The organism is Streptomyces violaceus, from assembly GCF_036014075.1.
In the GTDB taxonomy this organism is placed as follows: Bacteria; Actinomycetota; Actinomycetes; order Streptomycetales; family Streptomycetaceae; genus Streptomyces; species Streptomyces violaceus.
On record NZ_CP107911.1, the window covers coordinates 6,900,301 to 7,013,135 of the forward strand.

Sequence of the window (112,835 nt, forward strand, 5' to 3'; positions counted from 1 at the left end):
CACCGACGGCATGGACACCACGCGCGTGGGCACGCCGGCGCCCTGGAGCTGCTCGCGCGCCTCGACAGCGACGTGCACCTCCGAGCCGGTGGCGATCAGAACGACCTCGGGCTCGCCGCCGTCGGCCTCGAACAGGACGTAACCACCCTTGGCGGCATCCTCGTTGGGCTCGTAGGTCGGCACGCCCTGACGGGTCAGCGCCAGACCGTGCGGCTGCCCCTTGCCGAACTCCTTCGTCCAGCGCTTGAGGATCTCGCGCCAGGCGATCGCGGTCTCGTTGGCGTCCGCCGGGCGCACGACGTTCAGCCCCGGGATGGCGCGGAGGCTGGCGAGGTGCTCGACCGGCTGGTGGGTCGGGCCGTCCTCGCCCAGGCCGATGGAGTCGTGCGTCCACACGTACGTCACCGGCAGGTGCATCAGCGCCGACAGTCGCACCGCGTTGCGCATGTAGTCGGAGAAGACCAGGAACGTGCCGCCGTAGATCCGGGTGTTGCCGTGCAGCGCGATGCCGTTCATCTCGGCGGCCATCGCGTGCTCACGGATACCGAAGTGGATCGTGCGGCCGTACGGGTCCGCCTCCTGAAGCGGGTTGTCCGCCGGGAGGAACGACGACGTCTTGTCGATCGTGGTGTTGTTCGAGCCGGCCAGGTCGGCCGAGCCGCCCCACAGCTCGGGAACGACCGCACCGAGGGCCTGGAGGACCTTGCCGGAGGCGGCACGCGTGGCCACGCCCTTGCCGACCTCGAAGACCGGGATCTTGTCCTCCCAGCCGGTGGGCAGCTCACCCTGGGCGACGCGGTCGTACTCGGCGGCGCGCTCGGGGTTGTTGTCCCGCCACTGCTGGTACGCCTTCTCCCACACGGCCCGGGCCGCCTGGCCCCGCTCCAGCGCCCTGCGGGTGTGCGTGATGACCTCGTCGGAGACCTCGAAGCTCTGCTCGGGGTCGAAGCCCAGCACGCGCTTGGTCGCGGCCACCTCGTCGTCGCCCAGCGCCGAGCCGTGCGCGGCCTCGGTGTTCTGCGCGTTCGGGGCAGGCCAGGCGATGATCGAGCGCATCGCGATGAACGACGGCCGGTCGGTGACGGCCTTGGCCGCCTCGATCGCGTCGTAGAGCGCGTTCGGGTCCAGGTCGCCGTCCGGCTTCGGCGCCACCCGCTGCACGTGCCAGCCGTACGCCTCGTACCGCTTCACCGTGTCCTCGGACACGGCCGTCTCGGTGTCGCCCTCGATCGAGATGTGGTTGTCGTCCCACAGCAGGACCAGGTTGCCCAGCTTCTGGTGGCCCGCCAGCGACGAGGCCTCCGCGGAGATGCCCTCCTGCAGACAGCCGTCACCGGCGATGCAGTAGATGAAGTGGTCGAAGGGGGACTCGCCCTCGGCGGCCTCCGGGTCGAACAGACCGCGCTCGTAGCGGGCGGCCATCGCCATGCCCACCGCGTTCGCGACACCCTGTCCGAGCGGGCCGGTCGTGGTCTCCACACCGGTCGTGTGCCCGTACTCGGGGTGCCCGGGGGTCTTCGAACCCCACGTGCGGAAGGACTTCAGATCATCCAGCTCCAGGCCGAAACCGGCCAGGTACAGCTGGGTGTAGAGGGTCAGGGACGAGTGGCCGGCGGACAGCACGAAGCGGTCCCGCCCGACCCAGTCGGCGTCCGCCGGGTCGTGCCGCATCACCTTCTGGAAGAGGGTGTAGGCGGCAGGCGCCAGGCTCATCGCCGTACCCGGATGGCCGTTACCGACCTTCTGTACGGCATCGGCGGCCAGGACACGCGCGGTGTCGACGGACCGCTGGTCCAACTCGGTCCACTCGAGGTCTGTGGTGGTCGGCTTGGTGCTCACCCTGAGTCAGGGCTCCTCTCCACATGATCGGATGCCGGTGTATCGGGGCGCCCACCGGCCGCAGTCGAGCCTACCCCCGTGGGACGTGCGTTCTTTCGAGTCACTCCAGAGTGCCGGGGCTCATCCCGATCCGCCTCCTGACTGGGCCGTACCGCATTCGGCAAGTGAATACGGAGCCGCTCATCCGGGTGCTCAATCGAGCTTCCACGCGCCCGTCGGAACCCTCCCCCCAACACGACCCGACCCCCGCGAATGTCCGAGTCTGGGCAACGTCTAAAGTGGCGTGGTACGCGCGAGCCTTTACCGGTACTTCACACGGCTGAGGCTTGCTGGGATGTCTCTGTAGGGGTGTGCGTGACGGCCGTTGAATCCCGTCCAGCGGGGATGACCGGGACGGACCAGAGCCCGGCCCACCGGCCGCTCGGGGCCCGTGTCATGGCGTTCGTGGCTCTCACCAAGCCGCGGATCATCGAACTGTTGCTGATCACCACGGTTCCGGTGATGTTCCTGGCGCAGCAGGGCGTGCCCGACCTGACGCTGGTGCTGCTGACCTGCGTCGGCGGCTACCTGTCCGCGGGCGGCGCCAACGCCCTCAACATGTACATCGACCGCGACATCGACGCGCTGATGGACCGCACCTCGCAGCGCCCGCTGGTCACCGGCATGGTCAGCCCGCGCGAGTGCCTGGCCTTCGGCATCACCCTGGCCGTCGTCTCGACGCTGCTGTTCGGCCTCACGGTCAACTGGCTCTCGGCCTGGCTCTCCCTCGGCGCACTCCTGTTCTACGTCGTCGTCTACACGATGATCCTCAAGCGCCGTACCTCGCAGAACATCGTGTGGGGCGGTATCGCCGGCTGTCTGCCCGTGCTGATCGGCTGGTCCTCGGTCACGAACTCCATGTCGTGGGCGCCGATCATCCTGTTCCTCGTCATGTTCTTCTGGACGCCGCCGCACTACTGGCCGCTGTCGATGAAGGTGAAGGAGGACTACGCGCGCGTGGGCGTGCCGATGCTGCCGGTGGTCGCCTCCAACAAGGTGGTCGCCAAGCAGATCGTGATCTACAGCTGGGTCATGGTCGCCGTCTCGCTCCTGCTGACCCCGCTCGGCTACACGGGCTGGTTCTACACGGCGGTCGCCCTGCTGGCCGGAGGCTTCTGGCTGTGGGAGGCACACGGCCTGCAGAACCGCGCCAAGGCCGAGGTGACGGGCGCCAAGCTCAAGGAGATGCGGCTCTTCCACTGGTCGATCACCTACGTGTCGATCCTGTTCGTGGCGGTCGCGGTCGACCCGTTCCTGCGCTGACGTACGTCACAGGGCCCAGCTCTCGCCAGTCGATCTACTCGTGAGTAGCATCCTGACCATGGCAGACACGCAGCAGGTTGACCCGAAGGCCGAGCGCAAGGCGGCCCGGCTCGCCAAGCAGATCAGCAGCTTCTCCAAGAGCCACGGCGGCGCCGAGGGCCAGGTCGCCTACCTCGGCGAACGCGGCGCCCGCATCGTCCTCGTGGGCGAGGACGGCAACTGGGGCGACCTGGTGGCCCCGTCGCACGAGATCGCCGAGCAGGCGGTGGAGAAGTCGGGCATCACCCGCCACGAGTCCTTCGACGGCGACTTCGCGGCGAAGGTGAAGACGGGCCGCTACGAGTGGACGCGCATGGCGGGCATCCAGGTGGGCGGCCCGAAGAACGACTGACCTCTGGGGCGCGGGGAACTGCGCGACAAGCCACACTCCGCCCGCAGTCGCCGATTCACCCGCCCCCCTCCGGGACCGCGACCTCAACCCGCTTCACCCGTTAGGACCCTTAGAACAACAGGGTCCACACCGGGGAGCCCGGATGATCGAAACGCCGTCCCTAGTGGACCAGTACTGCCACGGAGTACTCCGCACAGAGCTGGGCCTCGGCACCTTCGAGGCCCACCTCTCCCGCACCGAGGGCCCACCCGCCCCCGGCACCACCCTCTTCGACACCCAGACCGGCTTCGCCGTACGGCGCTGGTGCCCACCCCTGCTCGGCCTGGAACCGCACTGCGCGCCCGCCCGCTACCTGGCCCGCCGCCGCGAACTGGGCGTCCTGGAATCCGGCCGCCGGCTCCTGCGCGGCAGCGGTATCACGACGTACCTGGTCGACACCGGCCTGCCCGGCGACCTCACAGAGCCCCGCGAGCTGGCCTCCGCGGGCGCCGCCGAGGCCCACGAGATCGTGCGTCTCGAACTGCTCGCCGAGCAGGTCGCCGACACCTCCGGAACCGTCGAGTCCTTCCTCGCCAACCTCGCCGAGTCCGTGCACGCCGCCGCCGCGAACGCCGTCGCCTTCACCTCGGTCGCGGGCGTCCGGCACGGCCTCGCGCTCGCGCCCGAGCCGCCCGGGCCGGGCGAGGTGCGCGGGGCCGCCGGCCGCTGGCTCGCGGGGCGCGGGGTCGGCGGGGAGCTGAGCGACCCCGTACTGCTGCGGCACCTGCTGTGGAGCGCCGTCGCCTCGGGTCTGCCGCTCCAGCTGCACGCGGGGCTCGGCGCGCCGGGCCTGCGCATCGACCGTACGGACCCGGTGCTGCTGACGGACTTCGTGCGGGCCACGGCCGGGCTCGGCACGGACCTCGTCCTGCTGCACGGCTACCCGTACCACCGGCAGGCCGCCCACCTGGCCGCCGTCTTCCCGCACGTCTACGCCGACTCGGGCGCCGCCCTGGTCCGCACCGGCGCCCGGGCCGCGAGTGTCCTCGCGGAGATCCTGGAGCTGGCCCCGTTCGGCAAGATCCTCTTCTCCAGCGGCGCCCAGGGGCTGCCCGAGCTGCACGTGGTGGCCGCCCGCCTGTTCCGCGAGGCACTCGGCCGGGTCCTCGGCACCTGGGTCGCCGAGGGCGCGTGGTCACTGACCGACGCGCAGCGGGTGGCGGGGATGCTGGCGTCGGGGAACGCACGCAGGGTGTACGGGCTCGACCAGGCCTTCGTCCTCGACCAGGCCTTCGTCCTCGACTAGGCCTTCGTCAGGGAAGCCTCGGCGGCAGGGCCGGGCAGGTCCACAGCGACCTCGGGGCGCTCACGCAGCGACAGCGCCACCCGCAGCACCCAGATCCACATCACGGCCGAGCCGAACATATGCAGGCCCACCAGGACCTCGGGCAGGTCCGTGAAGTACTGGACGTATCCGATGACGCCCTGCGCGAGCAGGATCAGGAACAGTTCGCGGGTGCGGTTCAGGGGGCCCTTCGGTGCGTCGACCGCCTTGAGGACGAACCACAGGGCGAACGTCAGCGTCACCACGATCCACGCCAGCACGGCGTGCAGCTTGCTCACCGTCTCCCAGTCGACCGGCATCCGCTCGACCTCGCTGGAGTCCCCCGCGTGCGGGCCCGCGCCGGTGACCACCGTGCCGACGAGGATGAGCAGGACGGCGGCCGCGGTCAGGAACCACATCAGCTGCCGCACGGCCTTGCCGACCAGCGGGCGTGGAGCGGTGTCGCCCTCACGGGTGCGCTGCCACATCACCGTGGCCACCGCGATGAGCGCGGACGTCGCCACGAAGTGGGCCGCGACCGTGTACGGGTTGAGACCGACCAGGACCACGATGCCGCCGAGCACCGCGTTGCTCATCACGATCCAGAACTGCGCCCAGCCCAGCCGGACCAGGCCGTGCCGGTACGGCTTCTGCGAGCGCGCGGCGATGATCGCCCAGCCGACGGCCGCGCACAGCACGTACGTCAGCATGCGGTTGCCGAACTCGATGACGCCGTGGACGCCCATCTCGCTGGTGGCGGTGAGCGAGTTCTCGGTGCACTTGGGCCAGGTCGGGCAGCCCAGGCCCGAGCCGGTCAGCCGTACGGCACCGCCGGTGACCACGATGAGCACCGACATCACGACGGCGGACATGGCGGCCCGCTGGACGGTCCGGGGTTCCGGGGTCCAGCGTGCGGCGATGAAGGCGAGCGGGTTGCGCAGGGCGGCCTTGGCGTCGGCGCGGGTCACTTTTGGCACGCGACCCATCGTAGGACGCCGCTTGTGCACGCTTTCACGAGGGTCCCTCATGGGCCTACTCCCAGCGGAAGAACCGTCCGGCCGCGGCCAGCCCGGCCACGGCCCAGACCGCCAGGACGCCCAGGTCGGCCCACGGCATCCCGGCCCCGTGCTGGAGCACGTCCCGCAGTCCCTCGGACAGCGCCGAGATGGGCAGCAGGCCGAGTACGTCCTGCGCGCCGGAGGGGAACTTGTCCAGCGGGACGACGACCCCGCCGCCGACGAGCAGCAGCAGGAACACCAGGTTGGCGGCGGCCAGGGTCGCCTCGGCCTTCAGCGTCCCGGCCATCAGCAGGCCGAGGCCCGAGAAGGCCGCCGTACCGAGGACCAGAAGCAGCAGGACGGCGAAGGGGTTGCCCTGCGGCGACCAGCCGAGCGCGAAGGCGATCACCGTCAGCAGGACCACCTGGAGCACCTCGGTGACCAGCACGGACAGCGTCTTCGCCGTCATCAGGCCCCAGCGCGGCAGGGGCGAGGAGGCGAGCCGCTTCAGAACGCCGTAGCGGCGCTCGAAGCCGGTCGCGATCGCCTGGCCGGTGAACGCCGTCGACATGACCGCGAGCGCGAGAATGCCGGGGGCGAGGAAGTCGACCGCCTCACCGGCGCCCGTGTCGACGATGTCCACGGTGCTGAAGAGGACGAGCAGCAGGGTCGGGATCACGACTGTCAGCAGCAGCTGCTCGCCGTTGCGCAGCAGCATCTTCGTCTCGAGCGCGGCCTGGGCGGCGATCATGCGGGGGAGAGGCGCGGCCCCCGGCTTCGGCGCATAGGTGCCGGTGGCGGTCACGAACGCGGCTCCTTACCCGTGAGCTCCAGGCTGTGCCTTTGCGGGGGGCAACCCCCGGGCCCCCGGCCGACCTCGGTGCGAGCCGGAATCATGAGCGCAACTCCTTGCCGGTCAGCTCGAGAAAAACGTCTTCCAGGGAGTGCCGCTCCACCGAGATCTTCTCCGGCATCACGCCGTGCTGGGCGCACCAGGAGGTGACCGTCGCGAGCAGCTGCGGGTCGATCTTGCCGACGACCCGGTAGGAACCCGGCGTCAGCTCGGCGGCCGAGGAGTCGGCGGGCAGGGCCTTGAGCAGCGAGCCCACGTCCAGGCCGGGACGGCCGGTGAAGCGGAGCGTGTTCTCGGCGCCGCCCTTGCACAGCTCCTCCGGGGAGCCCTGGGCGATGACCCGGCCCGCGTCGATGATCGCCACGTCGTCGGCGAGCTGCTCGGCCTCGTCCATGTAGTGGGTGGTGAGGATCACCGAGACGCCGTCGGCGCGCAGGTCCCGGACCAGGTCCCAGGTCGCGCGGCGGGCCTGCGGGTCAAGACCGGCGGTCGGCTCGTCCAGGAACACCAGCTCGGGGCGCCCGACCACGGCCATCGCCAGTGCGAGCCGCTGCTGCTGCCCGCCCGACAGCCGCCGGTACGTCGTACGCCCGCAGGAGCCGAGCCCGAGGCGTTCGATGAGCGCGTCCACGTCCAGCGGATGAGCGTGCAGCTCGGCGACGTGGCGGAGCATCTCGTCGGCCCGGGAGCCCGAGTACACGCCGCCGGACTGGAGCATCACGCCGATCCGGGGCCGCAGCCGCCCGGACTGTCCGACCGGGTCGAGGCCCAGGACGCGCACCGTGCCGGCATCCGGCTTCCGGTACCCCTCGCAGGTCTCGATGGTGGTCGTCTTGCCCGCCCCGTTGGGGCCGAGCACGGCGGTCACACCCTCCCGGGCCACCAGGTCGAGCCCGTCCACCGCGGTCTTCGGGCCGTACCGCTTCACCAGGGCCTGGACCTGGACCACGGGCTCACTTCGCATGGGTCCAGAGTCTAGGTAGGCGCGCGGGGGCTCAGACCGGGGGGTGCGGGAACTCCTCCTCACGCGGCCGGTGCACCGCCAGCCACCGTTCGGCGTAGGCCACCGCGTCCGCCACCGGGAACAGCCGGGCCTCGGCCGCCCCCACCTTCCCGCGTACGACGGGACGGTCCCGTTCGAAGTCGTAGCCCAGCTCGTCGAAGCGGTCCGAGCTGATCGACACCTCGGTCACGGTCTCCCAGCCTTCCGGACCCGGTCTGCCCACGGCGACGCGCGGGGACGGTATCCGGTACTCGGCGAGGTGGAAGCTGGTGCAGGAGGCGTAGCCGGCACCGAGCAGCAGCACCCTGGCGGACGTCGCCTCCAGCTTCGCGAGCGGGCTGTGCTCTCCGAGCCTGCAGTCGGGTGCGTGCCCCTCGGTCACCTCCGCCGCGCGCGGCCCGAGCGCCGCGAACGAGGTCTGCGGATGGGCGCTGCGCAGGGCGCCGGGCCAGGTCCGTACCGTCTCGGGGACGACTCCGACCCCGCGTGCGGGCGTGATCCGGGGGTCGTACGCGGGCATCGTGGCGCGAATGGCCGCCCACCATTCCGGGGGTATGGGCGGCTTGCGCCACAGGACCGGGTCGGAGAGGTCCCCGGTCTGCGTGGGGACCACCAAAGTGCCCTCCGGGCCGAGCGCGTCGAGCAGCCCCCGCACCACCGCGACGGCGCCGCCGTTGACCCAGCCGAGAGAGCTGAGCGAGGAGTGCACCAGGAGGGTCTCGCCGGGCCGCACGCCCAATTCGCCCAACTGCGTCCGCAGTGTGTCCCGGGTGACAAGAGGGCCGGTCGGAGGGGGTGTGGACATGGTTCGGGAGGGTCCCCGAAGGGGCGTCGGCATGCCAGCGGTTTGATCGATCAGAGATCGTTTCCGCAGGTCAGGTTAGCTTTACCTAAGTGACGCAAGGCACCGTCGAGTGAGACGGGCATGGCTTGCCCGGTCCTGAAGAATTACGCAACAATGGCGTTGTGAAAAACGTCGGCGAGGCTCGGGAGGCCCCCATGGGTGCCCCACAGGAGGAACTCGCGACCGGTGAGCGGTCCACCCGCAACCGGGTCGCGCGGTCCATCCTGGACCACGGCCCGTCGACCGTCGCCGAGCTCGCCGAGCGGCTGCGCCTCACCCAGGCGGCCGTACGCCGGCACCTGGACGCCCTCGCGGGCGACGGTGTCGTGGAAGCGCGCGAGCAGCGGGTCTACGGTGCGCGTACCCGCGGCCGCCCCGCCAAGGTGTTCGCCCTGACGGACTGCGGCCGGGACGCCTTCGACCAGTCGTACGACAAGCTCGCTGCGGACGCGCTGCGCTGGATCGCCGACCGCGAGGGCGGCAACGAGGCGATCGCCGCCTTCGCCCGCGCCAGGATCGCCGCGCAGGCGGGCGCGTACCGCGAGGCGGTCGAGGCAGCGCCGCCCGAGCAGCGGACCGAAGCGCTGGCCAAGGCCCTGAGCACGGACGGGTACGCTGCTACGGCGCGCAGCGCGCCCCACCCGCAGCGGGGTGAACAGCTCTGCCAGCACCACTGCCCGGTAGCCCACGTCGCCGAGCAGTTCCCCCAGTTGTGCGAGGCGGAGACGGAATTTTTCGCCGAGCTGCTCGGTACGCACGTACAGCGGCTCGCCACCATCGCGCACGGCGACGGCGTCTGCACGACGTTCATCCCCAAGATTTCCCACACGCAAGTTGACAGCGACAACGCATCTGCAAGCACGGCCGGGAGGAACCCCGCATGACTCTCCCCACGGAGACTGCCCACCCTGAGCTCGAGGGTCTGGGCAAGTACGAATACGGCTGGGCCGACTCCGACACGGCCGGCGCCTCTGCCAAGCGCGGCATCAACGAGGACGTCGTCCGCGACATCTCCGACAAGAAGAACGAGCCGGAGTGGATGACCAAGCTCCGTCTCAAGGGCCTGCGCCTGTTCGAGAAGAAGCCCATGCCGAACTGGGGCTCGGACCTGTCGGGGATCGACTTCGACAACATCAAGTACTTCGTGCGCTCCACGGAGAAGCAGGCGGAGTCCTGGGAGGACCTGCCCGAGGACATCAAGAACACGTACGACAAGCTCGGCATCCCCGAGGCGGAGAAGCAGCGCCTCGTCGCCGGTGTCGCCGCCCAGTACGAGTCCGAGGTCGTCTACCACCAGATCCGCGAGGACCTGGAGGAGCAGGGCGTCATCTTCCTGGACACCGACACGGCCCTGAAGGAGCACCCGGAGCTCTTCAAGGAGTACTTCGGGACCGTCATCCCCGTCGGTGACAACAAGTTCGCGTCGCTGAACAGCGCGGTGTGGTCGGGCGGCTCCTTCATCTACGTGCCGCCGGGCGTCCACGTGGAGATCCCGCTCCAGGCCTACTTCCGTATCAACACGGAGAACATGGGCCAGTTCGAGCGGACCCTGATCATCGTCGACGAGGGTGCCTACGTGCACTACGTCGAGGGCTGCACCGCCCCGATCTACAAGTCGGACTCGCTGCACTCCGCGGTCGTCGAGATCATCGTCAAGAAGAACGCCCGCTGCCGCTACACGACCATCCAGAACTGGTCGAACAACGTCTACAACCTGGTCACCAAGCGTGCCGTGGCCTACGAGGGCGCGACCATGGAGTGGGTCGACGGCAACATCGGCTCCAAGGTGACGATGAAGTACCCGGCCGTCTACCTGATGGGCGAGCACGCCAAGGGCGAGACCCTGTCCATCGCCTTCGCCGGCGAGGGGCAGCACCAGGACGCGGGCGCCAAGATGGTCCACATGGCCCCGAACACGTCGTCCAACATCGTCTCGAAGTCCGTCGCGCGCGGCGGTGGCCGCACCTCCTACCGCGGTCTCATCGAGATCGGCGAGGGCGCCCCGGGCTCGAAGTCGAACGTGCTCTGTGACGCGCTGCTCGTCGACACGATCTCCCGCTCGGACACCTACCCCTACGTGGACGTCCGCGAGGACGACGTGTCCATGGGCCACGAGGCGACCGTCTCCAAGGTCTCCGAGGACCAGCTCTTCTACCTGATGAGCCGCGGTCTGAGCGAGTTCGAGGCGATGGCGATGATCGTGCGCGGTTTCGTCGAGCCCATCGCCAAGGAGCTCCCCATGGAGTACGCGCTGGAGCTCAACCGGCTGATCGAGCTGCAGATGGAAGGCGCGGTCGGCTGAGCCGGTCCGCGATCACCATCAAGCCCCTTACGTAACGGAAAGCGAGCACTACGACAGCCATGGCTGAGGCCCAGAATATCCCGGTGGGCTCCACCACCACCGGCTCGATCGCGGTGGCGGCCGAGTCGACCATCGCCACCCGCATGAGCGCGCCCCCCTCCTTCGACGTGGCGGACTTCCCCGTCCCGCACGGCCGGGAGGAGGAGTGGCGGTTCACCCCGCTGGCGCGCCTGCGCGGCCTGCACGACGGCACCGCCGCGGCCAACGGCAACGGCGTGAAGGTCGCTGTCCAGGCCCCCGAGGGCGTCACCGTCGAGGCCGTCGGCCGCGACGACGCGCGGCTCGGCAAGGCGGGCACCCCGGCGGACCGTGTCGCCGCCCAGGCCTACTCCGCCTTCGAGAAGGCCTCGGTCGTGACCGTCCCGAAGGAGACCGTCCTCACCGAGCCGATCCGCATCGCGGTGCACGGCGAGGGCGGGACCGCCTTCGGCCACCAGGTGATCGAGCTGGGCGCCTTCGCCGAGGCCGTCGTGGTCATCGACCACACCGGTGACGCGGTGCTCGCCGCCAACGTCGACTACCTCCTGGGCGACGGCGCCAAGCTGACCGTCGTCTCCGTCCAGGACTGGGACGACAAGGCCGTCCACGTGGCCCAGCACAACGCGCTCGTCGGCCGCGACGCCTCCTTCAAGTCGGTCGTCGTCACCTTCGGCGGCGACGTCGTCCGGCTGCACCCGCGCGTGCAGTACGCCGGACCCGGCGGCGAGGCCGAGCTGTTCGGCCTGTACTTCACCGACCAGGGCCAGCACCAGGAGCACCGCCTCCTGGTCGACCACAACGTCCCGCACTGCAAGTCGAACGTCGTCTACAAGGGCGCGCTCCAGGGCGACGAGGCGCACGCGGTGTGGATCGGCGACGTGCTCATCGAGGCCAAGGCCGAGGGCACCGACACGTACGAGATGAACCGCAACCTGGTCCTCACGGACGGGGCGCGCGTGGACTCCGTACCGAACCTCGAGATCGAGACCGGCGAGATCGTCGGCGCCGGCCACGCCTCGGCGACCGGCCGCTTCGACGACGAGCAGCTCTTCTACCTCATGGCCCGCGGCATCCCGGAGCACGAGGCCCGCCGCCTCGTGGTCCGCGGCTTCTTCGCCGAGCTGGTCCAGCAGATCGGCCTCCCGGACATCGAGGAGCGCCTGATCGCCAAGATCGACGAGGAGCTGGAGGCGTCGGTGGCATGAGCCTCGCATTTGTACGAGTCTGTGGACTGAGCGAGCTGGAGGACGACACCCCGAAGCGGGTGGAACTCGACGGCACGCCCCTGTCCATCGTGCAGACCGAGGGCGAGGTGTTCGCGATCAACGACATCTGCTCGCACGCGAACGTCTCCCTGTCGGAGGGCGAGGTCGACGACTGCCACATCGAGTGCTGGCTGCACGGCTCGCGCTTCGACCTCCGTTCCGGCAAGCCCGACGCCCTTCCGGCGACGCGACCCGTCCCCGTATACCCCGTAAAGATCGAAGGGGACGACGTGCTCGTCTCCCTCACCCAGGAGTCCTGAGGCACCCATGGCAACGCTTGAAATCCGAGACCTGCACGTCACCGTCGAGGTCGAGAACGGCACGAAGGAAATCCTCAAGGGTGTCGACCTCACCGTGAAGCAGGGCGAGACGCACGCCATCATGGGCCCCAACGGCTCCGGCAAGTCGACCCTCGCCTACTCCCTCGCGGGCCACCCGAAGTACACGATCACCGGCGGCACCGTCACCCTCGACGGCGAGGACGTCCTGGAGATGTCCGTCGACGAGCGGGCCCGCGCCGGCCTGTTCCTCGCCATGCAGTACCCGGTCGAGGTCCCGGGCGTGTCGGTGAGCAACTTCCTGCGTACCTCCGCCACCGCCATCCGCGGCGAGGCCCCCAAGCTGCGCACCTGGGTGAAGGAGGTCAAGGAGGCCATGGAGCGCCTCAACATCGACCCGTCCTTCGCCGAGCGCAACGTCAACGAGGGCTTCTCCGGCGGTGAGAAGAAGCGCCACGAGATCCTTCAGCTGGAGCTGCTCAAGCCGAAGATCGCGGTCCTCGACGAGACCGACTCCGGCCTGGACGTCGACGCGCTGCGCGTCGTCTCCGAGGGCGTGAACCGGGTCCGCGAGACGGGCGAGGTCGGCACCCTGCTGATCACCCACTACACCCGCATCCTCCGCTACATCAAGCCCGACCACGTGCACGTCTTCTCCGGCGGCCGGATCGTCGAGTCCGGCGGCGCCGAGCTCGCCGACAAGCTGGAGGACGAGGGCTACGAGGCATACACGAAGGGTGGCGCATCCGCGTGACACAGCTGCCGGGCCTCCTCGACGCCGAGGCGCTCCGCAAGGACTTCCCGATCCTGGACCGCCAGGTCCATGACGGAAAGAAGCTCGTCTACCTCGACAACGCGGCGACCTCGCAGACCCCGCGCCAGGTCATCGACGTTCTCGACGAGTACTACGAGCAGCACAACGCCAACGTCCACCGTGGCGTGCATGTCCTCGCCGAGGAGGCCACGGCGCTGTACGAGGGCGCGCGCGACAAGGTCGCGGAGTTCATCAACGCGCCCTCGCGGAACGAGGTGATCTTCACCAAGAACGCCTCGGAGTCGCTCAACCTCGTGGCGAACATGCTGGGCTGGGCCGACGAGCCCTACCGCGTGGACTCCGAGACCGAGATCGTCATCACGGAGATGGAGCACCACTCCAACATCGTGCCCTGGCAGCTGCTCGCGCAGCGCACGGGCGCGAAGCTGAAGTGGTTCGGCCTCACCGACGACGGCCGCCTCGACCTGTCCAACATCGACCAGGTCATCACGGAGAAGACGAAGATCGTCTCCTTCGTGCTGGTCTCCAACATCCTGGGCACCCAGAACCCGGTCGAGGCGATAGTGCGCCGCGCCCAGGAGGTCGGTGCGCTGGTGTGCGTCGACGCCTCCCAGGCCGCTCCGCACATGCCGCTGGACGTACAGGCCCTGCAGGCCGACTTCGTGGCCTTCACCGGCCACAAGATGTGCGGCCCGACCGGCATCGGCGTCCTGTGGGGACGGCAGGAGCTCCTGGAGGACCTGCCTCCGTTCCTCGGCGGCGGCGAGATGATCGAGACGGTGTCGATGCACTCCTCGACGTACGCCCCGGCGCCCCACAAGTTCGAGGCGGGTACGCCCCCGATCGCCCAGGCGGTCGGGCTCGGCGCGGCGATCGACTATCTCAACTCGATCGGCATGGACAAGATCTTCGCCCACGAGCACGCGCTCACCGAGTACGCGGTGAAGCGGCTCCTGGAGGTCCCCGACCTCCGGATCATCGGCCCCACCACGGCCGAGGAGCGGGGCGCGGCGATCTCCTTCACCCTCGGGGACATCCACCCGCACGATGTGGGCCAGGTCCTCGACGAGCAGGGCATCGCGGTCCGGGTCGGCCACCACTGCGCGCGGCCGGTCTGCCTGCGCTACGGAATTCCCGCGACCACGCGAGCGTCGTTCTATCTGTACTCCACGCCGACCGAGATCGACGCACTGGTCGACGGCCTGGAGCACGTACGGAACTTCTTCGGCTGAGAGGCGTGCGGAAACCGTGAAGCTGGATTCGATGTACCAGGAAGTCATCCTGGACCACTACAAGAACCCGCACGGGCGGGGCTTGCGGGACGGCGACGCCGAGGTGCACCACGTCAACCCGACGTGCGGTGACGAGATCACGCTGCGCGTGAAGTACGACGGCGCGACGATCGAGGACGTCTCGTACGAGGGCCAGGGCTGTTCCATCAGCCAGGCGAGCGCGTCCGTCCTGAACGAACTCCTCGTCGGCAAGGACCTCTCCGACGCGCGGAAGATCCAGGAGACCTTCCTGGAGCTGATGCAGTCCAAGGGGAAGCTCGAGCCCGACGACGCGATGGAGGAGATCCTGGAGGACGCGGTCGCGTTCGCCGGGGTGTCCAAGTACCCGGCCCGGGTCAAGTGCGCCCTGTTGAGCTGGATGGCCTGGAAGGACGCGACGGCCCAGGCCCTGGGCGAGGCCGACGCCGAAAGGAAGACGACGGCATGAGCGAGACCATCGAGATGAAGCCGGCCTCGGAGGACGAGGTCCGCGAGGCCCTGTACGACGTCGTCGACCCCGAGCTGGGCATCGACGTCGTCAACCTCGGGCTGATCTACGGCATTCACATCGACGACGCGAACATCGCGACGATCGACATGACCCTGACGTCGGCGGCCTGCCCGCTCACCGACGTCATCGAGGACCAGGCGAAGTCCGCCACGGACGGCATCGTGAACGAACTGCGCATCAACTGGGTCTGGATGCCCCCGTGGGGCCCCGACAAGATCACGGACGACGGTCGGGAGCAGCTTCGGGCTCTCGGGTTCAACGTCTGAGATCCACGCGTGACGAAGGGGCGGCACCCTCCCGGGTGCCGCCCCTTCGTCACGCTCAGTCCAGCCCGGCCACCAGCCGGAACGACGCGTCCGCGCGGTACTGGCCGTCGTGCTGGTAGGGATCGAGGCGGAGTTGGAAGTTGCGGTGGCGCAGGAAGCGGCCCGGGTAGTTCACCGACTCCAGCATGACCGCGCCCGAGGGGTACGCGGGGCGGGGGCAGAAGGTGGCGTCCTTGCGGAAGAGGGCGGAGCCGTCGTCGGTGTCCTCGACGAGGACGAAGCTGCGGTGGCGGAGGTGGCGGCCGTCCGCAGTGGTGAAGGAGTAGCAGGAGGAGTCGGCGAGTCCGGCGACGCGCCGGAATGTGGCGTCCTCACGCTGCTCGGGGCCGGAGCCGATCGAGTCCAGGCGCACATAGCCGTCGCGCACACGCCAGTAGCGGTCGGTGTAGTTGACCGAGCGTATGGATATCCCGTGGGACTTCGGGGGCTTCGGCGCCGGTGAAGTCCGGTGGGACTCCGAGGGCTTCGGCGCCTTCGGGCGCGGCTTCGCAGAAGCGGCCGGGCTGGTGGGTGCGCTCGTCGTGGGGGTGGGGGACGGGCGTCCGCGGTCCTTGCCGGGCGCGGGCGTGCTGTTCCCGGAGGGCGTCGCGAAGGAGATCAGGCCGCCCGGGGCCGAGTTGGTGAGTGTCGTCGGCTCCGCCGACTCGGGTGCCGGTTCGCCGGACTGACTGTCCATCACGGCGATCGCCGTCACGCACGCGGTGACCGTGGTCAGGGCGAGGGCGCCCGCCAGCCAGAGCCTTCGCGTTCCCGGTGCCCGGGTGGTGTCCGGGGCCCAGCCGCTCTCCCACGGACGGTCCTGTGGCGGCCGGGACTTGTCTTCTGTCATGCGCTTGTTCCTCCATCGGGCACCCTTGACGGCGGCGCAGTTGTGGTGGCCCGGTGCGTGATCGGTGACACCGTAGTGGACGTCGGGGATCACCGGGGGCGTTTGCTGAGAGCGGTTTCCGTCCTGTGATGTGTACGGTCGTACAGATGGTGTGTACGCTCGTACATATGGGTTATCTGCTGCTGGCCGCGGCCATCACCGCTGAAGTGGGTGCGACCACCGCCATGAAGTACAGCGACGGCTTCAGCAGGCTCGGGCCCTCGCTGATCACGCTCCTCGGATACGTCGTCTCCTTCGCACTGCTCGCGCAGACGCTGAAGACCGTCTCCGTAGGCTCGGCCTACGCCATCTGGTCCGGCGTCGGCACCGCGGCCATCGCCACCATCGGGATCCTGTTCCTGGGGGAGGGCCTGACCACGGCCAAGGCCGCCGGGATCGCGCTGATCATCGTCGGGGTCGTGGTGCTGAACATGGGAGGCGGTCACTGATGCCCAGGCGTTATGACCCCGAGCGGCGGCAGCGGATCATCGACGCCGCGATGCGGGTCGTCGGGGAGAAGGGCATCGCCGGGCTGAGCCACCGCAGTGCCGCCGCCGAGGCCGATGTGCCGCTCGGCTCCACGACGTACCACTTCAAGACCCTCGACGAACTGATGGTCGCCGCGCTGCGGCAGGCCAACGAGGGGTTCGCCAAGGTGGTCGCCGCGCGCGGCGGCCTGGAGGATCCGCAGACCGACCTCGCGGCCGAACTCGCCGGGTGGATGGGCGAGTGGCTCGCGGGCGACCGCACCGCCGTCGAGCTGGAGTACGAGCTGTACCTGGCCGCCCTGCGCCGGGCCGCTCTGCGGCCCGTCGCCGCCGAGTGCACCGAGGGACTCGCCGAGGTGTTGTCCCGGCGCACGGATCCGGTCACCGCGCGGGCGCTCGTGGCGCTCATCGACGGCATCTGCCTTCAGGCGCTGCTGACGGGGGTGCCGTACGACGAGGCGTATGCGCGGGAGGTGCTGGGCCGGGTCGTGGCGGGGGCGCGCCCTCGCCAGGCGGGGGAGTGAGGTCGGTGGCGGGGCGGGAGCGCGCCCTCGCGGGGCGGGGGAGTGAGGCCGGTGGCGGGGCGGCCGCCGCGCGTCGCCGACCAGCAGGGAGACGTACCGCCCGGCACGTGAGACGTCCCCGTACCGGTTCGCATCGACCGCCGTCCGCCGGTTAGGTTGCCCTCATGACCGACACGACTGCTCCTCGCACCACCGGCGCCGTGGCCGCCGGCCTCGCCACGATCGCCGCCGACGGCACCGTCCTCGACACCTGGTTCCCCGCGCCCGAGCTGGCCGCCGAGCCCGGCCCGTCCGGCACCGAGCGGCTGTCCGCCGAGCGTGCCGCGGAGCTGCTCGGCGGCGGCGCGACCGCTGCGGTCGGCCCGGACGCCCGCCGGGGCGTCGAGGTGGTCGCGGTCCGCACGGTCATCGCCTCCCTCGACGAGAAGCCGGTCGACGCGCACGACGTCTACCTGCGCCTGCACCTGCTCTCGCACCGCCTGGTGAAGCCGCACGGCCAGAGCCTCGACGGCATCTTCGGCCATCTCGCCAACGTCGCCTGGACCTCGCTGGGCCCGGTCGCCGTCGACGACCTGGAGAAGGTCCGCCTGAACGCGCGCGCCGAGGGCCTGCACCTGCAGGTGACGAGCGTGGACAAGTTCCCGCGCATGACGGACTACGTGGCCCCCAAGGGCGTCCGCATCGCCGACGCCGACCGGGTCCGCCTCGGTGCGCACCTCTCCGAGGGCACCACCGTCATGCACGAGGGCTTCGTGAACTTCAACGCCGGCACGCTCGGCACGTCGATGGTCGAGGGCCGTATCTCCGCGGGCGTCCTGATCGGCGACGGCTCGGACATCGGCGGCGGCGCCTCCACCATGGGCACGCTGTCCGGCGGCGGCAACGTCATCATCTCCATCGGCGAGCGCTGCCTGATCGGCGCCGAGGCGGGCGTGGGCATCGCCCTCGGCGACGAGTGCGTCGTCGAGGCCGGCCTCTATGTCACCGCCGGCACCCGCGTCACCATGCCCGACGGCCAGATCATCAAGGCCCGCGAGCTGTCCGGCGCCTCCAACATCCTGTTCCGCCGCAACTCGGTCACCGGCACGGTCGAGGCCCGGCCGAACAACGCGGTGTGGGGCGGGCTGAACGAGATCCTGCACAGCCACAACTGATCTGCCTCGGTCATCGCCGAGCGCCCTCCCAGGCCCGAGGACGGCCGGGAGGGCGTTCGTGTGTCCGGCGTCGGTTCGGTGCCTTGACCTCAAGGAAAGTCGAGGTTTTAGCCTGCCGGTCAAGTGATCGATATCTGGGGCAGGAGTGGGCGGCGATGATTCTCGTGACCGGTGCGACCGGAAACATCGGAAGGGTTCTGCTGAGGGAGTTGAGTCTGGGGGGTGCCGCGTCTGTGCGGGGGCTGACCCGGGATGCGGGGCGGGTCTCGTTTCCTGATGGGATCGAGGCCGTTGAGGGCGATCTCGGTCGGGCGGACTCGCTGAAGGGCGCGCTGGAGGGGGTGCGTTCGCTGTTTCTGTTGTCGGGGATGGGAGCAGAGGAGGAGGTTCTCGCGGCTGCCCGGCAGGCCGGCGTGGAGCATGTGGTGCTCGTGTCGTCGATCACCGTGCAGACCCATCCGCGGCTGACCGCGGCCGGCGCGAACCTGGCCGTCGAGCGGTTGCTCAAGGACAGCGGTATGGCCTGGACGATCCTGCGGCCGACGCAGTACGCCTCGAACACCCTGTGGTGGGCGCAGTCGATCCGCGCGGAGGGCGTGGTCCGGGCGCCGTATGCGGACGTCGGTCTTCCCGCCGTCCACCCCGCGGACATCGCGGCGGTCGCTCGCGCGGCGCTGACCGAGCCGGGCCATCGAGGGCGGACGTACGCACTGACGGGGCCGGAACGCGTCACCGTCCGGCAGCAGGTCGCGGCCGTCGCGGCGGCTCTGGGGCGGGAGGTGGCCCTCGTCGAGATCAGCCCGGAGGAGGCACATCGGCAGATGGCTTCCTTCATGGGGGACGAGACCGCGCACGAGGTGCTCGATCTCATGGGCGGGGACGTCAACGACGAGTTGCTGACGGTGCGCGACACGGTTGCGCAGGTCACCGGTTCCGCGGCCAGGTCGTTCCGGCAGTGGGCAGCGGAGAACGGTGACGCCTTCCGCTGAACCGGGCTACGGACGTACGAATTTGCCGGGCGTGACCTCGCGACGGGCCAGGCAGATGAACTGGTGGACGCAGTGTCCGATCTGACGCCGAACCGATGAAACGAGGACCGGGGCATGAGGAACGAGCGAGAGCGGGTCGTGGCGCGCTGTCTGGCCGGGGCGGCCGCGGTACTGGCCGTGTGCTGGCTTCCGGCGGGGGCCGCGCACGCCGACGAGACCAATACGAACTCGCACAACGGCCACCGGTTCGGTCTGGTCAACGTCAGCACCGGCCAGATCGACGACCCGGCGGAGGACGTGCTGGAACACACGCTGCTGTTCGGTGACGGGTACGCCTGGAACTGAGCCGGCAGGACGGTTGTGGGGTGGCCGGGGGTTCGTATCGCACATGGGTGTGTGGTGCGGACACCGGCCCCTGGCCCGTTTGGGGGCAGGGCTCGCCCCGGGGGTCCGGTCAGGTGGTGGTCAGGGACCTGTGGAGCGACAGCAGTCCGTCGGTCGTGGTGCGGTCGGCGGGGCGTAGGGGAGCGCGGACCGGGCCTGCGGGGAGGTTCAGTGCGGTGAGGAGCGCCTTCGTGGTGACGGTGCCCGGCAGGCCTGCCGACATGACCGCCTCGATGAGGGGCGTGGCTCGCCGCTGGAGGCGGGCCGCCTGTGCGGTGTCGCCCGCGTCGAAGGCGTCCAGGACCCCTCGCAGGTGGCTCGGGATCACGTTCGCGACCGTGCTGACATAGCCCGTGCCGCCTACGGCGTACAGCGCGAGATTGTGTTCGTCGCAGCCCGCGTAGTACGCCAGGTCCGTGCGGTCCAGCACCTTCTGGGCGCCCAGGAAGTCGTAGGAGCAGTCCTTGACCGCGACGATCCGGGGGTGTCCGGCGAGGCGGAGGATCGTCTCGGGTTCGACGCGGGTACCGGTGCGGATCGGGATGTCGTAGAGCATGAGCGGGAGTTCGGTGGCGTCCGCGATCTCGCGGAAGTGGGCCTCGATCGCGTCCTGCGGGGGTCTGCTGTAGTACGGCGGGATCACCAACAGGCCGTCCGCGCCCGCCTTCTCGGCCTCCCGGGCCAGGTCGGCGGTGTGCCTTGTGTCGGCGGTGCCGATGCCCGCGACGATCGACGCCCTGTCGGCCACGGCCTCGCGGACGGCGGCGATCAGGGCCGACTTCTCGGCGTCCGTGGTGGTCGGGGATTCGCCCGTCGTGCCTGAGAGCACCAGGCCGTCGCAGCCGTGTGCGATCAGGTGGGTGGCGAGGTGCTGGGCGCCGTCGAGGTCCAGGGTTCCGGTCTCGGTGAACGGGGTGATCATGGCGCAGAGGGCGCGGCCGAACGGTGTCGTCATGTCAGTAGTGTCGGCGGCGTGTCTGTGTAGCTCCACTTAAATTTGCTACCAGGTATGGGTGAGACTTGCTTCGAGGTTCAGCGGGCGGGGTTCGTGCGTGTGGGGTCGCGGTCCGGGTACTCGGGGGTTCCTGCTTCGAGAGGAGGCGGAACGCTGTGACCGGAACGATGGAACATCGGATGGAACATCGGGTCGTGCACGACGAGCACCACTCCGTGGGCGAGCTCGTCGGACAGGCCGCGGAGCAGCTCTCGCTGCTGGTGCGGCAGGAAGTGGCTCTCGCCAAGGAGGAGCTGACCGAGAAGGGGCGGCGTGCGGGGCGTGGTGGGGGGTTGCTCGGTGCGGCGGGTGCCGTCGCCTATGCCGGGTTTCTCGCGCTGGCCGGTACGGGCGTCGCCGCGCTCTCGCTGGTGCTGTCCGTGTGGGCCGCGGCGCTCATCGTGACGGGGGTGCTGTTCGTCATCGCCGCTGTGCTGGGTGCGGTCGGCCGGGGGCAGCTGCGTCGGGCCACGCCTCCCACGCCTGAGGAGGCTCTCGGCAGTGTGAAGGCGGACGTGGAGGCGATCAGGGAAAGGGCGCATCGATGACGGACGCGACGAGTGGGGCCAAGGGGCCCGATGAGCTGCGGCGACAGATCGAGCGGACCCGCAGTGAACTCGGCAATACCGTGGAGGAGTTGGCGGGGAAGGCGGATGTGAAGGGGCGTGCGCGGGCGCGGGCGGCTGATCTCCGGGACAAGGCCGGGGCGATGACGGTGCAGTTGCGCAGCAGTGCGGTGCAGGCTGGGCATACGGTGCAGGACAGGGCGACGCATACGGGGCCTCGGCCGGTGCGCGGTGCTGTTCAGGCCGGGTTGCGGCATCCGCGGCCGGTGCTGGTGGTGGGGGCGGCTGCGGGGGCGGTGGTGGCTGTCGGGGTGTTGCGGCGGAGGCATCATCACGGGCATCACTGAGTGCTTGTGGCGGCTTGGGGGCGTGCGCTTCGCCTGTTCGCCGGTGGTGGGTCGGGGCCGTGTCGGGGGGTGTCCGTCCTCGGAACGGCGCGATGGGGTTTCACGCCGACTGACTGTTCGTTGACGCGCCAACCGCTGCGGGCGGACACCCCCCGACACGTCCCCTTCCGTGAGCCGGCGGCTGCGGGCGCGTCGTGGCTTGCGCCGCCCGTCCCGCCTAGCTGCGGGCATGCGTGCCGCTAAGGGCGGCACGGGTGGGCGCAGCGGCACCCCGGTCCGCCGGGTTGCGGACCCACCCGGCCCCAGCACCGACGCCGCGTACCTGAAAACCCGCGCTTGACCTCAAGCTTGGTTGAGGTTGAAAGGTGGGGTGTGTACGCATTCGGCGAACCGTGACTGGAGTGTTCAATGAGCCGTCGGACCGAACAGCATCCCGATCTCACCGACCCGCGCACCGGTGCTCCCCTCTTCAGTACCTGGCGTGTGGGGACGCCCGAGCGGCAGGAGCGGACTGTCGAGGCGATCGGGCGTACGTGGGAGCGGCGGCCGTGGCCCGCTGATGATCTGCTGGGGTATCACGTGTACGCGGGGCATGACGGGTCCACGCTGATGCACCATTCGCAGTGGAGCGGTGAGCAGGCCTTCGAGGCGTTTGTGAAGACCCAACGGCAGGAGCGGGTCGACGAGATCGACACCGCCGTGCCGGGGATCGAGCGCGTGGGGCTCGGGCGGTACCGGCGGTATCGCAGCCGGGAGCGGGCCGTCGGGGACGAGCGGGTGCCGGGGCTGATCGTCACCGTGCGGATCGACTTCGAGGAAGAGGCCGGGGCGCGGCCGGAGGAGTGGGTCGACTTGGTGCTGAAGGCTTTGGGGGACGATCAGGAAGGGCACGCCGGGCTGATCTCCGCTCACTTCCACCTGAGTGTGGATGGCGGGCATGTGCTGAATTACGCCGAGTGGGAGAGTGACCAGGCCTACGACGACGCCTTGGCCGCGCCGGGGACCGATGCGTGGGAGCGGGTGCGGGCGTATCCGGGGATGAAGGGGACGATCGGGAGCCGGTACCGGCATGCTCTGGGGCTCGTGCCGGGGTGAGTGAGGTGAGGTGGGCCGGCTGAAGCAGTCGTTCAGCCGGCCCTTGTGGGTTACGGGCGGAAGCGCAGGACTTGGGGGTCGTGGTCGCTGATCTGGTCGTTGAACTCCGCGTTGATGTGCACGCTGTCGTACTCGAAGTCGCAGTCGCGGCGGATCGACGGGCTGATCAGGATCTGGTCGAGGACCTGGCTGTTGCCCTGGTAGACGTATGAGTAACGCTCGTTGCGGGGGAGCGACTTGATCGCCGACCAGAGTTCGCCGCGGCCCTCGAGGAGCCTCGCGGTGCGGGAGAACTCGAAGTCGTTGATGTCGCCCAGCGTGACGACGTCCGCGTTCTTCTGGGTGTCGAGGACGTCCTTGACGAAGGCGTTCACCAGGGTGGCCTGCTGGTGGCGCTGGGTCTCGGAGCTGCGGGACGGCGGCTGGTACTGGGAGGTCAGGCCCTGGTCGCCGCCCTTGGAGTTGAAGTGGTTGGCTATCACGAAGACCGTACGGCCGCGGAAGGCGAACTCGCCGGCCAGCGGCTTGCGGCTGTTCTTCCAGGCCTCGTCGGCGGGGGCGATACGGCCGGGACTGAGCGTGAGGTGGGCCTTGCCGCGGATCTTCGTCACGTCGGTGGCCGTCGTGGCGTCGCCGCCCGCGCGGTCGGTGAAGGAGACCCGCTTCGGGTTGAACAGGAACGCCTGGCGGATGTTGCCGCCCGGCTCGCCGCCGTCGGCGCTGTCGACCGGGTCGATCGAGCGCCAGTCGTACTTCGGGCCGCCGGCCGCGACGATCGCGTCGATCAGCTTGGTCAGGGTCTGGTCGGCGGCGACCGTGCCGTCGTTCGTCGCACCGTTGTTGTCCTGGATCTCCTCCAGGGACACGATGTCCGGCGATTTCAGGTTGTTCACGATCGCGGAGCCGTGGGCGGCGAACGTGGCGTCTGTCGGGTCGAGGTTCTCGACGTTGTACGTCGCGACCGACAGTTCGCCGCTGCGCTGCTTGCGGGTCGTCTCGCGCTTCAGGTCCCCGGTCTTGAGCGTGCCGAGCTCGCTCGCGACGAGGGTGTAGCCGCCGAACTGGTTGTAGTCGAGCGGGCCCGCAGTCGTGCCGGTGAGGGTGTCGCCTACGTTCGCCTTCGGGAAGTCGGCCGTCGCCCCGAGGGACTGGATCTGGAGGCGGCCGGTGTTCTGGGCGTCGTAGGAGCCGTAGACCGTGCCGCCGTGGCGGTTGCGGTTCTCGTGCGGCTTCACCGTCACCCAGAGTTCGGTGTACGGGTCGGTGGCGCCGACGACGCGGGTGTCGGAGACGCGGACGGTCATGCCCTCCAGCGCCTCGTAGTGGTCCAGGGCGTACTTCGAGGGCTTGAGGGCGAGGGCGTTGATCGAGCCGTTCGCCGTGGTGTCGCCGGGCGGCGCGTAGGTGGCGGGGACCGACCTGGCGTCGACCTTGGTCGTGGCGGGGAGCTCGTTGCCGCTGGAGAGGACCGTGAACACCGGTTTGGTGATCTCCGTCAGCGACTGGTTGCCGGAGGCGGTGCCGCCGGGGACGTACTCCGCGACCGTGCCGCTGACCGTGACGGAGTCACCGACGGCGACTCCCTTCGGCGTCGAGCTGGTGAAGACGAAGACACCCTCGCTGGTCGCCGGGTCGGCGTCCGGGTTCGGGTCCTGGATCCAGAAGCCGCGGGAGGAACCGTAGGTCCGGATGCCGGTGACGATTCCGGCCACGTCCGTGACCTGCTTCCCCGCGTACGGGGAGGTCCGGGTGCTGCCCTGGACGTCGTGGACGCGGACCGAGTCCGCGTGCGCGGGGGTGGTGAGGACGATCGTGGATGCCGCGGAGCACGCGGCGGCGACGGTGAGCGCGGCGAGACGCGCGGACGACTTGCTCGGCAACGGGGTTCCCTCCGGGGACATGACAGGTGCCGGGACGAGGGTGGTGCGTGGACTGTCTGCCGCTACCTGTGGGGTGGGCGGTGTGACGCGCGTAGCGGCGGTGGACGGGCGGGCAGGGTGGGGCCGACCCGGTGAACAACTGTCCGCCGACTTCTACGCGCGTCAATCTCCAGCCTGGTCACGTCACTTGTCAAGGTTTCGGCCATGTACGGCGGCTGACGGGGAGATGAAGTGGGCGGCATGGGTGGAAATCCGTCTAGGCTGAGCGGCTGAGTCGTATGAAGGCGCCCTAGGAGAAACAGCCGATGTCAGACAGCTCCCCCCTGCCGCCGGTGCGGCTGCACTCCGAAGCGGAGCTGGCGCGTGCCGCACTGTCCACGCCGTTGCTGTCCCGGGCCGCCCGGCTCGCCCGCTGGGCCGGGCCGGACACCCGCGTCGACGCCGGGGGAGGGCTCGTCGACGAGCAGTTGCCCGCGGCGGTCGAGTCGCTCGGGCTGAGCGGGGACGATGCCGCCGCCGACGCCAGTGAGGCGTGGCGGGTGGCCGTGGACGCCGGACTCGTCGAGGTCGTCGACGAGGAGGAGGGCACCGTCCGGGCGGGCGAGGACCTGGCCCTGCTCACCGGTGGCTCGCCGCAGGACGTGCTCGCCCTGTGGCTCGCGGCCCTGGAGACGGTGCTCGCCGACGCGAGCGTGCCCGATCTGGAGGGACTCGCGGATCTCGTCGACGAGGACGGCGGGCTCGACCTCTCCGCCCTCGACTGGGACCCCGAGTCCGAGGCCGAATTCCTCGACGGTGTGCTCGGCAACCTCTACCTGCTCACCGTCGGCGAGGACACGCCCGGCGAGGCGCCGGTGCCGCTGCCCGCGCTGGCCGCGTCGGTGATCGTGCCCAGCGACATGGGCGAGCCCACCAACGACGTCCTGGAGCAGGTGTCCGACGCGATGATGCGGCTGGACGACCAGTTCCGGATGCTGGAGCCGGTGGGGTTCGTGGAGTACCAGCCCGTGGACGAGGCGCTCATGGCCGATGCCGAGGAGGAGCCCGCGGCACCCGTCGACGACACCGACGTCTCCCGGTACGGCATGGTCCGGCTCACCCCCCTCGGGCTGTACGGGATGCGTGCCCGGCTGCTGGAGGCCGGGTTCGAGGCGCCTGCGGTCGGGGACCTCGCGGACAAGGGGGCCGACGCGCTGCTCGACGGCACGGCGACGTTCCCGCCGGCCGCGGCGCAGGCCGAGACCGAGCAGTGGCTGGCCCGCCGTGACTCCCTCGCCTCGGCGCGGGAGTTGCTGGCGGCGGCCCGAGGTTCCGATGCCGGGGCGCCGCTGCGGCGGTTGCGGTGCCAGCAGGCCTTGTCCCTGGTGGGTGCCTCGGCCGAGCCGGCCCTGCGGGAGGTCCTCGACGACGCCGAGCTGGGCGGCCTCGCGCGCGTGTGGCTCACCGAGCACGGCGCCGCCGACGTGCCCCCTCCCTCGGAGGCGATGGTCTACTGGCTGACCATCGACACGGTGGCCGCGCAGCTGGCCGCCGAGGGGAACTCCGAGGAGCTGCGGGCACTGGTGCAGGGGCTCGCCCAGCAGCACAGTGGTTTTTTTGCGGCTGTGTGGCGTGTGGATCATCCTGCTGTGGCTGACGTGCTGGAGGCGATGGGGCGGTTGCATCCCGACAAGAAGGTGGCGAAGGAAGCGCGGAAGGCTGCATTCAAGGCGCGGTCGCAACAGGGCGGTTGATCTTGTCTGCGGGTGCGGCGCCGTCCTGGCTTATCGCGCAGTTCCCCGCACCCCTGGGGTGTTGTTCAACCGGCGTTCATGGATGAGCGGAACGGTGGCGGCGAACGAGGTCCGCCACCCTCCACGGCATACTCACCGTCACAGGAGACACCATGTCGCTCACCCGCAGGGACTTCGCCAGAACCTCCGCGATCACCGGTGCCGGAGTCGCGCTGGCGGGCAGTGTCGGCGCCCTCGCCACCGCACCGAACGCCCTCGCGTCCTACGACACCGACAGCGCGGGGGAGGCGCCCGCGGACTCCCGGTACGGAGTGGGCTACGGGCCACTGGCCCCGGACCCCAAGGGCATCCTCGCCCTGCCCGCCGGCTTCACCTACCGGATCCTCACCTACAGCGGCAGGACCAAGCTGGAGTCCGGCGAGTTCACGCCGTCCAACCACGACGGCACCGCCACCTTCGACGGTCCCCGCGGCACCACCCTGCTCGTCAACAACCACGAGCTGAAGGGCCCGCGCGCCAACTGGGAGCACCCGGTGCCGCTCACCGAGGGCCTCGTCTACGACCCGGCCGCCGCCGGCGGCTGCACGGTCGTCGAAGTACGCCCCGACGGACGTGTCGCCGAGTGGGTGGGCATCGCCGGCACCTCCACCAACTGCGCCGGCGGCAGCACCCCCTGGGGCACCTGGCTCACCTGCGAGGAGAACTCCGACAAGGCCGGCGTCAACGGCATGACCAAGGACCACGGTTACGTGTTCGAGGTCGATCCGTGTGACCGGCGCGCCAATCGCAGCCCCAAGCCGCTGAAGTTCTTCGGCCGCTATGACCACGAGGCCGTCGTCATCGACCCCAAGCGCGGCCACGCCTACCTCACCGAGGACGACGACGAGCCCAACGGCCTCTTCTACCGCTGGACCCCGCCCAAGGGCTTCGCGTACGGCCCCGGAAAGTTCCGCGAGCTCGCCGACGACGCCGGTGTCCTCCAGGCGCCCAAGTGCTTCGACTCCGGCGGTAAGTTCGTCGACGACCTGTCCCGGGCCACGAAGATCGGCACCGTCTACGGCGTCGACTGGATGGACGTACCCGACCGCGACGCCCGCACCACCCCCGTGCGCAAGCAGTTCAAGGACGACCAGGTCACCCGCGCCCGCAAGCTGGAGGGCATGTGGTGGGGCGACGGCGGTGCCTACATCGTCTCCTCGTACGCCCGTGAGGAGAGCCCCGTCCGGCACGACGGCCAGGTCTGGTTCTACGACCCCAAGCGCCGGACGCTGACGTTGAAGGTCCTGCTCGGCGTGAATCCCGACCCGTCGAAGGACGGCGCCTTCGACGGCCCCGACAACATCACCGTCTCCCCGTACGGTGGCATCGTCCTGGCCGAGGACGGCGAGGGTGTTTCGCACCTCTTCGGCGCCACCGAGAGCGGCCGCACGTACCCGATCGCCCGCAACGACCTGAACGTCGGCACCGAAGAGGAGCCGGAGTACAGCGAGTTCGCCGGTGTCACGTTTTCACCCGACGGCAAGACCCTTTACGCCAACATCCAGGACCCGGGCATCCTGCTCGCCATCACCGGACCGTGGAAGCGCCAGAAGCGGTAATTAATTCGCTCGCAGGTCCTGCGCTGCGCCTCCTACAGTGAGAGCACAACGTCACGCACCTCCCGGTGCGATGGCAGCGGCTACTTCTCTTCCAAAGAATCAAAAGCCGCCGCCGACTTGATCTCGGGAGGCGCAGCATGTGGTGGGTGCCCGGTGCGCAGGCAACGGTTACTTCCTGGGATCGGAGGGTTGCGGGTTCGAGTCCCGTCAGCGACTTCGGGTCGCTGTAGCTCAATGGGTAGAGCATCTGAATTAGTCCGTCGCCGACTTCTGTCCTCGGGCGCCCACTTCTTTTCTCGCATGCAGCGTCTCCCTCGGAAATGCGATTGAATTCGGGGGAATTCACCATGGCGCGATTCAACTCCAAGGCAGCCCGTGCGCGTCCCGTCTCGCGCGTGACGTCCACAGGGCGTGTGCTGCGCACCTACGAGGGCGGCCGCGGCCGCGAGCGGGATGCCCGCTCCGAGCTCTTCCTGCTCGCCGTCTCGAACTTCGTCTCGCAGCAGACCTTCTACGAGACCGGCGCCGACCGCGACGACCGCTTCGCGAAGCTCGTGCGCGAACTCGCCGTCACCGACTCGGCATGGACGGCCGGCCTGCTCGGCTGGCTGCGCGGCGAGGGCAACCTGCGCACGGCCTCGGTCGTCGGCGCCGCCGAGTACGTCAAGGCCCGACTGGACGCGGGCGCGGCCGACGGCCCGTCCAACCGGCAGGTCGTCGCCTCCGTGCTCCAGCGGCCCGACGAGCCCGGCGAGCTGCTGGCGTACTGGACCGCGATGTACGGGCGGAACGTGCCGAAGCCGGTGAAGCGGGGTGTCGCCGATGCCGTGCGCCGCCTCTACCACGGCAAGGCACTGCTGAAGTACGATACCGCCTCCAAGGGCTACCGCTTCGGCGACATCCTCAACCTCGTGCACGCCGCCCCGGACCCGGACAAGCCGTGGCAGGGCGAGCTGTTCCGCTACGCCCTCGACCGGCGGCACAACCCCGACACCGCGGTGCCGCCGGAGACGGATCGTGTCCTCGGCGCGCACCGCGAGCTGATGGCGCTGCCGGTCGAGGAGCGGCGCGCGGTCGTGACCGCCGAGGGCGGTGCCGAGCGGCTGGCCGCGGCCGGAATGACATGGGAGACGCTGGCGGGCTGGATCCAGGGGCCGATGGACAAGGCGGCATGGGAGTCCGTGATTCCGTCCATGGGCACCATGGCGCTCGTGCGCAACCTGCGGAACTTCGACGAGGCGGGGGTGTCCGACGAGGTCGCCGAGCGGGTCGCCGCGCGGATCAGCGACCCGGCGGAGGTCGCGCGTTCGCGGCAGTTCCCCTTCCGGTACCTCGCCGCGTACCAGCACGCGCCGTCGCTGCGCTGGTCGTACGCGCTGGAGCGGGCCCTCGGCCACTCGCTGGCCAACGTGCCCGCGCTGCCCGGCCGGACGCTGGTGCTCGTGGACCGCTCTGGCTCGATGTTCTGGTCGCGGCTGTCCGACCGCTCGGAACTCACCCGCGCCGACGCGGCGGCGATCTTCGGTACGGCGCTCGCGCTGCGGGCCGAGCGCGCGGACCTGGTCGAGTTCGGCTCGACGAGCGGCCGTGTGCGGTTCCGCGCGGGCGAGTCGGTGCTGAAGATCCTCGACCGCTTCGGCGACCTGGGCGGCACCGACACGACGGAGGCGGTGCGCCGGCACTACCGGAAGCACGACCGGGTGCTGATCGTCACCGACGAGCAGTACACGCACCACCACCGGGGCGACCCGACCGAGCAGGTCCCGGCCGGCGTGCCGGTCTACACCTGGAACCTCGCCGGATACCGGGCGGGCCACGGCCCGTCGGGGACGGCGAACCGGCACACCTTCGGCGGCCTCTCGGACGCGGCCTTCCGGATGGTTCCGCTGATCGAGGCCTCCCGGGACGCCGACTGGCCCTGGGCGGCATGAGAGACCGTGGCCCGCACCGCGTGGGGAGTGCGGGCCACGGTCTTGTCCCGTGCCTCTTGTGTGCGGTCGCGGCTGACATCTAACATTTCAGTTCATGGAGACCATCCGACCCGTGCCCCGGACCCTGCTCAGGGACCGCGCGTACGCGGCGATCCGGGACGCCATCGTGGCCGGGGAGATCGAACCCGGCGCGGTGGTGCGGGACGCCGAGCTCGCGGAGCGGCTCGGACTGTCCCGGGCGCCGGTGCGGGAGGCGTTCTCCCGGCTGGTGGACGAGGGGCTGCTGGAGAGCAAGCCGCAGAGCTACACCCGGGTGACTCCGCTGGTGGCCTCCGACGTGCGGGACGCCGCCGCCGTGGTCGGCGCCATGCACGAGCTGGTGACGCGGGTCGCCGTGCCCCGGCTGAAGGCCGCGGACATCGAGGCGATGCGTGCCGCCAACGAGCGGTTCGCCGCCGCCGTCGGCACCGGAGACGTGAACGCGGCCCTGAGTGCCGACGACGCGCTGCACGAGGTCCTCGTCCGGGTGAGCGGCAATCGCGCGGCCGCCGCGACCGCCGCCCGCTACACCCCGCTCATCCGCCGCCTGGAGAGACGGCGCTTCGGCCAGGGCGGCAGCTGCCGTTCGGCCGGGCTGCACGAGCGGCTGATCGAGGCTTGTGCGGCCGGTGACGCGGCCGAAGCGGTCCGCGTCACGGCGGAGATCTGGCGGGGGCTCGAAGAACTCGCCGACTGAGACCGTCCCCATCCCGACCCCGGGAGGACCCATGTCCCTTTCCTCGTACGAGCGTTACCCCCTGCTCTTCGGGCCCTCGCCCGTCCACCGCCTGGAGCGGCTGACCGAGCATCTCGGCGGCGCCTCCCTCTGGGCCAAGCGCGAGGACTGCAACTCCGGTGTCGCGTACGGCGGGAACAAGACCCGCAAGCTGGAGTACCTGGTCGCCGACGCGCTCGCCCAGGGCTGTGACACGCTCGTGTCGATCGGCGGGGTGCAGTCCAACCACACCCGCCAGGTCGCTGCCGTCGCCGCCCGGGCCGGGCTCAAGTGTGTGCTCGTGCAGGAGAGTTGGGTGGACTGGCCCGACGCCGTGTACGACAAGGTCGGCAACATCCTGATCAGCCGGCTCGCCGGGGCCGATGTGCGGCTGGTGAAGGCCGGGTTCGGGATCGGGTTCAAGGAGAGCTGGGAACAGGCGCTCAGGGAGGTCGAGGAGGGCGGCGGGAAGCCGTACGCCATCCCGGCCGGTGCCTCCGATCATCCGCTCGGTGGCCTCGGCTTCGCCGGGTGGGCGTACGAGGTCGCCGAGCAGGAGCGGGAGCTGGGCGTCTTCTTCGACACCGTGGTGGTGTGCTCGGTGACCGGGTCGACGCAGGCCGGCATGGTCGCCGGGTTCGCCGCGCTGGAGGAGGCGGGCGGGCGGCCCCGGCGCGTGCTCGGCATCGACGGCTCGGCCAAGCCGGCCGCCACCCGCACGCAGATCGCCCGGATCGCCCACAACACCGGGCAGCTCATCGGCCTCAAGCGTGAGGTGACGGAGTCCGACGTCGAACTCGACGAGCGGTACCACGCGGGCACGTACGGCGTCCCCGACGAGACCACCCTGGCGGCGATGCGGCTCGCGGCCCGGACGGAGGGCATGGTCACCGACCCCGTGTACGAGGGGAAGTCCATGGCCGGGATGATCGATCTGGTCTCCCGTGGGGAGATCGGCAGCGACTCCACCGTCCTCTACGCCCACCTCGGCGGGCAGCCGGCGCTGAACGCGTACAGCGCGTTGTTCTGAGGGGCCTTCTCGGGACTGGGGCGGAGCCGGGTGGCGGTTGCCGCTTGCGGCTGATCCGGCCGGGCTCGGGGGCTCGGGCTCAGAGGTCCGGCCGGGCTCGGGGGCCAGGTCCCGGTTCGTCGGTGGGCGCCGAAAAGGGGCCGCGGGCGCGGGCGTTCGGGGTGAGCGGGGGAATCAACCTGCCGGTGCGTGGGCTGTCAGCGACTACGACGCCGCGCTGCACTTCCACCAGGACGTGCTCGGTCTGACCGAGCGGGGCGCGATCGCCTCGGACGACGGGCGGGTCACGATCCTCGAGGCGGACGACTCCGTCGCCGTCACGGCGAAGCCGTCCGCCGCCGGAGCCGAGGTCGTCGCCGAGCCGACGCGCACCGCCTGGAACTCCCTGAACTCGCGGCTGAAGGCCCCCGGCGCCCTGCAGCTGACGCTGTTCAGCGAGCTCGACGGCTGAGCGGCCCGCCCGGCTGCCCCTGCCGGGCCGCACCCGGTGCCGGATACAGTGCTCAGCGTGTGGACCGACAATCAACGGGTGGAGCCGGGTGGCGAGCGGCCCGACGGTGCCCGGCGCCGGGCCACGATCCATGACGTCGCACGACTGGCCGGGGTGTCACGCCAGACGGTCTCCCGGGCGGTCAACGACAAGGGCGAGATCGACCCCGGCACCAAGGAGCGGGTGCTGGAGGCGGCGCGGCTCCTGGACTACCGGCCCAGCCGGTTCGCGCGCGGACTCGTCCAGAAGGGGGCGGTGACGGCGGGCCTGGTCATCCCGGACCTGCGGAACCCGTTCTTCCCCGAGGTGGCCGCCGGAGTGCTGGAGGCGGCCGAGCAGCGCGGCTGGCAGGTCGTCGTATGGGACTCCCGTATCGACGAGGCCAGGGAGCGGCAGGCGCTCGACGTGCTCTCCCACCAGGCGGACGCGGTCGTGGGCTACTTCAAGGATTCGGACGACGTGCTCACCCGGCACCTCGGGGGCGTGCCGCTGGTGCTGCTGGAGCGCGGCCCGCAGCAGACCCGGTTCGCGGCCGTCGGTATCGACGCCTTCGCCGGTGTCGAGCAGGGCATCGCCCATCTGGTCGAGGCCGGGCACCGCCGGATCGGCATGCTGGACGGCGAGCGTGGACCCGGTGCCCGCAAGCAGGCCTTCCTCGAGCAGGTCCGGCGGCACGGCCTGCCCGTCGACGACAGCTGGATCGTGCTGTGCCCCGAGCACAGCGTGGCGGGGGGCGAGGCCGGCATGGAGCGGCTGCTGGAGGCGCGGCCGGAGATCACCGCGGTCTTCGGGTTCAACGACCTGATCGCGGTCGGGGCGATGCGCACCGCCCGGCGCCGTGGCCGCAGAGTGCCGGACGATCTGGCCGTGTTGGGCTTCGACGGCCTCTCCCTGGGCGAACTGGTGGACCCCGCCCTGACCACCCTGCACATCGACAAGCGGCAGCTGGGACGGCTGGCCGTGGAGCAGGTGGCCCGGCTGTGCGCCGCTGAGGAGCCGTTGCGTGGCGCGGACGCGTGGGTGACGCCCGAACTGGTCGTACGCGAGTCCGCCTGACTCCCCGGGCCGTCGTGCCGGGCGGCAGATCTGCCGTGCAGTTCCCTTGACACCGGTTTTCGGGCGCCTCGATACTCAACGGCAACGTTCACGTGAACGTTCACGATCCCTCAGAAACCCCCATCGCGAGACCGTCGGCCCGACTACCCCGCGCCCGCCGACATCGTTGTCTTCGCTTCCCCATCCCCCCGGAAGCGTCCCCCCATCCCCGTGAGAACGGGCCCTGCGGCAGCGCTGTCCCCCGGCCGCGGTATGCCCGGAAAGCGAGTGCGCCCCCATGGAACACCGAACGATGTCCCGCAGACGCTTTCTGGGGGCCTCCCTGGGCGGCGCGGGAGCGGGCCTGCTCGCACTGACCGGATGCGGGGCCGAGTCGGGATCGGCGTCCACCGGCACCGACCACCTCAGCCTCTGGTACTGGAAGGGCTCGCTCAGCGACAAGCTGCTCGCCACCGCCAGACGCGGCGTACCCGGCGTGCCGGGGCTGCGGGTGAGGGGGTCCCAGATCCCGGACGGCGAGATCGACTCCAAGGTGCGCACCAGCCTCGCCGCCCGCGCCTACGTTCCGGACCTGACGGTCGTCAACAGCGACAACCTCGCCACGTTCTTCCCCGACGAGAACGAGTTCCTCGACCTGCGCACGCTCGGCGCGGAATCCGTCCGCGACCAGTACCTCGAGTGGAAGTGGAAGGCCTGCTTCACCCCGACGGGCAGGATGATCGGCTTCCCCCTGGACGCCGGCCCCACCGCGCTCTACTACCGCCGGGACCTCTTCGAGAAGGCCGGACTGCCCCACGAACCGGAGGATGTCGCCGAAGGGGTGCCCACCTGGGAGAAGTTCATCGCCGCCGGACGGACACTGCGGGCGAAGGGGCCGGGCAAGCCCTACCTCGTGAGCAACATCGGCAACGTCTTCCAGCAGGTCCTGCTCCAGAGCCCCGAGCAGTTCGTGGATGCAGACAACCGCTTCATCGGCGACCAGGAGCACGTCCGGCGTGCCTGGGACCTGTCCGTGGACATCCTCCGCCAGGGACTCAGCGCCAGGATCACGGACGGGACGCCCGACTACAACGCGGCCATGAGCGGGAGCCGGATCGCCACCATGACCACGGCGGTGTGGGCCAGCTACGGCCTGAAGGAGACCGCGCCGAAGACCTCCGGATCCTGGCGGCTCACCACGCTGCCCGACGGCCCCTGCAACTACGGCGGTTCCTACGTCACCCTGACCCGCTACTGCCGGGAACCGGAAGCGGCCTTCGCCTTCCTGAAGTGGCTGCTCAGCCCGGCGAACCAGCTCAAGAGCTACCAGGAGATGGCCCTGTTCCCCACCACTCCGGCCGCCTACGCCGACCCGGCGATGCACAAGCCCGACTCCTTCTTCGGCGGTCAGCAGCCCATCGACGTCTTCGGCCCGGCCGCCCAGAAGGCCCCGGTCGTCTACTTCAGCCCCTACGAGGAGACCGCCAACACCCCGTTCTTCCAGGAGCTGACCAATGTGGAGATGCTCGGCAAGAACCCCGACCGGGCGTGGCGGGACGCCGTGAACACGGCCGAGACCACGCTGTCCCGGGTGGGGGTGAGCTGACATGGCCACGGTTCTCGATCCGGCCGGTGCGCCGGCGGCCGACGAGCGGCGGCCTGCAAGTCGTACCAAGTCCACCACCCCGGGCGGACGCAGGCGTCATGTCCCGCCCCTGCTCGCCATCTCCCCGTTCTACGTGCTGTTCGCCGTCTTCGGCGCCTTCCCGATCGTCTTCTCCGTCTACCTGTCCTTCCAGGACTGGGACGGCATCGGAGACATGCGCTTCGTCGGGTTCAAACAGTACGGCTGGCTGCTTCAGGACTCGGTGTTCTGGCACTCGGTGCTCAACACCTTCGAGATCTGGTTCCTGTCGACGGTGCCGATGCTGTTCCTGGCCCTGGTGCTGGCGTTCCTGCTGCATTCGCAGGTCCGCTTCACCAGCGTCTACCGGGTGGCCTACTTCATCCCCAACGTGACTTCGATGGTCGCCATGACCGTCGTCTTCGGCTCGGTCTTCGCCCAGGCGGGCCTCGCCAACGCGGTGCTGCGGGCGATCGGGGTGGACGGGATCGGCTGGCTGTCCTCGGAGTGGGGCATCAAGTCGTCCGTCTCCCTCATGATCATCTGGCGGTGGGTCGGCTACAACGCGCTGATCTTCCTGGCGGGCCTCCAGGCCATCCCCACCGAGCACTTCGAGGCCGCCCGCGTCGACGGCGCGAACAGCCGGCAGACCCTCTTCCGGGTCGTGCTGCCGCAGCTGCGGCCCGTGGTGCTGTTCGCCGCAGTCACCTCCACCATCAACGGCCTGCAGATCTTCACCGAGTCCCAGGTGCTCTTCCAGTCGACCGACGTCGGAACCACGGGCGGTCCGGGCCAGGAAGGGATGACCATCGTGCTCTATCTGTGGCAGAAGGCCTTCAAGGAGCACCAGTTCGGCTACGGCGCCGCGATGGGCTGGATCCTCTTCGCGATCATCGCGATCTTCACCGTCATCAACTGGCGGCTGGTCGCCGGCTCGGACGACGACCGCCGTCCCGGCATCGCCGGTCTGCTGCGCCGCAAGGGGGCTCGCCATGGCCGCTGACGACAGGACGACCGGCAGCGCGGGCCTGGCCATCGGCTCCGGCAGCAGGCTCAGCCGTATCGGCGTGCGGGCGACGCTGCTGTTCGGGGTGCTGGTCTCGCTGTTCCCCTTCTACTGGCTGGTGGTGCTGGCCTCCGGCACCACGCAGGACATCTACCGCTATCCGCCCAAGCTGCTGCCGGGGCCGCATCTGCTGGACAACATGGGGCGGGTGCTCGACACCGTCGACTTCTTCGGCTCGCTGTTCAACACCGTCGTCGTCGCCGTGCTCGGGACCGTGCTGGTGCTGTTCTTCGACTCGCTGGCCGCGTTCGCCTTCGCCAAGTACGAGTTCCCGGCGAAGAAGTTCCTCTTCGGCATGCTGCTGGTGACGTACATGATCCCCGCGCAGCTCTCCCTGGTGCCGCAGTTCGTCACCATGGCCGAGTTCGGCTGGGCGGGCTCGCTGAAGGCGCTGATCATCCCCAGCGCGGCGAACGCGTTCGGCATCTTCTGGATGCGCCAGTACGCCCAGAACTCCCTGCCCGGCGAGCTGCTGGACGCGGGGCGGATCGACGGCGCCGGCTTCTTCCGCCTCTACTGGACGGTCGCCCTGCCGCTCTTCCGCCCGGCCCTGGCCTTCCTCGGCATCTTCACGTTCATCGGCCTGTGGAACGACTACATCTGGCCCCTGGTCGTCATGATCGACCCGGACGAGGTCACCCTCCAGGTCGCCCTGGCGAATCTCAACGTCCTCTACAACACCGACTACTCCCTGGTGATGGCGGGCGCCTTGATGAGTGTCATCCCGTTGATCCTGGTGTTCCTGATCGGCGCGCGGCACTTCCTGCGGGATCTGGCGGCGGGGGCGATGAAGATGTGACTGCTCTCCCGCCTTGGGGAGAGTCCAGGCTCAGACGGCCTCCTGGAGCAGCGCTCCAGGAGGCCTTACGATCACTCCGCTGATCTGGGGTTTTTGCGCTGGTTGGCATTGAAGCGCGCTTTCTTCTGACGATTCCCACACGTGTTCATGTCACACCATTTGCGGGTGCGGCTCTGGCTGGTGTCGAAGAAGGCGGCTTGGCAGGTTGGTGAGGCGCACAAGGCCAATTTTCCGTCTCGTTCGCCCGCGATGATGCTGATCGCGTCGGCGGCGATCACGCCGAGGGCATCTTCCACGCAGGAAGCCGAGCCGAGCCGCCATCGCCGCTCACCCTCGGGCGTCAGGATCGCCGCGGCCCGGCCCTGAGCGCTGCGGTCATTGATGACTTGGACAGCGGACGCAGGGAGAGCGTCCTGGACCGCGGCCGCTGTCGCGGCGGCGTGGATCGACTCCCTCAGTTCCCGGGCGAGCTCGAGCTGGGCAGTGGTGCAGGAGTCCACGGCGAGGCCGTTCACTGCCAGCCAGTCGACGAGTCGGTGCGGCGTGGGAATGCGCTCCACGGCGTTGCCGTGACGCTCCGACAGGGTCCCCGTGAAGCTGGTCGCCAGCACGCTGCCGAGGCGGAAGTCAGGGAACCCAGTACGCATGGAACCACCTTAGCTGGTTGCGCGCCGACAGGGAGGCTTGGTAGAACCGTCTTAGCCGGTTCGCGATAGGTCGTATCCGGTTCCGCGACGGCCAGGAGGTCTCATGCCCCGTCCAACCAGCGACGTGCGAGCATTCGAAGCCCACGCGACTGACGCCGACCTGGACGATCTGCGCGCGCGACTGGCCGCGGCGCGACTGCCGGAGGCTGAGACGGTCCATCGCGCCGCGCCCGGCCCTCGCCGATGGGAACAGGGCGTTCCTCTCGCCGACCTCGTCGATGTCGTGAACTACTGGCGCACCGGGTACAACTGGCGGTCGTTCGAAGAGCGCCTCAACCAAATCGGCCAGTTCCGCACGACCATCGATGATCTGGGAATCCACTTCCTGCACCGCCGATCCGCGCGCGCGGATGCCACTCCTCTGCTCTTGACGCACGGCTGGCCGGACAGTGTTGTCCGGTTCATCGATGTGGTGGACGAGCTGGCAGATCCGAAAGACGCGGACGCGCCGGCGTTCCACGTCGTGGTCCCGTCGCTACCCGGCTTCGGTTACAGCGACAAGCCGGCCACCACCGGGTGGGGAACCGAAAAGATCGCGGCCGCCTGGGTGGAACTGATGGGAAGGCTCGGCTACAGCAGGTTCGCAGCCCACGGCGGCGACTGGGGAGGCAATATCACCACGGTTCTCGGCGGCAGGTTCCCGGCCCACGTTCTCGGCATCCACACCACGTTCGCGGAGGCGCCGCCCGGGGTGACGACGGACGGGCTGACGGCGGTCGAGCGCAAGTGGGCCGAGGAAACCCGGGATTTCTGGCGCCACCACGCGGCGTACGCGAAGCAGCAGGCGACCCGACCGCAGACCATCGGCTACTCGCTCGTCGACTCACCGGTCGGGCTTCTCGCCTGGATCCTCGACAAGTTCGCCGAGTGGTCGGACACCCAGGACAGCCCGTTCGAGACGATTTCCATGGACAGGGTTCTTGACGACGTCACCCTGTACTGGCTGACGCGGACCGGCGCATCGGCGGCCCGCATCTACTACGAAAGCCACAACTCTCTGGACCCCGAACTGCGGGTCGACGTCCCGTCAGCACTCACCATGTATCCCCGCGACGTCGAGAAGTGTCCGCGCCCCTGGGCACAGGAGCGGTACCGGCAGATCGTCCGATGGAGTTCGCCCGAAAGCGGGGGACATTTCCCGTCGCTGGAGGTTCCCGGGTATTTCGTCAAGGATCTGCAAGAGGGTCTCGCGGCAGTGCTGGCCGCTCATCGGTGACCGTATGTGCGACCTCAGCACACCTGCACTCCCATCGGCTCTCCCTCGCCCCGATCGGTGATCATGGGTACGTGCGTTCGCATCGGGCGGCGTGGGGTCAGACAGTTCTCGGTAAGGTGCGGAGAGGGTCCCCGGTTCGTGAGGAGTGGTTGCATGGTGCAGGTCAGGCCCATGCGAGCGGATGCTCGGCGCAACTACGAGCGGGTTTTGAAGGTGGCCGTGGAGGCGTTCGCCGAGCACGGGGAAGGCGCGTCGCTCGACGACATCGCCAAGCGGGCCGGGGTCGGGTCCGGCACCCTGTACCGGCACTTCCCGACCCGGCAGGCGCTCCTGGAGGCCGCGTATCTCGACCGCGTCGAGGCGATCGCGGCCCGGGCGGACGAGCTCGCGGCCGAACTGCCGCCGGGCGAGGCGCTGGCGGAGTGGATGTACGAACTCGGCGCCGGGATGGTCCAGATGCGCGGGCTCAAGGCCCTGCTGGGCCCGGCCGTCACGGAGGGCGGCTCGACCGCGGCCACCGCCTGTGGCGACTCGGTGAAGCGCGCCGCGCGACGGCTGGTCCGGGCGGCACAGGAGGAGGGCACGCTGCGGCGTGACGTGGAGCCGATCGAGCTGCTGCGGCTGGCGCACGGGGTGGCGACCGCGTCGGAGCTGGCGGACGGGGAGGGCCGCCACCTCCGGCGATATCTGACGTTGCTGACGGAGGGGCTGGGCGCGGGGCGTCGCTGACCTGGTGGGCCGGACGCCCCCAGGGCCTACAGCGCCTGCGCCGCCGGCTTCACCATCCCCCTCACCGTGCGGGACTTCACGAAGTCGCCCATCGCCGTCATGTCCCACTCGCCGGAGAACTGGCGGATCAGCTTGGCCATCAGCACGCCGGTCTGCGGCTCGGCGCTGGTGAGGTCGAAGCGGACCAGTTCCTCGCCCGTCGTGCCGTCCAGGAGACGGCAGTACGCCTTGGCCACCTCCGTGAACTTCTGGCCGGAGAAGGAGTTGACCGTGAAGACCAGGCCCGTGACCTCCTGCGGCAGCCGGCCGAGGTCGACCATGATCACCTCGTCGTCCCCGCCGCCCTCACCCGTGAGGTTGTCGCCGGAGTGCTTGATCGCGCCGCCCACGATCTGGAGCTTGCCGAAGTAGCAGCTGTCGATGTGGTTGCGCTGCGGCCCGTAGGCGATGACCGAGGCGTCGAGGTCGATGTCCTTGCCGCGGTACGCCGGCTCCCAGCCGAGGCCCATCTTGACCTGGGCGAGCAGGGGGCGGCCGCCCTTGACGAGGGAGACGGTCTGGTTCTTCTGGAGGCTGACGCGGCCCTTGTCGAGATTGATCTTGCCCGAGCCGGGTGCGGGCGGGGGAGGAGTGGCCGGGGCGGCCGGAGGTGCGGCGGGCGCGGTGACGGGCGGGGCGGGCGGCTGCACAGGGGCCGGCGGCGGGGTCACCGGCTGGGCCGGGGCGGCCGCGGCAGGTTCCTCGACCGTCACACCGAAGTCCGTGGCGATGCCCGCGAGGCCGTTGGCGTATCCCTGGCCGACCGCGCGGGCCTTCCACTGGCCGTTGCGCAGGTAGATCTCCACGATCACCAGGGCCGTCTCGCTGCCGAGCTGCGGGGGCGTGAACGTGGCCAGGACGGAGTTGTCGTCCCCGTTGCGGACCGTGGCCGTCGGCTCGACGCCCTGGAAGGTCTGGCCCGCGGCATCCGGGCTGGCGGTGACGATGATCTTCTCGATGCCGGGGGGCACGGCCGTCGTGTCGACCGTGATCGCGTCGGGCGCGGTGCCGCCGCCGGAGCGATACGTCACGCCCGGGCCCGACGGCTGGTTGTAGAAGATGAAGTCGTCGTCGGAGCGCACCTTGCCGTCGGCGGTGAGCAGCAGGCCCGATACGTCGAGCCGCACCGGGGCGGCGACGTCCACCGTCACGCGGGCGGCGGACAGGGGGATGTTCGAGCCGGGGGTCATAGCTGTCATGCCGGGTGAACGAGCGAGGCGGTTTTGCCGTTCCCTTACCTTGCGGCCAATCGGGTCAGCCGCGATTGCGGGGATGCTCGCGCGCGGTGCGTTCGTTGCCCCGCTTGTAGTTGCCGGTCCAGCGCGCCATGACGAGCTGGGGGTCGGAGGTCTCGACCTCGGCGAGGAACCGCGCGGCCCGGGAGCCGTTCAGCGTGGTGGTGGGGCGGCCGTGGTGGGTGATGCGGACGGTTCCGCCGGTGTGGTGCTCGTAGCTGAATCCGTGCGGTCGTGGCATGCCGCGAGGGTACGGGGCGGGAGACAGGCGCCCCAGCGAATTTCGCCTGCCCGGCCTCGGCCGACCTGCGCCCTGTGACCGGCGTCCATGGACAGCCGTTCCGCTGTCAATCCGCCGAAGATCGGCATCAGGCGGATGTTCCCTTCGGCGGTCCGGCTGCACAAGACCGGCGCGGAAGGATCTTGCACGACCGACCGTGACTCGGGGGACGCGTGGGGTGCGGCCGGAGGGGGCCGCTCCCCACGCGCGGTTCGGCCCGTAGGGCCCGACTAGGGCACCACGACGATCTTCCGGCCCACCCCGGCCGCGAACTGCTCCAGCGCCTGCGGGTACCGCTCCAGCGGGATGCGGTCGCTGATGAAGATCTCCGGGTCCAGCACCCCGTTCGCGAACAGCTCCGCCGCCCGCTCGAAGCTGTGCAGCACCGCCATCGAGCCCGTGATGGTGATCTCCTGGTTGTAGATGCGGTACGGGTCGATGGTCACGCGGGTCGCGTAGTCGGCCACGCCAAACTGCAGGAACGTGCCCGCCTTGGCCACCCGGTCCAGGCCGTCCTGGATCGCCCTCGCGTTGCCCGTGGCGTCGACGACCAGGTCCCAGCCCTGCGGCCGGTCCAGTTCGTCGGGGTTCGCCGCCGACGCCGAGACACCGAGGCGGCGGGCCGTCTCCAGGCGGGCCGGGTTCACGTCGACGATGTCCACGCTCGCCGCGCCCGTGCGCTTCGCCAGTTCCAGCATCATCAGGCCCATCGTTCCGGAGCCGTAGATCAGGACGTGCGCGCCGAGGCGGGACTGGAGCACGTCGTAGCCGCGTACCGCGCAGGACAGCGGCTCCACGAGGGCCGCGTCCTCCGTGCGGACGTGTTCCGGGAGCTTCACGCAGTTCGCCACCGGGGCCACCGCGAACTGCGCGGCGCCGCCCGCCGTCGTCACGCCGATCGCCGCCCAGCGTTCGCAGAGGTTGTTGTGGCCGGTACGGCAGTAGCGGCACTCGTAGCAGTAGAGCGAGGGGTCGACCGCGACCCGGTCGCCCACCGACACCTCGGTGACCTGGGTGCCGACCCCGACCACCTGGCCCGCGAACTCGTGCCCGGGCACGATCGGCAGCTTCGGAGCGAACTCGCCCTGCAGGATGTGGAGATCGGTGCCGCAGAGGCCGCAGGCAGCGACCTCGACGACGACCTCGCGCGGCCCTGGCGTCGGGTCCGGGACCTCGGCGACGACGGCCTTGCCCACGGACTCGATGACGGCGGCCTTCATTTCACGGCTCCCAACGACAGGCCCTGGACCAGCTTGTCCTGGGCGGCGAACCCCGCGGCGAGCACCGGCAGGGAGATGACGAGCGACGCGGCGCACACCTTCGCCAGGAACAGGCCCTGGCTGGTGATGAAGCCGGTCAGGAAGACGGGGGCGGTCTCGGCGACCACACCGGTCAGCACCCGTGCGAAGAGCAGTTCGTTCCAGCTGAAGATGAAGCAGATGAGGGAGGTTGCCGCGATGCCGGGCAGTGCGACCGGGGCGACGATGCGCGCGAGGACCGTCGCAAGCCCGGCCCCGTCCACCCTCGCCGCCTCGATCACCGCGACCGGGATCTCGGCGAGGAACGACTGCATCATCCACACCGCGATCGGCAGGTTCATGGACGTGTAGAGGATGACCAGAAGCCAGATGTTGTCGAGCATCCCGGCGTTCTTCGCGAACAGATAGATCGGCAGCAGGCCCGCCACCACCGGCAGCATCTTCGTGGAGAGGAAGAAGAACAGGACGTCCGTCCACTTGCGGACGCGGTTGATCGACAACGCGTACGCCGCCGGGAAGGCCAGCAGCAGGACCAGCAGGGTCGAGGCCAGCGACGCGACCGCCGAGTTGATCAGCGCCGGCCAGGGGCTCGCGCCGCCGCCCGCGCCGAAGAACTCGCGGTAGCCGTCCAGGGTCAGGGAGGCGGCGAAGGAGGGCGGGTTGGTCGCCGCGTCGGCTTCCGAGTGGAGGGACGTCAGGGCCATCCAGGCGATGGGCAGGAAGAACACGATCCCGGCCAGCCAGGCCATGAGGCCCATACTGTTGCGGCGTACGACGTTCATGCGCGGGACACCTCCTCGCGGAACAGGGACGACACCACGCGCAGGGCGAAGGTCGCGATGACGATCGAGCCGATGACGACCAGGACGCCCGCGGCCGAGGCGAGGCCGTTCTCGTGGGCCTGGTAGAAGCTCTGGTAGACGGTGTAGGGGAGGTTGGCGGTGCCCAGGCCGCCGGACGTGATCGTGAAGACCGCGTCGAAGTTCTGGACGATGTAGATCGAGCCCAGCAGGGCGCCCAGTTCGAGGTAGCGGCGCAGATGCGGGAGCGTCAGATGGACGAAGATCTGCCAGTCGCTCGCGCCGTCGACCCGGGCCGCCTCGATCTGCTCGTGGTCGCGGCTCTGCAGGCCGGCGAGCAGGATCAGCATCATGAACGGCGTCCACTGCCAGACGAGGGATGCCTCGACCGCGAGCAGCGGGGTGTTGGAGATCCAGTCGGGCTGTGGACCGCCCACATAGTGCAACAACCCATTGAGCAGGCCGTATTCAGGGTTGTAGAGCACATGCTTCCAGAGCAGGGCCGCAGCGACCGGTACCACCAGGAAGGGTGCGATCAGCAGGGTCCGTACGATGCCCCGGCCGCGGAACTTCCGGTCCAGCAACAGGGCCAGGACGAGTCCCAGCACCAGGCTGGCCAGGACCACCGCCACCGTCAGCAGCACGGTCGTCCACACAGAGTGGCGCAGGTCCGCGTCGGTGAGGACCTCCTGGTAGTTGTCGAGGCCCGTGAAGTGCCGGGCGTCGGGATAGAGGGCGTTCCAGTCGAAGAAGGAGATCACCAGTGTGGCCACGAAGGGCAGCTGGGTGACGACGACCATGAAGATCAGGGCGGGGAGCAGCGGGGCGCGGGTGGCCCAGGCGCGCAGCCGGGCGGAGGGCCGGCGGACGGGGTTGCGTATCTCGGGGGAGGCCACGGGGGCCGTTGTCGTGGCGGTCATCGTCCCTCGTACTCCTCGGAGATCTTCTCGGCGAGCTGCTGGGACTTCCTCAGGGCCGACTCGACGGACTGGCGTCCGGCGATGGCCGCGCTGATCTCCTGGGAGACCTTGGTGCCGAGGTCGGTGAACTCGGGGATGCCGACGAACTGGATGCCGGGCGCGGGCCGCGGCTGCACGCCGGGATCGTCGGGCCGGGCCTTCTCGATGGCCTCCTTGGTCATCTCCTGGAAGGCGGCGGCCTCCTTGCGGTAGTCGGCGTTGGCGTACGTCGACGCCCGTTTGCCGGCCGGGACGTTGGACCAGCCGGCCTGGTCGCCGACCAGTTCCTCGTAGCCCTTGCCGGACGCCCAGGAGACGAACTTCCAGGCGTTGTCCGGGTTGCGGGAGGACTTCTGGATGCCCCAGGCCCAGGTGTAGAGCCAGCCGGAGGACTCGGTCTTCTCCACGGGTGCGGGGGCGTAGCCGACCTTGCCCTTGACGGGGGAGTTGGCGGCCTCCAGGGATCCGGCCGCGGAGGTGGCGTCGTACCACATGGCGACCTTGCCCTGGGTCATGTTGTTCAGGCACTCGGCGAAGCCGGACTGGGCGGCGCCTGACTCGCCGTGCTCGCGCACCAGGTCGACATAGAACTTCGTCGCCTTCTCGAAGTCGGGTGAGTCGAGCTGCGCCTTCCAGTTCTTGTCGAACCAGGTGCCGCCGAAGGTGTTGACGACCGTCGTCAGGGGTGCCATGACCTCGCCCCAGCCGGGCAGGCCGCGCAGACAGATGCCCTTCATGCCCGGTTCGGCGCCGTCCGCCTTCGCCGCGAGGTCCGCCACCTGCTGCCAGGTGGGGTGCGCGGGCATCGTCAGGCCCTTCTTCTCGAACACGTCCTTGCGGTACATCAGGAACGACGACTCGCCGTAGAAGGGCTGGCCGTAGAGCTTGCCGTCCTCGGCGGTGAGGGACTGGCGCATCGGCTTCAGGACGTCCCGCTCGTCGTAGGCCGGGTCCTTGGCCACGTAGCCGTTCATCTCTTGCAGCCAGCCGTTGCGGGCATAGATCGGTATCTCGTAGTTGGACAGGGTGGCGACGTCGTACTGGCCGGCCTGGTTGGCGAAGTCCTGGCTGATCTTGTCGCGGACGTCGTTCTCGGGCAGGACCGTGAAGTTGACCTTGATGCCGGTCTCTTTGGTGAAGTGGGCGCGGGTGAGCTTCTGCAGCTCGACCATCTGGGGGTTGTTGACCATGAGGACGTTGATGGCGTCGCCGCCGGATCCGGCCCCGCCCGCGCCGACCCAGCAGCCGGAGAGCAGCGGGGCGAGCAGCGTCCCTGCGGCGGCCGCGGCGAGCGTGGCTCGCGGTGGCCGTCGTCGGCTCTGGGTTCGCATGGATCGCTCCTGGATGTATGGGGAGATAAGGGGCAGCACAGGGCGTGACCGCGCCTAGTGGGGGACGAGGGTCGGTGTGGTGTCAGACCCGGATGACCTGGGGCCCGAGCAGTGAGTAGCGGTGGGCTTCGGCCGTCGGCAGCAGCGTGCTCGTCACGATCGCCTCCAGCGCGCCGACCTCGGCGAACCGGCAGAAGCTGACCGCTCCGAACTTGGTGTGCACGCCCGCGAAGACCGTGCGGCGGGCGGCCCGGATCGCCTGCGTCTTGACCTCGCTGACGGCCGGGTCGGGGGTGGTGAGGCCGTGTTCGCGGGAGATGCCGTTGGCGCCGATGAACGCCAGGTCGACGACGAAGCCGGCCAGCATCTTCGTCGTCCAGTGGTCGACGGTGGCGAGGGTGCCGGAGCGGACCCGGCCGCCGAGCAGCAGCACGGAGACGGTGTCGGTCTCGGCGAGCGCGCCCGCGACCGGCAGGGACGCGGTGACCACGGTCAGCGGCCGGTCCCGGGGGAGTGCCTCGGCGATGAGCTGCGGGGTGAAGCCCTCGTCGACGAAGACGGTCTCGGCGTCCCCGAGCAGCTCGGCCGCGGCGGTCGCGATCCGGCGCTTCTCGGGGACGTGGCTGGTGGCGCGGAAGGCGAGCGTCGTCTCGAAACCGGCGCTCTCCACGGGATAGGCGCCGCCATGCGTACGCCGGAGCAGGCCGTGGTCCTCCAGGACGCGCAGATCCCGTCGTACGGTCTCCTTGGCCACGCCCAGCTCGGTGGCGAGCGCGGTGACGTCGACAGCGCCGTCACGTCGTGCGACAAGCACGATCTCCCGCTGACGTTCTTCCGCGGTCCTCGTGCTCATCCCGACACCTGCCTTCCGCTTGCGCTGCCCGTTCGGGCCCGGTGTGGCCCGTGGGGGAATTTCTACAGCGGGGATGCGGCAGTGACCAGGTCTGTTGCGGGCTCGATACTGCCCGCTTGCGCCCGTTCGGCACGGGGCGTGCCCGTCGCGGACCTGCGTGGGCCTTGATCGGCGCGTGAGATCGGGCAGGGGCGGTGCCCGAATACGGCGGCGGGCGGGCCCGTTCGGTGCCCGCCCGCCCCGTTGAGCGACGTGTTCAGGTCAGTACGGCCAGATCGGCGGGTCCGTCACGAACTGGCCGCCCAGGTAGGCGTGCGCCTCGTTGCCGTCCTGCAGCTCGCCCTGCTCGGCGATCAGCTTCTCGGCGAAGGGCTCGGAGTCGTCCTGGGGGTCGTAGCCGAGCGCCCGTGCCGTGGTGAGGTCCCACCACAGCCGGGTGTTGGCGGAGGAGCCGTAGACGACGGTGTGGCCGACGTTCTCGGCGGTCAGGGTCGCGTGGAAGAGGCGGGCGCCGTCGGCCGGGCTCATCCACACCGACAGCATGCGCACGCTGGTCGGCTCGGCGAAGCAGGAGCCGATGCGCACCGAGACCGTCTCGATCCCGTGCTTGTCCCAGTAGAACTGCGCGAGGTCCTCGCCGAAGGACTTGGACAGGCCGTAGAAGGTGTCCGGACGGTGCGGGGTGTCGATGGGGATGAGCGGGTCGGTGCCCTGGGGGCGCGGGGTGTAGCCGACGGCGTGGTTGGAGGAGGCGAAGACGATCCGGCCGATGCCCTCTTCGCGGGCGGCCTCGTACAGGTGGTAGGTGCCCTCGATGTTCGCCTTGAGGATCTTCTCGAAGGGAGCTTCCAGGGAGATGCCCGCGAGGTGGATGATCGCGTCGACGCCCCGGACCGCCTCGCGCACGGCGTCCTTGTCGCCGAGGTCGGCGACGATCGCGTCCGGCGCGTCCTCGATCGGGCGCAGGTCGAGCAGGCGCAGGTCGTAGCCGTAGTCCGGGAGCAGGTCCCGCATCAGGGTGCCGAGGCCGCCGGCGGCGCCGGTGAGCAGAACGGTGCGGGGAGCGGGCATCCTCGGGTCTCCTTGAATGGGTCACCGTGTACATGGGCGCACGGCATTCATATTCGTGGACACGCTAAGGAGCTGGGGTGGAGCCCGTCAAGTGTGTCACGGGAGCGGTAAATCCGCTGGTGCGTCGCGGGTTCGCGTGCTTGACCGGCGGCAAGGGGGCGCCTTAGCGTGGAGGTGTTCAGAAATATAGACGGCAATCATGAATATGGAACCGGGAGAGCTTGTGACGTCAGCCCGTCTCGCCGCTCGACTCAACAACCCCAGCGGGCCGCTGTTCTTCCCGGTCACCGCGTACGGTCCCGACGGCTCCGTGGACCTCGACACCTTCCGCACGCATGTGCGCCGCGGGGTCGAGGCCGGAGCCGCCGCCGTGTTCGCCTGCTGCGGCACTGGTGAGTTCCACGCGCTCACGCCCGAGGAGTTCGAGCGGTGCGTCAGTGCCGCCGTCGAGGCGGCCGAAGGACGGGTGCAGGTCGTCGCGGGCGCCGGGTACGGCACCGCGCTCGCCGTGCGCTACGCCCGCCTGGCCGAGGCCGCCGGGGCGGACGGGCTCCTCGCCATGCCGCCGTACCTCGTCGTCGCCGGGCAGGAGGGGCTGCTGCGGCACTACCGGGAGGTAGCCGAGGCGACCTCCCTGCCCGTCGTCGTCTACCAGCGCGACAACGCGGTCTTCACCCCGGAGACCGTCGTCGAACTGGCCCGCACGGACGGCATCATCGGCCTCAAGGACGGGCTCGGCGACCTCGACCTCATGCAGCGCGTCATCAGCGCCGTGCGCTCCGAGGTCCCGGGCGACTTCCTGTACTTCAACGGCCTGCCGACCGCCGAGCAGACCCAGCTCGCCTACCGCGCCCTCGGCGTCACGCTCTACTCCTCCGCCGTGTTCTGCTTCGCGCCCGAGCTGGCCCTCGCCTTCCACCAGGCGCTCGGCAACGGCGACCAGCGGACCGTGGAGAAGCTGCTGGACGGCTTCTTCCGCCCGTTCGTCGAACTGCGCGCCCAGGGCCGCGGCTACGCCGTCGCCCTGGTCAAGGCCGGTGTACGGCTGCGCGGACTGGACGTGGGCGAGGTTCGGCCCCCGCTGCACGAGCCGACCGGGGATCATGTCAAGCAGCTCGCCGAACTGATCGAACGCGGCTACGCGCTGCTGGAGGAGGCCAAGTGAAGGCTTCGGCATTCGTCTACCCCTGGGACGTCAACGGGGACCCGGAGGCGCCCGCGCGGATCGCCGCGCTCGGCGTGGAGCAGGTGACGCTCGCCGCCGCCTACCACTCCACGCGCGCCCTCACGCCCCGCCACCCGCGCCACCGCATCGTCACCGCCGAGCACGCCTCCGTGCTCTACCCGGCGGACGACCGCTGGGAGGGGCGGGAGCTGCGCCCCTACGCGGCCGGCGCCTGGGCCCCCGGGGACGCCTTCGGGGAGGCCGCCGCCGCACTCGTGGACGCCGGCCTGGAGGTGCACACCTGGGTCGTCCTCGCGCACAACTCCCGGCTGGGCGCCGAGCACCCGGACACCTCGGTCGTCAACGCCTACGGCGACCGCTACCCCTGGGCGCCGTGCATCGCCCAGCCCGCCACGCGCGCGTACCTGACCGACCTGGCGGCGGAGGCGGCCGTACGGCCCGGGGCGCGGGGCACCGAGCTGGAGTCACTCGGCTGGTACGGCCTGCAGCATCTGCACGCCCACGACAAGACCGGCGGCATCGGCCTCGGGGACGCCGGGCAGTACCTGATGGCGCTCTGCTTCTGCCCGTCCTGCCGGGAGGGCTACGGCCGGCACGGCCTGGACGTCGACGAACTGGCCGCCGCCGTCCGGACCGCGCTGGAGCCGGTCTGGCAGGGGGCGACGCCCTCCGACGGGGGCTGGACGGGTATCGAGAAGCTCCTCGGCGAGACCCTCGCGCACACCACGCGTGCGTGGCGCGACGACACCGCCCGCACGCTTCAGGAGAAGGCCGTCGCGGCGGTCCGGGCCGCCGCCCCCGACGGCTTCCAGGTGCTGCTGCACGCGGACCCGGTGTCCTACCACGTCGGCGCCAACCCCGGCGTCGACCCGGCGCACATCCTGTCCGTCGCGGACGGCGTGGTCGTGCCCTGCGCGGGCGGCACCGGCACGCTGACGCCGTTCGCGCGCCAGGGCAAGGAGGGCGCCGTCATCGCCGCCAACTTCCCCGTCGTCTCCGGCATGGGCGGCAGTCCCGCCACCCTCGCCACCGACGCGGAAGAGGCGCGCCGGCTCGGTGCCACCGAACTGCGGCTGTATCACGCCGGGTTGGCGTCGGACAGCGACCTGGCGACCGTTGCGGAGGCACTGCGCACCCCGGCCGGATGAGGCGCGGGCTCCGCCGGCCGGGGCGGGAGCGGCCCGGTCAGCGCACCCGCTCGACGCGCCGCTCGTCCCACACCGTTTCCAACTCCCGGAGTGCGCCACCTCCTCACCCGCCGGCAGCCGCAGTTAGTGCGACTTCCCGGAACCGTCGGCGTGCACCGGGTTCGAGACCTCCCTCGTCCTGCCCCGGTTGTGGCGGCACGACGCGATCCCCGCGCTGTTCGCCTCCGGCGCGGTGCGGACGTACGAGGATCCCGACTCGTCCCATGGGTTGTCTCCCGATATCCTCCCGTTCCTGGTAGCGGGGGCCTTCAGTGAGGGCGGCCCGGACCGGGACGCGTATCCGCGGGTGAAGTCGCTGCTCGCCGATCGGGGGGCCTCTCGTGACTGGAGAAGGTGCGTTGACGACGGATTCGGGCGAGCTCGCGCAGGACAGCACCAGGGGGCCCGGCGATGCCGCGTCCTCCCTGCGCGTGGCGAAGAGCGTGTCCCGCCCCTTCTACCTGTACGCGGTGCTTGCGAACTCCCTTTTCCAGCGCGGGGTGTTCGTTCTCTACCTGGGCCACCAGGGTTTCTCCGCCGCCCAGATCGCCCTGCTGCAGACCCTCCTGTACATCGTCAGCGCGCTGGCCGAGGTCCCGACGGGGTTCATCGCGGACCGGGTGGGCCGCAGGGCGAGCATCGTCATCGGGCAGGCGCTGATCGGCGCGTGTCTCATCGGCCAGGTGACGCTGTCGGGGTACGGCGCGTTCGTCGTGCTCTTCGCACTGCAGGGCATCGGTATGGCCTGCGTCTCCGGCGCGGAGACCGCCCTGCTCTACGACCTCCTCAGGCTCCGCGGGGCCGAGACGCACTACGTGAAGGTCAAGTCCCGGTACGCGACGTTCGGCGCCACCACCATGGCCCTGGCCATCGCGCTGGGCGGCAGCCTGCAGCAGGTCTCCTGGGAGCTGGTGTACCTGACCTCGGCGTGCGCCCTGCTGCTCGCGGCGGCGGTGCTGCTGACCCGGGTCACTGAGATCCGCGGAGAGGACGTCGCCGCACTCGACGAGTCCGGCGGGGCGGACGACGAGGCGGGGGCGTCCCCCGGCCCCGCGGATTCGCCCGAACCGGCAGGCGCCTCCCTCGGCAAGGCGGCCGTGTCACGGCGCCTCGCCCCCCGGCTGGCCTCGCTGGTCGTGGTGTCCGCCCTGATGCACGCCACCATGACCCCGTACTTCATCTTCACCCAGGAGACGCTGAGCCATCAGGGCACGGCCACCGCGCTGGTCAGTGTGGTGATGTCGGCCGGCTACCTGATCGGCGGCTTCGCCCCGCTGCTGGCGGACCGGGCGGACCGGCGTCTGGGGGTGCGCCTGCTCGTGCCGCTGACCTTGCTGGTGCTCGTCGCCGCGCTCGGTTTCACCAGCCTCGGCCTGGCGTGGCTCACCGTCGGTGTGTTCCTGCTCGCCGTCGGTGTCCCGGACGTCACCGCGGTGGTGGTGGACAACGTCTTCAACGAGAGCGTGCCCTCCCGCTACCGGGCGAGTCTGCTGTCCGTCATCACGTTCGTGGAGTCCCTGCTGATCGGCTGCGGGTACCTCGTCCTGGGCTGGCTGGTGGACCGGGTGGGACCGACCCACGGCCTCGCCTGGTACACGCTCGTCCCCGCACTCGCTCTCGCGCTGAGTGTCCCGGCCCTGCGCAAGGGGACCTGGGTCAAGGGCGAGAAGACGGGCTGACGTCTGCCGGGGGCGGCCGGACGCCGACGGACCACGGCAGCAGCAGGGCGGCCGTCACCAGCAGCGCCCCGCCCAGCGCCACCAGCACGAGCCGGTGGCCGACCAGCTCGACCAGGGCCGCTCCGGTGGCCAGTCCGACCACGTTCGGGGTGTACACCAGCGTGTTGGCCGTGGCGGTGACCCGGCCCAGCAGCGGGTCAGGGGTCTCGCGTTGCACCGAGGTCAGTGCGGCGATCAGCACCGCGGGCAGACCCGCGCCGATCGCCACGCCGCACACCAGCGCCAGTGGGTCGGACGGCACCGCCCGCAGGGCCACCGCGACGGCCAGCAGGGCGACGCCGTACGCCGCGAAGCGCCGCTCGCCCAGGCGGCGCAGGGCCGTGCCGGAGAGCAGACCCACCGCGACCGATCCGGCGCCCTGCACGGCGTACAGCACACCGGCGTACGCGGGGGAGTGCCCGAGGTCGTCGACGACGGCGTAGACCATCGCCCCGTTCACTCCGGCGCACAGCATAGTGGCGCCGCCCGCCAGGACCAGGGGGCGCAGCACGGGGTGCGCCCACAGGTGGCGGGCGCCCTCGGCGGTCCGCTTCCGCCGGCTTCCGGCGGGCGGCGCGGGCTTCTCCTCCCGCACCCGCAGCAGCGCGTACAGCCCCGTGGCCAGCACGAACGTCGCCGCGTCCAAGAGGGCCACGCTCGCACCGCCGTATGCCGCGTACAGGCCCGCCCCCGCCAGCGGGGCCAGGAGTTTCATGCCCTCCGTGGCCGTCATGCGCAGGCCGTTGAAGTCGCCGAGCAGGGACGAGTCGACGGCGGTCGCCACGAGCGCCGACTCGGCCGCGTCATGGACGACGCCCGCCGCGCCGTACACGAACAGCACCGCGTACAGCAGCCACAGGTCGCCCGGGGCGTCGACACTCACGAGAGTGAGCAGGCAGGCGCTCAGGAGCACGTTCACGCCGATCAGCAGTGGCTTGCGGCGGCCCCGGTCGGCGAGAGTGCCCAGCAGCGGGCCGGCCAGGGTCGGCAGCCACATGGCGAGCATGCACAGCGCGGCCAGGCCGTCCGAGCCGGTGAGGTCCTTGACCCATACGCCGGACACCAGCCACAGGGCCGAGGTGCCGAAGCCGGAGACCACCACCGAGGAGAGATAGAGCCCCGCGTTGCGGTCACGCAGGACGCGCACCACGGGCCAGGTCGTCAGGGACGCCTTGATCGTCGTCATGCCTGGTCATCGTGGCTCTAAGGACCGGGGGCGGGGATCGGTCAGGTGCCGTAGCAAGCGGTCGGCCGGGCGATGAGTTCCGCGGTCGCCGTCGGTCTACCTCCCAGGAACGACATCAGGAAATCAGGAGGAGCAGCCGATGACCGACACGACCCCGACCCTCGACCTCGGACCGCAGGCGGCGGTCGTGGCGCGCCTGGCCGAGGGTGTCACCGACGAGCAGCTGGCGGCCCCGACGCCCTGCCCGCGGTACGCGGTGCGCAATGTGCTGGGCCACCTGGCCGGGCTGGCCGTCGCCTTCCGCGACGCTGGCCGCAAAGACCTGGGCGTCACGACCGACACCGACCCGGGCTCCGCCCTGCCCGAGATCGGGCAGGGGTGGCGCGAGGATCTGCCCAAGGTGCTCGGCGAACTGGCCGAGGCATGGCGCGACCCGGCCGCGTGGACCGGTATGACCCGCGCCGGAGGCGTGGATCTGCCCGGCGAGATCGCGGGCCTCGTCGCGACCGACGAGCTGGTGATCCACGGCTGGGACCTGGCCCGTGCGACCGGCCAGTCCTATGCCCCCGACCCGGCCGCGCTCCAGGTCTGCCATGACTTCCTCGCGGCAGCGGCCGACGACGCCGACCGCGGCGACATCTTCGGCCCCGTCGTACGCGTCGACGCGGACGCGGCGCTGCTGGACCGGGCGGTGGGTCTGAGCGGGCGGGAGCCGGGGTGGACGCGCAGGTCGTAGAAAGCGATTTCCCTTTCCTTTGTCGAAAGCATTGACGAACCACACGCGCCCTCCTAACGTCATCGCGTCGTACTTCGTACGTCATATATGAGACGCGATACGCGAGATCCGAGAGGCGCGCATGACCTCTGTGCCCACGCCGATCCCCTCCCGCACGCAGTTCGTGCTGGAGGGGATCAAACACCGCATCCTCACCGGGCAGTTGACGCCGGGGCAGGCGCTGGTCGAGACCGAGCTCGCCGCGCAGTTCGGGGTGTCCAAGACCCCGGTGCGGGAGGCGCTCAAGACCCTCGCAGGGACCGGGCTGGTCGTGATGAGCCAGTACAAGGGCGTCACGGTGCGCCTGGTGGACGCGGACATGGCGCGCGAGGTCTACGACGTACGGCTGCTGCTGGAGCCCGAGGCGCTGAAGCGCGCCGTACAGCGCGGGGCCTCCCTGGATGCCGCCCGTGATGCGCTGACCAGGGCCGACGCGGCCATCGACACGGCCGAACGCTCCCTCGCCAACCGGGAGTTCCACCGCTCCCTGTACCTGCCCTGCGGCAACCCGCTGCTCGGCCGGATGCTCGACGAGGTCCGCGACCAGGCCGCCCTGGTCTCCGCCGTCGCCTGGGCCGCCTCGCCCTCCTGGGAGCGGGAGGCCGGCGAGCACCGCGAGATCCTCCGGCTCGCCCTCGACGGCGACGCCGACGGCGCGGCCCGCGCCCTCCACTCCCACATCGCGTCCTTCGTGCAGCGCGCTTTCCCCGAGGCAGGACTGGAACAGGAAGGTCAGCAATGAGCAGCGTGGCGTTCGAGACCCAGCGGGCGGCCCTGGCCGACGTGGTGGCGATCCCGGTGACCCCGTTCGCCGAGGACGGCTCCGTCGCACAGGACACCTACCGGGCCCTGCTGCGCCGTCTGCTCGACGGCGGCATCACGACCCTCACCCCGAACGGCAACACCGGCGAGTTCTACGCCCTGACCCCCGAAGAGCGCCGCCTGGTCACCGAGTTGACCATGGAGGAGGCCGGGGACCGGGCCGCCGTCCTGGTCGGGGTCGGGCACGACGTGCCCACCGCGGTCGCCACCGCCCGGCACGCCCGCGAGCGCGGCGCCCAGATGGTGATGGTCCACCAGCCCGTCCACCCGTACGTCTCGCAGGCCGGCTGGGTCGACTACCACCGTGCCATCGCCGAGGCCGTGCCCGAGCTGGGCGTCGTCCCGTACGTCCGCAACCCGCAGCTCACCGGCGCCCGGCTCGCCGAACTCGCCGACGCCTGCCCGAACGTCATCGGCGTGAAGTACGCCGTCCCGGACGCCGCCAGGTTCGCCGCCTTCGCACGGGACGCCGGGCTGGAGCGGTTCGTCTGGGTGGCGGGCCTCGCCGAGCCGTACGCCCCCTCCTACTTCTCCGCGGGCGCCACCGGCTTCACCTCGGGGCTCGTCAACGTCGCCCCCGCCGTTTCCCTGAACATGATCGAGGCGCTGCGCTCCGGTGACTACCCGGCCGCCATGAAGGTCTGGGAGCAGATCCGCCGCTTCGAGGAACTGCGCGCCGACAGCGGCTCGGCCAACAACGTCACCGTCGTCAAGGAGGCCCTCGCCTCCCTCGGCCTGTGCCGCCGCGAGGTCCGGCCGCCGAGCAAGCCGCTGCCTCAGAGCGAGCGCGCCGAGGTCGCCGCCATCGCCGCCGGGTGGTCGATATGAGCGACGAGAAGCGCCCCGAGGAGCTGCGGAGCCACCAGTGGTACGGCACCGAAGGGCTGCGTACCTTCAGCCACCGGGCCCGTACCCGCCAGCTCGGCTACCTGCCCGAGGAACACCTGGGCAAGCCCGTCATCGCGATCCTCAACACCTGGTCCGACATCAACCCCTGCCACGTCCATCTGCGGGATCGCGCGCAGGCCGTGAAGCGGGGCGTGTGGCAGGCCGGGGGCTTCCCGCTGGAGTTCCCCGTCTCCACGCTCAGCGAGACCTTCCAGAAGCCGACCCCGATGCTCTACCGCAACATGCTCGCCATGGAGACGGAGGAGCTGCTGCGGTCGTACCCGGTCGACGGGGCCGTGCTGATGGGCGGCTGCGACAAGTCCACGCCCGCCCTGCTCATGGGCGCGGCGAGCGCCGACCTGCCGACGGTGTTCGTGCCGGCCGGGCCGATGCTGCCGGGCCACTGGCGCAACGAGGTCCTCGGGTCCGGCACCGACATGTGGAAGTACTGGGACGAGAAGCGCGCCGGCCACATCGGCGACTGCGAGATGCAGGAGCTGGAGAGCGGCCTCGCCCGCTCGCCCGGTCACTGCATGACGATGGGCACGGCCTCCACGCTGACGGCCGCCGCCGAGGCGCTCGGCGTGACCGTCCCGGGGGCCTCCAGCATCCCGGCCGTCGACTCCGGGCACGACCGGATGGCCGCCGCCGCGGGGCTCAGGATCGTCGAACTGGTCCACAAGGACCGGAAGCTGAGCGACATCCTCACCGCCGAGGCCTTCCAGGACGCCGTGACGACCGTGCTCGGTCTCGGCGGCTCGACCAACGCCGTGATCCATCTGATCGCCATGGCCGGCCGCGCGGGCGTCCGGCTCACCCTCGACGACTTCGACCGCATCGCCCGCACGGTCCCGGTGCTGGCCAACGTACGGCCCGGCGGACAGACGTATCTGATGGAGGACTTCCACTTCGCGGGCGGCCTGCCCGGGTTCCTCTCCCGGATCACGGACCTGCTCCACCTGGACCGGCCGACGGTCTCGTACGACACCCTGCGGGAACAACTGGAGGGCGCCCAGGTCCACAACGACGACGTCATCCGGACCCGGGACAACCCGGTCGCCCAGGAGGGCGGGGTCGCCGTGCTGCGCGGCAACCTCTGCCCGGACGGCGCCGTCATCAAGCACATCTCCGCCGAGCGGCACCTGCTCAAGCACACCGGTCCCGCCGTCGTCTTCGACGACTACAGGACGATGCAGCGCACCATCAACGACCCGTCTCTCGGCATCACCCCCGAGCATGTGCTCGTGCTGCGCAACGCCGGTCCCAAGGGCGGCCCGGGCATGCCCGAGTACGGGATGCTGCCGCTGCCCGACTATCTGCTCAAGCAGGGCGTCCGGGACATGGTCCGTATCTCCGACGCCCGGATGAGCGGCACGAGTTACGGCGCGTGCGTGCTGCACGTGGCACCCGAGTCGTACGTGGGCGGACCTCTCGCCCTCGTCCGCACCGGCGACTCCATCACCCTCGACGTCGAGGCGCGCACCCTCCAGCTCCACGTGGACGACGAGGAGCTGGAGCGGCGCAGGGCGGACTGGACGCCGCCGCCCACCCGGTACGAGCGCGGCTACGGCGCGCTCTACAACGAGCAGATCACGCAGGCCGACACCGGCTGCGACTTCGAGTTCCTGGCTCGCGCAGGCAAGGTGCAGGACCCGTACGCGGGCTGAGCCCCACCAGGCCGGCACGACCCACGCGCCACCGCACGACCCGAGCGCCACCGCACCGCCCAGGCACGACGGCACGACGGCACGACGGCACGACCCGAGCGTCACCGCACCACCGTGTTCCACGGCACCACCCGTGCTTCTCGCGCGACCCCTGCTCCTCGGCACGACCCGGTACGACCCTGCGCAGGAAGAAAGCGCTTCCCGCGCAGGCCACGCACCAACGCACCGACGCACCGACGCACGACGTTCCACGACGTACTGAGAACGGAGAACAGTCATGGCCCAAGCCGCAGCCGTGGCGAAACCGCCCGCGCCACCCCGGCGGCGCCGGGCCTCCGCCACGCCACGCAAGCTCCCGTACCTGCTGATCGCCCCGGCCGCCCTGCTCATGCTGGGCTTCATCGCCTACCCGGTCATCAGCGTCTTCTACTACAGCCTGCAGAACTACAACCCCACCAAGCCATGGCGGAACGGCTACGCGGGCTTCGACAACTTCGTCCACGCCTTCACCGAGGACCCGGTCTTCTGGGACACGCTGGTCTTCAGTGCCAAGTGGGTCTTCGTCGAGGTCGGACTCCAGCTGCTGTTCGGCCTCGCGCTGGCCCTCATCGTCAACCAGACCTTTGTGGGCCGGGGCCTGGGACGCGCCCTGGTCTTCTCCCCGTGGGCCGTCTCGGGCGTCCTGACCTCCGCGATCTGGGTGCTGCTCTACAACTCCCAGACGGGCATCACCCGTTACCTCGCGGACATGGGCATCGGCTCCTACGGAACGAGCTGGCTGTCGGACACCTCCACGGTGTTCCCGGCGGCGGTCGTGGCCGATCTGTGGCGCGGCGTGCCCTTCTTCGCGATCCTCATCCTCGCCGACCTCCAGTCCGTCTCGAAGGACCTGTACGAGGCCGCCGAGGTCGACGGGGCCAGCCGCATCAAGCAGTTCTGGCACATCACGCTGCCGCATCTGAAGGACGCCATCATCCTGTCCACGCTGCTGCGCGCGGTGTGGGAGTTCAACAACGTCGACCTGCTCTACACCCTGACCGGCGGCGGTCCGGCGGGGGAGACCACCACTCTCCCGCTCTACATCGCCAACACCTCGGTCGACGCCCACAACTTCGGCTACGCGTCCGCCCTGACCACGGTCGCGTTCGTGATTCTGCTCTTCTGCTCGATGGTCTATCTGCGGCTGAGCAAGTTCGGAGGCGACAACAAGTGAGCGTCAAGGAAGCCACCAAGGCGGCGCCCGCTCCCGTGCCCGCCACCCCCGAACCGCCGCGGCCCAGGAAGAAGAACCGCGCCTGGGACGAGGCCCCCCGCTGGCAGGTCTACCTGCCCCTGGGGATCTACCTGGTCTTCACCCTCATCCCCTTCTACTGGATCCTGCTCTTCTCGCTGCGCCCGGCCGGCTCGACCTCGCTCGTGCCCTGGCCGATCACCTTCGAGCACTTCGAGAAGGTGTGGACGGACCGCAGCTTCGGCACCTACTTCACCAACAGCGTGCTCGTCGGCGTCGCCACCCTGCTCATGACGACGCTCGTCGCGCTGGCCGGCGGCTACGCCCTCGCCCGGTTCGACTTCAAGATCAAGCGGGCGTTCATGCTGGCGCTGCTGTGCTCCCAGTTCGTGCCGGGCGCCCTGCTGCTGGTGCCGCTGTTCGAGATCTTCGCCGAACTGCAGATGATCAACTCGCTGGGCAGTGTCATCCTCGCCGAGACGGTCTTCCAGCTGCCGCTGTCGATGATCCTGATCAGCAACTTCATCAAGAACGTGCCGTACTCCCTGGAGGAGGCGGCCTGGGTGGACGGCTGCAACCGCATGACGGCCTTCCGGATCGTGGTGCTGCCGCTGCTGCGGCCGGGCCTGATCGCCGTCGGCTCGTTCGCCTTCGTCCACTCCTGGAACCACTTCCTGTTCGCCCTGATGTTCCTGAACAACCAGGACAAGCAGACGATCCCCGTCGGTCTCAACTCCCTGATGAGCGCCGACAGCGTCGACCTGGGCGCCCTCGCCGCGGGCGGCATCATCGCGGCCGTTCCGGTCGTGATCGTGTTCGCCTTCATCCAGAAGTGGCTGATCACCGGGTTCAGCGCGGGGGCGGTGAAGGGATGAGAGCCGGACAACTGGCGGTCGCGGCCGGGCTGTTGGCGCTTCTGTGTGTCCCCGCGCACGCCGAGGACCGGGACATCAGCCGCGACACCCTGCCCGCGAACGACGGCTGGGCCGCCGAGGGCGCGGGCACCACCGGAGGCGCGGCCGCCGACGCCGAGCACGTCCACACCGTCACCGACCGGGCCGGACTGGTCCGCGCCCTCGACGGCGGCAGCGACACCCCGAAGATCATCAAAATCGCGGGGACCATCGACGCCAACACCGACGACGACGGCGACCGTCTGGACTGCTCCGACTACGCCACCGGCGGCTACGGCCTGAAGAAGTACCTCGCCGCCTACGACCCCCGCACCTGGGGCTCCGCCAAGCCCAGCGGCCCGCAGGAGGAAGCCCGCCAGGCCTCCGCCGCCCGGCAGGCCGAGCGGATCGTGCTGCCCGTCGGCTCCAACACCACGATCGTCGGACTCGGCGACTCGGCCGTCCTGAAGGGCGCCAGCCTTCAGGTGAGGAACGCGGACAACGTGATCATCCGCAACCTCGACGTGCGCGACGCCTACGACTGCTTCCCCGTCTGGCAGCCCAACACCGGCGGCCTAGGCGACTGGAAGACGGCCTACGACACGATCTGGCTGACCGGCGCCACACATGTCTGGATCGACCACATCACCGCATCCGACCGGGGCCACCCGGACGCGAAGGAACCCACCTACTTCGCCCGCAACTACCTGCGCCACGACGGACTGCTGGACATCACCAACGGCTCCGACCTCGTCACCGTCTCCTGGAGCCGCTTCGCCGACCACGACAAGGCGATGCTGATCGGCAACAGCGACACGGCAACGAGCGACCGGGGCAGGCTCCGGGTCACCCTGCACCACAACGCGTTCGAGTCGGTCGTGCAGCGCGCCCCGCGCGTCCGCTTCGGGCAGGTGCACCTCTACAACAACCGGTACGAGGTCACCGAGGACGACTACCGCTACTCCCTCGGCGTCTCCACCGAGTCGAGGATCCACGCCGAGAACAACGCCTTCCACGCCCCCGGCCATGTGGAGGTCGCCGACCTGGTCAAGAGCTGGAACGGCAGCGCCCTGCACCAGAGCGGCACCCTCTTCAACGGTTACCCGGTCGACCTGCTCGCGATCAACAACGCCTACAACTCCGGCAGCGAGCGCGATCTGACCGCCGACGTCGGCTGGACCCCCACCCTGCACGGGCCGATCGACAGCGCCGCGGCGGCCGACCGGGCCGTGGCCCGCGGCGCGGGAGCGGGGAGGATCCCGTGACCGGTCGCATGATCGACTCCATGAACACACCTCTGCCTGTCGTCCTCGCCGGTGCGCGTGGCCACGGCCGCTGGCACCTCGAGAACATCCGCCGGCTCCAGAAGCAGGGCCTCGTACGGCTGGCCGGCGTCTGCGAGCTGACGCCGCTGACCGAGGAGGAGCTCGGCGACCTGGGCTCGCCCGAGCAGTCCGCCGACTTCGGTGCCCTGCTGGACTCCACCGGCGCGCGGATCGCCGTGATCTGCACACCGATCCCGACTCACACCGACCTCGCGCTCACGGCGGCCGAGCGGGGCGTGCACCTCCTGCTGGAGAAGCCGCCCGCCCCCTCCTACGCGGAGTTCCGCCGCATGGCCGACGGGGTCGCGGCGGCCGGGGTCGTCTGCCAGATCGGCTTCCAGTCGCTGGGCTCGCACGCCCTGCCGGCCATCCGCGAGCTGATCGACCAGGGCGCGATCGGCCGGCTGGTCGGGCTCGGCGGGGCCGGTGCCTGGGTGCGCGACGAGGACTACTTCCGGCGGGCGCCCTGGGCGGGCAAGCGGCGGCTGAACGGCGTCGACGTGATCGACGGGGCGCTGACCAACCCCCTCGCCCACGCCGTCGCCACCGCCCTCGCCCTGGGCGGCAGCACCCGCGCCGAGCACGTCAGCGGCATCGAGACCGAGCTGCTGCGCGCCAACGCCATCGAGTCCGACGACACCTCCTGCGTCCGGATCACCACCACGCAGGGCCACCCGGTGACCGTCGCCGCGACGCTGTGCGCCGAGGAGCCGGACGAGCCGTACGTCCTCGTGCACGGCAGCACCGGCCGGATCACCTTCTGGTACAAGCAGGACCGGGTGCTGCTCCAGCGCGCGGGGCACGGTCCGGAGGAGTCCGACCACGGCCGTACCGACCTGCTGGAGAACCTCGTCGCGCACCTCACCACCGGCGCGGCCCTGCTGGTCCCGCCGGACGAGACCGGTGCCTTCATGAAGGTCGTGGAGGCCATCCGCACGGCTCCCGATCCGGCGCCGCTGCCCGACACCGCCTGGCACCGGATCCCCGACGAGAACCGCCGTGTCGTACCCGGCATCGACGGACTCGTCGCGGCCGCCGCCGACACCCTCTCCCTCTACTCCGAACTCGGCGCCCCCTGGGCCGCGGAGCACCTGCCGAAAGAGGTGAGCAACAGATGACCAGCGGCAACGACACCGCGGTCCTGCGCGTCGCGGGCCGGCCGGTCGGCCGGTACGTCACCCGGCCCGAGCTGCCGGTCCGGCTCTCCCCGCGCCCCTACCTGCATCCCGTCACCACCCTGTCGGGTACGGCGGTCACCGAGCTGAGCCCCGCCGACCACGCACACCACCTCGGCGTCGGTGTAACCGTTCCCGACGTCGAGGGGTTCAACTTCTGGGGCGGGCGCACCTACGTCCGCGACCAGGGCCCGACCGAGCTGGACAACCACGGCACCCAGCGGCACGTCACGTTCCAGCTGCGTGACCCGGACGGCTTCGTGGAGGAGCTGCGCTGGGTGGCCGCGGGCGGCGAGCTGCTGCGCGAGCGCCGTACGGTCGCGGCCACCGAACTCACCGACCAGGCCTGGGCCCTGGACCTGACCTTCTCCCTCACCAACGTCACCAAGGACCCGCTGTCGATCGGCAGCCCGGCGACGAACGGGCGCCCGGGCGCGGCCTACGGCGGCTTCTTCTGGCGCGCCCGCAAGGAGGCCACGCCCCCGGACGTCTTCACCGCCGGCACCGAGGGCGAGACCGAGGCGCACGGCCGTCGCGCCGACTGGATCGCCCTGACCGGCTCCGGCTGGACGCTGGTCTTCGCCGGGGCCACCGAACAGACCCGCCGCGACCCCTGGTTCGTGCGCACCGGGGAGTACCCCGGGGTGGGTTCCTCCTTGGCCCACGACGGGCGGCTGCCGATCCCGCCGGGCGAGACCGTCGTCCGCCGCGTCGTCACCGTCGTCGCCGACGGCCGGCTCGGCCGGGACGCCGCGGCGGCCCTCGTCCGCAAGGCGGTGAGCCCGTGAACACCGAGACCTACCGCAACCCGATCCTCGACGCCGACTGGTCCGACCCGGATGTCGTCCGCGTCGGCGACGACTTCTACCTGACCGCCTCCAGCTTCGGCCGCGCCCCGGGACTGCCCTTACTCCACTCCCGTGACCTGGTGAACTGGACTCTGGTCGGCCATGCCCTCGAACGCCTGGAACCGGCGGCGGAGTTCGAGAGGCCCCGCCATGACTGCGGCGTCTGGGCCCCGTCCCTGAGGTATCACGACGAACGTTTCTGGATCTTCTGGGGCGATCCCGACCAGGGCATCTTCCAGGTCAACGCCCCCGAGATCAGAGGCCCGTGGACCCGGCCGCACCTGCTGAAGGCGGGCAAGGGCCTGATCGACCCCTGCCCCCTGTGGGACGACGAGACCGGCGAGGCCTATCTGGTGCACGCCTGGGCCAAGTCCCGCTCCGGCATCAAGAACCGCCTCACCGGGCACCGGATGCACCCCGACGGCACCGGACTCCTCGACGAGGGCAAGGTGATCGTCGACGCCGACCGCATACCCGGCTGGTTCACCCTCGAAGGACCCAAGCTCTACAAGCACGACGGCTGGTACTGGATCCTCGCCCCCGCCGGGAGCGTCGAGACCGGCTGGCAGGGCGCCTTCCGCTCGCGCGGCTTCTTCGGGCCGTACGAGGAGAAGATCGTCCTGGAGCAGAAGGACACCGACGTCAACGGCCCCCACCAGGGCGGCTGGGTGCGCACCGCGACCGGCGAGGACTGGTTCCTGCACTTCCAGCAGCGCGGCGCCTACGGCCGGGTGGTGCACCTCCAGCCGATGCGCTGGAGTCATGGGGGCACCTCCCGCTCGAGCGCAGCCGAGAGTGGGGGAGGCTGGCCGGTGCTCGGGGACGACGGCGCCCCCGTCGCCGAACACCGCCGCCCCGACCTGCCGCCGCAGCCGCCCGCGGCGCCCGCCACCGACGACGACTTCCCCGGCGGACGGTACGGCCGCCAGTGGCAGTGGACGGCCAACCCGGGCGACGGCTGGGCCACCCAGCACTCCGGGGACGGGCTCAGGCTGACCTGCGTCCGCTCGTCCGACGCCCACGACCCGCGCAAGCTGCCCAGCGTGCTCACCCAGCGGCTGCCCGGCGCGCCCTGCACCGTCGAGGTGGAGTTGCGGCTCGACAGCGACGAGCCCGGGGCCCGGGCCGGGCTCGCCGTCCTCGGGGACGCGTTCGGCTGGATCGGGCTCCAGCGGGGCACGGACGGGACCGCGCACCTCGTGCACCGGTTCGCCGAGGCGGTCGCGGACGCCGAACGCGACGCCGCCCACCCGCGGCTCGCGCCCGAGGGCCGGGCCCGGCTGCGGATCGAGATCGGCGCGGGCGCACGCTGCCGCTTCTCGGCCGACACCGGCGACGGCTTCCGGCCCTCGGGCCCGGTCTTCGCCGCCACCCCGTGGCGCTGGGTCGGCGCCCTGCTCGGCCTCTTCGCCGTCGCACCCACCGGTCAGGGACACGCCGGCGCGGCGACCTTCACCCGGTTCCGGATCAGCCCCTCGTAACGCACCTGTCGTCGTACGCCTGTTGGGAGCCGCAATGACGCACTTCCGTAGCAAGCGCTTGTCGAGACCGGGGCACGGCAAGGTCGTGGCCGCCGTGCTCGGCCTCGTCGCCGCGCTGAGCCTCGGGGCGATCGGGGACGCACACGCGGCCCCGCCCTCGAGGGCAGTGCCCGCCGCGGACCGCTGGACAGACCGGCCCCACGGCTTCGCCTCGCTCGCCGGCGGCACCAGCGGCGGAGCGGGCGGCAAGGTCGTCACCGTCACCGACCAGGCCGCGCTGGCGAAGTACGCGGCGGCCGAGGAGCCCTACGTCATCCGCGTCAAGGGCGCTGTGGAGATGGACCCGTTCGGCACGGAGATACCCGTCGCCTCGGACAAGACCATCATCGGCGTGAGCGACACCGCGGAGATCGTGCACGGCGGCTTCACCCTCGACCCCGGCACGCACAACGTCATCATCCGCAACCTCACGATCCGAGACACGGCCATCGAGGGCAACTGGGACTGCAAGGACACCGACTACGACGGCATCCGCCTCGACACGGCCCACCACGTGTGGATCGACCACATCCGGTTCTCGCGGATCTGCGACGGCCAGCTCGACATCCGCAAGGACAGCGAGTACGTCACCGTCTCCTACAACCGGTTCACGAACAACAACAAGACCTTCGGCATCGGCTGGACCCCGAACGTCAAGACCCAGATCACGGTCGACCACAACTGGTTCACGGGCACCAAGCAGCGCAACCCGTCCGCCGACAACTGCGCCTACGCGCACCTCTACAACAACTACCTGTCCTCGCAACTGTCCGACGGCGACCCCGTGTGGACGTACGGGAACTGGTCGCGCGGCCGGACGAAGATGGTCATCGAGAACAGCTTCTACGACGGCGTCCAGCACCCCTACCAGGCCGATGCCACCGCCGAGCTGGTGCAGCGCGGGTCGATCCTGCGGAACACGACGGGCCGGCACGACGCCTGGGGCACGACCTTCGACCCCCGCGAGTTCTACGCCTACCGGCTCGACCCGGCCGCCGCCGTGCCCGCGCTGGTGAAGCGGTTCTCCGGGCCGCAGAAGCGGATCGGCGGTCCGGCCGTGCTGAACGTACCGGCGGACTACCCGACCGTGCAGTCCGCCGTGGACGCCGTGCCCGACGGCAACGACACCCCGGTGACGATCGCCGTCGCCCCCGGCACCTACCGCGAGAAGGTGTACATCCCCGCGAGCAAGCCGCACCTCCTGCTGCGGGGGACCGGACGCGAGCGCTCCGACACCGTCATCGTCTTCGACACGCCCGCCGAGTACGGGGGTTCCACGGGGAGCGCCACCGTCCGGATCGCCGCGAACGACGTCACCGCACGCAACCTCACCTTCAGCAACGACTTCGACGAGGCCGCGCACGAGCTGAAGGGCGAACAGGCGCTGGCGATGAAGACGACCGGCGACCGGATCGTCTTCGAGGACACCGCGTTCCTGGGCAACCAGGACACCCTCATGACCGACAGCCCCAAGCTGACCACCCTCAGCCGGGTCTACGTCCGCGACTCCTACATCGAGGGCGACGTCGACTTCGTCTACGGCCGGGCCACGACGGTGATCGAGCGGTCCGTGATCCGGGCGCTGAGCCGCGGCTCGGACACGAACAACGGCTACATCACCGCCGCTTCGACCTGGAAGGGCAACCCGTACGGGTTCCTGATCACCAAGTCGAAGATCGTGAGCGACGCGCCCGCCGGGACCTTCCACCTCGGACGGCCCTGGCACCCGGGCGGCGAGCCGGACGCGATCGCGCAGGTCCTGATCCGGGACACCCAGCTGCCTGCCGCGGTCAAGTCCTCGCCGTGGACCGACATGAGCGGGTTCTCGTGGAAGGACGCGCGGTTCACCGAGTACCGCAACCACGGGGCCGGGGCGGGCGTGACCGCGGACCGGCCGCAGATGAGCGACGCCACCGCGCGGACGCACACCGTCGCGCACTACCTCAAGGGCACGGACGACTGGGCTCCGTACGCCCGCCACCACTGACCCCCCGCACGTTCACAGCCAGTTGGATCCAGAAGAAGAGAGCCGACCAATGAAGATCAGCATTCGCAGAAGCAGGCGTGCCGCCACGGCCGTCGCCCTGGGGGCCGCGCTCGCCCTGACCGTCACCGCCTGCGGCGACGACGGCAGCGGGGCGGGCGGTGACAAGGGTTCCGAGGGCAGCGGCAAGGGCGAGATCGTCTTCTGGGACAACAACGGCGGTGTCCGCACCGAGATCTGGAAGGAGATCATCGCCGACTTCGAGAAGGCCAACCCGGACATCAAGGTCGAGTACGTCGGGATCGCCTCCACCGAGTACCAGTCCAAGGTCGACACCGCCCTCCAGGGCGGCGGTCTGCCGGACGTCGGCGGTGTGGGCGCGGCGATGCTCGCCGGGTTCGCCGCGCAGGGCGCGCTCGAGCCGCTGGACGAGCGGCTCGGCAAGTCCTCGCTGAACGGCAAGCTCAACAAGGACATGGTCGAGTCGCTGAAGGCGGCCGGCGGTGGCGACGACAAGCTGTACTCGATTCCGACCTCCGCGAACAACGGTGTGCTGTACTACCGCACCGACCTGTTCAAGAAGGCGGGACTGCAAGAGCCGACGACGTGGGAGCGGTTCTTCGAGGCCGCTGACAAGCTCACGAACAAGGGCAAGAACGAGTTCGGCTACACCATTCGCGGTGGCTCCGGGTCCATAGCCCAGGCGCTGGACGCCATGTACGGGCAGTCCGGGATCACGTCGTTCTGGGACGCCGGCGGCGACAAGACCACGCTCAACGACCCGAAGAACGTGGCGGCGCTGGAGAAGTACGCGGCGCTGTACAAGAAGGTCACTCCGGCGGCCGACCTCAACAACGACTTCACGAAGATGGTCGCGCAGTGGGACTCCGGCACGATCGGCATGCTGAATCACAACCTCGGGTCGTACCAGGACCATGTGAAGGCGCTGGGGGGCGAGAAGTTCCGGGGTATTCCGCAGCCGGTGGGCTCCGGCGGCAAGCGGGTGCAGGTGTCCAACCCCGTCGACGGGCTGGGGCTGTTCAAGAGCGGCAAGAACAAGGAGGCCGCCTGGAAGTTCATCGAGTTCGCGACGTCCAAGGCGGAGAACTCGCGGTTCAACGAGGCGGCGGGGCAGGTGCCGTCGAACACGGACGCGGCGTCGGATGCGTGGATTTCTAAGGCCGAGCCCACGAAGCTGGCCGCTGACGCGTTGTCGGACGGGTCGACGACGATTGTGCAGTTGCCGTACTACCTGCCCGACTGGAACACGATCTCCAAGGCTGACAACGAGCCCAACTTCCAGAAGGTGCTGCTCGGGAAGATGAGTGCGAAGGAATTCCTGGACACGATGGCTGAGCAGTTGAATGCGGCTCAGGAGGAGTGGGACCAGCAGAACGGTTGATTTTCTGGGCTTCGCCGTGGGACGGCCTGTGGTTTGCGGGTGCGGGCCGTCCCGTGGCTTGTCGCGCAGTTCCCCGCGCCCCTAAAAAATGATCATCCCCGCGTTGGAAAGGACTCTGCGTGTCCTTGAGTCGAAGACAGGTCACTGCAGCAGCTGTTGCCTCTGTGCCTCTCGCCCTGTCCGCTGCCGGTACGGCACATGCCACTGGGCATCGGCGCCGCACCCTCTACATCGCCGGTGATTCCACCGCCGCCCAGAAATTTGCTGCCGCCGCGCCCGAGACCGGGTGGGGGATGGCGCTCCCCTTCTTCCTTCACCGCTCTCGGCTTGTCTCCAATCACGCCGTGAACGGGCGGAGTTCGAAGAGCTTCGTGGACGAAGGGCGGCTCGATGCGATTCTCGATGTGATCGAGCCGGGTGACTTCCTGCTCATCCAGTTCGCTCACAACGACGAGAAGGCCGAGGATCCGACGCGCTACACCGAGCCCTGGACGACGTATCAGGACCATCTGCGGATGTACGTCGACGGTGCCCGGGCCCGTGGGGCGCGGCCCGTGCTGGCCACCGCCGTCGAACGGCGGAGGTTCGACACGGCAGGGAAGGCCGTGCCGACGCACGGTGAGTATCCGGCGGCCATGCGGGCGCTCGCCGCCGAGGAGCGGGTCGCGTTGCTCGACATGCAGGCGCTGTCGCTCGCCCTGTGGCAGGAGCTCGGGGCCGAGGAGACGAAGAAGTACTTCAACTGGACCGCGACCGAGCAGGACAACACGCACTTCAATCCGCCGGGAGCGATCGCCGTGGCCCGGCTCGTGGCACGGGAGCTGCTCCGGGCCCGGGTGCTCGGGCCGCGCGACGTGTGCCGGCTGGAGGCGGAGATTCCGGAGTCCTGGATCAGCTGGCCCGAGTCCGCCGCGTAACACCCCTCGACGCAGAAGGAAGAGAGCCGCACCATGAAGATTCAGAAATGTCATGATCACGTCATAGGTAGAGTCGCCCTCCTGGTCGGGTGCACCGCGCTCGTGCTGTCCCTGAGCGGCACCACCGCGCAGGCCGGCCCCCGGGACGCGGCTCGCCAGACCCTCGGGACGAACGACGGGTGGGGCGCGTACGGCACCGGCACCACGGGCGGTGCCACGGCCGATGCCGCGCATGTCTACACCGTCACCACCTGGGAGCAGTTCAAGGCCGCCCTGAAGGACGGCGGGTCCGCGCCCAGGATCATCAAGGTGAAGGGGATGATCGACGCCGTCTCCCAGGGCTGTGAGGCGTTCGAGGCCGAGGGGTACGACTTCCAGAAGTACCTCGCGGACTACGACCCCGCCGTCTGGGGGCACGACAAGCCGGTCAGCGGCGAGCAGGAGGAGCTGAGGGCCGCCTCGGCCGCCCAGCAGGACAAGGCCATCAAGGCGAACGTGCCCGCCAACACGACCATCATCGGCGTGGGCAAGAACTCCGGGCTCCTCGGCGGCAGCCTGCAGATCAAGGGCGTCGACAACGTCATCGTCCGCAACCTCACCATGGAGGCCCCGGTCGACTGCTTCCCGCAGTGGGACCCGACCGACGACAACAAGACCGGCGCCTGGAACTCCGAGTACGACGGGGTCGTCGTCTACGGCTCCACCCATGTGTGGATCGACCACAACACCCTGACCGACGGCCGGTACCCCGACAGCTCCCTGCCGTCCTACTTCGGCAAGACCTACCAGCAGCACGACGGGCTGGCCGACGTCGTGCGCGGCTCCAACCACGTGACGGTGTCCTGGAACTCGTTCAAGGACCACGACAAGACCATGCTGATCGGCAACAGCGACAGCGCCACCGCCGACGACACGGGCAAGCTGAAGGTCACGCTGCACCACAACCGTTTCGAGGGCATCGTCGAGCGGGCGCCCCGGGTGCGGTTCGGGCAGGTCGACTCGTACAACAACCACTTCGTGGTCACCAAGGGCCAGAAGTGGGGCTACGTCTACGGCATCGGCAAGGAGTCCCGGCTCGTCGCCGAGCACAACGCGTTCACGCTCGCGCAGGGCATCAGCACGGGGAAGATCCTCAAGAAGTGGAACGAGGCGCCGGTCACCGCGAACGGCAACTACGTCAACGGCAAGGCCGTCGACCTGATCGCCGTGCACAACGCGGAGATCCCCGGGGAGACGCTCCAGTCAGGCGCAGGCTGGACGCCCAGCCTGCGGGCCGGTGTCGACCCGGCGAAGGCGGTCCCGGGCATCGTCAACGCCCGAGCGGGCGCCGGCCGCGTGTGCTGACCCTGCCCTGAACCGGCCGGGGCGGCCCGCATCGCACCCCTAGGCCGTGTCCGCAAAGTCCCGTCGTCCGCCCGGAGGGCGGGCCTCGCGGCGTCTGGTGCGTGCTCTCGGTGCGCCGGGTGGAGTCCCTCGTACTGGATGTACTTGGGAGTTCGCCCGGTGCGGCGAGAGTGCGTGCCAGGCGTCGCGGGGCAGGCGGGACTTTGCGGACACGGCCTAGCCCCGGGGTGCGCCCGCCCCGGCCCTTCCCGCCACCCCCATCACCGGCACCACCCGCACCGCGAAGGAGCAGCCGCATGCTCTCGCAACCCCACCGTTCCCTCTCCCGCCGGGGGTTTCTCGTCGCGAGCGCCTCGGCGGGCGCCGCCCTCGGCCTCGCCTCCGGCCCCGCGCGGGCCGGCACCCGTCCGCGTCCGTTCGGCCGGTACGGCTCACCGGCCGAACGTCGTGACGCGAAGACCCTGTACGTCCACCCGGGCGGTGCCGGTGACTTCACCACCGTCCGGGACGCCGTGGCCGCCGCGAGCGGTGATGGATACACCCTGGTCATCGCGCCGGGCGTCTACCGGCAGACCGTCGCCGTCGATCCCGCCCGTACGGAGATGACCTGGATCGGCGCGAGCGAGGAACCCCGTGACGTCGTGATCGTGTACGACAACGCGGCCGGGACCGCCAAGCCCGGCGGCGGCACCTACGGCACCACCGGCTCCGCCACCACCACCGTGCAGGCCGACGGCTTCACCGCCCGCTGGATCACCTTCGCCAACGACTGGCTGCGCGCCGACCACCCCGGGATCACCGGCACCCAGGCCGTCGCCATCAAGGTCCAGGGCGACCGGTCCGCCTTCCACCACTGCCGGTTCCTCGGCCACCAGGACACCCTGTACGCCGACTCCATGGCGCTGGGCACCTTCGCCCGCCAGTACTTCGCCCACTGCTACGCCGAGGGCGATGTCGACTTCGTCTTCGGACGGGCCACCGCCGTCTTCGAGCACTGCCACTTCCGGACCCTGAACCGCACCGACCTGTCGGCCGCCCCGTACGGCTTCGTCTTCGCCCCGTCCACGGCCGGTGCCAATCCGCTCGGCTACCTGGTGACCAGGAGTCGCGTCAGCAGCGAGGCCCCCGACGGCCACTACAAGCTGGCCCGGCCCTGGGTACCCAGCTCCGACACCACCGCCCGCCCCATGCTCACCGTCCGGGACACCCGGCTCGGCCCGGGCATCGACGCGGTCGCGCCCTACACCAACATGTCCGACTCGTACCCATGGCAGCGGCAGCGCTTCGCCGAGTACCGCAACTCCGGTCCGGGCGCCACGATCACCGTCCCGGCGAACCGGCCCCAACTCACCTCCCAGCAGGCCCGGTCCGCGACCCGGGCTGCCTACCTCGGCGACTGGGAGCCGTGGAAGGAGGCCTGCTGATGCACCGGCGTACCCTCCTCACCGGATTCGCCGGCGGCCTGGTCGCCGCCGGTGCCGCGCCCGCCTTCGCCTCGGCCGACCGCCGCATCCTGCACGTCCGGCCGGGCGACTCGGTCCAGGCCGCCGTGGACGCCGTGGACGGCCCGGGCTGGACGATCGTCGTGCACCCGGGGACGTACCGCGAGGTCGTCAGCATCCCGGCCCGGAAAGCCGGACTGACCCTCAGAGGCGCCACCCGGGACCCGCGTGACGCCGTCATCGTGTACGACAACGCCAACGGCACGCCCAAGCCGGACGGCTCGGGCACCTACGGCACGGCGGGCTCCGCCACCTTCACCTCCGCGGCCCCCGGGCTGACCGTCCGCGATCTGACCCTGGCCAACGACTGGCTGCGCGCCGACCACCCCGACATCACGGGCACCCAGGCGGTCGCCTCGTACACGTACGGCGACCGCACCCGCTTCGAGAACGTGCGTCTCCTGGCCCACCAGGACACCCTCTTCGTCGAGACCACCGCCCTCGACACCTTCGACCGGCAGTACTTCCGGCACTGCTACATCGAGGGGGACGTCGACTTCGTCTTCGGGCGGGCGACCGCCGTGTTCGAGCAGTGCCACTTCCGCACGCTGGCACGGGACGTGGACTTCACGCCCAAGGGCATGGTCTTCGCCCCCTCCACGGCCCGGGCGAACCCGTACGGCATCCTCGCCGTCCGCTGCCGTATCACCTCCGGCGCCGGGGACGCGGCGTACAAACTGGCCCGGCCCTGGGTGCCGTCGTACGAGACCACGGCCTGGCCGTCGCTGGTCGTGCGGGAGACCCGGATCGGGCCCGGCATCGACGCGGTGACCCCGTACACCAACATGCGCGAGAACTACCCGTGGCAGTCGATGCGGTTCGCCGAGTACCGCAACACGGGGCCGGGTGCCGCCGTCTCCGTACCGGAGAACCGGCCCCAACTCGGCAAGTTCCAGGCCATGTCGCACACCAGGGACAACTACCTCGGTGACTGGAGGCCCTGTGCGTAGGGCGGCGGTGCTCCTCCTCGGCGTGTGCCTGCTCTGGCCTACTCCCACGGCCTCCGCCGCCGAGCGCGTCCCCGTCGGCTGGGCCTCGACCGGATCCGGCACCGACGGCGGGGCGGGCGGCAGGACCTGGACGGTGGACACCCGCGCCGAGCTCAAGGCGGCCCTCGCCAATGACGGCGATCCCACCGCGCCCAAGGTGATCCGGGTCGTCGGCGACATCTCCGGGCACGAGGCCGACGACGGTTCCCTGCTCGGTGAGCAGGACTACGCGCCCGGATACGACCTCGGCAAGTACATGTCCTGCTTCGGCGAGGACGGCGCCGCCTGGTCCGACACCCGCTTCGAGCACTGCAAGCAGCAGCGGCAGCTGCGCCAGACCGGTTCGAACAGGGAGAAGGCGCAGATCCAGCTCACCGTGCCGAGCAACACCACGCTGGTGGGCGTGGGGCGCGACGCCCGGCTGCTCGGGGTGTTCCTGACCGTCAACACCGGCAGCGACATCATCGTGCGCAACCTCCATCTGGAGGCCCCCGTCGACCACTTCACCAGCTGGTCCCCGGACGACGGCACGAGCGGCAGCTGGAACGCCCGCTTCGACGCGCTGACCGTGATCACCGGCAAGAACCTCTGGATCGACCACTGCACCTTCACCGACGGCCGTTTCCCGGACCGGCGGGCACCCCTCGGCTTTCACGGCGAGCGCGTCCAGCGGCACGACGGGCTGCTGGACATCGAGGACGGCTCCGACTTCGTCACCGTCTCCGACAGCCGGTTCGACGACCACGACAAGGCGCTCCTCATCGGCTCGGGCGACGGGCGTGGCGACCGGGACCGGGGGCATCTCAAGGTGACCTTCGCCCGCAACCTGTTCAGCGGCATCGTGCAGCGCGCCCCGCGCGTCCGCTTCGGGCAGGTGCACGTCCTCAACAACGTCCATTGGGGGCGGGCACCGCTCTACGCCCTGGGCGTCGGCGTGGAGTCCGCGATCTTCTCCGAGCGCAATGTCTTCCGCTATCCGGGCGGCCGACCGTCCGCCGCCGTCGCTGACTACGGCGGTGAACGGTTCCGCGACACCGGCTCGTGGTTCAACGGCCGGCCCGCCCGCCTGAACGACGTGGCGAGCGGGCTCGGTCTCGGGAGCGATGTCGGCTGGGACCCCGCCGACGTCTACGACTACCGCGCCCTCACGTCCCCGGCGGCGGTCGAACGGTACGTGCTGCGCCACGCCGGAGCGGGGAGGCCGTATGGACGCCCATGAACTGCTCGGCCGGCGCGGCTTCGTGGTCGGGGCGGGGTCGGCGCTGCTGGCCGGGGGAGCGGTGACCGGGGCGGAGGCGGCCGTCGTGGACGGCCCGCTGCCCGACTTCCACCCGGCGCTGAAGGAGCGGCTGACCTTCCCGCTCGCCTGGGGGACGTCCCCCATCCGCGACTTCCGCGCCTGGCGGCGTACCGCCCGGGCCACGGTCGAGGAGCACCTCCTCGCCGAACGACAGGACCGGGTGCCGTTCGCGCCGGAGTACACCGGGCGAACTCAGGGGCACGACTGCACGCGCGAGTTGGTGACCGTCTCCCTCACTCGCTACGAGCGGGTGCGCGGCGCCCTGCTCACCCCGCACGGCGACGGGCCCTTCCCCGCCGTGCTGCTCCTGCACGACCACGGCTCCAAGTTCGACATCGGGAAGGAGAAGCTCGTCCGGCCCTGGTACGACGACACGCGTCTCGCCTCCGCCCAGGCGTGGGCGGACAAGTACTTCAGCGGGCGCTTCGCCGGCGACGAACTGGCCCGGCGGGGCTATGTGGTGCTGTGCCTGGACGCGCTCGGCTGGGGCGACCGCGGGCCCCTCGCCTACGAGCAGCAGCAGGCGCTGGCGTCCAACTTCTACAACCTCGGCTCCTCGCTCGCCGGGCTCATGGCCCGGGAGGACCAGCGGGCCGCCGCCTTCCTGGCGGGACTCGACCGGGTGGACGCCCGGCGGGTCGCGGCCGTCGGCTTCTCCATGGGCGCCTACCGCGCCTGGCAGACCGCCGCCCTCAGCGACCACATCGCGGCCGCCGCGAGCGTGTGCTGGATGACCGGCCTGAAGGAGATGATGGTGCCCGGCAACAACACGCTGCGCGGGCAGTCGGCGTACTGGATGCTCCACCCGGGGCTCGCCCGGCATCTCGACATCCCCGACGTGGCGAGCATCGCCGCCCCGAGACCGATGCTGTTCATGAACGGCGGGCTCGACACGCTCTTCCCCGCCGAGGGCGTACGGGTCGCGTACGACAAGCTGCGTGCCGTCTGGCGCTCGCGCCACGCGGAGGAGCGGATACGAGTGAAGACGTGGCCGGAGCTCGGCCACGTCTTCACCCACGCGATGCAGGACGAGGTCGTCAACTGGCTCGACGACGTCCTGTGAGGCTCACCGCCGTACCGGCTTGATCCCCTCCAGTGTCGGCACCACCGGCTTGATCGTGCCGTCGGCCGCGAACTCCATGCGGTCGATGGTGGTCTCGCGGTGCATGCCGTCGCCGCCCGGCAGGCCGGGGCCGTTGAGGGCGAAGCGGTGGTAGACCATGTACCAGTCGTCGGTGCCGGGCGTGTTCACCACCGAGTGGTGACCGGTGCCGAGGATGCCGTACTCGGGCCGCTTCTGAAGGATCGTCCCGCGCTTGGTCCACGGGCCGAGCGGGGACGGTCCCGTCGCGTACGCCACGTGGTAGTTCTCGCTACGGGTGTCGTCCTCGGACCACATGAAGTAGTACGTGCCCTTTCGCTTGATCACGAAGGAGCCCTCGCGGAAGTTGTCCGGGGTGATGTCCTTCACCTTCGACGCGTCGAAGGACACCATGTCGTCGTTGAGCGGCACCACGTACCCGTGGCCGTTGCCCCAGTAGAGGTACGCCTGACCGTCGTCGTCCGTGTAGACCGACGGGTCGATCATCTGGCCCTTGAGCGCCCCGCCCTTGGCGACCAGCGGCTTGCCGAGCGCGTCCTTGAAGGGGCCGGCGGGGGAGTCGGCCACCGCCACGCCGATCTGCTGCTCGGCGCAGAAGTAGAAGTAGTACTTGCCGTCGCGCTCGGCGATCGCGGGCGCCCAGGCGTTCTTGTCGGCCCAGCTCACATCCGGCCCGAGGTCGACGATGACGCCGTGATCCTTCCAGTTGACCAGGTCCTTCGACGAGTACGCCTTGAACTTGGTGCCGCTCCAGCCCTCGAAGCCGTCCGTCGTCGGGTAGATCCAGTATCTGCCGTTGAGATAGTGCACGTCGGGGTCGGCGTTCAGGCCCGGCAGGATCGGGCTGCGGGTGCGGACCGCCTCGACCGTCCAGGTGCGGCTGGTCCCGTCGGCGGCCGTCACGGTGTACTTCTGCGGCGTGCGGAAGTCGCGGGGCGTACCGGACTTCGGGCTCAGCTCGGCACCCTCACCGACCCACAGCTTCGGGGCGAGGCCGCGCAGGTCGGCCTTGGGCTCCATCGGCAGCACGACCTTCGAGGCGCTGTCCGTGACGATCGAGTAGCCCTTCTGCTGCTTGGCCGTCGCGTCCACCACCGAGGTGGGAGTGCTCGGGTAGGCCGCCAGCAGCCGGTCGTACTCCTTCTGCGTCACCGGGAGCACCGTGCCGTGCCTCGGGCTCGCCGGGAGCTGGTAGTTCGTGGACGGGGTCCACTTGCCCGAGGCGAGGTCGGTGGTCTCGAACGGCAGGTAGCCGCGGCCGCCGTACTCGTCGATGAACAGGTACCACTTCTTCTCGGTGTTCGACTTGAACACCGTCGGGCCCTCACCGCGGTCCATCGCGCCCTTGCCGATGCAGTCCGCCACGAAGTCGTACTTCGTCGAGGTCAGGGAGGCCGACTTCTCGCCGGTGATGAACTTCGAGCAGGGGCTGGAGGAGGTGGGGTCCCGCTCGTCCTTGGTGTAGCGGTAGTACTCGTCCTTGTGCTTCACGACCGTGGAGTCGATGACCGAGTAGCCGGGGTCGTTCCAGACCTTCGGCTCGCTGAAGGTGCGGAAGTCCTTCGTGGTCGCGTACATCATCTTGTTGTACGTGTCGCCCTTGTGGTCCGGGTCGTCGTCGGCGTACAGCTTCGACGCCCAGAAGACGACGTACTCACCGAGCTTGTCGTCCCAGTAGGCCTCCGGGGCCCAGGTGTTGCCCGCGGTGTCCGGGGAGACCTTCACCAGGCGCTGGTCGGTCCAGTGGACCAGGTCGGTGGACTCCCAGACCATGATCGACTTGCTGCCGTGCCGCTGGACGTCGTCCCAGCTCCCGCTGGAGTTCTTGTACATCCGGAGGTCGGTGGCGATCAGATAGAACTTGTCGCCCTTCGGGGAGCGGATCACGAACGGGTCGCGCAGCCCCTTCTCACCGATCGTCGACGTCAGGACCGGCTTGCCGGCGTTCAGCTCACGCCAGTGCAGCGCGTCGTTGCCCCTGCTGAGGGCATAACGGATCTGCTCGCCGTCGGCGGTGCCCTCACCCGTGAAATAGGCGAAGAGATAGCCGGCGTACTTGGAGTGCTTCACGGGTGGTGCTCCGGGGTCTGCGGTGCTGGGCGGCGCCGTGAGGAGAGTCAGGAGGAGGCCGGTCAGGGCCAGGAACGGAAGCAGAAGCGTGCGGGGGCGCATGACACTTCCTGTCGGAGTCTGGGGGATTCTGTTGGGTAGCGGCTCTCGGAGTTTCATCGGGCGGGGGCAGTGCGTCAACGGGTGTGCATGAGGCCGGAGGTTCCGAAAGTTTCGGAACCCGGGCACACCTCCGCACGTGACGGCGGCAACCCTTTCCCCGCACGGCGGCGACTGCTGGGCGGAAACGGATCGGAGCGGGCCCCTCCGAACCGTTTCCGGACCTCATTCCCCAGGAAAGGAACGCTCCGTGCTGCTCAGCACCGGACGCCACCGCAGGACCCGTACGCTCACCATCGCCGCCGCCGTGGCCATGGCCGCGGGGGCGGGCGGCGTCTACCTCGGGCTGTCGAGCGGTGGCGCGCAGGCCGCTTCGGCGGCGGTCACCGTCTCCACCGCGGCCCAGCTCGAAGCGGCCGTGAAGAACGCCACCGCCGGCACCACCATCCAGGTCCGCGGCGGCACCTACTACCCGGCCGCGACCCTCAAGTCCACGGCGAACGGCACGAGTTCGGCACGCATCACCCTGCGTCCGTACGGCAGCGAGAAGGTGCGGATCGACGGCTCCAAGCTGCCCGCCGGCTCCTGGCTGGCCGGCCTCTACGGCGACTACTGGACCGTCCAGAACCTGGCCTTCGTCAACGCCCCGGCCCAGGGCTTCGTCGCCACGTCCTCGGCCGGCGGTGTGTTCAGGAACCTGGTCACCGCCGACAACGGCGACTCCGGCTTCACCCTGCGCGGCGACGGCACCACCGGCAACCTCGTGCAGAACCTGGACAGCCACGGCAACTACGACCCGGCAGGACACGGCCAGAACGCCGACGGCATCGCCGTGAAGTTCGGCTCCGGTACGGGCAACAGGATCACGGGCGCCCGGCTGTACAACAACTCCGACGACGGCCTCGACCTCTGGCAGTTCTCCTCGCCGGTCACCCTCGAGCACTCCTGGGCCTTCGGCAACGGCAGGAACCGCTGGAACGACCCGGCCTTCGAGGGCAACGGCAACGGTTTCAAACTGGGCGGCGGGGGCGCCTCCGTCGCGCACGTCGTCAACAACAACGCGGCCTGGGACAACACGCTGCACGGCTTCACCGAGAACTCCAACACCGGCGCCATCGCCCTGAACCGCAACACCGCGTACGCCAACGCCCAGAACGGCTTCTACTTCGCCACCGGCAAGGCCCGCCTCGGCAAGAACCTCGCGGTCAAGGACAAGGGCGGCCCCGTGAAGCGGGGTTCCGCGACGGTCTCCGCCGGCAACAACTGGGACAGCGGCGTCGCCACCCCGCCCTTCAGGTCGACGGACGCGGCCGGCGCGTACGGAGCACGCGAGGCGGACGGCTCCCTCCCCGCGACGACGTTCCTGACGACCGGCTCCACGACCATCGGCTCGACGATGGACTAGGGGCCGTCCGGATCAGGTCACGCACGACGACGCCCCCGCCGGTTCGCACCGGCGGGGGCGTCCTGCCGACTGGCCGAGGGGGGCTCGGCCAGTACCGTTCGACCGTCCGGAGGGGGGCTCCGGAAGGTCGGGTGCCGAAGGTCCGGCTGGGGGCCCGGACGTCCGGCATCCGGCCGCCCGAGGGGGGATACGGGCCGGCCGGAGGTTCACATGGGCCGCTGCCTCACTGGTAGCTGATGTCGGAGGCCTTGAACTTGCAGGTCTTGCCGTCCGGGCCGGGCGGCTTCAGCTCCGTGGGCTCCTTGCCCGTGTTGTTGCCCGTGAAGCGCACACACGTCTTGATCTTCTTCTTGCTGTCACCATGGATGCGGATCTTCGACAGCGTGGCCGTGTCGCCGTAGTTCTCGTTCACGCCGACGATCGAGTTCATCGGAGCCGTCACGTCGATGTCGTTGAGCACGACCGTGCGCTTGTACTGCGTCCCGCAGTTGCCGCAGGAACGGACCAGCTTGCCGGCGTTCTGCACCTGGAAGCCCGACACGTTCAGCGTGCCGGCGCCGTTGAACTGCAGCACCTTGTCGTCGGCGTTCTTCGCGCCGCCGCCGATCACCTTGTACACCGCCGAGGCGGACTTGCTCTTGAAGCTGGCCGCGTCCTCGCCGACGTCCAGCCACCACACGTTCTGCAGTGTGCAACTGCCCTTGCAGTGCACGCCGTCCGCGGCGGGGGTGCCGATGATGACGTTCTTCAGCGTGGCGCCGTCCGCCAGCTCGAAGAGCGGGTCCTGGCCCTCCTCCTGGCTGTCGCCGCCGAGCGCGCCGCTGCCGTAGAACTTCTTCATCCCGCCGTCGTGCACACCGGAGACCGGGATGGTCTTCGACACGGGCTTGCTGCCCGTGTCCGCGGGCCAGGATGACGCGGCGCCCGCGGTGGACAGCATCGACGTGGTGACGATCGCAGCTCCGGTGATACCGAACGCGGACAGTCCGGCGATCACACCCCGCCGCTTCATGACGCTGCGGCGGTGGCGGACGCGCTGTTCTGCTGGTGCAGTCATGTACCGATTCCTCGAGTGGGGGGACTCTTTGCGCGTAGTGGTCGCCACCCGTGAGGAAAGGGTTGCCGCGTCTTCAGATATTTTTCACGCGCGTGCGTCAGACCCGGTCGGCGGCGCCGGCCAGCCATCCGCCGCCCGCCGCGATGCCGCCGTTCGGTCACGTCGGCGACGGTGGCGGAGTAGGTGTACCCGAGCCCACTGGCTCCTCCCGGAGCCGTCGCAGCAGCCGGTCGAACTTGCTCCGGGTAGCCTTCGGGCTGCCCGCGGAGAAGGCGCAGCGGTCGGTGCCCGTGGATCCGCACAGCTGTGAACAGCCTCTACGTCGTCCACCCGGGGTGGACGGAGCTCGCCCTCCGGCTGCAGGACCTGTGGCGGGGCCGCACCCCGGAGCCGCCCACGCTGCCGCCCGCGCCGCCGGTGCCGGACCCGAGTCCGTATCTGGGGGAGGAGCAGGCCGCCGCGGCCGGGAAGAGGTTGGCGTAGGTGGCGCCCAGGAACGTGCCGTAGGAGATGCCGAGGTAGGTGAGCTGCGAGTCCCCCACCGCCCGGCGGAGCCCGTCGAGGTCGCGGGCGGTGTCGGCGGTGGACACATGGCGCAGGAGCTCGGGGTTCCGCCTCTCGCAGCGCCGGCTCAGATCCCGGTACGCCGCGATCCAGGTCGCCCGCTCCCTCGCGCCCACCGGGAATCCCACGGCGTGGCCGCCGGCCCATTCGGCGGCTGCCTCGGGGCTCCCGAAGCAGTCCACCGCGGTGCTGTTGCCGATCCCGCGAGGGTCCCAGCTGACGATGTCGAACCGTTCCCGCACCTCGCGCGGGAACTTCTCGTAGTTCTGCGGCATCTGGATCGTTCCCGGCCCGCCGGGTCCGCCCGGGTTGAAGAACAGGCTGCCGATGCGCCGGCCGGGGCCGGTCGCCTTCCGCCTGATGACGGCCAGCTCGATGGTGCGGCCGCCCTGGTCGTCGTAGTCCAGGGGGACCTTCGCGGTCGCGCAGTCGAACGGGCTGCCCTGGACGCAGGGTCTCCAGTCCAGCCTCGGGGCCGGCCCCGCAGGGCCGGCCCCGCAGGGGCGGGCCCGCCTTCGGCCACGGCGAGGTGCTGCCCGGTCAGTACGGTCGAGCAGGTCACCAGCGCGGCGACGACCGCGGCACCACGCCGTCGGCACACGCTCGGTCCGGCTATGTGCATGGTTGTGTCCTCCACGGCCTCGCGCCCGACGCCGTACGCGCTGGAGGCCGGCACGCGTCCAGGTCCACGGCACCCCGGCGCGGCACCCCGCGCGAGCCGGCCGAGGCCGAATGGCCGAACGCTACGAGTCGCCCCCGGCGTCGTCCGCGTCGTCCACGGCAGCGAAGCCGCCGCCCACCGACAGCCGGTCCGACCCCGCGGCGGCCGTCACCGTGTAGCGGTCCGTGCCCGCGTCCCGCCCCCCGCGGTCGTGGTCGAACTGGCCCGCGAACACCCACTCGCCCGCCCGGACCTTACGGCCGTCCTTGAGGGTCCAGGTGTACACGAGGAAGCCGTCCTGCTCGCCCACCGTGAGAGTGAAGTCGTTCTCGGGCAGCGAGCGCCAGGCGCCCGCGTCGGAGACCCCGCCGGTCTGGGCGACACGCAACCGCACGGTCAGCGCGGTCAGTTCCTCGCGGGTCTTGATCGTGATGTTGCTCTGCGCCCAGAAGTCGTTGCTGTGCGGGTCGACCGAGCCGTCCGACCACAGCGGCCCGTCCTCGGTGGCGGCGGGCGGCCGCGCGGTGACGGAGGCGCTCGGCTTCCCGGAGGGCGGCGGGGCGGGCTCGCGGCGCTCCGGCGAGGTGGTCGGCGTGGGATCCACCGGTGGTGCGGGGGCCCGGCTCGTCGCGTCCGGCGACGGCGTCGGTGTCGGCGACGTCGCCACCTCCTGCTGCTGCGGTGCGGCCTCGTCCTTCACCGCGGACGCTACCGCGTAACCGCCCACCGCCAGCACGCCCGCCACCGCGGCCGTCGCACCGGCCACCCGCATCCAGCCGAACACCGGCGGACTGGTCGCCCGGTGGGCGGACGCGGCCGGACCGGCCATGCCGCGCTCGACCCGGGCCAGGATGCTCTCCCGGTCGGGCTCGTGCCCCCCGGCCGCCTCGTGCAGCCGGGTGCGCAGCTCCCCGTGCACGTCCCGCCGCATGGTCATCGGTCCCTCCCTCCGCCCTCACCGGTGCGCGCCCGCAAGCTCTCCACGGCGGGTGAGCACCGGGGCGCGCCCACCGCCGCGTGCATGCGCTGCGGCACTCCCATCGTGCCCAGCAATCGCTGCAGTTCGGCGATTCCCTTCGAGGTCTGGCTCTTCACCGTACCCACCGAGACGCCGAGGGCGAGCGCGGTGTCCTTCTCCGACAGGTCGAACGCGTGCCGCAGTACCACACAGGCACGCTTGCGGAACGGCAGCCTGCGCAACGCCTCCTGGACGTCGACGACGCCCGCGACGTCCGGGTTCTCGGTGTTCTCCTCGCGCTGCGACCAGAACAGGGCGATGCGCCGTCGCTCGCGCACGGCACTGCGGATGCGGGTGCGGGCCAGGTTGGCGACCACCCCACGGGCGTACGCCGCCGGATGGTCGGCGGCGCGCACCCGGTCCCAGCGGTGCCACAGCGCCAATAACGCGTCCGCCGCCAAGTCGTCGGCGGTGTCCGACTCACCCGTCAACAGGTAGGCAAGGCGGGACAGTTCGGCGTAATGGCGCTCGAAGAAGGCGTGGAACTCCACGGAGGCGGCGTCGTCGACGACTGTGCCCACGGGCGACCTCTCCTCGCAGCGGCTTCGGGCGCTCCCGGGCGGGGGCGCCTGTGCGTGTCATGTAGATGACATGTGATCATCCGGGGGAGGCCCGGACGAGATCGGGAAGCGTAGCAGCGTTCGTCAGGATGGTTCGTACGGAGCTTCGAACGGCGTATGGCGGGCCGGACTTCGATTCCGTAACACGAAGAAAACCTGAACGTGGTTCAACGCGAGGAAAATCCAGCCAGCATCCGCACACCGATCACCCAGGCATCAAGGAGCACTCGTCATGTCCGAATCGCAGAAGGTGGCCGACCGGTCCGACGCCGCACCACCGGCGGTGAACAGCGTCGACCGGTTCTTCAAGATCTCCGAGCGGGGGTCCACCTTCGGCCGTGAGATACGCGGCGGCTTCGCCACGTTCTTCACGATGGCCTACATCCTTGTCCTGAATCCCATCATCCTGGGGAGCGCGAAGGACAAGTTCGGGCACCAGCTGGACGCCGTCCAACTCACCACCGCCACCGCCCTGGTGGCCGCGGTCATGACGATCATCATGGGCGTGGGCGGCAATCTGCCTCTCGCGCTGGCCGCCGGACTCGGCCTGAACGCCGTGGCCGCCTTCCAGATCGCCCCGCTGATGAGCTGGGACGACGCGATGGGCCTGATCGTCCTCGAAGGCCTGCTGATCTGCGTGCTGGTGGTGACCGGTCTGCGCGAGGCCGTCATGCACGCCATACCCCAGCCGCTCAAGCAGGCGATCAGCGTCGGCATCGGCCTGTTCATCGCCTTCATCGGCTTCGTCGACGCCGGGTTCGTCAGCCGCATCCCGGACGCCGCGAACACCACCGTGCCCGTTCAGCTGGGCGGCACCGGAACCCTCGCCGGCTGGCCGATGCTCGTCTTCTGTCTCGGGGTGCTGCTGACGATCGGCCTGCTCGCCCGCAAGGTCAAGGGCGCCATCCTGATCAGCATCGTCGGCATGACGGCGGTGGCGCTCGTGATCAACTCCATCGCCGACATCAAGACCTGGGGCCTGACCACACCGTCCTGGCCCGGCAACCTCGTCGACACCCCCGACTTCGGACTCATCGGTGACTTCGACCTGTTCGGCGCGTTCAGCGCCCCCGGCGTCGGTGTCATCACGGTCGTCCTGCTGATCTTCACCCTGATCCTGTCCGACTTCTTCGACACCATGGGCACGGTCGTCGGCGTCAGCGCCGAGGCGGGTCTGCTGGACGAGGAGGGCAAGGTCCCGAACCTCGGCCGGGTGCTGCTCATCGACGGTGCCGCAGCGGTCGCGGGCGGAGCGGCCTCGGCCTCCTCGGCGACCTCCTACATCGAGTCGGCGGCCGGCGTCGGCGAGGGCTCGCGCACCGGCTTCTCCAACCTCGTCACCGGCGGCCTGTTCGGCCTCGCGCTGTTCCTGACCCCGCTGCTCACCATCGTCCCGCTCCAGGCGGCCGCCCCGGCCCTGGTCGCCGTCGGCTTCCTGATGATGACCCAGGTCAAGCACATCGACTGGGACCGCTACGACATCGCCATCCCCGCGTTCCTCACCATCGCCGTGATGCCGTTCACCTACTCCATCACCAACGGCATCGGCGCCGGCTTCCTCGCCTACGTCGTCATCAAGACCGTGCTCGGCAAGGCCAAGGAGGTCCACTGGCTGCTGTGGGGGACCTCGGCGCTGTTCCTCGTGTACTTCGCGATCGACCCGATCGAGCAGCTGCTCGGCGCCAAGTAGGGCGCGCGGTAAGGCGAAGGGCCGCCCCCGGGGGGAAGGGGGCGGCCCATCTGTCTGTAGAGACGGCATTCGTGCAGCGGAGGTTCAGTCAGAGGTTCAGTCCTTCATCGCCGCTTCCATCATCGCCTTGGCGACCGGCGCCGCCAGGCCGTTGCCACTGACCTCCGAACGGGCGGCGCCGGACTGCTCGACCATGACCGCCACGGCGACCTCCTTGCCCGACGAGTCGGACTTGCCGTACGAGGTGAACCAGGCGTACGGCACCTGGCTGTTGTTCTCGCCGTGCTGGGCCGTACCCGTCTTGCCGCCCACGGTCGCGCCCGGGATCTGCGCGTTCGAGCCGGTGCCCTTGTCCACGACCGTCCGCATCGCCGACTGCAACTGCTCGGCGGTCGATGAACTGACGATCTCCTTCGAGTCCGCCTCGTCGTCGTAGTCCTGCAGCACGTCCCCGCCGCTGTCGGTGATCTGCGACACCATGTGCGGCGAGACCAGCTTGCCGCCGTTGGCGATGGCCGCCGACACCATGGCCATCTGCAGCGGGGTCGCGGTGACGTCGAACTGGCCGATGCCCGTCAGGGCGGTCTGCGACGGGTACATGTCCGACGGGTACACGCTCGTGTAGGCCCGGACCGGCACATCCAGCTTGTCGTCGTTGAAGCCGAACTTCTCGGCCATCGCCTTCACCTTGTCCTGGCCGAGCTGGACGGCCATCTTCGCGAAGACGTTGTTGCACGAGTACTGCAGCGCCGTGCGGATCGTGGCGTTCGTACAGGGCGCGTTCGGGTTCTCGTTCGACAGCTCCTTGCTGGTGCCCGGCAGCGTGTACGGGTCCGGGCTGTCGGTCTTGTCGTCCACCGAGTCGTACAGTCCGTCCTCCAGCGCCGCCGCCGCCACGACCAGCTTGAACGTCGAGCCGGGCGGCAGCGGCTGCCGCAGCGCACGGTTGGTCAGCGGCTTCTCCGGGTCGCTCGTGAGCTTCTTCCAGGCCTCCCCCGCGGTGTTGGCGTCCGTCAGCGACGAGGGGTCGTACGACGGCGTCGACACGACCGCGAGGATCTTCCCGGTCTTCGGGTCGATGGCGACGGCGCCGCCCTTCTTGTCGCCGAGCGCGTTGATCCCCGCCTTCTGCACGTCCGGGTCGACGGTGGTGACCACGTTGCCCGGTTCGGCCCGCTGGTTGGTGACGGTGTCCATCACGGACTTCAGACGGTTGTCCGTGCCGTTCAGGAGGTCGGTGTAGATGCCCTCCAGCTGGGTCGGCGCATACGCCTGCGAGGCGTAGCCCGTCACCGCCGCGTACCGCTCACCGTCCGTGTAGGTGCGCTTGTACTTGAGGTCGCCTGTCTTCGTCGGGGTCGAGCCGGTGACCGACCGGCCGCCCACGATGATGTTCCCGAGCGGCGCCGAGTACGTCTCGATGGCGTTCCGCCGGTTGTCCTTGTCGTCTGCGAGCGCCTGGCCGTCGTAGAACTGCACCCAGGTCGCCCTGACCAGCAGAGCGAACACAAGGAGCAGCGCGAAGACCGATGCGCGCCTGATCGTCTTGTTCATCCCGAACATGAGGACGAGCCAGGAGGGGCGGATCGTTCCCACCCGTCCGTTTTCTCATCCGGCGTTCATCCGGCGAGTCAGGCCGGGGCGCAGGAGTCACTCGATGGGGTGAGCGGCGGAGAACGCGTGGTGGGGTGTCGTGCGGGTGTCTACGATCGCTGATCGTGAAGCTAGTGGTGCAGGTCAGGCTGCTGCCGACGCTCCTACAGGCGGCGGCTCTGGAGGCGACCTTGCGCGCCTGCAACGAGGCAGCCACTTGGGTGAGCGGGGTCGCCTTCGAACGCGGGGAGGTCAAGAACTTCGCCCTGCGCAAGCTCACCTACGAGCAGGTCAAGTCCCGTTGGAACCTGGGTGCCCAGGCGGCCCAGCACACGATCAAGAAGAGCTGCGACGCGTACACCAGGCTGAAGGCGAACCTGAAGGCGGGCCATCTCGGTCGTCCCGGCTCAGCGCGCTACCGCCGCGCCACGCAGAAGCCCGTTGCCTTCCGCCCCCTTGGTGCTCAGCCCTACGACGATCGGATGCTCTCGTGGCAGATCGCCGGGCGGACGGTGTCGGTCTGGACCACCAGCGGGCGGATGAAGAACGTGGCTTTCACCGCATCTGTCGAGCAGCTGGCCACGCTCGCGCTGTACCGCAAGGGCGAGTCCGATCTCGTGCACCAGGACGGCATGTGGTTCCTGAACGCCACCTGCGAGGTCCCCGAGGCCGAGCCGAACGCGGAACCGGTGGACTTCCTCGGTATTGACCTGGGCATAGTGAACATCGCCACCACCTCGGACGGCGAGATCATGGCTGGGCGTGAGCTCAACCGGATCCGGCTCCGCGAGCGCAGCCTGCGCACGAAGCTCCAGAAGAAGAACACCCCGTCTGCGAGGCGGCGGCGGAAGAAGCGCCGCCGTAGGGAAGCACGGCGGGCGAAGGACATCAATCACAAGATCGCGAAGCATGTGGTGGCCGAGGCTGAACGCACCGGTCGCGGAATCGCCCTCGAAGACCTCACGGGCATCCGCGAGCGGGTACGGCTGAGGAAGCCCCAACGGGCCGCCCACTCCAGCTGGTCCTTCGCCCAGCTGGGGCAGTTCATCGCGTACAAGGCCCGCAAAGCCGGAGTACCGGTGGTGCACGTCGATCCGGCGTACACCTCCCGTACCTGCGCCGAGTGCGGGCACATTGACAGAGCGAACCGGGTCTCCCAGGCCTGGTTCGCGTGCCGGTCCTGCGGCGTCGTTGCGCACGCGGACCGGAACGGCTCCCGCAACATTCGCGCCCGTGCGTGGGAGTTGTGGCGACGCGGGGTGCGGTCAACCACCCCAGCCCCATCCGCGAGGTCAGCCGGAGGGGCAGGACGCAAACGCAGCACCACAGCTAGTGGCGCCCGTTGTGCAAGCTCGTCGCTCTAGCGACGGTTAGTTGACAAAGCCCGCCTCGTACGCCGCGATGACCGCCTGCGTACGGTCCCGGGTGCCCGTCTTGGCCAGGACCGCCGCCACGTGTGATTTCACCGTGGCGGGGCCGACCTCCATCCGGCGGGCGATCTCCGCGTTGGTCAGCCCGTTCGCCATGTGCCCCAGCACCTCGCGCTCGCGTCCCGTGAGCTTGGCCACCCACGCGGGCGGCGCGGGGTGGGCGCGTGCGTGCTCGGTCGCGAGCGTGCGGACGGCCGCCGGGAACAGCAGGCTGTCGCTGCGCGCCACCAGCCGGACCGCCTGCACGAGCGCGTCGGCGTCCGCCCGCTTCAGCAGGAAGCCGGCCGCTCCGGCGCGCAGCGCGTCGTACACGTAGGAGTCGTTCTCGAACGTCGTCACGACGACGATCCGGGGCGGCTCGTCCAGGGTGGCCAGGATCTGCTCGGTGGCGCGGATGCCGTCGACCTCCGGCATGCGCACGTCCATGAGGACGACGTCCGGCCGCAGCTCCCGTACGACCGAGACGGCCTCGGCACCGGTGGCCGCCTCGCCCACCACCTCCAGGTCCGGCTCGGCGGAGAGGATGGCGCGCAGCGCGGTGCGCACCATGCGCTCGTCGTCGGCGAGGACGACACGGATCGGCGTCGGACGGGTCATGCGGGTCCCTTCATCGGCAGGTGTACGCGCAGACGCCAGGTCTGTGCGGCGGTCGGTCCGGCCGTCGACGTCCCGCCCAGCAGCCTGGCCCGGTCCGTGATGCCGCGCAGCCCGTGGCCACCGCCGGGCCGGGAGGGCGCGGGACCGGTCACCGGATTCTCCACAATGATCTCCAACTGCCCTCCCGCCACCGCGATCCGCACGTCCACGGCGACCCGGTGACCGGCGTGCCGGTGGGCGTTGCTCAGCCCCTCCTGCACGATGCGATAGGCCTCGCGGGACAGCAGCGGAGGCAGCGCCTCCGGGTCGGCGTCGATCGTGGCCGTCACCCGCGCCCCGCTCGCCCGGGTACGGGACAGCAGGCCCTCGAGGTCGCCGGCGAGGGTGGGCGCCGGGGCCGTCCCGGGGCCGTCGCCCTCGCGCAACACGCCCAGCACGGCGTCGAGTTCGCCGACGGTACGCCGGGTCGTGTCCTCGATCGCGGCGAGGGCCTCGCGCACGAACTCCGGGTCGGAGTCGAGGACCCGGCGTGCCGCGCTCGCCTGGAGGGTGACCGCGCTCAACGCGTGACCGACCGAGTCGTGCAGCTCCCGCGCCAGCCGGTTGCGTACGGCGAGGTCGGCGGCGCGTGCCTCGGCGGCCGCCAGCCGGCCCTCGGGGGACGGGCCGAGCAGCTCGGGCGCCCAGCGGGCCAGCAGCGCACCGCAGCCGGCCGCGCAGCCCGCGAGGGCGACGAGCATCGCCGCTCCCGCGACCGGCGCGAGCGCCAGCGCCCAGGTGTGGTCGAGGACTTCGGGCAGTCCGAGCCGGGTGTCACCCAGCCCAGCGAAGAGCGGCAGCAGGACCAGCACGGCGGCGAACGGCGGCACGGCCAGCGACATTCCCGCGATGATCCCGCCGAACCCGAGATGGAGCGTGAACCAGCCTGCCGTGCGCCCCTTCTCGCCGCGCGTCCGGGCCGGTCCGAAGGCGAGCCGGTCCGCGTCGACACCGCACAGCCAGCGCACGGCGGCTGCTTCCAGCGGCCGGGTCAGCGGGAACACGGACGTGACGGCGGCGATCGGCAGCCCCACCCCGAACGAGGCGAGCTGGAGGAGGAAGGACCCGAAGACGTCCGTGCCGCCGGTGGCCGGGCCGATGATCACCGAGCCGACCAGCACATACGGCATGGCGAGCGCGCCGCCGAGGATCAGATGGACCCAGCGCAGCCGCGCCCGCCGGCCGAACAGCAGCCGGGCGGCCTGTCTCACGCCGGCCGCCGCGCGGCCCTGGCCGAGCGCTCGGCGAAGTAGTAGGCGCCGATGGCGGCGACGAGGAAGCCGACGAGCATCTGCCCAGCGTAGGCGAGGCTCATCAGCGGCGTCGGACGGTCCGCGAGCGACCCACACGGGCAGCGACAGCAGCCAGGCGGGCACCTTCAGCCCCCACGGCCGGGTCAGCACCAGCGCCAGCACGATCACGGCGCTGTCCAGCAGCACGGAGAGACCGTTGATCACGGTGATGCCGACCCGGTCGTCGAGCAGGGCGCTCCCCTCGGGGATGCCGACGTGGCTTCCGGCGATCCAGGCGGCCTTGAGAGCGAGATACGGCACGCAGGACACGACGGCGACGGTACGGAGGATCCGCCGGGGGCGGCCGAGACGAACGGCGGGGCGGGGAGCGGCGAGGGGAGCGATCGACTGCGTCATGCGATCAGGCTCCCGGGCGGGAGGCCGAGGGCACCTCCTGCACGGTGACGATCCGCCTCCGCCGGACGGGGGAGAGACCGGTCCGCTCAGCCCTCCAGGAGCAGCACCGTCTCGTCGATCTCGGCGTCCCGGGCGCGGGCGTACCCCCTGGCCGACGCCACGGTACGGAACCCGCACTTCTCCAGAACGCGCAGCGACCCCACGTTGTCCGAAGCCGCCCGCGCGTAGAGGGGACGCTCGTCCACCTCCGTCACCAGCGCCCGCAGGGCATCGGTCGCGATGCCCTTCCCCCAGTACGCGCGGTCGATCCAGTACGTCACCTCGCGCTCGCCCGGCTCCCCGTACACCGACGCGCTGCCGACCACGTCACCGTCGGCCAGCACCGTGCGGATCACGGCGGACGAGGAGCGGATCCGGGCCCAGTGGGCGTCGAAGGCGTCCCGGTCGGCCGGGTCCTCGGGGGTGAAGGCCGCCATGTGCAGCGCCTCGGGGTCGTTCATCTGCCGGAAGAAGACCGGCAGATCGCTGTCGTGTACCTCGCGCAGCTCGACATTCATGCCTCAGAGCCTACGGGTGGCCAGTGTCAGCCGGTCCCGGGCGTCGAACAGCGCGTCCTTCACCAGCTGTTCGTGCGCCGGGGTCAGCCGCGCCACCGGCACCGAGCAGCTGATCGCGTCCCGCGCCGGAGTGCGGTACGGGATCGCCACGCCGAAGCAGCGCAGCCCCAGCGTGTTCTCCTCGCGGTCCACGGCGAAGCCCTGCTCCCGCACCTGGCGCAGCTCCTCGATGAGCTTCTCCCGGTCGGTGATCGTGTGCTCGGTCAGCGCGGGCAGCGTCTCCGGGAGCATCTTGCGGACCTGCTCGTCCGAGTACGTGCTCAGCAGCGCCTTGCCGAGAGACGTGGAGTGCGCGGGCAGACGGCGGCCGACCCGGGTGAAGGGGCGCAGATAGTGCTGCGACTGGCGGGTGGCGAGGTAGACGACGTTCGTGCCGTCCAGGCGGGCCAGGTGGATCGTCTCCGTCGTGTCGTCCGAGAGCCGGTCCAGCGTCGGGCGGGCCGACGCGACCACCTCGTCGCCGTCGATGTACGACGTGCCGACCAGCAGGGCCCGGACGCCGATGCCGTACCGCGTGCCCGTCGCGTCCGTCTCCACCCAGCCCAGCTCGACCAGGGTGCGCAGCAGCATGTACAGGCTGGACTTGGGATACCCGACGGCCTCCTGGACCGCCGCGAGGGAGTGCATACCGGGCCGGCCGGCGAAGTACTCCAGCAGTTCCACGGTCCGCACCGCGCTCTTGACCTGCGCACCGCCGCCTGTCTCGCCTGCCGACATCGCCCTTGACCCCTTCGTTCGACGAGAAGCTGGAGATATAGTCTCCGACAGCATTCATCATCAGAGACAGCGTTCAGTATATCGAACATCCCTGGTGATGACGTACATACTGCGGCATTGCATGCGGCAACGAATGTGGAGGGACCCGCGGTGGCAGCAGCACCAGTCTGGAGTGTCGACCCCCGAACCGGGAAGCAGCGCGAGCAGGTTGCGGTGGAGGCCACAGCCCAGGAGGTGGACGCCGCCGTCCGGGCCGCGGACGAGGCGCGGGACGCACTCGCCGACCGCGCCGTCCGCTCGGCCTTCCTGCGCACCGCCGCCGAGGAGCTGCAGGCGGCCAAGGACGGTCTCGTCGAGACCGCCGACGCCGAGTCCGCGCTCGGCCCGGTCCGGCTGACCGGCGAACTCGCCCGCACCTGCTTCCAGCTGCGGGCCTTCGCCGACATAGTCGACGAGGGCGCCTTCCTCGACGTCGTCATCAACCACCCCGACGACACCGCGACCCCGCCGATCCCGGACCTGCGCCGCTACAAGGTGCCGCTGGGCGTCGTCGCCGTCTACTCGGCGTCGAACTTCCCCTTCGCCTTCTCGGTCGCGGGCGGCGACACCGCGAGCGCCCTCGCGGCCGGCTGCCCGGTCGTCGTCAAGGCTCACCCGGACCACCCGGCCCTGTCCGAGTACGTCGCCAAGGTGCTGCGCCGTGCCGCCGCCCGGCACGACATCCCCGAGGGCGTCGTCGGTCTCGTGCACGGCTTCGAGGCGGGCGTCGAGCTGATCAAGCACCCGCTGGTCGCGGCGGCCGGCTTCACCGGGTCCGTACGCGGTGGCCGGGCCCTCTTCGACGCGGCGGCCGCCCGCCCCGTCCCGATCCCCTTCCACGGCGAGCTGGGCTCCCTGAACCCGGTCGTCGTCACCGAGGCCGCGGCCGCCGAGCGCGCCGAGGCGATCGGCGCCGGCCTCGCCGGGTCGATGACGCTGGGCGTCGGTCAGTTCTGCGTGAAGCCGGGCCTCGTCCTCGCCCCCGCCGGCGCCGCCGGTGACGCCCTGCTGAAGTCCCTGACCGACGCCGTCAGCGACACCGACGCCGGGGTCCTGCTCGACCACCGCATGCGCGACAACTTCGTCGCCGGCGTCGCCGAGCGCGCCCAGTTGCCCGACGTCGACTCCCCGGTCACCCCCGGCTCGGGCGGTGAGCACACCGTCAGCGCGGGCTTCCTCACCGTCCCGGCGAGCAGGCTGGCCGCGGAGGGCGAGCACGACCTGCTCCTGGAGGAGTGCTTCGGCCCGGTCACCGTGGTGGTCCGCTACGAGGACGACGACGAGGTGAAGGCGGTGCTGTCGCGTCTGCCGGGGAACCTCACGGCGACGGTGCAGTTGTCCGAGGGCGAGGCGGCGGGTGAGGGCCGGGGTTCCGAGATCCTCGCGGAGCTGACGCCGCTGGCCGGGCGTGTCCTCGTGAACGGCTGGCCGACGGGTGTCGCGGTCGCGTCCGCGCAGCACCACGGCGGTCCGTACCCGGCCACGACCTCTACGTCCACGTCGGTCGGCGGTACGGCCATCGAGCGGTGGTTGCGGCCGGTGGCGTATCAGAACGCGCCGTCGGCGTTGCTGCCCGCGGAGTTGCGGGACGAGAACCCGCTGGGGCTGCCGCGGCGGTTCAACGGGCGTCTGGAGCGGTAGCGCCGTAGGGGTGCGGTGAGCTGCGGTCTGCCGGTTCGTTGTGGCTTGTCGCGCAGTTCCCCGCGCCCCTGAGGGGCGGACCTGGAAGAGTTGGTTGGATGGATCTGGAACTTTCCGAACTTCCTTTCGGTCTGCGTACTTATGGGCCCGACGGTCATTGGTCCTACGAGGACGGCGTGCTCTCCGGGTGGGCCGGGCCCAGGCAGGATCGGTTCGTGCCGCCCACCGGTGAGGGGCTGGACCCCGCCGCCGACGCGCCGCGGCTGCTCGGGGCGCCCGAAGGGGACTTCCAGCTGATCGCCCGGGTCACGGTGGGGTTCGGTGCGGCCTTCGACGCGGGCGTGCTCTACGTGCATGTCGGGGAGCGGGCCTGGGCCAAGCTCTGCCTGGAGTACTCCCCGGACGTCCCCACCGTCTGCACGGTCGTCACCCGGGGCCACTCGGACGATGCCAACTCCTTCACCGTGGAGGGCAGTTCCGTCTGGCTGCGGGTGAGCCGCACCGGCCGCGCCTTCGGCTTCCACGCCTCCCGGGACGGCGAACACTGGACCTTCGTCCGCCTCTTCACCCTGGGCGAGGAGAAGGAGACGGGCGCGGCCCTGGTCGGCTTCATGACGCAGTCCCCGATGGGAGAGGGCTGCGTGGTGACGTACGACCACCTCGAGTTCCGCCCGAACTGGCCGAAGGACCTGCGGGACGGCAGCTGAGGCCCGCCGGGGAACCGCACCCCTCGTCAGGCACGTCCTTCGCGGCATGATCGAAACGAACGGGGCCGTCGCCCCTCTGGTGATCAGGACCGCCCTGCCCGCCGAGGCCGAGGAGGTCGCCGCGCTGCATCGGCGGGCCCGGGCCACGTACTACCCGGACGGGTTCCCGGACGACGGTGCCGACTGGCCGGGCAGGTGGCGGGAGGCGATCGGGCGCACCGACGGGCGGGTGCTGTGTGCGGTGCGCGACGGGCGCATGGCCGGGATCGCCTCCTTCCGCAGGGCGGAAGGGGCTCCCGCCGGCACCGTCAAACTGTTCCAGTTCCATGTCGACCCCGGTCTCTGGCGCTCCGGCATCGGCACCGCCCTGCATGCCGCCTGTGTGGAGGAGTGGCGGATCGACGGGGTGCGTACGGCCGTGCTCGACGTGCACGTGGGCAACGAGCGGGCCCGGGGCTTCTACGGTCGCCAGGGCTGGGTTCCGGACCCGGAGTCGCCGGTCGGCCCGGGCGATCATCACATGCGGCTGTGCTTCACCGTGCCGGGGGAATGAAGCCTGCTGCTTGAACGTTCATGCACTCGGCGGAGGGAGTCTCCGTACCCGTACGAGCTGGAGAGAGCCGAGACATGCGCGTCGAGATCTGGAGCGACATCGCCTGCCCCTGGTGCTACGTGGGCAAGGCCCGCTTCGAGAAGGCGCTGCGGGACTTCCCGCACCGTGACGAGGTCGAGGTCGTGCACCGCTCCTTCGAGCTGGACCCGGGCCGCGCCAAGGACGACATCCAGCCCGTGATCACGATGCTCACCAGGAAGTACGGGATGAGCGCCGCGCAGGCCGAGGCGGGCGAGGACAATCTGGGCGCGCAGGCCGCCGCCGAGGGGCTGGACTACCGCACCCGGGGCCGCGACCACGGCAGCACCTTCGACATGCACCGCCTGCTCCACCTCGCCAAGGAGCACGGCCGTCAGGAGCAGCTGCTCGACGTGCTGTACCGGGCCAACTTCGCCGAGGAGCGCTCGGTCTTCGGCGAGGACGAGCGGCTCGTGGAGCTGGCCGTGGCCGCCGGGCTCGACGCGGACGCCGCCCGTGCGGTGCTCGCCGATCCGGAGGCGTACGCCGCCGAGGTCCGGGCCGACGAGCGGGAGGCCGCGCAGCTCGGCGCGAACGGTGTGCCGTTCTTCGTGCTCGACCGGAAGTACGGTGTCTCCGGCGCCCAGCCGGCCGAGGTCTTCGCCCAGGCCCTGACGCAGGCGTTCGGCGAGCGCGCGCCTTTGAAGATCGTCGACAGCGGAGCCACCGACGGCGCGGACGCATGTGGTCCGGACGGCTGTGCGGTGCCCCAGCGCTGAAACCCGCAGGTCGGGGCGTATCCATAAGCGCCTCTTAGCGGCATCACGCAGATATCGGCAATGGACGGGGGGTTCCCCGGGGACGCAGAGTGGTCCCATGGAGACCTTCGAGAACCTCGTCCGTGCCGAGTTCACCCCGAAGCACACCTACCTCAACACCGCGAGCAACGGGCTCCTGCCCGCCCGTACCGTCACCGCCCTGCACCAGGCGGTGCGGATGCGTGCCGAGGGCACGCCCCTGGGTCCCCTGTACGAGGACGTGGAGGCCGCCCGCGCGTCCTTCGCCCGGCTGGCCGGAGTGCCGGCCGAGCGCGTCGCGACCGGCGCCTCGGTCGCCGAGTACGGCGGTCTGATCGCCGCCTCGCTGCCCGCCGGCGCCGAAGTCCTCACGGCGGAGGGCGACTTCGCCTCCCTGGTGAACCCGTTCCATGTGCGCGGCGACCTCAAGGTGCGCGCCGTGCCCCTGGAGCGCCTCGCCGAGTCCGTCCGCCCCGGCACCGCGCTCGTCGCGGTCAGCATCGCCCAGTCCGCCGACGGCAGGCTCGCCGACCTGCCCGCCGTGCGCGAGGCGGCCCGGGCGCACGGGGCCCGCACCTACGTCGACGCCTCCCAGTCCGCGGGCTGGCTGCCGATGGAGGCCGACGCGGACGACTTCCTCGCCGCCGTCGGCTTCAAATGGCTCATGGGGCCGCACGGGGCCGCGTTCTTCGTCGCCCCGCAGGACTTCGGCGGGCTCACCCCGCTGCTCGCCGGCTGGGTCGCCGGCGAGGTCCCCTGGGACAGCTGCTACGGCCCCGTCGAGCAACTCGCCCACTCCGCACGGCGGTTCGACATCAGCCCGGCCCTCTTCACCTACGCCGGGCTGCGCGCCTCGCTGGCGCTGATCGAGGAACTGGGCGTCGACGCCGTGCACGCCCACGATCTCGCGCTCGCGGACCGCTTCCGTGCCGGGCTCGACGGGCTGGGCCACGCGCCGGTGTCCGCGCCGGGCTCGGCGATCGTGTCCGTGCCGGGGCTCGGCCACCGGCAGGGCGAGCTGAGCCGGGCGGGCATCGAGGTGTCCGACCGGGCCGGCAATCTGCGGGCGGCGTTCCACCTCTACAACACCCCGGCGGACGTCGACCGTCTCCTGGACGTCCTGTCCGGCTGAGAACATGACCGGGCCGGGCCTCCCGTCCCACACGAGGAGGCCCGGCCCGGTGCTCGAAGGTGCGTCACCGCACCGGCGTGAACTCCCGCGCCCCGATGAACTCGGGTCGCCGGACCGGCGCCGCGAACGGCTCGACGGCCGTGTTCTCCACGCTGTTGAACACGATGAACACGTTGCTGCGCGGGAACGGCGTGATGTTGTCGCCGGAACCGTGCATGGCGTTGCAGTCGAACCAGGTCGCCGAACCGGCCTTGCCCGTGAACAACTTGATGCCGTGCTGCGAGGCCAGCTGGCTCAGCGCCTCGTCCGAGGGCGTGCCCGCGTCCTGCATCTGCAGCGACTTCTTGTAGTTGTCCTTCGGCGTTTCTCCCGAGCACCCGAGGAACGTCTTGTGCGACCCCGGCATGATCATGAGCCCGCCGTTGGTGTCGTAGTTCTCGGTCAGCGCGATCGAGACCGACACCGTACGCATCCGCGGCAGACCGTCCTCGGCGTGCCACGTCTCGAAGTCCGAGTGCCAGTAGAAGCCACTGGCCCCGAAGCCCGGCTTGACGTTGATCCGCGACTGGTGGACGTAGACGTCCGAGCCGAGGATCTGCCGCGCCCGGCCGACGACCCGCTCATCGCGCACCAGCCTGGCGAACACCTCGCTGATCTTGTGCACCTCGAAGACCGTACGGATCTCCTTGGACTGCGGCTCGACGATCGACCGCTCGTCGGCCCGCATGTCCGGGTCGTGCACCAGCCGGTTCAACTCGTTCCGGTAGACGGCGACCTCGTCCTCGCTGATCAGCTCGTCGATGGCGAGGAATCCGTCACGCTCGAACGACAACAGGTCGGCCGGCGCCACCGGGCCCGGGGCGTCGGGCGCGCCCCAGACGACCGGGTCCTGTCGCGGCGTCAGCACCTCGGCGGCGCCACGACTCGGATAGAGGTCCGGCATACCGGTGGTGGTGTCGTAGGTGGCGGTCATGAAGCGTCACACCTCCTCGGTGAGCAGCGGGTATACGCCGTTCTCGTCGTGGTCCTCCCGTCCGGTGACAGGCGGGTTGAATACGCAGAGGCAGCGGAAATCCTGCTTGATCCGCAGCGTGTGCTTCTCGTGCCCGTCCAGGAGGTACATGGTGCCGGGCGTGATCGTGTACGACTTTCCGGTCTCGCGGTCGGTCAGCTCGGCCTCACCCTCCACGCAGACAACGGCCTCGATGTGGTTCGCATACCACATCGACGTCTCTGTACCCGCGTACAGGACCGTCTCATGCAGGGAGAAGCCGACCTTCTCCTTGGCGAGGACGATGCGTTTGCTCTCCCACGTACCGGACGCCGACTTCACGTGCCGGTCGGTACCTTCGATCTCCTTGAACGAACGGACAATCACGGTGCTGCGATGCCTCCTCGGTGAGTGATGCTCGGTATGTGTGTCAGGCGGTCTCTCGGACGGCGCGGGCGAGCGTGCGCAGGCCCTCGTCCAGCTCTTCCGGCGTGATGGTGAGGGCGGGGAGCATCTTGACGACCTCGCTCTCGGGGCCGGACGTCTCGATCAGCAGCCCGAGCTCGAAGGCGCGTTTGGCGACCTTGTTCGCGCGCTCCTTGTCGTGGAACTCCAGGCCCCACACCAGGCCGCGGCCCCGGTACTCCTTGACGTCGGCCAGGTTCTCCTCGGTGATGGAGATCATGGCCTGCTCGACCTGCTCGCCGCGCTTGCGGGTCTGCTTCTCCATCGCGGAACCGTCGGCCCAGTACGTCTCCAGGGTCGCGGTGGCCGTGACGAACGCCGGGTTGTTGCCACGGAAGGTGCCGTTGTGCTCGCCGGGCTCCCAGACGTCGAGCTCGGGCTTGAACAGGCACAGCGACATGGGCATGCCGTAGCCGCTGATCGACTTCGAGACCGTGACGATGTCCGGCACGATGCCCGCCTCCTCGAAGGAGAAGAAGGCGCCGGTACGGCCGCAGCCCATCTGGATGTCGTCGACGATCAGCAGCATGTCCTGCCGCTCGCACAGCTCGGACAGGGCGCGCAGCCACTCGGGCCGGGCCACGTTGATGCCGCCCTCACCCTGCACGGTCTCGACGATCACGGCGGCCGGCTTGTTCAGGCCGGAGCCCTGGTCCTCCAGCAGTCGCTCGAACCACAGGAAGTCCTCGACCGTGCCGTCGAAGTAGTTGTCGAACGGCATGGGCGTGCCGTGCACCAGCGGGATACCGGCGCCGGCCCGCTTGAAGGCGTTGCCGGTCACGGCCAGCGAGCCCAGCGACATGCCGTGGAACGCGTTGGTGAACGACACGATCGACTCGCGGCCCTTCACCTTCCGCGCCAGCTTCAGCGCGGCCTCCACGGCGTTGGTGCCGGTCGGGCCGGGGAACATGACCTTGTACGGCAGGTCGCGCGGCCGCAGCAGCAGGTTCTGGAAGGCCTCCAGGAACGTGCGCTTGGCGGTGGTCGACATGTCGAGCCCGTGCGTGACGCCGTCGCGCTCCAGGTAGTCGATCAGCGCGCGTTTCAGGACCGGGTTGTTGTGCCCGTAGTTCAGTGACCCGGCTCCGGCGAAGAAGTCGAGGTACTCATGGCCGTCCTCGTCGTACATACGGCTGCCCACCGCACGGTCGAAAACGGTGGGCCAGCCGCGGCAGTAGCTGCGCACCTCGGACTCAACGGTCTCGAAGACACTCAGGTCGGGCTGGGTGATGGTCACGACGGATCGCTCCTCGGTACGTGGGGGAAGTCTGCGGGAGTGGGGCAGGAAGTCAGTGGGACAGCGGGCCGATGCGGTACAGGACCTCGGGGTCGTGCGGCCCGTCGGGGAACACGGCCGTGTCGAAGAGCACCTCGCGCTCCAGCCGGGCGCCGTGACGCTCGGCGAACGACGTGAACAGGCGCTCCGAGGCGGTGTTGCCCGGAGTGATGGTGGTCTCCACCGTCGTCACCCCGAGGTCGGCCACGGTCCGGGCGGCCAGACCGTCGAGCAGCGTGGCGGCCAGCCCGCGCCCGCGGTGCGCCTCGTCCACGGCCACCTGCCAGACCAGCAGGGTGCGCGGGCTGTCCGGCCGCACGTACCCGGTGATGAAGCCCATCGGCTCGCCGTGCTCGTCACGCGCCACGGCCGACGTCGCCGCGAAGTCGCGGCACCACAGCAGATAGCTGTAGGACGAGTTCAGGTCAAGAACCTTCGAGTCCTTCGCCATCCGCCACAGTGCGGCTCCGTCGGCCACGGTGGGACGGTCGATTTGCGGATCTGCTTGTACGGCAGTCATGCGAATTGAATTTACCCAGGGAAATTCAAAATTGCATCGCCGGTCGGGGTTACATATGAGCCGCGTCTGTGTTATCGCGCGGGCGCGAGTCTTTAGGTGCAGGAGCGGCGAGATGCCCAGTATTGTCCTGGAAATAAAGGGCGAAGCGGTCACAGTGTGTAACGCGTCACAGCCATGTAATCCCCACGAGACCTACCTGAATTCCCTCGCGGAGTGTCCTCAAAATCTCTGGGTTTAGGACCGGGGAAAGCGGGCAGAAGAATACGGGAAGCTGTTCTTGAAAGAATTCTTAATTGTGTGCCAGCTTACATGTGAGATGTCGCGCGGGGAACGTGTAATTCAGGCCCCGGTCACTCCGTCGATGCGTTCTCGCAGGAGATCGGCGTGGCCGTTGTGCCGCGCGTACTCCTCGATCATGTGAATCAGCACCCATCGCAGGCTGACCTCCATCCCCGGGACCGGCCCCTCGGCGACCCGCCCGACGTGGTCCAGCGGCAGCCCCGCGCACAGTTCCCGCCCGCGCGCGATCTCCCGCCGCCAGATCCCGAGCGCCTCGTCGAGACCGCGCCCCGGATCCAGCGCGTAGCCGGTCGGGTCCTCGAACAGCGGCGGTACTCCGAGACCGGCGGTCACCCGCTGGAACCAGTTCCGCTCGACCTCGGCGAGGTGCTGCACCAGCCCGAGCAGCGTCAGCGCGGACGGCTCGGCCGACGGGACCCGCACCTGCGCGTCGTCCAGCCCGGCGCACTTCAGCGCCAGCGTGGCCCGGTGAAAGTCCAGCCAGCTCTCGAGCATGGCCCGCTCGTCACCGCTGAGGTGCGGCACGGGACGGCCGTCGGGGAGGGCCAGGGGGCGGTCGGCAGGTGTGTCGGTGGTCATGCGGGGAGCATGGCACGAGGCACTGACAATGGCGGGTGCTCGCCTTCCAGCCCGTCCGGCGCTTGAGGACGAGGCCGTCCAGGCCGAAGGGGGCCTGGGGGCGCAGCCCCCAGCGGGGTCGAAGGGGCGGAGCCCCTGAAGCAGGGACGGGAAGGGGCGGCGGGGGCGAAAAGCCGGAGACCTCAGCCCCCGGCTACCGCCACGCCTCCTCCACGGCCCGCAGCGCCCCCGCCACATCCACCCGCAGCCCCTGCTCGGAGAGCGCACCTCCGAGCGCCGCCAGACTCGCCCGCACAGCGCCCGGCGTCGCATCCGCCCCGTAGTGGTTGACCCGGATCATCTCCTTGGCCAGCGCACCCCCGCCGGCGGCGACCGGCACCGCCGGATCCGACTCCACCGCCCTGGCCACCAGCTCCGACGCCACCACCCCGGACGGCGCCCGGAGCGTCGTGGCGACGGGCGCCGCGTCCCGGGCCTCGTACACATACGGTTCCAGGCCGCCACCGAGCGCGACCGCCCCGGCTCGCGTGGCCGCCGCGGCGGAGGCGTGCCGGGCCATCACGGCGTCCGGACCCGCCGCCTCGATCCGCTCCACGCACGCCTCGAGCGCCAGCATCTCCAGCTGCGCCGGAGCGTGCGGCAGCGCCTTGCGGCCGCCGTCGATCCAGCGCTCCTTCCAGTCGAGGAGCGACAGATACGACCGGCGCGGAGCCCGCGGGTTCGCCGCCATCCGGGCCCAGGCCCGCTCGCTCACCGACACCGGCGAGACACCGGCAGGGCCGCCCATCGCCTTCTGTGCCCCGATCACGCACAGGTCCACGCCCCACGCGTCCGTCAGCACCGGCTCGGCACCGATCGACGCCACCGCGTCCAGATAGAACAGCGCCCCGTGCGCCCGCACCACCTCGCCGATCTCCGAGACCGGGTTGGTGTTTCCGGTCGCCGCCTCCGCGTGCACCAGGGACACGAAGTCGATCTCCGGGTGCTCGGCGAAGGCCTGCCGGATCTGCTCGGCCGTGACCGCCGTGTGGAAGGGCACCGCCAGGTCGACCACGGTGGCGCCGCAGTCCCGCAGCCAGTCGCCGAAGGTCTGCCCGTACGGGCCCGTGATGACGTTCAGCGCCGTCGTCCCCGGACCGGCCGTGGCACGGATCGCGCCCTCCAGCGGCAGCAGCGCCTCGCCCTGCATGATCACGACGTCCTGCTCGGTGCTCAGCAGCCGCGCCACACGGTCCTCGATCGCGGCGAAGTGGTCCGCGCCGAGCGGGGCCAGGTCCAGAAACGGGTGCGTCACGGTGGGGCTCTCTCCATTCACGGGGCGGGCGGCATCTTCACGGGGCCGACGGCATCGAGGGTAACCGGCGGGTACGTCCCCCCTCGCAGTCGAGGTCCGCGGCTCACTAGGGTGCGGTGCATGAGCGATCGCACGGTGCTGCACGTGAAGGGACGGGTGCTCGTCGGGCCCGAGGACGTCCGCGACGAACTGTGGGTGGTGGACGGCCGCGTCTCCTACGACCGTCCCGCCGGCGCCCGCGACATCCGCACCGTCAAGGGCTGGGCCCTGCCCGGCCTCGTCGACGCGCACTGCCATGTGGGACTCGACCGGCACGGGGCGGTCCCCCAGGACGTCGCCGAGAAGCAGGCCCTGACCGACCGGGACGCGGGCACGCTGCTGATCCGAGACGCGGGTTCGCCCTCCGACACCCGCTGGGTCGACGACCGCGAGGACCTGCCGAAGATCATCCGTGCCGGGCGGCACATCGCGCGCACCCGCCGCTACATCCGCAACTACGCCTGGGAGATCGAGCCGGAGGACCTGGTCGCCTACGTCGCCCAGGAGGCCCGGCGGGGCGACGGCTGGGTCAAGCTGGTCGGCGACTGGATCGACCGCGACCTCGGCGATCTGTCGGCCTGCTGGCCCCGCGGCGCGGTGGAGGCGGCGATCGCCGAGGCCCACCGCCTGGGCGCCCGCGTCACCGCGCACTGTTTCTCGGAGGACTCGCTGCAGGACCTCGTCGAGGCGGGCATCGACTGCATCGAGCACGCGACGGGCCTGACCGAGGACCTCATCCCGCTGTTCGCCGAACGGGGCGTCGCCATCGTGCCGACCCTGGTCAACATCGCGACCTTCCCGCAGCTCGCCGATGGCGGCGAGTCCCGGTTCCCGCGCTGGTCGGCCCATATGCGCCGGCTCCACGAACGCCGCTACGACACCGTCCGGGGTGCCTACGACGCCGGCATCCCCGTCTTCGTCGGCACTGACGCCGGCGGCGGCCTCGCCCACGGCCTGGCGGCGGCGGAGGTCGCCGAACTGGTCACCGCGGGCATCCCGCCCCTCGACGCCCTGGCGGCGGGAACCTGGACGGCCCGCACCTGGCTCGGCCGCCCCGGCCTGGACGAGGGCGCCCCGGCGGACCTGGTCGTCTACGACGAGGACCCGCGTGCGGACGTACGCGTCCTCGCTGCACCGCGCCGGGTGGTGCTGAACGGGCGCGTGGTCGGGTAACCGACCGGGTGACGCCGGGGAACGTCTGTGCCGGGAGATTCGAAAACTTCCACGGTCTCGCCACGTTGGAGTGAAGAGGCGTCGGATCGCTGACGCCGTACGCCGGGTGCGCGAGTCTTTCCGGGTCCCGAGCCTGTCTCTCCTGGAGTCCCCACCGTGAACAGCACTTCCTTCCGCATGCCCGCACGCCGTCTGGCGACCGTGGCGACGGCCACCGCCCTCGCCGCCGGGCCCGTGGCACTGACCGGCGTGGGCCCGGCGCACGCCACCGGCGACCACGGCCGCGCGAGCGCCGTCGTCCTGCGCACCGGCCTCGACGTCTCCCTGCTGAACAAGTCGGTCGACGCCCCGCTCGCCGTCTCCCTCAACGAGGTCCAGGCGCCGCGGAGCGCCGAGAAGACCGCGCTGACCGCCCGCCTGGACGGGGTGAACGGCGGACAGCCCTTCAGCGTGCTGCGCGCGGCGGCGGCCGAGGCGAGAGCCACCGCGACCGCCGCGAAGGCCGAGGGGAGCACCACCCTGGCCCGCGCCCGCGTCCATGTCCCCGGCCTGCCGCTGCTGGCGGTCATCGAGATCGAGCAGATCACCGCCAAGGCCGTCTGCGAGGCCGGGAAGAAGCCGGTCGCCACGACCGACCTGCCCGGCTCGGTGACCGTGCTCGGCAAGCGCGTCACCCCAACCGCCGGCGGCCCGACGGACGTCGAGGTGCCGGGCGTGGGCGACGTACGCCTGGACCTCTCGAAGACGCGGACGACGACCCGGACGGCCGCTGCCACCGCCCTCGAACTCAAGGTGTCCGTCAACCCGTTGAAGCTGAACGTGGCCGAGGTGAACGGCACGCTCACCCTGGCCGAGGCGAACTGCGAGACACCGAAGGCCGCGCCCGCCGCGCAGCCACCCGCCGAGCCGTCCGACGCCCCCGCCGAGGTCGAGCCGCAGGGCGCACCGGCCGAGGAGGGCCTGGCCGAGACGGGCGGCAGCTCGACGACCCCGTACGTCATGGGCGGCGCGATCGCCCTGCTCGCCGTGGGCGGGGGAGCGGTGGCCCTGGCACGCCGCCGGAGCTGACCTCCCGGGCCGGGGGCGCCAGGCGGGGCGGGGGATCGGTCCAGTCGGTCCAGGGGAAGGGCCCGGACTGCGCGCCGCCTCGCCGATCGCCAGGGCCGCTCCCGGCACACCGGCCGAGGCGGAGACGGCCGGGGCGGAGACGGCCGGGGCGGAGACGGCGGGGGCGGAGATGGCGGGGGCCGCCCAGGCCGGGCAGCCGCCTGCCGATGCCGGCCGGCAGCTCGGCGAGCCCGACGGCGCCGACGCGCGGCCCGCCGGGAATCAGCGCACGGGGGCCCGCCCACGGCGCCCGGGCCGCTCCCGGCACACCGGCCGAGGCGGAGACGGCCGAGGCGGAGACGGCCGGGGCGGAGACGGCCGGGGCGGAGACGGCCGGGGCGGAGACGGCCGGGGCGGAGATGGCGGGGGCGGAGATGGCGGGGGCGGAGATGGCGGGGCGGAGATGGCGGGGCGGAGACGGCGGGGGCCGCCCAGGCCGGGCAGCCGCCTGACGATGCCGGCCGGCAGCTCGGCGAGCCCGACGGCGCCGACGCGCGGCCCGCCGGGAATCAGCGCACGGGGGCCCGCCCACGGTGAACCGTCAGCCCGTCACCGCGCGCTCCAGCGCCCGCAGAAACGCGTCCGTCGTCGTACGGTCCCGTACCGCCAGCCGCAGCCACTCCTCGTCCAGGCCGGGGAACGTGTCGCCGCGGCGCACGGCGTAGCCGAGGTCGCGCAGGCGTCGGCGGACGGCCGCCGCGTGCGGCAGGCGGACCAGGAGGAACGGGCCCTCCGCCGGCTCGGCCACCCGCAACCCCGCCGCGGCGAACCGCGCGAGGCCCGCCACCAGGTGGGCGCGGTCCGCCGCGACGCGATGGGCGGCGTGGGCCGCCTCGGCCACGCCCCGCGGTCCCACGCACGCCTGCGCCGCGGCCAGCGCCGGTGTCGACACCGGCCACAGCGGCTGCGCCCGCTCCAGGTCCTCGATGGTCTCCGGCGCGGCCAGCACGTACCCGATCCGCAGCCCGGCCAGCCCCCACGTCTTGGTCAGGCTGCGCAGCACCACCAGGCCCGGGACGTCGACGCGGCCCGCCAGGGCCTCGCGTTCGCCCGGCACCGCGTCCATGAACGCCTCGTCCACCACCAGCACCCGCCCGGGACGGGCGAGCCCGGCGATCGTCTCGGCCGGATGCAGCACCGACGTCGGGTTCGTCGGATTGCCGATCACCACCAGGTCCGCGTCCTCGGGAACGGCCGCCGGGTCCAGCCGGAAGCCGTCCCGCGCCCGCAGCAGCACCCGGCCGACCGTGTGCCCCGCGTCCCGCAGCGCCGCCTCCGGCTCCGTGAACTGCGGGTGGACGACGACCGGCCGCCGCACCTTCAACGCCCGTGCCAGCAGCACGAACGCCTCCGCCGCGCCCGCCGTCAGCAGCACCCGCTCCGCCGGCAGCCCGTGCCGCGCCGCCACCGCCGCGCGTGCGGCCCGCCCGTCGGGGTAGGCCGCGAGCCCGCCCAGCGACGCGGCGATGTGCTCCCGCAGCCACACCGGAGGCGTGTCGGCCCGGACGTTCACGGCGAGATCGACGAGCGAGCCGCCGTCGTCCCGGACCTCCGCGTCCCCGTGGTGCCGCAGATCGTGCCCGCTCTCAGTGCGCATGCGAGTCCGCCCCCTGGTGGAAGTGCCCGGGCGCGTGATGGCCCCTGACGGCCTCCTCGTACCGCTCCCACACCAGGTCCAGCAGCTCCGGCTCCGGACCGATGACGCCGGCCGAGCGCACCTCGACCTCGGGGTGCGCCTCCGCCCAGCCCTCCGTCGCCTGCCGCACCCGGTCCGGCTGGACGCCGGTGAACAGGAAGTACGGCAGGACCACGATCCGCCGGGCCCCCAGCCGTACGCACCGGTCGAGCCCGTTCGGCACGTCCGGCGCCGCCAGCGACGCGAACGCCGTCTCGACCCCCGCGTACCCGCGGCCCTCCCACAGCAGCCGCGCCGCCCTGTGCACCTCGGCGTTGGCGTCCGGGTCCGTGGACCCGGGCCCCACCAGCAGCACCGTCACATCGGCCCGGTCGCCCGGCCTGCGCCCCGCGGTGCCGCCCAGCGCCTCGTCCAGCCGCCGTTCCAGCACGTCCAGCAGCGCCGGATGCGGGCCGAGCGAGGGCCCGTACGTGTACGAGATCCCGGGGTGGCGCTCCTTCTCACGGGCCAGGACCGCCCGGATGCCGCCCTTGGTGTGACCGGCGGGCACCAGCATCAGCGGAACGGCGGTGAAGTGTCGTACGCCCCGTTCCACCAGCTCGGTGACGGCGTCGCCCAGCGGCGGCCGCGACAGCTCGACGAAGCCGCCCGCGACGGGCAGTTCGGGGCGCCGGGCCCCCAGCTTCCGTACGAACTCGCAAAACGCCTCGGATCCGGTGTCGTCGCGGGTGCCTTGGCCGGCGATGAGCAGGGCGGGAGGGGTGGTCACAGGTGCTCCTCGGCGGAAGTGGAGTGGTACGGCGGGACGTTGAGCACGGCCTCGGACCCGGCCGGACGGGTCGGGCCGGGACCCGGCTCGGCGCCCTGCGGGCGACGGACGGTCTCGCGGCACGTGATGGCCACCGGGGCCGTCTCGATGTCGCGTGAGGTGTCAGGGCGGGCGCCCGGCCGGAGCCCGTCCACCCCCGGCCGCCGCACGACGGCACAGGTCGCCCTCGCCGGGCTCGCGGCCGACTTCCGCTTGGGGACGAGGATTTCACCCCCGCCGGCGAGCGCGGCGGCCTCGGCCACCGACGGGGTGCCGACGGCGGCGAGCGGCGCGTCGGACGGGCTCGGCACCTCGACCTCCGCCAACTGCCCGGCGGAGTACGTCACCAGGGGCACCCCGAGCCGCCGCGCGGCCTCGACGACGCCCGGCTCCTCGGCCTTGGTGTCGACGGTGGCGAGCTCGGCGACGGATGCCGCGGACAGCCCGGCCTCCCGCAGGGTGTCCTCGACGAGTCCGAGCACCTCCTCGACGGGGGCGCCCTGCGACGCCCCGACCCCGACGACCAGGGACGGGGGCCGCAGCACCACCTCGCGCTCGGCCGCTTCCGGCAGCGGCGGCAGTGGCCAGGCCGTCTCGGCCCGCGGTGCCACCTCCTCGCCGTCCGGCAACGGCCGTGACACCCCGGCGACCTCGCCGGCCGGCCCCCGCGGCGCCACCACGCCCGACCGGGCCGCGAACTCCTGCACGGCGGTGATCCCGGGCACGGTCTCCACGGCCACCCCGGGCACCGACTCGGCGACGGTCCGCGCGAGATACGCGAAGGCCGAGTGCACGTGGGGATCGCCGACGGCCGCGAAGGCGACACGGCCGCGATTCCCCAGCAGCCCGGCCACCCGGTTCCCGGCCGCCGCCCACGCCGCCTCACGCCGCGCCCGGCCGCTCCGCTCGTCGAGTGCGAGCACGACCCGGACGACCTTCTCCTCGGGCACGTAGTGCACCACGGTCGCCTCGGCCCGCCCGCCCGCCCCGGTGTCCGGCACGGGCACGACGACGACGTCCGCCTCCCGCAGGGCGTTCACACCCCTCACCGTCACCAGCTCCGGGTCACCGGGCCCGACCCCGACGCCGACCAGCGTGCCGCTCATGACGTCCGGCACCTCTCCACGAACCGGAGGGCGACACCGGGCTCGGACGCCCAGTGCGTGTGCAGATAACTCGCGTGCACACCGCGCCGCACGAACCCTTCGACCCGCCGCTCCGGGGACCGGAACCCCCAGGCGGGATCCGGCCCCGAGCCGGGCTCCACGGCGGTCCGGTGGAACTCGTGCCCCCGCATCCGTGCCCCCGCCGCCGCGAGCACGCTGTCGCCCACCGCCACGGCGTCCCGGTACCCCAGGGTGAGCCGCTGCGTCATCCGCGCCCCGGCGTCCAGCACCCCGCACATCGGCTGCCCGTCCAGCTCCCGGCACAGATACAGCAGCCCCGCACACTCGGCGGCGACCGGGGCGCCGCTCTCGGCCAGTCCGGCGACGGCCTTGCGCAGGGGTTCATTGGCCGACAGCTCGGAGACGTACATCTCCGGGAACCCGCCCCCGATCACCAACCCGCTCGTTCCTTCGGGCAGTTCCTCGTCCCGCAGGGGATCGAAGGGCACGACCTCGGCGCCGGCGGCGGTGAGCAGCTCGGTGTGCTCGGCGTAGGAGAAGGTGAACGCCTCACCGCCGGCCACGGCAACCCGTGGCCGGGGTCTGGCGTGCGACCGCGTCGGCCGGCCGGTGGGCGAGGAGACCGCCTCGGCCGCGTCCCAGGCCGCGCAGGACAACGCGCCCGCCCCCCGGGCCAGCCGCGTCAACGCGTCCAGATCGCACCCCTCGGAAACCTGCGCGGCCATGGCCGCGACAGCCCCCAGGGCCTCCTCGCGCCGCTCGGCGACCGGCACCAACCCCAGATGCCGCGACGGCGTGTCCACCTGCGGCGCCCGCCGCAGCACCCCGAGCACCGGCACCCCGACCTGCTCCATGGCCTCCCGCAGCAGCCACTCGTGCCGGTCCGAGGCGACCTTGTTCAGAATCACGCCCCCGACCCGCACCTCGGGATCCCAGGAGGTGAACCCGTGCACCAGCGCCGCCACCGACCGGGACTGCGACGACGCGTCGACGACCAGCACCACCGGCGCCCGCAGCAACTTGGCGACATGAGCCGTGGACGCCAGCTCGCCCTCACCGGCCGCCCCGTCGAACAGCCCCATCACGCCCTCGACGACGGCGATGTCACACCCCCGCGCCCCGTGCAGGAACAACGGCCCGACCAGCTCCGGTCCGCACAGGTAGGCGTCGAGGTTCCGTCCCACGCGTCCGCTCGCGAGCGCGTGATACCCGGGGTCGATGTAGTCCGGCCCGACCTTGTGCGGGGACACGGCGAGTCCCCGCGCGGCGAACGCGGCCATCAGACCCGTGGCAACGGTGGTCTTGCCGCTGCCGGAAGCGGGCGCGGCGATGACCAGCCGAGGGACGGACGAGGACATCACCACTCGATGCCCCTCTGCCCCTTCTGCCCGGTGTCCATGGGGTGCTTCACCTTGGACATGTCGGTCACGAGGTCCGCGAAGTCGACGAGCTTCTCGGGCGCGTTACGCCCGGTGATCACGACATGCTGGGTCCCGGGCCGGTTCCGCAGCACCTCCACGACGTCGTCGGTGTCGATCCAGCCCCAGTGCAGGGGGTACGCGAACTCGTCCAGCACATACAGCTTGTACGTCTCCGCCGCCAGGTCCCGCTTGACCTGCTCCCAGCCCTCCCGGGCCTTCTCCTCGTTGTCCATCTGCCCGTCGCGCTGCACCCACGACCAGCCCTCGCCCATCTTGTGCCAGTCGACGGACCCGCCCTCATCGGACGCCCCGAGCACGCGCAGCGCGTTCTCCTCGCCGACCTTCCACTTCGCCGACTTGACGAACTGGAACACCCCGATCGGCCACCCCTGGTTCCAGGCCCGCAGCGCGAGCCCGAAGGCGGCGGTGGACTTGCCCTTGCCGACGCCCGTGTGCACGAAGACGAGCGGCCGGTTCCGGCGCTGTCGGGTCGTCAGACCATCGTCCGGAACGACACTCGGCTGTCCCTGCGGCATTACGCGGCCCTCCTCGAAGTACCCTGCACATCCTTGACCAGACCGGCGATCGAGTCGGCCCGCAGCTCGTCCAGCGTCACGGCGGTGCCGCCCAGCTCACCCGCGAGCTGCCCGGCGAGCCCCAGCCGCACCGGACCCGACTCGCAGTCCACGACGACGGACGCGACGCCCTCGGCCGCGAACAGCCGCGCCGCACGCCCGGCCAGGGCGACCGGCTCCGGGCCCCCGGTGGCCCGCCCGTCCGTCACCACCACGACCAGCGGCCGCCGCGCGGGATCGCGCAGCCGCTCCACCCGCAGCACGTCGTGCGCGCGCAGCAGCCCGGCGGACAGCGGCGTACGGCCGCCGGTCGGCAGCGACTCCAGCCGGGCCGCCGCCGCGTCCACGGACGAGGTCGGCGGCAGCGCGACCTCCGCGCCCGACCCCCGGAACGTCACCAGACCCACCTTGTCCCGCCGCTGGTACGCGTCCAGCAACAGCGACAGCACGGCCCCCTTCACCGCGCTCATCCGCTGCCGCGCCGCCATCGACCCGGAGGCGTCCACGACGAACAGCACGAGATTGCCCTCGCGGCCCTCGCGGGTGGCCTGCCGCAGGTCGTCGCGGCGCACCACGAGTCCCGGCCCGGACCGACCGCGCGCCCGCTGGTGCGGGGCCGCGGCCTGCACGGTCGCCGCCAGGTGCAGCTTGGTGAGGGTGTTCTTCGGGCGCCGGGCACCCGTGGTCCGGCCGTGTTCGGTCCGTGCCCGCGAACGCCGCCCGGCGGCACCCTCGCCGAGTCCCGGCACGCTCAGCACCTTGGTCCGGAAGGGTTCGGAGGCGCGTGCGGCCGACTGTTCGCCGGCTCCCGACGGCTGCGGCTGCGGCTGCCCGTCCTGCTCGGCCTCCGGCCGGGCCTCCTGGTCACCGCCCTGAGGTCCGTCCTCGGGCGCCGGCTGTCCACCGCCCTCACCGGGCCCGTCCGGCCCCGAGTCCGGCCCCGAGTCCGGGTCGGGGTCCGGGTCCGGGTCGTCGTCCCCGGAGAACTCCTCCAGGGTCTCGTCCAGCTTGTCCTCGTCAAGACCCGGCGCGTCGAAGGGGTTGCGGCGCCGGCGGTGCGGCAGCGCGAGCAGCGCGGCCTGCCGTACGTCCTCGGCGAGCACGTCCGTACGCCCGGCCCAGGCCGCCAGCGCCGTAGCGGTCCGGGCCATCACGATGTCGGCGCGCATGCCGTCCACCTCGAAGGCCGCACAGGTCGCCGCGATCTGCCGCAGCGCGTCGTCGCCCAGCCGCACCGACGGCAGCAGTTTCTTCGCGGCCACGATCCGGGCCCGTACGTCGGCCTCCTCCTCGGCCCAGCGGGCGGCGAACCCGGCCGGGTCGTCGTCGTACGCCAGCCGCCGTCGTACGACCTCGACCCGCTGCTCGGGCTCCCGCGAGGCCGCGACCTCGACGGTCAGCCCGAACCGGTCGAGCAACTGCGGCCGCAGCTCGCCCTCTTCGGGGTTCATGGTGCCGACGAGCAGGAAACGGGCGGCGTGCCGCACGGAGACGCCCTCGCGTTCCACATATGAGGCGCCCATCGCGGCCGCGTCGAGCAGCAGGTCGACCAGGTGGTCGTGGAGGAGGTTGACCTCGTCGACGTAGAGGATGCCGCGGTGCGCGTCGGCGAGCAGGCCGGGCTCGAAGGCCTTCACGCCCTCGGACAGCGCCCGTTCGATGTCCAGCGCGCCCACCAGCCGGTCCTCGGAGGCGCCGACGGGCAGCTCGACCATGCGGGCCGGCCGGGAGGCGAAGCCCCCCGGCTCGTGCGGCCCGTCCGGGCAGCCGGGGTCGGGGGAGCCGGGGTCGCAGGAGAAGCGGCACTCGGAGACGACGTCCACCTCCGGCATGAGCGCCGACAGCGCCCGCACGGCCGTCGACTTGGCCGTGCCCTTCTCACCGCGCACCAGCACACCGCCGACCGCCGGTGACACGGCGTTCAGCAGCAGCGCGAGCCGCAGATCGTCCTGGCCGACCACGGCCGTGAACGGAAAGGGGGTGGTCACTTTTCGTCGTCCTCCAAGTCGCCTTCGAGTTGCGGATGGATCAGGCAGCCGGTCCAGCGTCTCAGGTGGCCCGCTGTCGCCGTGCCGGCGGTCCACACCACCGCCACGGTCCTCATGCGGGCGCTCCCGGCGGGACGAAGGGCAGTCCCGGCGGCGCGCCGGACTCGATGAGCCGCCACAGCGCCTCCGTGTCCGCGTGCTCTTCGATCAGGTCGCCGAGCCGGTCGAGCTGCTCCTCGCGCAGCGCGGCGAACGAGGTGTCCGGCGCCGGTACGAAGCGGCGGCCGGCGGCGGCCGCCACCTCGCGCAGGAAGGCGCGCCGGAATCCGTCCGACTCCAGCGAGCCGTGCCAGTGCGTGCCCCAGGTCTGGCCGACCCGGCAGCCGTCAAGGAAGGGATCGCCGCCGATGACTTCGGCGACCCCGTGGTGGATCTCGTAGCCCTCGACGTGCTCCCCGAGGGCCTCGCCCGCCGGCCGGGTGAGGGTCTTCTCGCGGGCGAACCGCACCCGCACGGGCAGGATTCCCAGCCCATCGACCTGGCCCCTGCGGCTCTCGACGTCGTCCTCGATGTGCTCGCCGAGGATCTGGAAGCCGCCGCAGATGCCGAGGACGGGCCGCCGCTCGGCGGCCCTGCGCAACAGCGCGTCTGCCAGCCCGCGCTCCCGGAGCCACTCCAGGGCACGGACGGTCCCCCGGGTCCCCGGCACGATGACGAGGTCGGCGTCGGCCAGTTCCTCGGGCCGGTCCACGAACCGCACGACGACACCGGGCTCGGCGGCCAGCGCGTCGACATCCGTGAAGTTGGACATGAGAGGGACCGCGCAGACGGCGACACGCAGCACGTCCTCGCCGACGGGCGGGGCGACGACGGACTCCCGGACCGTCCCCCGCAGGGAGACGCGCAGCCCGTCCTCCTCGTCGATCCCGAGCCCGTGCCGGAAGGGCAGAACGCCGTACGTGTGCCGCCCGGTGAGGCCGTGGAGCATGTCGAGCCCCGGCTCCAGCAGGGAGACGTCCCCGCGGAACTTGTTCACGAGGAACCCGGCGACACACTCCTGGTCCTCGCGCGACAACAGGGCGACGGTCCCGAAGAACGAGGCGAAGATCCCGCCCCGGTCGATGTCGCCGACGACGAGCACGGGGAGCCCGGCGTTGCGGGCGATCCCCATGTTGACGATGTCCGTCCGCCGCAGATTGATCTCGGCCGGCGAACCGGCCCCCTCACAGATCACCGCGTCATACGTGCCCCGCAACCGCTCCAGGCAGTCCAGCACCGTCCCGAGCAGCCTCTGCTGCCGCCCCCCGTGGTACCCGCGCGCGCTGAGTTCCCCGACCGGCTTGCCCAGCAGCACGACCTGACTGCTCTGCTCGCCGCCGGGCTTGAGCAGCACGGGATTCATCAGCGCGGTCGGCTCCACACGGCACGCCTGCGCCTGCATGGCCTGCGCCCGCCCGATCTCGGCGCCTTCCCGCGTCACGAACGAATTGAGGGACATGTTCTGCGCCTTGAAGGGCGCGACCTTGACGCCCTGCCGCACCAGCCACCGGCAGATCCCGGCGGTCACGACGCTCTTGCCGGCGTCGGAGGTGGTGCCGGCGACGAGAAGCCCACCGCCCGTCATGACGTACGCCCCTTCACGATGTGGCGCGCGGCGACACAGACGCCGAGCGCGAGCCAGCCGATACGCCTGGACAGCCGTACGGCCCGTTCGATGTCCCGGGTGCCGACGCCGCGCCCCGCGCCGTTGAGGACGGGCCGGTGCTCGACCCGCCCGCCGTAGGACAGGGTCCCGCCCAGCCGCACCCCGAGCGTCCCCGCGAACGAGGCCTCCACGGGCCCGGCGTTGGGACTCGGATGCTTGGCGGCATCGGCACGCCAGGCCGTCACGGCTCCCCGCGGATCGCCCCCGGCCACGGCCGCGAGCACGGCGGTCAGCCGGGCCCCCGGCCACCCCACGACATCGTCCAGCCGCGCGGAGGCCCACCCGTATCGCCGGTACCGCGCCGACTTGTGCCCGACCATGGCGTCGAGGGTGTTGACGGCCCGGAACCCGAGAAGCCCCGGCACGCCGCCCATGGCCCCCCACACGAGCGCCCCCACGACGGCGTCGGAGGTGTTCTCCGCGACGGACTCGACGACGGCCCGGGCGATCCCGTCGGCGTCCAGGGCCTGCGGATCCCGTCCGCACAGATGCGGCAGCCGCGCACGGGCCGCGTCGACGTCCCCGGCCTCCAGGGCACGCCCGATGGCCCGCGCCTCCCTGGCGAGCGAAGTCCCCCCGACGACGGCCCAGGTGGCGACACCGGTCAGCCCGACCGACGCGACAGCGGAGGTACGCACGGCACGCGCGGCGACGGCCCCCAGCGCGACGGCCCCGCCCGCACACACCACGGTGTGCAGCGCGCCCCACCCCCGGTGGTCCCGCCACAACACCCGTTCCACAACACCCGCGGCCCGCCCGAACGCGGCGACCGGATGCCCCCGGCGAGGATCACCGAGCAGCAGGTCACCGATCAGACCGACGGCGGCACCGTACGCGTGGACGCGACCGGCACCCATGGGCTCAGCCGGCCACGGGGGCGGGCAACGGTGGGGTACTGACCCTCGATCGGCAGCCGAACATGGCGATATGTCCTCACTCAGGGTGTCCACGCCCTGGTTCGACGAGACCGGCGGTGAGAGTTCCTGGCTCCCGGTGATTGATATCCCGGTGACAGTGGCGGGACCGCGCCGGACTTCCACCGGCTTCCTCTCCTGCCGCCGTATTGGCCCCGGCAGTCCACCACGGCCG

Annotated in this window: 104 protein-coding genes, 1 pseudogene and 1 riboswitch (2 of these 106 only partly in view); of the genes and pseudogenes, 63 read left to right on the forward strand and 42 right to left on the reverse strand. The window is 70.7% G+C overall.

Features of this window, described 5'->3' with window-relative positions; genetic code table 11:
- On the reverse strand, nucleotides 1–1,839 hold the 5' portion of the coding sequence (tkt, locus tag OG542_RS31005) for a transketolase (RefSeq protein WP_328415111.1). Its footprint begins 249 nt before the window's first position; the window shows 1,839 of its 2,088 coding nt (coding positions 1–1,839); the start codon lies at nucleotides 1,837–1,839; the stop codon falls past the left edge of the window.
- Nucleotides 1,840–2,223: 384 nt separating this feature from the next.
- Between tkt and OG542_RS31010 the strand changes: the two genes are divergently transcribed.
- The 3 genes from OG542_RS31010 to OG542_RS31020 all read left to right on the forward strand — a co-directional run bounded on the left by OG542_RS31010 (nucleotide 2,224) and on the right by OG542_RS31020 (nucleotide 4,817).
- Complete coding sequence (locus tag OG542_RS31010; RefSeq protein ID WP_311125049.1) at nucleotides 2,224–3,141, forward strand: heme o synthase; 918 nt, start codon at nucleotides 2,224–2,226, stop codon at nucleotides 3,139–3,141.
- Nucleotides 3,142–3,199: 58 nt separating this feature from the next.
- Complete coding sequence (locus OG542_RS31015) at nucleotides 3,200–3,532, forward strand: hypothetical protein (RefSeq protein WP_328415113.1); 333 nt, start codon at nucleotides 3,200–3,202, stop codon at nucleotides 3,530–3,532.
- 142 nt (nucleotides 3,533–3,674) lie between these two features.
- Nucleotides 3,675–4,817, forward strand: a complete 1,143-nt coding sequence (locus tag OG542_RS31020; protein ID WP_328415115.1) for an amidohydrolase family protein — start codon at nucleotides 3,675–3,677, stop codon at nucleotides 4,815–4,817.
- Here OG542_RS31020 and OG542_RS31025 read toward each other — a convergent pair.
- The 4 genes from OG542_RS31025 to OG542_RS31040 all read right to left on the reverse strand — a co-directional run bounded on the left by OG542_RS31025 (nucleotide 4,814) and on the right by OG542_RS31040 (nucleotide 8,494).
- Nucleotides 4,814–5,863 carry a COX15/CtaA family protein gene (locus tag OG542_RS31025; RefSeq protein WP_328415117.1) on the reverse strand — a complete coding sequence of 350 codons (1,050 nt, stop codon included), beginning with the start codon at nucleotides 5,861–5,863 and terminating at the stop codon, nucleotides 4,814–4,816. The two genes, OG542_RS31020 and OG542_RS31025, sit on opposite strands and share 4 nt — an antisense overlap.
- A 4-nt stretch (nucleotides 5,864–5,867) precedes the next feature.
- Entirely contained in the window at nucleotides 5,868–6,584 is a 717-nt protein-coding gene (locus OG542_RS31030; protein WP_328418182.1) for an ABC transporter permease, read from the reverse strand.
- Nucleotides 6,585–6,726: 142 nt separating this feature from the next.
- Entirely contained in the window at nucleotides 6,727–7,650 is a 924-nt protein-coding gene (locus OG542_RS31035) for an ABC transporter ATP-binding protein (RefSeq protein ID WP_328415119.1), read from the reverse strand.
- A 31-nt stretch (nucleotides 7,651–7,681) separates the two neighbouring features.
- The gene (locus OG542_RS31040; protein WP_328415121.1) at nucleotides 7,682–8,494 is read right to left on the reverse strand and encodes an AAC(3) family N-acetyltransferase; all 813 of its coding nucleotides are present in this window, start codon (nucleotides 8,492–8,494) and stop codon (nucleotides 7,682–7,684) included.
- 161 nt (nucleotides 8,495–8,655) lie between these two features.
- Here OG542_RS31040 and OG542_RS31045 point away from each other — a divergent pair, with 161 nt between their 5' ends.
- The 8 genes from OG542_RS31045 to OG542_RS31080 are packed head-to-tail and all read left to right on the forward strand — an operon-like array spanning nucleotide 8,656 to nucleotide 15,240.
- A complete protein-coding gene (locus tag OG542_RS31045; protein WP_311125045.1) occupies nucleotides 8,656–9,417 on the forward strand; it encodes a helix-turn-helix transcriptional regulator in 762 nt (253 codons plus the stop codon).
- On the forward strand, nucleotides 9,414–10,835 hold the full coding sequence (gene sufB / locus OG542_RS31050) for a Fe-S cluster assembly protein SufB (RefSeq protein WP_193480709.1): 1,422 nt from the start codon (nucleotides 9,414–9,416) through the stop codon (nucleotides 10,833–10,835). The genes OG542_RS31045 and sufB overlap by 4 nt, the downstream gene beginning before the upstream one ends.
- 59 nt (nucleotides 10,836–10,894) lie before the next feature.
- The gene (gene sufD, locus OG542_RS31055; protein WP_328415125.1) at nucleotides 10,895–12,079 is read left to right on the forward strand and encodes a Fe-S cluster assembly protein SufD; all 1,185 of its coding nucleotides are present in this window, start codon (nucleotides 10,895–10,897) and stop codon (nucleotides 12,077–12,079) included.
- Nucleotides 12,076–12,399 carry a non-heme iron oxygenase ferredoxin subunit gene (locus OG542_RS31060; protein WP_184596902.1) on the forward strand — a complete coding sequence of 108 codons (324 nt, stop codon included), beginning with the start codon at nucleotides 12,076–12,078 and terminating at the stop codon, nucleotides 12,397–12,399. The genes sufD and OG542_RS31060 overlap by 4 nt, the downstream gene beginning before the upstream one ends.
- A 7-nt stretch (nucleotides 12,400–12,406) precedes the next feature.
- The gene (gene sufC, locus OG542_RS31065; RefSeq protein WP_184596904.1) at nucleotides 12,407–13,171 is read left to right on the forward strand and encodes a Fe-S cluster assembly ATPase SufC; all 765 of its coding nucleotides are present in this window, start codon (nucleotides 12,407–12,409) and stop codon (nucleotides 13,169–13,171) included.
- Complete coding sequence (locus OG542_RS31070; RefSeq protein WP_193480711.1) at nucleotides 13,168–14,424, forward strand: cysteine desulfurase; 1,257 nt, start codon at nucleotides 13,168–13,170, stop codon at nucleotides 14,422–14,424. Before sufC ends, OG542_RS31070 begins: the two co-directional genes overlap by 4 nt.
- Before the next feature lie 16 nt (nucleotides 14,425–14,440).
- On the forward strand, nucleotides 14,441–14,911 hold the full coding sequence (gene sufU, locus OG542_RS31075) for a Fe-S cluster assembly sulfur transfer protein SufU (protein WP_193480712.1): 471 nt from the start codon (nucleotides 14,441–14,443) through the stop codon (nucleotides 14,909–14,911).
- The gene (locus tag OG542_RS31080) at nucleotides 14,908–15,240 is read left to right on the forward strand and encodes a metal-sulfur cluster assembly factor (protein WP_184596910.1); all 333 of its coding nucleotides are present in this window, start codon (nucleotides 14,908–14,910) and stop codon (nucleotides 15,238–15,240) included. The genes sufU and OG542_RS31080 overlap by 4 nt, the downstream gene beginning before the upstream one ends.
- Nucleotides 15,241–15,295: 55 nt before the next feature.
- Here the strand turns inward: OG542_RS31080 and OG542_RS31085 are convergent, their stop codons facing one another.
- Complete coding sequence (locus tag OG542_RS31085; protein WP_328415128.1) at nucleotides 15,296–16,129, reverse strand: AbfB domain-containing protein; 834 nt, start codon at nucleotides 16,127–16,129, stop codon at nucleotides 15,296–15,298.
- Between the two features lie 167 nt (nucleotides 16,130–16,296).
- Here OG542_RS31085 and OG542_RS31090 point away from each other — a divergent pair, with 167 nt between their 5' ends.
- From OG542_RS31090 to OG542_RS31110, 5 genes are all read left to right on the forward strand, one after another.
- Nucleotides 16,297–16,617 carry a DMT family transporter gene (locus tag OG542_RS31090; RefSeq protein WP_311125042.1) on the forward strand — a complete coding sequence of 107 codons (321 nt, stop codon included), beginning with the start codon at nucleotides 16,297–16,299 and terminating at the stop codon, nucleotides 16,615–16,617.
- Nucleotides 16,617–17,180, forward strand: coding sequence for a TetR/AcrR family transcriptional regulator (locus OG542_RS31095; protein WP_328415130.1), 564 nt, complete (start codon nucleotides 16,617–16,619; stop codon nucleotides 17,178–17,180). Before OG542_RS31090 ends, OG542_RS31095 begins: the two co-directional genes overlap by 1 nt.
- 164 nt (nucleotides 17,181–17,344) lie before the next feature.
- Complete coding sequence (gene dapD, locus OG542_RS31100) at nucleotides 17,345–18,334, forward strand: 2,3,4,5-tetrahydropyridine-2,6-dicarboxylate N-succinyltransferase (RefSeq protein WP_261681466.1); 990 nt, start codon at nucleotides 17,345–17,347, stop codon at nucleotides 18,332–18,334.
- A gap of 155 nt (nucleotides 18,335–18,489) precedes the next feature.
- Nucleotides 18,490–19,323: an NAD(P)H-binding protein gene (locus OG542_RS31105; RefSeq protein WP_328415132.1), complete on the forward strand. Its 834-nt coding sequence runs from the start codon at nucleotides 18,490–18,492 to the stop codon at nucleotides 19,321–19,323.
- A gap of 114 nt (nucleotides 19,324–19,437) precedes the next feature.
- Nucleotides 19,438–19,668: a hypothetical protein gene (locus OG542_RS31110; protein ID WP_328415134.1), complete on the forward strand. Its 231-nt coding sequence runs from the start codon at nucleotides 19,438–19,440 to the stop codon at nucleotides 19,666–19,668.
- Nucleotides 19,669–19,777: 109 nt separating this feature from the next.
- On the opposite strand, the gene dapA is transcribed toward OG542_RS31110, so the two are convergent.
- Entirely contained in the window at nucleotides 19,778–20,662 is an 885-nt protein-coding gene (gene dapA / locus OG542_RS31115) for a 4-hydroxy-tetrahydrodipicolinate synthase (RefSeq protein ID WP_328415136.1), read from the reverse strand.
- A gap of 179 nt (nucleotides 20,663–20,841) precedes the next feature.
- Here dapA and OG542_RS31120 point away from each other — a divergent pair, with 179 nt between their 5' ends.
- From OG542_RS31120 to OG542_RS31130, 3 genes are all read left to right on the forward strand, one after another.
- Nucleotides 20,842–21,249 carry a phage holin family protein gene (locus OG542_RS31120; protein WP_328415138.1) on the forward strand — a complete coding sequence of 136 codons (408 nt, stop codon included), beginning with the start codon at nucleotides 20,842–20,844 and terminating at the stop codon, nucleotides 21,247–21,249.
- On the forward strand, nucleotides 21,246–21,614 hold the full coding sequence (locus OG542_RS31125; RefSeq protein WP_328415140.1) for a DUF3618 domain-containing protein: 369 nt from the start codon (nucleotides 21,246–21,248) through the stop codon (nucleotides 21,612–21,614). Before OG542_RS31120 ends, OG542_RS31125 begins: the two co-directional genes overlap by 4 nt.
- A gap of 408 nt (nucleotides 21,615–22,022) precedes the next feature.
- Complete coding sequence (locus OG542_RS31130; protein WP_328415142.1) at nucleotides 22,023–22,709, forward strand: antibiotic biosynthesis monooxygenase; 687 nt, start codon at nucleotides 22,023–22,025, stop codon at nucleotides 22,707–22,709.
- A 50-nt stretch (nucleotides 22,710–22,759) separates the two neighbouring features.
- Here OG542_RS31130 and OG542_RS31135 read toward each other — a convergent pair whose 3' ends face one another.
- Complete coding sequence (locus OG542_RS31135; RefSeq protein ID WP_311125020.1) at nucleotides 22,760–24,589, reverse strand: endonuclease/exonuclease/phosphatase family protein; 1,830 nt, start codon at nucleotides 24,587–24,589, stop codon at nucleotides 22,760–22,762.
- Nucleotides 24,590–24,894: 305 nt separating this feature from the next.
- On the opposite strand from OG542_RS31135, the gene OG542_RS31140 reads away from it, so the two are divergent.
- The 10 genes and pseudogenes from OG542_RS31140 to OG542_RS31185 all read left to right on the forward strand — a co-directional run bounded on the left by OG542_RS31140 (nucleotide 24,895) and on the right by OG542_RS31185 (nucleotide 36,649).
- Nucleotides 24,895–26,322, forward strand: a complete 1,428-nt coding sequence (locus tag OG542_RS31140; RefSeq protein ID WP_311125019.1) for a hypothetical protein — start codon at nucleotides 24,895–24,897, stop codon at nucleotides 26,320–26,322.
- Between the two features lie 152 nt (nucleotides 26,323–26,474).
- Entirely contained in the window at nucleotides 26,475–27,920 is a 1,446-nt protein-coding gene (locus OG542_RS31145; protein ID WP_328415145.1) for an alkaline phosphatase PhoX, read from the forward strand.
- A gap of 347 nt (nucleotides 27,921–28,267) precedes the next feature.
- Nucleotides 28,268–29,851, forward strand: coding sequence for a TROVE domain-containing protein (locus OG542_RS31150; RefSeq protein WP_328415147.1), 1,584 nt, complete (start codon nucleotides 28,268–28,270; stop codon nucleotides 29,849–29,851).
- A 94-nt stretch (nucleotides 29,852–29,945) separates the two neighbouring features.
- Nucleotides 29,946–30,587: a GntR family transcriptional regulator gene (locus OG542_RS31155; RefSeq protein WP_328415149.1), complete on the forward strand. Its 642-nt coding sequence runs from the start codon at nucleotides 29,946–29,948 to the stop codon at nucleotides 30,585–30,587.
- A gap of 31 nt (nucleotides 30,588–30,618) precedes the next feature.
- Complete coding sequence (locus OG542_RS31160; RefSeq protein ID WP_328415151.1) at nucleotides 30,619–31,635, forward strand: 1-aminocyclopropane-1-carboxylate deaminase; 1,017 nt, start codon at nucleotides 30,619–30,621, stop codon at nucleotides 31,633–31,635.
- Nucleotides 31,636–31,837: 202 nt separating this feature from the next.
- Nucleotides 31,838–32,086 (forward strand): annotated as a pseudogene (locus OG542_RS31165) (VOC family protein); the annotation flags it as partial.
- A 57-nt stretch (nucleotides 32,087–32,143) separates the two neighbouring features.
- Nucleotides 32,144–33,181, forward strand: coding sequence for a LacI family DNA-binding transcriptional regulator (locus OG542_RS31170; protein WP_328415153.1), 1,038 nt, complete (start codon nucleotides 32,144–32,146; stop codon nucleotides 33,179–33,181).
- Between the two features lie 292 nt (nucleotides 33,182–33,473).
- Nucleotides 33,474–34,766 (forward strand): ABC transporter substrate-binding protein, encoded by a 1,293-nt coding sequence (locus OG542_RS31175; RefSeq protein WP_328415155.1) that lies wholly within the window; start codon nucleotides 33,474–33,476, stop codon nucleotides 34,764–34,766.
- A gap of 1 nt (nucleotide 34,767) precedes the next feature.
- The gene (locus tag OG542_RS31180; RefSeq protein WP_328415157.1) at nucleotides 34,768–35,787 is read left to right on the forward strand and encodes a carbohydrate ABC transporter permease; all 1,020 of its coding nucleotides are present in this window, start codon (nucleotides 34,768–34,770) and stop codon (nucleotides 35,785–35,787) included.
- Nucleotides 35,777–36,649 carry a carbohydrate ABC transporter permease gene (locus tag OG542_RS31185; protein WP_328415159.1) on the forward strand — a complete coding sequence of 291 codons (873 nt, stop codon included), beginning with the start codon at nucleotides 35,777–35,779 and terminating at the stop codon, nucleotides 36,647–36,649. Before OG542_RS31180 ends, OG542_RS31185 begins: the two co-directional genes overlap by 11 nt.
- A gap of 71 nt (nucleotides 36,650–36,720) precedes the next feature.
- Here the strand turns inward: OG542_RS31185 and OG542_RS31190 are convergent, their stop codons facing one another.
- Nucleotides 36,721–37,296, reverse strand: coding sequence for a CGNR zinc finger domain-containing protein (locus OG542_RS31190; protein ID WP_311125011.1), 576 nt, complete (start codon nucleotides 37,294–37,296; stop codon nucleotides 36,721–36,723).
- A gap of 103 nt (nucleotides 37,297–37,399) precedes the next feature.
- Between OG542_RS31190 and OG542_RS31195 the strand changes: the two genes are divergently transcribed.
- Nucleotides 37,400–38,572 carry an epoxide hydrolase family protein gene (locus OG542_RS31195; protein WP_328415161.1) on the forward strand — a complete coding sequence of 391 codons (1,173 nt, stop codon included), beginning with the start codon at nucleotides 37,400–37,402 and terminating at the stop codon, nucleotides 38,570–38,572.
- 153 nt (nucleotides 38,573–38,725) lie between these two features.
- A complete protein-coding gene (locus OG542_RS31200; RefSeq protein ID WP_328415163.1) occupies nucleotides 38,726–39,301 on the forward strand; it encodes a TetR/AcrR family transcriptional regulator in 576 nt (191 codons plus the stop codon).
- Nucleotides 39,302–39,327: 26 nt separating this feature from the next.
- On the opposite strand, the gene OG542_RS31205 is transcribed toward OG542_RS31200, so the two are convergent.
- The 8 genes from OG542_RS31205 to OG542_RS31240 all read right to left on the reverse strand — a co-directional run bounded on the left by OG542_RS31205 (nucleotide 39,328) and on the right by OG542_RS31240 (nucleotide 47,128).
- The gene (locus tag OG542_RS31205; RefSeq protein ID WP_311130265.1) at nucleotides 39,328–40,530 is read right to left on the reverse strand and encodes a TerD family protein; all 1,203 of its coding nucleotides are present in this window, start codon (nucleotides 40,528–40,530) and stop codon (nucleotides 39,328–39,330) included.
- 64 nt (nucleotides 40,531–40,594) lie between these two features.
- Nucleotides 40,595–40,816: a hypothetical protein gene (locus OG542_RS31210; protein ID WP_328415165.1), complete on the reverse strand. Its 222-nt coding sequence runs from the start codon at nucleotides 40,814–40,816 to the stop codon at nucleotides 40,595–40,597.
- Between the two features lie 269 nt (nucleotides 40,817–41,085).
- Entirely contained in the window at nucleotides 41,086–42,075 is a 990-nt protein-coding gene (locus OG542_RS31215) for a zinc-dependent alcohol dehydrogenase family protein (RefSeq protein ID WP_328415167.1), read from the reverse strand.
- Complete coding sequence (locus OG542_RS31220; RefSeq protein ID WP_328415169.1) at nucleotides 42,072–42,896, reverse strand: carbohydrate ABC transporter permease; 825 nt, start codon at nucleotides 42,894–42,896, stop codon at nucleotides 42,072–42,074. The genes OG542_RS31215 and OG542_RS31220 overlap by 4 nt, the downstream gene beginning before the upstream one ends.
- A complete protein-coding gene (locus OG542_RS31225) occupies nucleotides 42,893–43,834 on the reverse strand; it encodes a carbohydrate ABC transporter permease (protein WP_193480743.1) in 942 nt (313 codons plus the stop codon). The genes OG542_RS31220 and OG542_RS31225 overlap by 4 nt, the downstream gene beginning before the upstream one ends.
- Nucleotides 43,831–45,204: an ABC transporter substrate-binding protein gene (locus OG542_RS31230; RefSeq protein WP_311125005.1), complete on the reverse strand. Its 1,374-nt coding sequence runs from the start codon at nucleotides 45,202–45,204 to the stop codon at nucleotides 43,831–43,833. The genes OG542_RS31225 and OG542_RS31230 overlap by 4 nt, the downstream gene beginning before the upstream one ends.
- An 82-nt stretch (nucleotides 45,205–45,286) precedes the next feature.
- Entirely contained in the window at nucleotides 45,287–46,057 is a 771-nt protein-coding gene (locus OG542_RS31235; RefSeq protein WP_328415171.1) for a DeoR/GlpR family DNA-binding transcription regulator, read from the reverse strand.
- Nucleotides 46,058–46,318: 261 nt separating this feature from the next.
- Nucleotides 46,319–47,128, reverse strand: coding sequence for an NAD-dependent epimerase/dehydratase family protein (locus OG542_RS31240; RefSeq protein ID WP_328415173.1), 810 nt, complete (start codon nucleotides 47,126–47,128; stop codon nucleotides 46,319–46,321).
- Between the two features lie 223 nt (nucleotides 47,129–47,351).
- On the opposite strand from OG542_RS31240, the gene OG542_RS31245 reads away from it, so the two are divergent.
- The 3 genes from OG542_RS31245 to OG542_RS31255 all read left to right on the forward strand — a co-directional run bounded on the left by OG542_RS31245 (nucleotide 47,352) and on the right by OG542_RS31255 (nucleotide 51,180).
- Complete coding sequence (locus tag OG542_RS31245; RefSeq protein ID WP_328415175.1) at nucleotides 47,352–48,293, forward strand: 5-dehydro-4-deoxyglucarate dehydratase; 942 nt, start codon at nucleotides 47,352–47,354, stop codon at nucleotides 48,291–48,293.
- Nucleotides 48,290–49,462, forward strand: coding sequence for a hypothetical protein (locus tag OG542_RS31250; protein ID WP_328415177.1), 1,173 nt, complete (start codon nucleotides 48,290–48,292; stop codon nucleotides 49,460–49,462). The genes OG542_RS31245 and OG542_RS31250 overlap by 4 nt, the downstream gene beginning before the upstream one ends.
- 398 nt (nucleotides 49,463–49,860) lie before the next feature.
- Nucleotides 49,861–51,180 (forward strand): MFS transporter, encoded by a 1,320-nt coding sequence (locus tag OG542_RS31255; RefSeq protein ID WP_328415179.1) that lies wholly within the window; start codon nucleotides 49,861–49,863, stop codon nucleotides 51,178–51,180.
- On the opposite strand, the gene OG542_RS31260 is transcribed toward OG542_RS31255, so the two are convergent.
- Nucleotides 51,158–52,405, reverse strand: a complete 1,248-nt coding sequence (locus OG542_RS31260; RefSeq protein WP_328415181.1) for an MFS transporter — start codon at nucleotides 52,403–52,405, stop codon at nucleotides 51,158–51,160. The genes OG542_RS31255 and OG542_RS31260 overlap by 23 nt on opposite strands.
- A 139-nt stretch (nucleotides 52,406–52,544) precedes the next feature.
- Here OG542_RS31260 and OG542_RS31265 point away from each other — a divergent pair, with 139 nt between their 5' ends.
- The 18 genes from OG542_RS31265 to OG542_RS31350 all read left to right on the forward strand — a co-directional run bounded on the left by OG542_RS31265 (nucleotide 52,545) and on the right by OG542_RS31350 (nucleotide 74,050).
- On the forward strand, nucleotides 52,545–53,141 hold the full coding sequence (locus tag OG542_RS31265; protein ID WP_328415183.1) for a TIGR03086 family metal-binding protein: 597 nt from the start codon (nucleotides 52,545–52,547) through the stop codon (nucleotides 53,139–53,141).
- A 121-nt stretch (nucleotides 53,142–53,262) separates the two neighbouring features.
- Nucleotides 53,263–53,922, forward strand: coding sequence for a GntR family transcriptional regulator (locus tag OG542_RS31270; RefSeq protein ID WP_311124997.1), 660 nt, complete (start codon nucleotides 53,263–53,265; stop codon nucleotides 53,920–53,922).
- Nucleotides 53,919–54,830, forward strand: coding sequence for a dihydrodipicolinate synthase family protein (locus OG542_RS31275; protein WP_328415185.1), 912 nt, complete (start codon nucleotides 53,919–53,921; stop codon nucleotides 54,828–54,830). The genes OG542_RS31270 and OG542_RS31275 overlap by 4 nt, the downstream gene beginning before the upstream one ends.
- Nucleotides 54,827–56,557 carry an L-arabinonate dehydratase gene (gene araD, locus OG542_RS31280; RefSeq protein ID WP_328415187.1) on the forward strand — a complete coding sequence of 577 codons (1,731 nt, stop codon included), beginning with the start codon at nucleotides 54,827–54,829 and terminating at the stop codon, nucleotides 56,555–56,557. The genes OG542_RS31275 and araD overlap by 4 nt, the downstream gene beginning before the upstream one ends.
- Nucleotides 56,558–56,834: 277 nt before the next feature.
- Complete coding sequence (locus OG542_RS31285; protein WP_184599640.1) at nucleotides 56,835–57,770, forward strand: carbohydrate ABC transporter permease; 936 nt, start codon at nucleotides 56,835–56,837, stop codon at nucleotides 57,768–57,770.
- Entirely contained in the window at nucleotides 57,767–58,663 is an 897-nt protein-coding gene (locus OG542_RS31290) for a carbohydrate ABC transporter permease (RefSeq protein ID WP_328415191.1), read from the forward strand. The genes OG542_RS31285 and OG542_RS31290 overlap by 4 nt, the downstream gene beginning before the upstream one ends.
- On the forward strand, nucleotides 58,660–59,946 hold the full coding sequence (locus tag OG542_RS31295; protein WP_328415193.1) for a pectate lyase family protein: 1,287 nt from the start codon (nucleotides 58,660–58,662) through the stop codon (nucleotides 59,944–59,946). Before OG542_RS31290 ends, OG542_RS31295 begins: the two co-directional genes overlap by 4 nt.
- A gap of 20 nt (nucleotides 59,947–59,966) precedes the next feature.
- Nucleotides 59,967–61,124, forward strand: coding sequence for a Gfo/Idh/MocA family protein (locus tag OG542_RS31300; protein ID WP_328415195.1), 1,158 nt, complete (start codon nucleotides 59,967–59,969; stop codon nucleotides 61,122–61,124).
- On the forward strand, nucleotides 61,121–61,969 hold the full coding sequence (locus OG542_RS31305; RefSeq protein ID WP_328415197.1) for a DUF6807 domain-containing protein: 849 nt from the start codon (nucleotides 61,121–61,123) through the stop codon (nucleotides 61,967–61,969). The genes OG542_RS31300 and OG542_RS31305 overlap by 4 nt, the downstream gene beginning before the upstream one ends.
- Entirely contained in the window at nucleotides 61,966–63,510 is a 1,545-nt protein-coding gene (locus tag OG542_RS31310; RefSeq protein ID WP_328415199.1) for a glycoside hydrolase family 43 protein, read from the forward strand. The genes OG542_RS31305 and OG542_RS31310 overlap by 4 nt, the downstream gene beginning before the upstream one ends.
- Nucleotides 63,511–63,544: 34 nt before the next feature.
- The gene (locus OG542_RS31315) at nucleotides 63,545–65,536 is read left to right on the forward strand and encodes a pectinesterase family protein (RefSeq protein ID WP_328415201.1); all 1,992 of its coding nucleotides are present in this window, start codon (nucleotides 63,545–63,547) and stop codon (nucleotides 65,534–65,536) included.
- Nucleotides 65,537–65,585: 49 nt separating this feature from the next.
- On the forward strand, nucleotides 65,586–66,935 hold the full coding sequence (locus OG542_RS31320; RefSeq protein ID WP_311124988.1) for an ABC transporter substrate-binding protein: 1,350 nt from the start codon (nucleotides 65,586–65,588) through the stop codon (nucleotides 66,933–66,935).
- A gap of 119 nt (nucleotides 66,936–67,054) precedes the next feature.
- Complete coding sequence (locus OG542_RS31325; RefSeq protein ID WP_328415203.1) at nucleotides 67,055–67,852, forward strand: rhamnogalacturonan acetylesterase; 798 nt, start codon at nucleotides 67,055–67,057, stop codon at nucleotides 67,850–67,852.
- 33 nt (nucleotides 67,853–67,885) lie between these two features.
- Nucleotides 67,886–69,196 (forward strand): pectate lyase family protein, encoded by a 1,311-nt coding sequence (locus tag OG542_RS31330; protein ID WP_328415205.1) that lies wholly within the window; start codon nucleotides 67,886–67,888, stop codon nucleotides 69,194–69,196.
- 296 nt (nucleotides 69,197–69,492) lie between these two features.
- Nucleotides 69,493–70,620 (forward strand): pectinesterase family protein, encoded by a 1,128-nt coding sequence (locus tag OG542_RS31335; protein WP_328415207.1) that lies wholly within the window; start codon nucleotides 69,493–69,495, stop codon nucleotides 70,618–70,620.
- Nucleotides 70,620–71,648, forward strand: a complete 1,029-nt coding sequence (locus tag OG542_RS31340) for a pectinesterase family protein (protein WP_328415209.1) — start codon at nucleotides 70,620–70,622, stop codon at nucleotides 71,646–71,648. Before OG542_RS31335 ends, OG542_RS31340 begins: the two co-directional genes overlap by 1 nt.
- Nucleotides 71,641–72,906, forward strand: coding sequence for a pectate lyase family protein (locus OG542_RS31345; protein WP_328415211.1), 1,266 nt, complete (start codon nucleotides 71,641–71,643; stop codon nucleotides 72,904–72,906). Before OG542_RS31340 ends, OG542_RS31345 begins: the two co-directional genes overlap by 8 nt.
- Nucleotides 72,893–74,050 carry a dienelactone hydrolase family protein gene (locus OG542_RS31350; protein ID WP_328415213.1) on the forward strand — a complete coding sequence of 386 codons (1,158 nt, stop codon included), beginning with the start codon at nucleotides 72,893–72,895 and terminating at the stop codon, nucleotides 74,048–74,050. Before OG542_RS31345 ends, OG542_RS31350 begins: the two co-directional genes overlap by 14 nt.
- Nucleotides 74,051–74,053: 3 nt before the next feature.
- Here the strand turns inward: OG542_RS31350 and OG542_RS31355 are convergent, their stop codons facing one another.
- Nucleotides 74,054–76,261 (reverse strand): family 43 glycosylhydrolase, encoded by a 2,208-nt coding sequence (locus OG542_RS31355; protein ID WP_328415215.1) that lies wholly within the window; start codon nucleotides 76,259–76,261, stop codon nucleotides 74,054–74,056.
- 247 nt (nucleotides 76,262–76,508) lie between these two features.
- On the opposite strand from OG542_RS31355, the gene OG542_RS31360 reads away from it, so the two are divergent.
- Nucleotides 76,509–77,663, forward strand: a complete 1,155-nt coding sequence (locus OG542_RS31360) for a right-handed parallel beta-helix repeat-containing protein (RefSeq protein ID WP_328415217.1) — start codon at nucleotides 76,509–76,511, stop codon at nucleotides 77,661–77,663.
- Between the two features lie 223 nt (nucleotides 77,664–77,886).
- On the opposite strand, the gene OG542_RS31365 is transcribed toward OG542_RS31360, so the two are convergent.
- The 4 genes from OG542_RS31365 to OG542_RS31380 form a co-directional block, all read right to left on the reverse strand.
- Nucleotides 77,887–78,720, reverse strand: coding sequence for a pectate lyase (locus OG542_RS31365; protein WP_311124979.1), 834 nt, complete (start codon nucleotides 78,718–78,720; stop codon nucleotides 77,887–77,889).
- 317 nt (nucleotides 78,721–79,037) lie between these two features.
- Nucleotides 79,038–79,883: an alpha/beta fold hydrolase gene (locus tag OG542_RS31370; protein ID WP_328415219.1), complete on the reverse strand. Its 846-nt coding sequence runs from the start codon at nucleotides 79,881–79,883 to the stop codon at nucleotides 79,038–79,040.
- 144 nt (nucleotides 79,884–80,027) lie between these two features.
- On the reverse strand, nucleotides 80,028–80,882 hold the full coding sequence (locus OG542_RS31375) for a hypothetical protein (protein WP_328415221.1): 855 nt from the start codon (nucleotides 80,880–80,882) through the stop codon (nucleotides 80,028–80,030).
- Nucleotides 80,879–81,484: a SigE family RNA polymerase sigma factor gene (locus OG542_RS31380; protein WP_328415223.1), complete on the reverse strand. Its 606-nt coding sequence runs from the start codon at nucleotides 81,482–81,484 to the stop codon at nucleotides 80,879–80,881. Before OG542_RS31380 ends, OG542_RS31375 begins: the two co-directional genes overlap by 4 nt.
- A 271-nt stretch (nucleotides 81,485–81,755) precedes the next feature.
- Between OG542_RS31380 and OG542_RS31385 the strand changes: the two genes are divergently transcribed.
- Nucleotides 81,756–83,213: an NCS2 family permease gene (locus tag OG542_RS31385; RefSeq protein ID WP_328415225.1), complete on the forward strand. Its 1,458-nt coding sequence runs from the start codon at nucleotides 81,756–81,758 to the stop codon at nucleotides 83,211–83,213.
- Between the two features lie 96 nt (nucleotides 83,214–83,309).
- On the opposite strand, the gene OG542_RS31390 is transcribed toward OG542_RS31385, so the two are convergent.
- Entirely contained in the window at nucleotides 83,310–84,767 is a 1,458-nt protein-coding gene (locus OG542_RS31390; RefSeq protein ID WP_328418184.1) for a peptidoglycan D,D-transpeptidase FtsI family protein, read from the reverse strand.
- A 164-nt stretch (nucleotides 84,768–84,931) separates the two neighbouring features.
- On the opposite strand from OG542_RS31390, the gene OG542_RS31395 reads away from it, so the two are divergent.
- A complete protein-coding gene (locus OG542_RS31395; protein WP_328415227.1) occupies nucleotides 84,932–86,170 on the forward strand; it encodes an RNA-guided endonuclease InsQ/TnpB family protein in 1,239 nt (412 codons plus the stop codon).
- A 6-nt stretch (nucleotides 86,171–86,176) separates the two neighbouring features.
- Here the strand turns inward: OG542_RS31395 and OG542_RS31400 are convergent, their stop codons facing one another.
- The 4 genes from OG542_RS31400 to OG542_RS31415 all read right to left on the reverse strand — a co-directional run bounded on the left by OG542_RS31400 (nucleotide 86,177) and on the right by OG542_RS31415 (nucleotide 89,855).
- On the reverse strand, nucleotides 86,177–86,833 hold the full coding sequence (locus OG542_RS31400) for a response regulator transcription factor (protein WP_328415229.1): 657 nt from the start codon (nucleotides 86,831–86,833) through the stop codon (nucleotides 86,177–86,179).
- Nucleotides 86,830–88,083 carry a sensor histidine kinase gene (locus tag OG542_RS31405; protein ID WP_328418186.1) on the reverse strand — a complete coding sequence of 418 codons (1,254 nt, stop codon included), beginning with the start codon at nucleotides 88,081–88,083 and terminating at the stop codon, nucleotides 86,830–86,832. The genes OG542_RS31400 and OG542_RS31405 overlap by 4 nt, the downstream gene beginning before the upstream one ends.
- Before the next feature lie 524 nt (nucleotides 88,084–88,607).
- Nucleotides 88,608–89,078 carry a GNAT family N-acetyltransferase gene (locus OG542_RS31410; RefSeq protein WP_328415231.1) on the reverse strand — a complete coding sequence of 157 codons (471 nt, stop codon included), beginning with the start codon at nucleotides 89,076–89,078 and terminating at the stop codon, nucleotides 88,608–88,610.
- 3 nt (nucleotides 89,079–89,081) lie between these two features.
- Complete coding sequence (locus OG542_RS31415; protein ID WP_193480774.1) at nucleotides 89,082–89,855, reverse strand: IclR family transcriptional regulator; 774 nt, start codon at nucleotides 89,853–89,855, stop codon at nucleotides 89,082–89,084.
- Between the two features lie 150 nt (nucleotides 89,856–90,005).
- Between OG542_RS31415 and OG542_RS31420 the strand changes: the two genes are divergently transcribed.
- From OG542_RS31420 to OG542_RS31440, 5 genes are all read left to right on the forward strand, one after another.
- A complete protein-coding gene (locus OG542_RS31420; protein WP_328415233.1) occupies nucleotides 90,006–91,535 on the forward strand; it encodes an aldehyde dehydrogenase (NADP(+)) in 1,530 nt (509 codons plus the stop codon).
- Between the two features lie 98 nt (nucleotides 91,536–91,633).
- A complete protein-coding gene (locus OG542_RS31425; RefSeq protein ID WP_328415235.1) occupies nucleotides 91,634–92,242 on the forward strand; it encodes a DUF1349 domain-containing protein in 609 nt (202 codons plus the stop codon).
- A gap of 46 nt (nucleotides 92,243–92,288) precedes the next feature.
- Nucleotides 92,289–92,795, forward strand: a complete 507-nt coding sequence (locus OG542_RS31430) for a GNAT family N-acetyltransferase (protein WP_328415237.1) — start codon at nucleotides 92,289–92,291, stop codon at nucleotides 92,793–92,795.
- 74 nt (nucleotides 92,796–92,869) lie between these two features.
- A complete protein-coding gene (locus OG542_RS31435; RefSeq protein WP_328415239.1) occupies nucleotides 92,870–93,592 on the forward strand; it encodes a DsbA family oxidoreductase in 723 nt (240 codons plus the stop codon).
- 97 nt (nucleotides 93,593–93,689) lie between these two features.
- On the forward strand, nucleotides 93,690–94,742 hold the full coding sequence (locus OG542_RS31440) for an aminotransferase class V-fold PLP-dependent enzyme (RefSeq protein ID WP_328415241.1): 1,053 nt from the start codon (nucleotides 93,690–93,692) through the stop codon (nucleotides 94,740–94,742).
- A gap of 64 nt (nucleotides 94,743–94,806) precedes the next feature.
- On the opposite strand, the gene thpD is transcribed toward OG542_RS31440, so the two are convergent.
- From thpD to OG542_RS31470, 6 genes are all read right to left on the reverse strand, one after another.
- Nucleotides 94,807–95,715, reverse strand: coding sequence for an ectoine hydroxylase (thpD, locus tag OG542_RS31445; protein ID WP_311124967.1), 909 nt, complete (start codon nucleotides 95,713–95,715; stop codon nucleotides 94,807–94,809).
- Nucleotides 95,716–95,721: 6 nt separating this feature from the next.
- Nucleotides 95,722–96,120 carry an ectoine synthase gene (locus OG542_RS31450; protein ID WP_311124966.1) on the reverse strand — a complete coding sequence of 133 codons (399 nt, stop codon included), beginning with the start codon at nucleotides 96,118–96,120 and terminating at the stop codon, nucleotides 95,722–95,724.
- Between the two features lie 43 nt (nucleotides 96,121–96,163).
- A complete protein-coding gene (ectB, locus tag OG542_RS31455; RefSeq protein ID WP_193480781.1) occupies nucleotides 96,164–97,435 on the reverse strand; it encodes a diaminobutyrate--2-oxoglutarate transaminase in 1,272 nt (423 codons plus the stop codon).
- 52 nt (nucleotides 97,436–97,487) lie between these two features.
- Complete coding sequence (gene ectA / locus OG542_RS31460) at nucleotides 97,488–97,994, reverse strand: diaminobutyrate acetyltransferase (RefSeq protein ID WP_193480782.1); 507 nt, start codon at nucleotides 97,992–97,994, stop codon at nucleotides 97,488–97,490.
- A gap of 339 nt (nucleotides 97,995–98,333) precedes the next feature.
- Nucleotides 98,334–98,873 (reverse strand): DinB family protein, encoded by a 540-nt coding sequence (locus OG542_RS31465; RefSeq protein ID WP_193480783.1) that lies wholly within the window; start codon nucleotides 98,871–98,873, stop codon nucleotides 98,334–98,336.
- A gap of 193 nt (nucleotides 98,874–99,066) precedes the next feature.
- The gene (locus OG542_RS31470; protein ID WP_328415244.1) at nucleotides 99,067–100,167 is read right to left on the reverse strand and encodes a pyridoxal-phosphate-dependent aminotransferase family protein; all 1,101 of its coding nucleotides are present in this window, start codon (nucleotides 100,165–100,167) and stop codon (nucleotides 99,067–99,069) included.
- 120 nt (nucleotides 100,168–100,287) lie between these two features.
- Between OG542_RS31470 and OG542_RS31475 the strand changes: the two genes are divergently transcribed.
- The 3 genes from OG542_RS31475 (at nucleotide 100,288) to OG542_RS31485 (ending at nucleotide 102,938) form a co-directional block, all read left to right on the forward strand.
- On the forward strand, nucleotides 100,288–101,379 hold the full coding sequence (locus OG542_RS31475) for an amidohydrolase family protein (protein WP_193480785.1): 1,092 nt from the start codon (nucleotides 100,288–100,290) through the stop codon (nucleotides 101,377–101,379).
- A gap of 156 nt (nucleotides 101,380–101,535) precedes the next feature.
- A complete protein-coding gene (locus tag OG542_RS31480; protein WP_328415247.1) occupies nucleotides 101,536–102,447 on the forward strand; it encodes an SCO1860 family LAETG-anchored protein in 912 nt (303 codons plus the stop codon).
- 206 nt (nucleotides 102,448–102,653) lie between these two features.
- Complete coding sequence (locus OG542_RS31485) at nucleotides 102,654–102,938, forward strand: hypothetical protein (protein ID WP_328415249.1); 285 nt, start codon at nucleotides 102,654–102,656, stop codon at nucleotides 102,936–102,938.
- A gap of 89 nt (nucleotides 102,939–103,027) precedes the next feature.
- On the opposite strand, the gene cobC is transcribed toward OG542_RS31485, so the two are convergent.
- From cobC to OG542_RS31525, 8 genes are all read right to left on the reverse strand, one after another.
- Nucleotides 103,028–104,083: an Rv2231c family pyridoxal phosphate-dependent protein CobC gene (cobC, locus tag OG542_RS31490; protein ID WP_328415251.1), complete on the reverse strand. Its 1,056-nt coding sequence runs from the start codon at nucleotides 104,081–104,083 to the stop codon at nucleotides 103,028–103,030.
- Nucleotides 104,073–104,891, reverse strand: a complete 819-nt coding sequence (locus OG542_RS31495) for a sirohydrochlorin chelatase (protein ID WP_311124961.1) — start codon at nucleotides 104,889–104,891, stop codon at nucleotides 104,073–104,075. The genes cobC and OG542_RS31495 overlap by 11 nt, the downstream gene beginning before the upstream one ends.
- On the reverse strand, nucleotides 104,888–106,036 hold the full coding sequence (locus tag OG542_RS31500) for a cobalamin biosynthesis protein (RefSeq protein ID WP_328415253.1): 1,149 nt from the start codon (nucleotides 106,034–106,036) through the stop codon (nucleotides 104,888–104,890). Before OG542_RS31500 ends, OG542_RS31495 begins: the two co-directional genes overlap by 4 nt.
- Nucleotides 106,033–107,415 carry a cobyrinate a,c-diamide synthase gene (locus OG542_RS31505; RefSeq protein WP_328415255.1) on the reverse strand — a complete coding sequence of 461 codons (1,383 nt, stop codon included), beginning with the start codon at nucleotides 107,413–107,415 and terminating at the stop codon, nucleotides 106,033–106,035. Before OG542_RS31505 ends, OG542_RS31500 begins: the two co-directional genes overlap by 4 nt.
- A complete protein-coding gene (gene cobO / locus OG542_RS31510) occupies nucleotides 107,415–108,014 on the reverse strand; it encodes a cob(I)yrinic acid a,c-diamide adenosyltransferase (protein WP_328415257.1) in 600 nt (199 codons plus the stop codon). The genes OG542_RS31505 and cobO overlap by 1 nt, the downstream gene beginning before the upstream one ends.
- Nucleotides 108,014–110,041: a putative cobaltochelatase gene (locus OG542_RS31515; protein ID WP_328415259.1), complete on the reverse strand. Its 2,028-nt coding sequence runs from the start codon at nucleotides 110,039–110,041 to the stop codon at nucleotides 108,014–108,016. Before OG542_RS31515 ends, cobO begins: the two co-directional genes overlap by 1 nt.
- A gap of 112 nt (nucleotides 110,042–110,153) precedes the next feature.
- The gene (locus OG542_RS31520) at nucleotides 110,154–111,665 is read right to left on the reverse strand and encodes a cobyric acid synthase (protein WP_328415261.1); all 1,512 of its coding nucleotides are present in this window, start codon (nucleotides 111,663–111,665) and stop codon (nucleotides 110,154–110,156) included.
- A complete protein-coding gene (locus OG542_RS31525) occupies nucleotides 111,662–112,603 on the reverse strand; it encodes a cobalamin biosynthesis protein (protein ID WP_328415263.1) in 942 nt (313 codons plus the stop codon). The genes OG542_RS31520 and OG542_RS31525 overlap by 4 nt, the downstream gene beginning before the upstream one ends.
- Nucleotides 112,604–112,704: 101 nt before the next feature.
- Nucleotides 112,705–112,835, reverse strand: a riboswitch (cobalamin riboswitch); it runs 8 nt beyond the window's last position.

Bases quoted from the DNA above. Each gene is read 5' to 3' on its own strand.
- OG542_RS31010 (WP_311125049.1), top strand. From the start codon at position 2,224: ATGACCGGGACGGACCAGAGCCCGGCCCACCGGCCGCTCGGGGCCCGT.
- OG542_RS31015 (WP_328415113.1), top strand. From the start codon at position 3,200: ATGGCAGACACGCAGCAGGTTGACCCGAAGGCCGAGCGCAAGGCGGCC.
- OG542_RS31020 (WP_328415115.1), top strand. From the start codon at position 3,675: ATGATCGAAACGCCGTCCCTAGTGGACCAGTACTGCCACGGAGTACTC.
- OG542_RS31025 (WP_328415117.1), bottom strand. From the start codon at position 5,863: ATGAGGGACCCTCGTGAAAGCGTGCACAAGCGGCGTCCTACGATGGGT.
- OG542_RS31030 (WP_328418182.1), bottom strand. From the start codon at position 6,584: ATGATCGCCGCCCAGGCCGCGCTCGAGACGAAGATGCTGCTGCGCAAC.
- OG542_RS31035 (WP_328415119.1), bottom strand. From the start codon at position 7,650: ATGCGAAGTGAGCCCGTGGTCCAGGTCCAGGCCCTGGTGAAGCGGTAC.
- OG542_RS31040 (WP_328415121.1), bottom strand. From the start codon at position 8,494: ATGTCCACACCCCCTCCGACCGGCCCTCTTGTCACCCGGGACACACTG.
- sufB (WP_193480709.1), top strand. From the start codon at position 9,414: ATGACTCTCCCCACGGAGACTGCCCACCCTGAGCTCGAGGGTCTGGGC.
- sufD (WP_328415125.1), top strand. From the start codon at position 10,895: ATGGCTGAGGCCCAGAATATCCCGGTGGGCTCCACCACCACCGGCTCG.
- OG542_RS31060 (WP_184596902.1), top strand. From the start codon at position 12,076: ATGAGCCTCGCATTTGTACGAGTCTGTGGACTGAGCGAGCTGGAGGAC.
- sufC (WP_184596904.1), top strand. From the start codon at position 12,407: ATGGCAACGCTTGAAATCCGAGACCTGCACGTCACCGTCGAGGTCGAG.
- OG542_RS31080 (WP_184596910.1), top strand. From the start codon at position 14,908: ATGAGCGAGACCATCGAGATGAAGCCGGCCTCGGAGGACGAGGTCCGC.
- OG542_RS31085 (WP_328415128.1), bottom strand. From the start codon at position 16,129: ATGACAGAAGACAAGTCCCGGCCGCCACAGGACCGTCCGTGGGAGAGC.
- OG542_RS31090 (WP_311125042.1), top strand. From the start codon at position 16,297: ATGGGTTATCTGCTGCTGGCCGCGGCCATCACCGCTGAAGTGGGTGCG.
- OG542_RS31095 (WP_328415130.1), top strand. From the start codon at position 16,617: ATGCCCAGGCGTTATGACCCCGAGCGGCGGCAGCGGATCATCGACGCC.
- dapD (WP_261681466.1), top strand. From the start codon at position 17,345: ATGACCGACACGACTGCTCCTCGCACCACCGGCGCCGTGGCCGCCGGC.
- OG542_RS31105 (WP_328415132.1), top strand. From the start codon at position 18,490: ATGATTCTCGTGACCGGTGCGACCGGAAACATCGGAAGGGTTCTGCTG.
- OG542_RS31110 (WP_328415134.1), top strand. From the start codon at position 19,438: ATGAGGAACGAGCGAGAGCGGGTCGTGGCGCGCTGTCTGGCCGGGGCG.
- dapA (WP_328415136.1), bottom strand. From the start codon at position 20,662: ATGACGACACCGTTCGGCCGCGCCCTCTGCGCCATGATCACCCCGTTC.
- OG542_RS31120 (WP_328415138.1), top strand. From the start codon at position 20,842: ATGGAACATCGGGTCGTGCACGACGAGCACCACTCCGTGGGCGAGCTC.
- OG542_RS31125 (WP_328415140.1), top strand. From the start codon at position 21,246: ATGACGGACGCGACGAGTGGGGCCAAGGGGCCCGATGAGCTGCGGCGA.
- OG542_RS31130 (WP_328415142.1), top strand. From the start codon at position 22,023: ATGAGCCGTCGGACCGAACAGCATCCCGATCTCACCGACCCGCGCACC.
- OG542_RS31140 (WP_311125019.1), top strand. From the start codon at position 24,895: ATGTCAGACAGCTCCCCCCTGCCGCCGGTGCGGCTGCACTCCGAAGCG.
- OG542_RS31145 (WP_328415145.1), top strand. From the start codon at position 26,475: ATGTCGCTCACCCGCAGGGACTTCGCCAGAACCTCCGCGATCACCGGT.
- OG542_RS31150 (WP_328415147.1), top strand. From the start codon at position 28,268: ATGGCGCGATTCAACTCCAAGGCAGCCCGTGCGCGTCCCGTCTCGCGC.
- OG542_RS31155 (WP_328415149.1), top strand. From the start codon at position 29,946: ATGGAGACCATCCGACCCGTGCCCCGGACCCTGCTCAGGGACCGCGCG.
- OG542_RS31160 (WP_328415151.1), top strand. From the start codon at position 30,619: ATGTCCCTTTCCTCGTACGAGCGTTACCCCCTGCTCTTCGGGCCCTCG.
- OG542_RS31175 (WP_328415155.1), top strand. From the start codon at position 33,474: ATGTCCCGCAGACGCTTTCTGGGGGCCTCCCTGGGCGGCGCGGGAGCG.
- OG542_RS31180 (WP_328415157.1), top strand. From the start codon at position 34,768: ATGGCCACGGTTCTCGATCCGGCCGGTGCGCCGGCGGCCGACGAGCGG.
- OG542_RS31185 (WP_328415159.1), top strand. From the start codon at position 35,777: ATGGCCGCTGACGACAGGACGACCGGCAGCGCGGGCCTGGCCATCGGC.
- OG542_RS31190 (WP_311125011.1), bottom strand. From the start codon at position 37,296: ATGCGTACTGGGTTCCCTGACTTCCGCCTCGGCAGCGTGCTGGCGACC.
- OG542_RS31195 (WP_328415161.1), top strand. From the start codon at position 37,400: ATGCCCCGTCCAACCAGCGACGTGCGAGCATTCGAAGCCCACGCGACT.
- OG542_RS31200 (WP_328415163.1), top strand. From the start codon at position 38,726: ATGGTGCAGGTCAGGCCCATGCGAGCGGATGCTCGGCGCAACTACGAG.
- OG542_RS31205 (WP_311130265.1), bottom strand. From the start codon at position 40,530: ATGACCCCCGGCTCGAACATCCCCCTGTCCGCCGCCCGCGTGACGGTG.
- OG542_RS31210 (WP_328415165.1), bottom strand. From the start codon at position 40,816: ATGCCACGACCGCACGGATTCAGCTACGAGCACCACACCGGCGGAACC.
- OG542_RS31215 (WP_328415167.1), bottom strand. From the start codon at position 42,075: ATGAAGGCCGCCGTCATCGAGTCCGTGGGCAAGGCCGTCGTCGCCGAG.
- OG542_RS31220 (WP_328415169.1), bottom strand. From the start codon at position 42,896: ATGAACGTCGTACGCCGCAACAGTATGGGCCTCATGGCCTGGCTGGCC.
- OG542_RS31225 (WP_193480743.1), bottom strand. From the start codon at position 43,834: ATGACCGCCACGACAACGGCCCCCGTGGCCTCCCCCGAGATACGCAAC.
- OG542_RS31230 (WP_311125005.1), bottom strand. From the start codon at position 45,204: ATGCGAACCCAGAGCCGACGACGGCCACCGCGAGCCACGCTCGCCGCG.
- OG542_RS31235 (WP_328415171.1), bottom strand. From the start codon at position 46,057: ATGAGCACGAGGACCGCGGAAGAACGTCAGCGGGAGATCGTGCTTGTC.
- OG542_RS31240 (WP_328415173.1), bottom strand. From the start codon at position 47,128: ATGCCCGCTCCCCGCACCGTTCTGCTCACCGGCGCCGCCGGCGGCCTC.
- OG542_RS31260 (WP_328415181.1), bottom strand. From the start codon at position 52,405: ATGACGACGATCAAGGCGTCCCTGACGACCTGGCCCGTGGTGCGCGTC.
- OG542_RS31265 (WP_328415183.1), top strand. From the start codon at position 52,545: ATGACCGACACGACCCCGACCCTCGACCTCGGACCGCAGGCGGCGGTC.
- OG542_RS31270 (WP_311124997.1), top strand. From the start codon at position 53,263: ATGACCTCTGTGCCCACGCCGATCCCCTCCCGCACGCAGTTCGTGCTG.
- OG542_RS31275 (WP_328415185.1), top strand. From the start codon at position 53,919: ATGAGCAGCGTGGCGTTCGAGACCCAGCGGGCGGCCCTGGCCGACGTG.
- araD (WP_328415187.1), top strand. From the start codon at position 54,827: ATGAGCGACGAGAAGCGCCCCGAGGAGCTGCGGAGCCACCAGTGGTAC.
- OG542_RS31285 (WP_184599640.1), top strand. From the start codon at position 56,835: ATGGCCCAAGCCGCAGCCGTGGCGAAACCGCCCGCGCCACCCCGGCGG.
- OG542_RS31295 (WP_328415193.1), top strand. From the start codon at position 58,660: ATGAGAGCCGGACAACTGGCGGTCGCGGCCGGGCTGTTGGCGCTTCTG.
- OG542_RS31300 (WP_328415195.1), top strand. From the start codon at position 59,967: ATGAACACACCTCTGCCTGTCGTCCTCGCCGGTGCGCGTGGCCACGGC.
- OG542_RS31305 (WP_328415197.1), top strand. From the start codon at position 61,121: ATGACCAGCGGCAACGACACCGCGGTCCTGCGCGTCGCGGGCCGGCCG.
- OG542_RS31315 (WP_328415201.1), top strand. From the start codon at position 63,545: ATGACGCACTTCCGTAGCAAGCGCTTGTCGAGACCGGGGCACGGCAAG.
- OG542_RS31320 (WP_311124988.1), top strand. From the start codon at position 65,586: ATGAAGATCAGCATTCGCAGAAGCAGGCGTGCCGCCACGGCCGTCGCC.
- OG542_RS31330 (WP_328415205.1), top strand. From the start codon at position 67,886: ATGAAGATTCAGAAATGTCATGATCACGTCATAGGTAGAGTCGCCCTC.
- OG542_RS31335 (WP_328415207.1), top strand. From the start codon at position 69,493: ATGCTCTCGCAACCCCACCGTTCCCTCTCCCGCCGGGGGTTTCTCGTC.
- OG542_RS31340 (WP_328415209.1), top strand. From the start codon at position 70,620: ATGCACCGGCGTACCCTCCTCACCGGATTCGCCGGCGGCCTGGTCGCC.
- OG542_RS31350 (WP_328415213.1), top strand. From the start codon at position 72,893: ATGGACGCCCATGAACTGCTCGGCCGGCGCGGCTTCGTGGTCGGGGCG.
- OG542_RS31355 (WP_328415215.1), bottom strand. From the start codon at position 76,261: ATGCGCCCCCGCACGCTTCTGCTTCCGTTCCTGGCCCTGACCGGCCTC.
- OG542_RS31365 (WP_311124979.1), bottom strand. From the start codon at position 78,720: ATGACTGCACCAGCAGAACAGCGCGTCCGCCACCGCCGCAGCGTCATG.
- OG542_RS31375 (WP_328415221.1), bottom strand. From the start codon at position 80,882: ATGACCATGCGGCGGGACGTGCACGGGGAGCTGCGCACCCGGCTGCAC.
- OG542_RS31385 (WP_328415225.1), top strand. From the start codon at position 81,756: ATGTCCGAATCGCAGAAGGTGGCCGACCGGTCCGACGCCGCACCACCG.
- OG542_RS31390 (WP_328418184.1), bottom strand. From the start codon at position 84,767: ATGAACAAGACGATCAGGCGCGCATCGGTCTTCGCGCTGCTCCTTGTG.
- OG542_RS31400 (WP_328415229.1), bottom strand. From the start codon at position 86,833: ATGACCCGTCCGACGCCGATCCGTGTCGTCCTCGCCGACGACGAGCGC.
- OG542_RS31410 (WP_328415231.1), bottom strand. From the start codon at position 89,078: ATGAATGTCGAGCTGCGCGAGGTACACGACAGCGATCTGCCGGTCTTC.
- OG542_RS31415 (WP_193480774.1), bottom strand. From the start codon at position 89,855: ATGTCGGCAGGCGAGACAGGCGGCGGTGCGCAGGTCAAGAGCGCGGTG.
- OG542_RS31425 (WP_328415235.1), top strand. From the start codon at position 91,634: ATGGATCTGGAACTTTCCGAACTTCCTTTCGGTCTGCGTACTTATGGG.
- OG542_RS31430 (WP_328415237.1), top strand. From the start codon at position 92,289: ATGATCGAAACGAACGGGGCCGTCGCCCCTCTGGTGATCAGGACCGCC.
- OG542_RS31435 (WP_328415239.1), top strand. From the start codon at position 92,870: ATGCGCGTCGAGATCTGGAGCGACATCGCCTGCCCCTGGTGCTACGTG.
- OG542_RS31440 (WP_328415241.1), top strand. From the start codon at position 93,690: ATGGAGACCTTCGAGAACCTCGTCCGTGCCGAGTTCACCCCGAAGCAC.
- thpD (WP_311124967.1), bottom strand. From the start codon at position 95,715: ATGACCGCCACCTACGACACCACCACCGGTATGCCGGACCTCTATCCG.
- ectA (WP_193480782.1), bottom strand. From the start codon at position 97,994: ATGACTGCCGTACAAGCAGATCCGCAAATCGACCGTCCCACCGTGGCC.
- OG542_RS31465 (WP_193480783.1), bottom strand. From the start codon at position 98,873: ATGACCACCGACACACCTGCCGACCGCCCCCTGGCCCTCCCCGACGGC.
- OG542_RS31475 (WP_193480785.1), top strand. From the start codon at position 100,288: ATGAGCGATCGCACGGTGCTGCACGTGAAGGGACGGGTGCTCGTCGGG.
- OG542_RS31485 (WP_328415249.1), top strand. From the start codon at position 102,654: ATGCCGGCCGGCAGCTCGGCGAGCCCGACGGCGCCGACGCGCGGCCCG.
- cobC (WP_328415251.1), bottom strand. From the start codon at position 104,083: ATGCGCACTGAGAGCGGGCACGATCTGCGGCACCACGGGGACGCGGAG.
- OG542_RS31500 (WP_328415253.1), bottom strand. From the start codon at position 106,036: ATGAGCGGCACGCTGGTCGGCGTCGGGGTCGGGCCCGGTGACCCGGAG.
- OG542_RS31505 (WP_328415255.1), bottom strand. From the start codon at position 107,415: ATGTCCTCGTCCGTCCCTCGGCTGGTCATCGCCGCGCCCGCTTCCGGC.
- cobO (WP_328415257.1), bottom strand. From the start codon at position 108,014: ATGCCGCAGGGACAGCCGAGTGTCGTTCCGGACGATGGTCTGACGACC.
- OG542_RS31520 (WP_328415261.1), bottom strand. From the start codon at position 111,665: ATGACGGGCGGTGGGCTTCTCGTCGCCGGCACCACCTCCGACGCCGGC.
- OG542_RS31525 (WP_328415263.1), bottom strand. From the start codon at position 112,603: ATGGGTGCCGGTCGCGTCCACGCGTACGGTGCCGCCGTCGGTCTGATC.